Origin of the sequence: Micromonospora sp. NPDC049836 (genome assembly GCF_044465125.1) — a bacterium.
Taxonomy (GTDB): domain Bacteria; phylum Actinomycetota; class Actinomycetes; order Mycobacteriales; family Micromonosporaceae; genus Micromonospora.
Map to the genome: position 1 here is coordinate 56438 of NZ_JBITLH010000012.1, position 115343 is coordinate 171780.

Sequence of the window (115343 nt, forward strand, 5' to 3'; positions counted from 1 at the left end):
GCCAGCATCTGGAAGGCGGTCGGCAAGCAGGCCGTCGTCGACATCGACAACCTCAAGGACGGCGCCTGGAAGGCCGACGGCATCGTCGCCGCGCTCGAGCCGTGGGAGAAGCTGGTCAAGGACAAGCTGCTGCTCCCGGGCAAGCTCAACCACACCCAGTCGCAGCAGGCGTGGCTCGACGGCAAGGCCGCCTTCATCCAGGTCGGCACCTGGCTGAAGAACGAGATGGCCCAGACCATCCCGCCGGGCTTCGAGCTGACCCTCTCCGACTACTGGAGCAACGCCGGCGACAAGGCGGCCAAGGACGTGTACGCGGCCTCCGGTGAGGGCTTCGTGGTGCCGAGCAAGGCCCCCAACAAGGAGGCCGCCAAGGAGTTCCTGCGGGCGATCCTGTCCAAGGCCGGTTCGGCGAAGTTCGCCGAGCTGACCAAGTCGCTGGCCTCCACCAAGGGCTCCGGCGACAACGTGCAGGACTCCGCGCTGTCCAGCGCGAACACCCTGATGAAGAACGGTGGCTCCGAGCTCGTCTCGTTCAAGTTCCCGGACTTCTACGCCGACCTGGACAAGGAGAGCCAGAACCTGGCCGAGGAACTGATGGCCGGCCGGCTCACCGCCGCGCAGTTCGTCGACAAGATGCAGGCGGCCGCGGACAAGGTCGCCAAGGACTCGTCGATCAAGAAGCAGACCCGCACCGCCTGATCCGACGGAGAGAGTGAGTCCAATGCGGCACGGAGTCGCGCGTTTCGTCACGGGCTTCCTGGCCCTGCCCGTCGCGCTGTACCTGTTCTACGTGGTGTGGCCGTTCGCGCAGGCGGCGGGATACTCGCTGACCGACTGGGGAGGCTACTCGGATTCCCAGCGCTTCGTCGGGCTGGACAACTACGTCCGGCTGTTCTCCGACGAGCTGATCAGGAAGGCGTTCTGGCACAACGTCTTCTTCCTGGTCACCGTGCCGCTGTTCACCATCGCGCTGGCCCTGCTCCTCGCGTTCCTGCTCAACGTGGGCGGACGCGAGGACAGGGCCGGCATCCGCGGCGTGTTCGGCTCCGCCCTCTACAAGGTCATCTTCTTCTTCCCCCAGGTGCTGTCGCTGGTCGTGGTGGCCGTGATGTGGCAGCAGATCTACCGCAGCGACGAGCAGGGCCTGATCAACGGCCTGCTGATCAAGATCGGGTTGGTCGACGCGGACAACCCGATCGCCTTCACCGCCGACCCGGAGCCCTTCCTCGGCATCCCGGCGGTGCTCTGGTGGCTGCTGCTCATCGCGGTGTGGAGCGGCGCCGGCTTCTACATGGTGCTCTTCTCCGCGGCCATGCAGTCGATCCCGAAGGACATCTACGAGGCCGCGATCCTCGACGGAGCGGGCCGGTTCCACACCTTCTTCAAGGTGACCCTGCCGCTGCTCCGGGAGACCATCTCGGTGGCCTGGGTCTACCTGGGCTTCATCGCCCTGGACATGTACGCCCTGGTCTTCGTCATGACGCCGAGCCAGGGCGGCCCGAACCACGCCAGCGAGATCTTCGCGTCGGTGCTCAACTTCACCGCGTTCCAGAAGGGCCAGTTCGGCTACGCCTGCGCGATGGGTGTCGCGCTGGCCATCTTCACGATCCTGCTCGCCGCGCTGCAGCTCAGGATCACCCGTCGTGACCGTATCGAGTTCTGAAGGAGGGGCGACGATGAGCACCGCGACGCACGGCCCCATCCGGGCCGACCAGACCGTACCGTCCCGCTCCGCGCCGGGAGGCCGGGCGGAGGCCCACCGGTCCGGCTGGGGTTCCCGCATCTTCAACGGCTTCTCCCACGTGTTCCTGGTGGTCTGGGCCCTGATGGTGATCTACCCGCTGCTGTGGGTGGTGATGTCGTCGTTCAAGGACGACTCGGAGGTCATCCGCGAGCCGCTCTCGCTGATCCCCGACAAGCTGCACTGGGAGAACTTCGGCCGGGCGTGGACCGAGGGACACCTCGGCGCGTTCTTCCTCAACACCGTCCTGGTGATGGCCGGCAGCGTGACCCTCACCATGCTGCTCGGCTCGATGGCCGCGTACGCGCTGGCCCGCTACCAGTTCCGCGGCAACCGGCTGATCTACTACATGTTCCTCTCCGGCCTCACCCTGCCGATCTACCTGGCCGCGGTGCCGCTGTTCAAGGGGGTCTACAACACCGGGATCAGCTTCCCGCTGCTCGGCCCGAACAAGCACCTCATGCTGATCCTGGTCTACGTGGCCTGGTCGCTGTCCTTCACGATCTTCTTCATGCACTCGTTCTTCCGGACGCTGCCGGACACGATCGCCGAGGCGGCCCAGGTCGACGGGGCCTCACACAGCCGGACCTTCTTCAGCGTGATGCTGCCGATGGCCAAGCCCGGCCTGATCAGCATCGGCATCTTCAACGTGCTCGGCCAGTGGAACCAGTGGTACCTGCCGACCCTGCTCATGCAGTCGGTCTCCGGTGAGCCGAAGCACCAGGTGATCGCCCAGGGCCTGATCGAGCTGTCGGTCAACCAGGGCTACAAGTCCGACTGGTCCGGCCTCTTCGCCGGGGTCACCATGGCCATGCTGCCGGTCCTGATCGTGTACATCGTCTTCCAGCGCCAGGTGCAGTCCGGCCTCACGGCCGGCGTCAGCAAGTAGTCGCGCCACCCGCTGCCCGGTCCCGCCGTCGTCTGTCGGAGGGGCCGGGCAGAATCGCGTCCGTGCTGGTGGCGTTGGTGGCGGACGAGCGGGGCGGCGGCGTGCTGCAACCGCTCGACGGTGCCGGCCGCCCGGCCGGCCCGGCCGAGGAGGTCGCCGACCTGGCCGCCGCGGTCGGCGCGCGCGAGGCTGTCGACCGGCCCCGCTGGGTCTGGGCCACCGGCGCCACGCTCTACCCGGCGCTGCTGCGCGCCGGCGTCCGGCTGGAGCGCTGCCACGACGTCGAGCTGACCGAGGCGCTGCTGCTCGGGCACGCCGGCCGGTGGGGGGAGCCCCGCTCGCTCGCCGCGGCCTGGGCCCGGCTCACCGGGGCGCCGGTCCCGCCGGACCCGGCGCCCCGCCCGCCGGAGCCGCCCGGCCACGGGCAGGGCGCGCTCTTCGACGCGCCGTCCGGCCCGCCCGGTCCGGGCATCGCGGCGTTGACCCGGGTGTACGCCGACCAGCTCGCCCGGGTCGCGCGGACCGAGCATCCCGGCCGGTTCCGGCTGCTGGTGGCCGCCGAGTCGGCCGGTGCGCTGATCGCCGCCGAGATGGGCGCGGCCGGCCTGCCCTGGCGGGCCGACGTGCACGACGAGATCCTCGCCGAGCTGCTCGGCGAGGCGTCCCCGGTCGGCGGGCCGCCCCGCCGGCTGGCCGAGCTGGCCGGGCGGATCGCCGAGGCGTTCGGCGTCCGCCAGTTGCACGCCGACTCCCCGGCGGAGCTGCTGAAGGCGTTCGCGCGGGCCGGCGTCGAGCTGCCGAACACCCGGGCCTGGTCGCTGCGCGGGGTGGAACACCCGGCGGTGCCGCTGGTCCTGGAATACAAGGAGCTCTACCGGATCTGGACGGCGCACGGCTGGGCCTGGCGGGACGCCTGGATCTCCGGTGGCCGGTTCCACCCGGAGTACGTGCCCGGCGGGGTGGTCTCGGGCCGGTGGGCGACCCGGGGTGGCGGGGCGTTGCAGATCCCGAAGGTGATCCGGCGGGCGGTGGTGGCCGACCCGGGCTGGACGTTCGTGGTGGCCGACGCCGGTCAGCTCGAGCCGCGGGTGCTCGCCGCGGTCTCCGGCGACGAGCGGCTGGCCGCCGCCGGCGGCGCCGGGGACCTCTACGCGGCGCTGGCCCGGGACGCCTTCGCCGGTGATCGTGGTCGGGCCAAGGTGGCGCTGCTCGGCGCCATGTACGGGCAGACCGGCGGCGCCGCGCTGCCCGCCCTGGCCGTGCTCCGCAAGAGCTATCCGACCGCGTTCGGGTACGTGGAGGCCGCCGCCCGCACCGGCGAGGCGGGCGGGCTGGTCCGGTCGTGGCTGGGGCGTACCTGCCCGCCGGGGTCGGTCGGGTTCGGCGAGGGGGAGGAGGTCGAGCCGGACGCCGGGACGGATCCGCAGAGCCCGCGCGCCCGGGCGGCCCGCTCGCGGGGGCGGTTCACCCGCAACTTCGTCATCCAGGCCACCGCCGCGGAGTGGGCCTCCACCCTGCTGGCCACGCTGCGGACCGCGCTCGCCGGCACTCCGGCGGAGATCGTCTTCTTTCAGCACGACGAGGTGGTCGTGCACTGCCCGGCCGAGCGGGCCGAGGAGGTGGCGGCGGCCGTGGCCGCATCCGGGGAACGGGCCACCGGGCTGCTGTTCGGCGACACCCCGGTCCGGTTCCCGCTCGACCTCTCCGTGGTCGACTGCTACGCCGACGCGGCATAGCCGGGCAATTTTCCGTTTTGCCCCGCTACCCGGCCCCCCGGGCGCTCGTTGGGTCCGGTGTGCGTACGACGGGACGGACCGGGCGCGGCTGCGCTCCTTCCGTCCCCCTGGTCGAGGGGGCACCGCTGAACCGGATCGCAGGAATGATCATCGCCGCTGGTGGGGGCCGCCGGATCGGCGGGCCCGAGGCGTTGCTGCACCAGGGGGAGCGGGCCCTGGTCAGCCAGATGATCGACACGATGGGCGAGGCGGGCTGCGAGCAGATCGTGGTCGTCCTCGGCGCCGCCGCCGAACAGGTCCGGCAGACCACCGATCTGGGCGGCGCGACCGTGGTGGTCAACCGGGCCTGGGGTACCGGGGTCGGTTCGTCGATCCGGGCCGGGCTCGCCGCGCTGACCGATGAGGAGATCGAGGCGGTCGTGGTGGTGCCGGTGGACATGCCCGGGCTGACCGCCACCGCGGTCCGCCGGGTGGCCGCCCTGCCCTATCCGGACGTACTGGTCTGCGCCACCTACGACGGGCTGCGCGGCTATCCGATGCTCTTCGGCCGCCGGCACTGGTCCGGCATCGCCACCCTGGCCAGCGCCGACGTCGGCGCCCGGCCGTACCTGCTGGCGCACAAGGACCAGATCGTCGACATCGCCTGCGACTCGGTGGCCGACGGCAGCCGGATCGACAGCCCCGAACTGATGGCCCTCTACGGCCTGAGCATCCCGGAGCAGCGGGTCGGCGTCTGAGGTGGATTGAGTATCCGTACGGTTGTGGCCGGTGGGGCGGAGCGGCCAGGCTCGTGGCCATGCGCCGACTCGCCACCGTCCTGCTGTGCCTGGCCGCGCTCGTGAGCTGCGCGCGACCGGGCGCCGTGCCCGCGCCCGCCGACGGGCCCGCCTCAGCGGACGGGCCGGAGTCGGCTGACCCGCCCACGCCGGGCGACGTCACCGAGGGCGCCACCTGGTCCACCTATCAGGCCGACGTCACCGCCGTACGCCTCAGCGACGACCCGCGCTCGCTCCTGCTGACCGTGGCGCTGCTCGCCGGAGCCGACGGGTGCTCCCGGAACCCGCGGATCACCTACCTCACCGAGGAGAACAACCGCGTCTACGCCAACGTGGTGCAGGACTCGAGGCTCTCCGGTGTGGTCGGGGCCTGTCCCACCCAGACACCGGGCGAGGTGAGGCTGACCACGCCGGAGCCGATCGCCGGTCGCCTCGTCGTGCTCAACCAGGAGCCCTGGAAACGCGACGGTGCCGGGTACCACCGCTGCGACGCGACCTTCGGCTGCGACCCGATGCCGACCGACCACTGCGACCCCGCGTGGATCAGTGTCGCGGTGCGCGGCATGGACGTGTCCCGCCACTCGGTCGGCTCACCGGAGGGCTGCGACGGCCGCTGGCTGGTCATGACGGTGCCGTTCGACCCGGTGCCGTGCGGGGCCGAGGCGAGGGAGGGCTGCGACCCGTCGGTCACCGTACGCCGCTACTTCCTGCGCTGGGCCGGAGAGCGCGGCTGGGCGACGATCAGCAGCACGACGACGGCCGGCTGCGGACCGGTCCACGCCGTGGAGCCGGCCTTCCCGAAGAAGCTGTGCGCCGACCTGCGCAGGCCATGACGGGTCGGCGGAGCCCTCCGCCGCCGGGGAAAGGCCGGTTGGCGCGCCGGACGGCCGACTCGGGGCCGGGGTGGGGTGCGTCGCTGAACCGACACAGGCGCACCCTCGTCCCGACCTGTCCACCAGTGCCCAGCCGGGTGTCAGGATGCGGGCATGGCGTATGACGAGCACCTCGCGGACCGGGTCCGGGAACTGGTCGGGCGGGAGTCGGGGCTGACCGAGAAGCGCATGTTCGGCGGTCTGGCGATGCTGGTACACGGCAACATGGCGGTGGTGGTCCGCGGCGCCGGCGGTCTCATGGTCCGGGTGGAACCGGCGGAGTTCGACCGGCTGCGGGCGGAGCCCGGCGCGACGGCTACCGTGATGCGGGGGCGGCCGATGCGCGGCTGGATCACGGTCGACCCGTCGACCTGCGCGAGCGATACCGACCTGGCCCGCTGGGTGGCTCGAGGGGTCAGCTACGCCGGGACCCTGCCGGCGAAGTGATCCGTCCTCCTGCCGGCCGAGCTGCGGCGGACGGCTGGAACCGCCCCGGCCGTCCGAGGTCCGAGGTCCGAGGTCCGATGAGTTTGCGCCACGAGGGGAGTCCACACCGACATGACGAACACCCACACGCTGACAATCGCCGGGGCCGACCTTGTCTACGACGTGCGTGGCCCGCTGCCCACCGCCGACGCTCGCCCCCCGCTGTTCATGATCGGCCAGCCCATGGACGCCAGCGGCTTCACCACCCTGGCGTCGTACTTCCCCGACCGCACCGTCGTCACCTATGACCCGCGCGGCCTCGGCCGCAGCACCCGCCGGGACGGCCGGACCGACCACGACCCGGACGTCCAGGCCGCCGACATCCACGCCCTCATCGAGGCCCTGGGCGTGGGGCCGGTCGAGATGTTCGCCAGCAGCGGTGGGGCGGTGACCGCGCTGGCGCTGGTGGCGGCCTTCCCCGACGACGTGACCACGCTGGTGGCCCACGAGCCGCCCGTCATCCCGGTCCTGCCCGACGCCGCGGCCGCCGAACGCGCCCGCGGCGCCGTCCGGGACGTCTACGAGGCGAAGGGGTCGAACGCCGGCATGGCCGCCTTCATCGCCATGACGTCGTGGCGCGGCGAGTACACCGACGCCTACTTCGCCCAGCCCGCCCCGGACCCGGCCCAGTTCGGCATGCCGACCGAGGACGACGGCACCCGCGACAGCCCGCTGCTCTCCGACCAGTCCTGGGCGGTCAGCAGCTACCGCCCGGACGTGGCGGCGCTGACCGCGGCCCCGACCCGCATCGTGATCGCGGTGGGCGAGGAGTCCGCGGACATCTTCACCGGACGCACCTCGGAGGCCCTGGCCGAACTGCTCGGCCAGCGGCCCACCGTGTTCCCGAGCGGCCACGGCGGCTTCCTCGGCCCGGAGTCCGGCTTCCCGGGCCAGCCCGAGGCGTTCGCGCGCACGCTGCGGGACGTCCTCGCCGGCTGACCCCCGCCCGCTCCGCCCGCCGGGAGCCGCCTGCCCACTGCGGCGGGCGGCCCCCGGGGCGGGGCCACCCGCGCGGTTCTCGCCGGCCGCCGGCGTCGTGCTCGCCCTCCCGCCCGGTGTGGCTGCGGCGTCGTGCTCGTCGTCCCTGGCTCGGCCGGTCGTCGACGGCAATCCGGTCACTGTCCGTAGGCGATGCCGGCGCGGCGGTGAGGTGGCTGTTCGCGGGCGAGGACAGGGACGCCTGCTCGCGCCGTTCCGACGATGGTCCTGGTCAGGCGCCTGACGGCGACAGCCCGCCGCGCCCGTCGACGAACCAGGTGACGCGCAGTGAGTTTCTGGGCGTTCCGCCGGTGCGGCGGACACCCGTCACCCAGCGTCACACCCCGGGGCCTCGCGCCCCGCCGTCCAGGTGGGGCGGCAGGTCGAACAGCGCGGCGGCGTTGCCCCAGCAGACCGCCCGCAGCCAATCGTCGCCCAGGTCCAGCCCGGCCAGCCCGGTCAGTTGCGCCGCGTACGGGTAGGGGATGTTGGGGAAGTCGCTGCCCAGCAGCACCTTGCCGGCCAGCCCCAACGCGCGCAGCCGGGGCAGCTCGGCGGGCGGGAACGGTTCGAGCCGGTCGAAGAACGGGGTGAACGCCATCGTCGTGTCCAGCCGCACCCGCGGGTACCGCTCGGCCAGGTCGAGGAAGGCGCCGTAGTCCGGGGCGCCCAGGTGCGCCACGATCGCGGCGAGCCGGGGGTGCCGGGCCAGCAGCGCGGCGAAGGGCGCCGGCCCGGTGTGCGCGGTGCCCACCGGGGCGTGCCCGGCGTGCACCACCACCGGCACACCGGCCTCGGCCAGCAGCCCCCACACCGCGTCCAACCCCGGCTCGGTCGGCGGGAAGCCGCCCACCTGCACATGCACCTTGAACACCCGCGCGCCCCCGGCCAGCGCGTCCGCGACGTAACCGGCCGCCCCCGGCTCCGGGAAGAAGGTCGCCGAGGGCAGGCAGCCCGGCGTCCGCGCAGCGAAGTCCAGCGTCCACTGGTTCAGCGACGCGGCCATCCCGGGCCGGTGCGGGTACGCCAGCGCCGTGAACGCCCGTACGCCGAGGCGGCGCAGGTGCGCCACCCGGGCGTCGTCGTCCCACCGGTAGCGGATCGGCCACTCGGTGCCCACCAGCGGGCCGGCCGCGTCGAAGTACGCCCACACCTTGCGCAGCAGCCGGGGCGGCAGGAAATGGGTGTGCACGTCGGCGAGGCCGGGCAGCCCCAGCTGCCGCCAGAACCGCGGCACCGCCGCATCCTCGGCCGGCGGCCGGTTACCGTCCGCCGGCCCCGCGCCACCGTCCAGCAGGTCCGTCACATCTCAATGTTGAAGCGTTGCAGCACCGAGGGTGCGACCAGCCCCACCGCGGCGAGCACCGCGAGCACGGTCAGCGCCGCGCGCAGCACGATCGTCTCGCCCTTGCTGCCGGTACGCAACGCGATGGCGTTCGGCAGTCCCACCATCGTCCACATCCGGCGCCTGATCGGGATCGGCCAGAGAATAGGCACCCCGGCCCGGGTGATCATGTCGCCGAGGATGTGCACGAAACAGCCCACCCCGACCGCCAGACCGATCAGTGGATATCCCCGGTCGCCGGGCAGGTTGGCGAAGGTGAACCAGGCGGCGGCGGCCGACGCCAGCGTGACGATCACCCAGCCGGCCCGTTCGGCCCACTCGTCGAACAGACCGCGCAGCGCCAGCCCGATCATGAAGAACAGGATGCTGACCACCGCCCACTTGCCGAAGTGGCCGCAGAGCGCCGTGGTGCCCCAGCCGACGAGGAACGTGAACGGGAGGGTGTGGGTCAGCGTGCGGTGCCCGTTGTTGCGGCGCGGGTCCTTGCTCAGCTTCGTGGCGTAGTAGACGCCCAGCGAGATCTTCTCCACGACCTCGGCGATGAAGAGGCTGAACACCCCGAACGTCCGGGCCACCGTGGCGCCACCCTGGTTGCGGGTGACCTTGCCGGAGAGGTCGAGGTCGGGAAAGAGCGCCCCGCCGGCGCAGACCGCGGTGCCCACCGCCAGCGCCAGCGGCGTCTGGTGGTAGTCGGCGAACTGGTCCAGCGCCCAGGAGCCGGTCAGCCACACCGCCGCGCCGGACAGCGCGTGGGACGGTCCCATCATGTCGGCTCGCCCTCCCCAGAGATCTTGATCGACAAAACTACGCCACTGTAGTCAAGCCATCGGGTCGTGGGGCATCACCCGGACGGTCCACTGGGGAAGGCGTCCCGCTGCCCACCCCGGACCCACCCGTTCACCAGGCAGTATGTCCCGCTGGCCCGGCCGGCCCGGGGATTGTGTCGGTGATGGGACGCTGCGGCGTCAGCTCGCCGAGCGGGTCGCGCCACCGGGCCGGAAGCTGCGCCGGATCACGGCGAGCTGGGCGCCGGCGGCCGCCCAGTCGCGGTCCGAGGTGGTCCAGCCCAGCGTCCAGGTCCCGCCGTCGCGGGGCAGCGCCCGCAGCGCGTGCAGCCGCTCCCCGTACGGCGCGGACCACCGGCACTCCCACTCGGCGCCACCGTCGACCGCGGCGAGGCGCACCCGTTCGTAGCCGGGCAGCCGGCCCCCGCCGACCAGGTCCCGCTCGGCCGAGCGCAGCTCCTCGACCGGGTCGGTGCCGCCGACGTACGGCTCGACCCCCAGGATCCGGTTGGTCACCGGGTCCTGGAAGCACGTGGTGTTGCCCGAGCGCAGGTACCGCCAGCCGGCCGGCACGGCGACCCGGAACGTCGCGTTGGCGTACCAGACCCAGCCGGGGGGCAGCTCGCCGTCGGTGCCCGGGGAGGACTTCCCCGCGGTCACCGGCTCGCCGGCGGGGTCCGGCCGGACGCAGGGAAACGGTGGGGGCGGGGGTGCGCCGTGGCCGTCCGGCAGGCCGGGCCCGCGCTGCCACGGCTCACCGCTCGGCGTCCCGGTCGGTGCTTCGGCCCGCCGGTCCGGCTCGTCGGTGACCGCCAGCGCGGTGCCGACCCCGGCGGCCACCGCCAACACCAGCGCGCCCGCGGCGAGCGCCCAGCGGCGCACCAGCGCCTGTCGGCGCCCGCCCGGGCTGTCGCCGCCGGCCGGCCCGCCCGCCGCCGCACCAGCCGGCCCGCTTGCCGCCGGGCCAAGGTTGGCCGGGCCGCTCGTTGTCGGGCCGAGGTTGGTCGGCCCGCTTGCCGCCGGGCCGAGGTTGGCCGGGCCGCTCGTTGTCGGGCCGAGGTTGGTCGGCCCGCTTGCCGCCGGGCCGAGGTTGGTCGGCCCGCTTGCCGCCGGACCGTGGTCGGCCGGGCCGCTCGTTGTCGGGCCGAGGTTGGTCGGCCCGCTCGACGCCGGACCGTGGTCGGCCGGGCCGCTCGCCGCCGGGCGGAGATCGGCCGGCCCGCTCGTTGTCGGGCCGGCGGCGGGCGGCGGGCTGGTCGTGGTGAGGCCGGCGTCCGGGCCGGTGGCCGCGGCCGGGCCGGTCAGCCCGGCCGCTCGGCTCCAGGCCGGGGCGGCGGCCGCCGGCCGCGCCCCGGGCGGCCCGCCGGCCGGCGGGGTGGCGGCCGTGCCCGCGCCGTCCCAGGTCGGGGCGTCCGGACGCGCCGACGCCGGTACGCGCCGGATGACCACACCGGCGGCGGCGGCCGCCAGCAACCGGGCCGCCTCGTCGTGGCGCAGCCGCCGACGCGGGTCGCGGCGCAGCAGGCCGGCCAGCACCGGCTCCAGCGGGCCGGCGTGCGGGGCCGGATCGGGTGGCTGGCTGGCCAGCGCGGCAAGCGTGGCCATCGCGGTGCTCCGGGCGTACGGCGAGCGGCCCTCCACGGCGGTGTGCAGGGTGGCGCCGAGCGACCAGAGGTCCGCCGCGATGCTGGACACCCCCTCGGCGGCCCGCTCCGGGGCCACGTACTGCGGCGAGCCGAGGACCAGGCCGGGTCGGGTCATCAGGCCGTCGCCGCCGTCGAAGACCGCCAACCCGAAGTCGGTGAGCAGCACCCGGCCGTCCCGGGCCAGCAGCACGTTGGCCGGTTTCACGTCCCGGTGCAGCACCCCGGCCCCGTGCGCGGCGCCCAGCGCCGCCAGCACCGCCTGCCCGATGCCGGCCGCCCGGCGCGGGTCGACCGGCCCCTCGGCGTCCACGAGCTCCTGCAGCGAGCGGGACGGGACGTACTCCATGACCAGCCAGGGATCGTCGTCGACCTGGACCACGTCGTAGACGTGCACGACGTTGGGATGGCTGAGCCGGGCCGCCGTGCGGGCCTCGCGCAGCGTACGGCGGCGCAGCTCGTCCCGCTCGTTCGCGGCGAGCCACTGCGGCGGCAGCACCTGCTTCACCGCCACCTCGCGGTGCAGCGTCTCGTCGCGGGCCCGCCAGACCCGCCCCATCCCGCCGCGGCCGACCAGTTCGAGCAGGCGGTACCGGCCGGCGATCACTACCTGCTGCACCGCTCTCCTCACCGCTGGTGGAGGTCCACAATAGCCAACGGATCGGGCGGTACCTATCGCCCGTCAGGGCCGTCCCGGTCAGCTCGCGGCACCGGTCAGCAGATTGCCGTCCGGGATGGCGATGGCCGCACGGTTCCCGGCCAGCAGGGTGGCGGCCCGGCGCGCCTGGAAACCGTCGTGGTCGCGGCTGGCGGTGGCGTAGCTGCCGGCGGTGCGGGCCGCGATGGTCGCCCAGCCGTACCGCTCGGCCACCATGCTGCGGGCGCGGCGGGCCACCCGGCGGGCGAAGACCTCGTCGCCGAGCAGCTGGTCGACCGCGCCGGCCAGGGCGTCCGGGTCACCGTGCGGGAAGGTCACCCCGGTCACGCCCGGCTCGACGATCTCGGCCAGCCCGCCGGTCGCCGCCACCGCGAGCGGCGCGCCGGCCGCGGCCGCCTCGAGGGCGATCATGCCGAACGGTTCGTACAGGCTGGGGATCACCGTGGCGTCGGTGGCGGCGAGGACCGCCGGGAGCTGCCCGGCGTCCAGGAAACCGGCGAACCGGACCGTCTCGCCGACCTGCAGCCGCCGCGCCTGGTCGACCAGTTCCTGCCGGTACGGGCCGTCGCCGGCGATCACCACCCGCAGCCCCGGATGGCGTCGCCGCAACACCGGCACGGCGTGCACCAGGTGCTGCACGCCCTTCTCGTAGACCAGCCGGCCGGCGTACCCGACCAGCGGGCCGTCCCCGGCGAAGCGGGCCCGGGCGGAGGTGACCGCGCGGGGGCGGGCGTGCCAGGCCCGGCCGTCCACCCCGTTCGGCACCACGTCGACCCGCCCGGTCGGCACCTCGAACAGTCGGGCCACCTGGTCGCGCATGTAGCCGGAGCAGGCGATGACCCGGGCCGAGGCGTTGCTCAGCCAGTGCTCGACGCCGTGGATGGTGCGGTTCATCTCCCCGGGCAGCCAGCCCTGGTGCCGGCCCGCCTCGGTGGCGTGGATGGTGCTGACCAGCGGCAGGTCGAGGTGCTCGGCCAGGGTGACCGCGGTGTGCGCGACCAGCCAGTCGTGGGCGTGGATGACGTCGAAGCCGCCGGCGCCGGCGGCCCGCAGCGCGGCCCGGGTGAGCGTGTGGTTGAAGGCCATCGTCCAGGCCAGCAGCGAGCCGGTGGCCAGCGGGAAGCGGACCGGGTCCTCGGCCGCCCGGACGATCCGCACGCCGTCGGCGTACTCCTCCAGGGGTGCGCCGTCGGCGTGCCGGGTGACGACGGTGACCTCGTGGCCGGCGGCGGCCAGGGCCACGGAGAGGGCGTGCACGTGGCGGCCGAGGCCACCCACGAGCACGGGCGGGTACTCCCAGGACAGCATCAGCACCCGCTGGTGCCGGGTGGGCTGGAGGTCGAACACTGCGGCGTCAGCTGACATGCGGCCCCCTTTGAGTTGTGTCTCGCGCCCCCAGGCCGCACCGCGCCGGGTCCGTCGTGGGGTCGCCGCCCATCCTGCCGAGAGGTCGATAACCAGCGGAGACACGCTGGTTGCCGGTGTGTAACGGGTTACCGGCGGGGCCGCCAGACGCGCAGCGGCTCGGCCACCGACCAGGCCTGGAACGGGCAGCCGGTGGCGGCGTGCGGGGCGAGCCCGTCGGCGGTCTCGCTGACCGAGCCGAGGCCGTACTCGGTCAGGTGCCCGGTCAGCCCGACCAGCAGGTCGTCGACGGGCAGCCCGGCCCGGCGGTACGCGTCGACGAGCGGCCCGGTCAGCCACGGCCAGACGGTGCCCTGGTGGTAGCCGGAGTCCCGCTCGGCCGGGCCGCCCCGGTGCCGGCCGACGAAGCCGGGGGAGCCGGGCGCGAGGCTGCGCGGGCCGAGCGGGGTGAACAGCGCCTCGGTGACCCGCCGCAGCGTCGCCTCGTCCGGTTCCAGCGGGGCGTACGGCAGGGACCACGCGAGCAGCTGGTTGGGGCGGAGCAGGTCGTCGTCGTGGTGCGCCGCCCCGCCGAGCGGGTACGCCGGGGCGGGCGCGTCCACCACGTCGTGCAGCCAGCCGGCCGGCCCCGGGAACCGCTCCCGGAACGACCCGGCCGCCCGGGCGTGCAGCGTGCGCAGCCCGCCGGCGTCCCCGCCGGCCAGCTCGGTCAGCTCGGTCAGCTCGGCGAGCCCGGCCAGCCCGTTGACCCAGAGCGCGTTGACCTCCACCGGCTTGCCGGTACGCGGGGTCACCGGCACCCCGTACACCCGGGCGTCCATCCAGGTCAGTGCCACGTCGGGCGGGCCGCCCTGGGTGAGCAGCCCGTCGGCCGGGTCGACGCCGATGCCGTACCGGGTGCCGGCCACGTGCGCGGCCACCACGGCGTGCAGCGCGGGCAGCAGTTCCGCGCCGAGGTCGGTGTCGCCGGTCGACGTGACGTGCCGGCTCACCGCGTGCAGGAACCACAGCGTCGCGTCGACGGTGTTGTGCTCCACCCGCCCGGTGTCGGCGGTGTTCGCCAGCATCCCCTCCGACAGCGTCGCCGCGTACGCGCGCAGCAGCTCCCGCCCCTCGTCGGCCCGGTTGGTGGCCAGGAACAGCCCCTCGTAGGAGGTCATGGTGTCGCGGGACCAGGCGCCGAACCACGGGTAGCCGGCCACCACGTCCGGCCCGGTGGCGGTGCGGACCACGAACGCGTCGGCGGCCAGGGCGAGGGTCGCCTCGACCTCGTCGTCCGGCTTCGCGGCGGCCACCACCGCGCGGTGCCGCCGCCGGGCCGCCGCCACCAGCGCGGTCGCCGGCGGTGGCTCCTCGGCGAGGTCGTCCGCCCAGGCCAGCACGGACAGCTCGGCGCCCGGCTCGTCCAGCGAGGCGGAGAACCGGCCGGCGTACCAGAGGTCCTCGTCCGGGTGCAGCCCGCGCGCCGCCTCCTCCCGGTGGTGGACCCCGAGCCACCACTGCCCCTCGGGCGTCCAGTCCGGCCCGGCCAACCGGAACGCCCCCTCGATGACCGCCCCGCCGGCGACCGGGTCCAGCCGCGGGGCCGGACCGTCGGCGCGGCGTTCGCCGTGCGCGTCCCGCCAGGTGCAGGCGGCCGCCAGGTCGAGCCGGACCGGCCCGCCGGAGACCAGCCGGTGCACCACGGCCACGCAGGACCGGCCGTACGCCATGGCGATCTCCCGCTCAATCACCACGTCGCCGACGCGCCACCGCCAGCGGGGCACCCCGTCGGTCAGGTCGAAGCGTTCCAGCAGCTCGAACCCGCGCGGGTCGACCACCCCGGAGGCCCACTCGTGGGCGCCGAGCCGCACCCGGGTCCCGGACGGCAGGGTCACCGCCGGGTCGAGGCTGACCAGTCCCACCCGGCGGGACGCCGGCGGTTGACCGGCCACCACCAGCAGCCCGTGGTAGCGGCGGGTGCGCAGGCCGCTGACCGTGCCCATGGCGTAGCCGCCGCGCCCGTCGGTGACCAGCCACTCCCTGGACGCGCCGGCGGCGAGGTCGCCGCAGACCTGCGGTCCGAACCGAATGTCGATCAACTTTCCTCCACCGCCCGCGAGGTGTAACGCGCCACGACGACAATGGCCGCTGTGGTGATGTACCCCGGCGGCGTCGAAGATGTGCAGGTGATCACTGACCGTCCGACCTCCGCGAACCCCGACCCCGAGCGGCACCGGCTCGCCCAGGCCGACGCCGGCGAGCAGGACTGGCGCGCATGGGGTCCCTATCTGTCCGAGCGGGCGTGGGGGACGGTACGGGAGGACTACAGCGAGCACGGCACGGCGTGGGACTACTTTCCCCACGATCACGCGCGGTCCCGAGCCTACCGGTGGAACGAGGACGGGATGGCGGGCGTCTGCGACGACCGGCAGACGTTCTGCTTCGCCCTGGCGCTGTGGAACGGGCGCGACCCGATCCTCAAGGAGCGGATGTTCGGCCTCGGCGGGGACGGCGGCAACCACGGGGAGGACGTCAAGGAGTACTGGTGGTACGAGGACTCCACCCCCACCCACTCGTGGATGCGCTGGCGCTACCACTACCCGCAGGCCGCCTTCCCGTACGACGAGCTGGTCGCGGTCAACGCGCTGCGCGGCCGGGACGACACCGAGTACGAGCTGGTCGACACGGGGATCTTCGACGACGACCGGTACTGGGCGGTGACCGTCGACTACGCCAAGGCGTCCCCGACCGATCTCTGCGTGCTGATCACGGTGGCCAACCGGGGCGACACCGACGAGACCCTGCACGTGCTGCCGACGCTCTGGTTCCGCAACACCTGGGCCTGGGGACTGCCGGGCGGCGACCGGGTGCCCCGGATCGTCGGCACGCCGGCCGGCGCGTCCCCCGGCGCGGGCGCCCGGCTGCTCGGCGAGCACTGGGTGCTCGGCCAGTTGCTGCTGGAGGGGGAGGGCGAGCCCACCCCGCTGCTCTGCGACAACGACACCAACGCCGAGCGGCTCTGGGGGCTGCCCGGCCGGTCGCCGTACCCGAAGGACGGCATCAACGACCACGTGGTGACCGGCGCGGCCACCGTCAACCCGGACCGGGCAGGCACCAAGGGCGCGTTGCACTACGTGCTGGACGTGCCGGCCGGCGGGCAGCGGCAGATCCGGCTGCGGCTGACCCGTACCGCCCCGCCGCCGGCGAGCGCCCCGCCGCCCCCGGCGGAGCTCGGTGACGACTTCGACGCCGTGCTCTGGGCCCGCCGCGCCGAGGCCAACCGCTTCTTCGCGGGCGTCGTCCCGGCCGCGGCCACCGCCGACGAGGCCCTGGTCGCCCGGCAGGCGATCGCCGGGCTGCTGTGGGGCAAGCAGTTCTACCACTTCGACGTCAAGCGGTGGCTGGAAGGCGACCCCGGCTCGTCGCCGCCGCCCGCCGGCCGCCGGCACGGGCGCAACAGCGCCTGGTGGCACATGAACAGCTTCGACGTGATCTCCATGCCGGATCCGTGGGAGTACCCCTGGTACGCGGCCTGGGACCTGGCCTTCCACTGCGTCACCATGGCCCGGGTCGATCCCGGCTTCGCCAAGCAGCAGCTGCTGCTCCTGCTGCGTGAGTGGTACCTGCACCCCAACGGGCAGATCCCGGCGTACGAGTGGGCGTTCGGCGACGTCAACCCGCCGGTGCACGCCTGGGCGGCGCTGAAGGTCTTCGAGATCGACGGCGGCCGGGACCACGAGTTCCTCGCCCGGGTGATGCACAAGCTGCTGCTCAACTTCACCTGGTGGGTCAACCGCAAGGACACCGGCGGCAACAACGTCTTCGAGGGCGGCTTCCTCGGGCTGGACAACGTCGGACCGTTCGACCGCTCGGCCGCGCTGCCGGTCGCCGGCACGCTGGAGCAGTCCGACGGCACCGGCTGGATGGCCATGTACGCGCTCAACCTGCTCGACATGGCCATCGTGCTGGCCGAGCACGACCGCGCGTACGTGGACACCGCCACCAAGTTCTTCGAGCATTTCGCGTACATCGCGGCGGCCGCGTACGAGCAGGGGCTCTGGGACGACGAGGACGCCTTCTTCTACGACGTGCTGCGGCTGCCCGACGGCACGAAGGTGCCGCTGAAGGTCCGCTCGGTGGTGGGGCTGCTGCCGCTGGCCGCGGTCACCCGGCTCACCGCGCGGACCCTGCGCCGCCTGCCCGAGCTGGGCGCCCGGCTGCGCTGGTTCCTCACCAACCGCCCCGAGTACGCCGAGGTGATCGGCGCCCGCCGGCTCGGCCCGGACGGCCGCCAGCAGCGGCTGCTGTCCATGGTCGGCCCGGAGCAGGTGGTCCGGCTGCTCGCCCGGATGCTCGACACCGACGAGTTCCTCTCCGAGTACGGCCTGCGTACCCTCTCCCGGGCGCACCTGGACAAGCCGTTCACGGTCAGCCTGGGCGGGCAGGAGTTCAGCGTCGGCTACGAGCCGGCCGAGTCGACCAGCGGCCTGTTCGGCGGCAACTCCAACTGGCGCGGGCCGATCTGGATGCCGACCAACTTCCTGCTGATCAGCGCGCTGCGCGACTACGCCGCCTTCTTCGGCGACGACCTCCAGGTGGAGTACCCGACCCGCTCGGGGGTGAAGAGGACCCTGGACCAGATCGCCGACGATCTCTCCGCCCGGTTGATCTCGCTGTTCACCCGGGACGGCTGGGGCCGGCGGCCCATCTACGGCGCGGCCCAGCTGTTCCAGACCCACCCGGACTGGCGCGACCTGCTCTGCTTCCCGGAGTACTTCCACGGCGACAACGGCGCCGGGCTGGGGGCGTGGCACCAGACCGGCTGGACCGCCCTGGTGGCCGACCTGATCCTCACGTTGCGCCGCTGACCCGCGCGGCCACCCGCCGTCGAAAACCCGGCTGCCGCCGTCGTCGGGGCGCTGTAGCGTGTCCCGGTCCACCGACACCGGGGAGGGGTTCGTGATGGCACGCGGCCGGGACGCGGCGGTGCTGGTCTTCGACGCCGACGACACGCTCTGGGAGAACAACGTCGTCTTCGAGCGGGTGATCGACGACTTTCTCGCCTGGCTGGACCATCCGACGCTGGACCGCGCCGAGATCCGGGCCGTGCTGGACGACATCGAGCGGGCCAACGCGGTCGCGCACGGCTACGGCAGCAAGGTCTTCCTGCGCAGCCTCGGCGAATGCCTGGAGAAGCTGCGGTCGCGCCCGGCCACCGCGGCCGAGCGCGCCGAGATCGACGAGCTGGCGGCGGCGCTGACCGGCCACCAGGTGGAGCTGATGCCCGGGGTCGCGGAGACGCTGGACGACCTGGCCACCCGGCACGAGCTGCTGCTGCTCACCAAGGGCGACCGGGAGGAGCAGCAGCGCAAGCTCGACGCCTGCGGCCTGCTGCACCACTTCGGGGCCGCGCACATCGTGCCCGAGAAGGACGTCGAGACGTACCGCTGGCTGGCCCGGGAACACGGCTTCGACCCGGCCGCCGCCTGGATGATCGGCAACTCCCCCCGCTCGGACATCCGGCCGGCGCGGGCGGCCGGGATGAACGCGGTCTTCATCCCGAACCAGAACACCTGGGTGCTGGAGCACGACGAGCTGGACCCGACCGACCACCGGGTGATCCGCCTGGCCGCCTTCCCTGACCTGGTCCAACACTTCTGAGCTGGCGGTAACCTCCGAGCTGTGCCGCTCACCTTCCCGTCGCATCTGGCGCCGGTGCTGCCGCTGAAGCTGTGGCGCCCGCACTGGTTCGACGGGGTGGCGCTGGCCACCGGGGCGGTCGCCCCGGACGTGGGCTACCTGTTCACCGGCACCCGGCTCGACCCCGGGCTGCGCACCCACACCCTCGGCGGGCTGCTCTGGTGGTGCCTGCCGGTCGCGCTGGCGTACGCCTGGATCGTCCGCCGGGTGATCGCCGGCATCGCGGTGCACCTGCCCGGCGGGCGCCTCTTCGGCTGGCGCGATCACGCCGCGCTGGGCGCCGTCCGGCACCCGTGGCAGGTCACCACCTGCTCCGCGCTGATCGGCGCGGCCAGCCACGTCGCGTGGGACCGGCTCACCCACACCCAGCGGCTGCCCCGGCTGCTGGGCGTCGCGGACTTCCACGCGGCGACCGGCCTGTACTGGTGGCAGTTCGCGGACGTGATCGGCTCGCTGGGCGGCGCTCTCGTGGTGCTCACCCTGGCCGTCGGGGCCGCCCGCCGGGGTGAGATCGTGGACGGGGTACGACCGCCCGTGCCGCCGGCCCGTCCCGCGGTCTTCTGGGCGGTGGCGCTGCCGGTCACCGCGCTCGGTTGCCTGGTGCTGCCGGGCCTGCCGGCGGCCGGTGTCGCGGCGCCGGCCGGGGTGCGGCTGCTGCACCTGGCGGCGGTCGCGTTGATCGCCGGGGCGGCCGCCGCGGGTGCTCTGGTCGGGCCCCGACCGGAGGCCCGGCGCACCACTCGCCTCGAGGACAAACAGCGCCAGGTCGGCTGACCCCGTTACGCCGACATGCCGGTTTTCGACCTTGGCATCAATCACATTCCGGCGAGCCCGGTAAACCTTGTCCGGCCTGCGACGCGATGCCTAACCTGAGCCGGCGTTCACGGCTCTTCGGGGTGAGTCGGGAACGCGCCGAAGTCCGGTAGTTGGGCACCGTGGAGCTGAGTGCAGGCGGGCCGGCTCGCCGTGTTGAGCCCGGCGTGGCGGCGTGCCACGCCTGCCGGCGCTCGCGACGGCGGAGACCGCTACCACGCCGGACGGCTGGGGTCAGGACCGGGGAGTTGCGGACCCGGTCCTGACCCATCCGGCTTTTCGGGCGCCGTTGCGGGCACGGCCCGGTACGTCGCCGGTGCGTTGTGCCCGCCGACGGGCGGGCGTGCCTCGCCGGCCTGGCGTTACATCGACACGCCTTTCGGGCCGGGGCAGAAAAGTCACTCTTCACGGGGCACCGGGATCCCGGGCGAAGTGCCAGGATCGTCCGGGTGAAGCGGAGATCCCTCATCATCGGCGCCGCGGCCGGCGTCGTGGCGCCGGTCATCGCCGGCGGCGCCACGCCCGCCGCGGCGGCTGTCACCGATCCCGACGTCGGCGAGACCAGTCCCGCCCTGCCCCGCGGCGGCGTGGTCACCAAGAACCGTGCCTCGCTGCTGAGCACGCTGCCGAAGGAGACCACGCAGGTGGTCATCGTCGGCGCGACGAGTTGGACCACCACCTCCGCGACGCTCGAGACGTTCCGGAAGGTCGGCCATCGCTGGCGACCCGTGTCCGCGCCGCTGCCGGCCCGGATCGGCGCCAAGGGCTTCAGCGACAACCACGTCGAGGGCGTCGCGACCACGCCCACCGGCGTCTACTCCTTCGGCCCGACCATGTACGGCATCGCCGCGAACCCGGGCGTCCGCTACCCCTACCACCCGATCGTCACCAACGACTGGTGGAACGAGAACCCGGACTCGTCCGCCTACAACACCTTCCAGCACACCACCACCAACCCCGGCGGCTACAGCGAGGCGCTCTGGCAGGAGCGGCCCGCGTACACCCACTTCGCGGTGATCACCTACAACATGGCGCCGAACGTGCCCAAGCCGGTCCCCGGCGCCGGCAGCGGCATCTTCCTGCACGAGTTCAGCACGACCCCGTCGGGCCCGACCGCCGGCTGCGTGAGCCTCTCCCACGAGCACCTGGTCGGCGTGCTCACCTGGCTCGACCCGGCCGCCCACCCGCGCATCGTGCTCGGCCCCTACGCGGTGCTCGACCGCTACTGACCCGCCGGCTGCCCGGACCGGCCGATGCGCGCGCCCGGCCGGTCGGGGTAGCCTCCGGTCCCACCCGACGCCCGACCTGGGGACCCGCGTACGACATGGACACCATCAGCACCAACCCGCCTCCCGCCGAGGACGGGCGGACCACCTGCTACCGGCACCCCCGGCGGGAGACGCTGCTGCGCTGCGCCCGCTGCGACCGGCACATCTGCCCGGACTGCATGCGCGAGGCCCCGGTGGGGCACCGCTGCCCGGACTGCGTACGCGAGGACAACCGCACCGTTCGGCAGGCCCGGACCGTCTTCGGCGGTCGGCCGACCAGCCGCCCGGTGGTGACGTACGCGCTCATCGCGCTCACCGTGCTGGCCTACCTGCTGGAGTTGGCCCACCCGGCGATCCTCGACCAGTTCGACAGCATCGGCACCGCGCTGGTCGACGACGCCGGCCAGCGGTACGTCGACGACGGCGGCGACTACCCGGGTTACCGGCTCATCGGGATCGCGCACGGCGAGTGGTACCGCCTGATCACCTCCGCCTTCCTGCACCTGCTGCCCACCCAGGGCGTGCTCGGCATCCTGCACATCGTGTTCAACCTGTACTGGCTCTGGCTGCTCGGTCGGGTGGTCGAGGAACGGCTCGGCGGGCCGCGGTTCCTGGCGGTCTACCTGCTCGGCGCGCTCGGCGGCTCGGTGCTCGGCTTCCTCATCGACCCGCACCAGGGTGCCGTGGGCGCCTCCGGCGCGGTGTACGGGCTGGCCGGCTGCTACGTCGTGCTCGCCCGGCGGCTGCACCACCACCCGATCGAGCCGAGCCGGGTGATCATCCCGTTCCTGATCTGGATGGTGCTCTCCGCCGGCTGGACGTCCTGGCAGGGACACCTGGGCGGCCTGCTGGCCGGCGGCCTGGCGGCCGTCGGGATCGCCTACGCGCCGGCGAAGCGGCGGACGGCCGTGCAGGTGGCGGCGGTCGTCGCCCTGGCGCTGCTGCTCGTCACGCTGGTCGTGCTCAAGTCCCTGGCCCTCACCGGCTGAGCGGCGAACGCCGGCGCCGGGCGCGCCACGGCGCCGGGGCACCGGCCGGGCCCGGTTCGTGCAAGCATGCGCCATGATCGACGATCACCTGGCCGCCGTGCGGCACACCACCGTGAACGGCTGGCGTCGGCTGCTGGCGCTCCTGGTCGGCGTGCTGGCCGGCACGGTGGCGGCCGTCGGGCCGGCGCACGCCGGGAGCGGTTCGATAGGCGTGCTCACCTTCAACGTCTGCGGCGGATACATCGACACCTGCCGGTCCGATCTGGCGGCGGGCACCTGGGCCGACCGGCTGGCACAGGAGGTCACGGCCAAGAGCCCGGACGTCGCCCTGTTCCAGGAGATGTGCTTCGGGCAGAAGACCTCGCTGGAGGAGCGGCTGACCGGGTACGTGGCGACCTGGCTGACGTTCCGCGCCGACCACTACGGCTGTGGCAAGTGGGGCTCGGATACCAGGTTCGGCCTCGCCACCTTCGTGCGGGCGCCGTCGGTGCAGCAGGTCTACTCGACGCCGCTGCGCGAACTGCACCGCGAGACGGCGGACGTACGCGCCATGCTCTGTGTGAAGGCCCAGGTGACCAGCCGGCTTGCGCTGGTCTGCAACGTGCACCTCGGCCCCGACCTCGTCGACGGCGGCGCTGCCCAGGCCGCTGCCCAGATCGACGGGTGGGCCCAAGGGCTGCCGGTCATCCTGGGCGGCGACTTCAACGCCACCCCGCAGGACCGGAACATGAGCCACTTCTACCGGGGGCAGGGTGGCCTCGGGCGGTACACCGAGGCCGCCGAGCGGGACCGCACCCACTTCACGCCCAACTGCACCGGCCTGACCGCGTGCCGGTCCGGCCCGGCCACGACGCTCGGCGCCGGCACGCCCCCGGACCCCGCGACCACGGTGAAGTTCGACTACCTCTTCGGCACCGCCGACCGGCTCGTCTGGACCAATGACGGCGTCCGGGACACCGGGCTCAGCAAGCAGGACCACCTGCTGCTGTACGGCACCGCGACGTGGTCGGACGACACGGTCGCCCCCGCGGCGCCCGCCCTCGAGTCCGGGACGACGCCACTGGTCGCCCCGGACCGGGCAGGCTGGTCGGGAACCCGGGAGATGGTGGGTGGCGAGTTCACCGGCGACGGCCACGAGGATCTGGTGGTGCTCTGGTGGACGGGGGCGGTGGATCTGTTCCCCGGCGGGAGCGGCACCCGGTTCGGGACGCCGGTGCGGCTGCGACCGGCCGGCGCGGGCGGCTGGTCGGACGCGGTCGACGTCACGGCCGGGGAGTTCACCGGTGACGGCCGGGACGATCTCCTCGTGCGGTGGAGCGCCGGGAGCCTCTTCCTCTATCCGGGAACCGGGGCCGGTGGGCTGGGCGGTTCCACCGTCGTGAAGCCGGCCGGCACGTTCAGCGACGCGGTCGATGTCACGGCCGGCGACCTCACCGGTGACGGCCGGGCCGACCTTCTGGTCCGGTGGCAGGCCGGCAGCCTGTTCCTGTATCCGGGGACGGGCCCCGCTGCCCTGGGCGACAGCATCGTTCTGCAGCCCGCCGACAAGGACGGTCGGAACCGCATGGCGAACCAGACCGCGGTCGACGTCACCGGCGACGGGTCGGACGACCTGCTGGTCCGGTGGAACCTTCCCGAGCCCGGCACGCTGCCGGACCGGGCCGGCGCGTACGTCTACCCGGCGTCGGCAGGCGGGCTGGGCGGACCGAGTCTGGTCACCACGGCCGACCGGAGCCCGGGCTGGTGGGACGCCGTCGACGTGACCTCCGGCGACCTCACCGTCGACGGGACCGATGACCTGCTTGTCCGATGGAACGCGGGCAGCCTCTTCCTGTACCCGGGCACCCGCACCGGCGGGGTCGGCGGGAGTCTCCGCATCGACCGTCCGGACTCGGGCAGTTGGGCGGAGGCACTCGATCTGGCGGTCGGGGAGTTCACCGGCGACGGGCGGGGGGATCTCGCCGTGCGCTGGAAGGACGGGCGGGTCACCCTCTATCCCGGTGACGGCGCCGGCCGGCTGGGGCCTCCGCACGCGGTCCGACCGGCGGGAGCCTGGTCGGACGCGGTGGAAATGATCTCCGGGGAGTTCACCGGGGACGGCCGCGCGGATCTGGTGGTGCGGTGGACGGCCGGCAGCGTCTTTCTCTATCCCGGCGACGGGGCCGGCGGGGTGGGCGACAGCATCGTGCTGCGCGGCGCCGACAGCGGCGGCTGGTCGGACGCGCGGGGCATGACGGCGGGCGACCTCAACGCGGACGGCCGGGACGACCTGCTGGTCCGCTGGCAGTCGGGCAGCGCCTTCCTCTACCCCGGCACCGGGTTCGGCGGCATCGGCGGCTCTCAGCCGTTCCGGTCGGCGGGGGCCTGGTCGGACGCGGTGGACGTGGTCTGCGGATCGTTCGTCCCGGGCGGCCGCGACGACATCGTGGTGCGCTGGAACTCGGGCGGCGTGACCCGCTATCCCGCCCAGCCGAGCGCGGGGGAGCCGCTGCTCGTGCGGTTGTCGGACAACGCGGCCGGCGTCGATCGGTTCGACTACTCCTGGGACGCGCCCGTCGGCACCGGCTCGCCCTCGGTCGGCGCCGTGCAGCACACGGCGGAGATCCCGGTGAGCGGGCTGGAGCCGGGGCAGCACCAGCTGTACGTGGTCGCCGCGGATCGACTCGGCAACCGGTCGGTCGCGACGCAGTTCGCCGTCGGGCGCTGACGCGGGCGGGCGCTCAGGCCGCCGGTACCGGACGCGGTGCCGGCGGCCACACTGCTCACCGCCGGCGATCGACGCGGAGGGCGCGGCACGCCTGTCTCAGGAGATCTCGCCCCGGACGATCGCCACGGCCACCCGGCAGAACTCGTCCATGTCGGGGTTGAACCCCGCGGCGATGTCCGGGTGCAGGCCGGCGCGGGTCTCGTCGAGCAGCCGACGGCACACCTCCTCGACCGGCTCGTCCGCGTAGTCGGCGCGGATCCGATCGGCGGCCGCCTGCAAAGCCGAGGTCAGCTGATCCTCCAGCGGGCCGCGCAGCTTCTGCTGCACCGGATCCAGCCCTCTCGGATCGAGCGTGACATGTGGCTCCGACATCGGCGCTCCCTTCATCGGCGTCCGCGATACCCCACCGCGGCCGTCGGTCAAACCGCCGTCGGCACGGCGGCCACCCGGACCTGGTACGAGAAGTCCTCGGCCGGCTCCTCGGCGTACGCCAGCCGGCGGATCTGCCGGTCGTCGCCGTAGAGGGCGACGTCGACCAGCACCCCGAGATGGGCCAGGCCGATGTTCGCCACCCGCTTCTTGTCCTGGAGCACCGCGCAGACCCCGCCCAGCAGCGTGCTGGCGTCGGAGGTGCGGTGCCCGGGCGGACAGCGCAGGGTCACGTCCACCTCGACCGGACCGGCGAGCGGGGTCCAGCCGGTGCGCTGGGCCGCCGTACAGGCGGCCTGGAGCAGGGCACGGACCCTCGTCGCCTGCCGGTGCCCGGCGGCGAAGAGGGACAGGGCCTCGGTCTTGACCGGGGGCAGGCCGCTCACCTCGAACGTCAGGGCGAGAGCGCGGGTGTCCTGCACGACGGCACCTCCTCGTTGGGCTGATCCTGCCCAACCGGTGGGACCGCAGAGGGATGTTCGCGCGAGAACCAACCGATCGGGCGGGCTGGGGTCGGCCGGAGGCGTATCGACTTCGACGGCGACGCGCTGGCTGCGGAGCAGACCTGACGCTAACCCACCGGGGCGCACGCTGGGTAGCCTCACCGTCCACAGCCTGGGACGTGCGCCGGCCGCCCGGCCCGCCCGGCCCGCGCGGCACCGGGTGCCCGGCCGCCGGGCCCCCCGACGCCCGGCCGACCCTGCTCCGCTCGGCCCCGCCCCGGCCTCGGCCGGTCCGTCGCGCGTGTGCGCCGTCCCACCAGGTGACCTGTGGTGTCCGTCCCGTGACCGCCACGTTTCACGACGTCGCAGGTCGGGCACTGTCCAGCGCACGAAACGCCCGGGGCGCGGGCGAAACGGTGCGTGGCCGGTGTCCCGACCGTCTCGCCGTGCGCCGGGGCACGGGTGACCTCCCCGGCTCTTCGCCAACGGAAGGGGGAGGGCGATGACGACAGACCCCGACAGGGCCGCGCGACGGCGGCGACCGGCACGGCGTGCGGCGGCGGCAGCCGCCGCACTGGCGTTGACGGCGCCGCTGGCCGCCTGCGGCTCCGGCGGTGACGGCGGCCCGCCGACGATCAACCTGTACTACCCGCCGGAGCAGAACCTGCAGAAGGTGGTCGACGACTGCAACGCCCGCGCCGACGGGCGCTACCGGATCGTCTACCGGGTGCTGCCCCGGCAGGCCGACGAGCAGCGGGTGCAGATGGTGCGCCGGCTCGCCGCGCAGGACAGCGGCATGGACGTGCTCGGCCTCGACATCACCTGGACCCAGGAGTTCGCCAGCGCCGACTGGATCCGGGAGTGGACCGGCCAGGACAAGGCGGAGGTGGAGCAGGGCACCCTCGCCGGCCCGCTGGACACCGCCCGCTACGAGGGCAAGCTGTACGCGGCGCCGAAGAACACCAACGTCCAGCTCCTCTGGTACCGCACCGACCTGGTGCCGGAGCCGCCGAAGACGTGGGACGAGATGATCAGCGCGGCCCAGCAGCTCAAGCAGCAGGGCAAGCCGTACCAGGTGCTCACCATGGGCGCCCAGTACGAGGGTCTGGTCGTCCTCTACAACACCCTCGCGGAGAGCGCCGGCGGCAAGATCCTCAGCGACGACGGCAAGCGGGCCGTGATGGACGCCGGCACCGTGCGGGCGCTCGACCAGCTGAAGAAGTTCGCCACGTCGGGCGTGACGTCGCCGTCGTTCACCAACGCCACCGAGGACCCGGTCCGGCTGGAGTTCCAGTCCGGCACGGGCGCCTTCCAGGTCAACTGGCCGTTCGTGTATCCGGCCATGCAGGAGGCGAACCCGGAGCTGGCGCAGAAGGTGAAGTGGGCCCGGGTGCCGGGCGTCGACGCGGACACCCCGAGCAAGGTCACCATCGGCGGGGTCAACCTGGCGGTCAGCACCTACTCGAAGCACCCGGGGGAGTCCTTCGAGGCCGCGAAGTGCATCCGCGACGCCGAGCACCAGAAGTTCTCCGCCGTCAACGACGGCGTCCCGCCGACCATCGAGCGGGTCTACGACGACCCGGAGATGGACAAGGCGTACCCGATGAAGGACACCATCCTGGAGGAGCTCAAGGAGCCGGCGGTCCGGCCGCTGACCCCCGCGTACCAGAGCATCTCCACGGTGATGTCGGCGATCCTGTCGCCGCCGTCCGGCATCCGGCCCGAGCAGACCGCGGACGAGCTGCGCTCGGCGATCGCCGACGCCCTCGAGTCGAAGGGGGTCCTGCCGTGACCACCCGTCACCGCTTCGCCGACGACCGTCCGGAGGTGACCGCATGAGCATCAACGCCACACCCGCCGGCGCGGACGTCGCGGCCGAGGCCGAACGCCCCACCGGCCGGCACGCCGCGGTGCCCGGCCAGCGCGCCGGACGCCGGCCCAGGCCGCCGCTGAGCGAGAACAAGCGGGCCGAGCGACGCCTCGGCTGGCTGCTCTGCGCGCCCGCCGCCCTGGTCATGGTGCTGGTCACCGCGTACCCGATCCTCTACTCGGTCTGGCTGTCCCTGCAGCGCTTCGACCTGCGCTTCCCGGACGAGCGCGAGTTCGTCGGGCTGGACAACTACGTGACCGTGCTGACCAACCAGTTCTGGTGGACCGCGTTCGGGGTGACCGCCCTGATCACCGTGGTCACCGTCGTGGTCGAGCTGGTGCTCGGCATGGCGCTGGCCCTGATCATGCACCGGACCCTGATCGGCCGGGGCATCGTCCGCACCGCGGCGCTGATCCCGTACGGCATCGTCACGGTGGTGGCCGCGTTCTCCTGGCGGTACGCCTGGACGCCCGGCACCGGTTACCTGGCCAACCTCCTCGACGGCAGCGCCCCGCTCACCGAGCGGGCCAGCTCGCTGGCGATCATCATGCTGGCCGAGATCTGGAAGACCACCCCGTTCATGGCGCTGCTGCTGATGGCCGGGCTGGCGCTGGTGCCCGAGGACCTGCTCAAGGCGGCCTCCACCGACGGCGCGACCGGGTGGCAGCGGTTCACCAAGGTGATGCTGCCGGTGATGAAGCCGGCCATCCTGGTCGCCCTGCTCTTCCGCACCCTGGACGCGTTCCGGGTCTTCGACAACATCTTCGTGCTCACCTCAGGCGCCAACGAGACCTCGTCGGTGTCGATGCTCGCCTACAACAACCTGATCCGGGGCTTGAACCTCGGCATCGGCTCCACGATGTCGGTGCTGATCTTCCTCACCGTGGCGATCATCGCGTTCGTGTTCGTGAAGCTGTTCGGCACCGCTGCCCCGGGCAGCGACGACGGGGAGAGGCGCTGACATGGCAGTGGAAACCACCACCCGGGCGAAGGTGCGCTGGGGCCTGCTGGACGTCGTGGTCGTCGTCTTCGCGCTGGTCCCCGTGCTCTGGATCGCCTCGCTGTCGTTCAAGACCTCGGCCACGCTCACCGACGGCAAGTTCTGGCCGCGGGAGTGGACCCTGGACAACTACCGGACCATCTTCGACACCGACCAGTTCGTCCGGGCCCTGATCAACTCGATCGGCATCGCGCTGATCGCCACCGCCATCGCGGTGGTGCTCGGGACGATGGCCGCGTACGCGATCTCCCGGCTGGACTTCCCCGGCAAGAAGGTGCTGGTCGGCGTCTCGCTGCTGATCGCGATGTTCCCGCAGGTGTCGCTGGTGTCGCCGCTGTTCGAGATCGAACGGCAGCTCGGCATCTTCGACACCTGGCCGGGGCTGATCCTGCCGTACATCACGTTCGCGCTGCCGCTGGCGATCTACACGCTGTCGGCGTTCTTCAAGCAGATCCCGTGGGACCTGGAGAAGGCGGCGAAGATGGACGGCGCCACCCAGGGCCAGGCGTTCCGGCGGGTGATCGCGCCGCTGGCCGCGCCCGGCGTGTTCACCACGGCCATCCTGGTCTTCATCTTCTGCTGGAACGACTTCCTGTTCGCGATCACGCTCACCTCGACCGAGCGGTCCCGCACGGTGCCGGTGGCGCTGCAGTTCTTCACCGGTGAGTCGCAGTTCGAGGACCCGACCGGGGCGATCTGCGCCGCCGCCGTGGTGATCACCGTGCCGATCATCCTGTTCGTGCTCTTCTTCCAGCGCCGCATCGTCTCCGGCCTGACCTCCGGCGCAGTCAAGGGATAGGTGGTAGCAGTGGCTGACATCGTGCTGGACAAGGTGAGCAAGCGGTTCCCGGACGGGACCACCGCGGTGCGGGACGTCGACCTGGAGATCGCCGACGGCGAGTTCGTGATCCTGGTCGGCCCGTCGGGCTGCGGAAAGTCCACCACCCTGAACATGATCGCCGGGTTGGAGGACATCAGCTCCGGTGAGCTGCGCATCGGCGGCGAGCGGGTGAACGACAAGGCGCCCCGGGAGCGGGACATCGCCATGGTCTTCCAGTCGTACGCGCTCTACCCGAACATGACCGTGCGGGAGAACATGGCGTTCCCCCTGCGGCTGGCGAAGCTGGACAAGGAGACCATCAACCAGAAGGTCGACGAGGCGGCGAAGGTGCTGGAGCTGACCGCGCTGCTGGACCGCAAGCCGGCCAACCTCTCCGGTGGGCAGCGGCAGCGGGTGGCGATGGGCCGGGCGATCGTCCGCCAGCCCAAGGCGTTCCTGATGGACGAGCCGCTGTCCAACCTGGACGCCAAGCTGCGGGTGCAGATGCGTACCGTGGTGTCCCGGCTGCAGAAGCAGCTCGGCACCACCACCGTCTACGTCACCCACGACCAGACCGAGGCGATGACCCTCGGCGACCGGGTGGTGATCATGCGGGGCGGCGCGGTGCAGCAGGTCGGCCCGCCGCAGGAGCTCTACGACCACCCGCGCAACCTGTTCGTGGCCGGGTTCATCGGCTCGCCGTCGATGAACTTCCTGCACGCCGCGGTCGCGGACGGCCGGCTGCGGACCGCGCTCGGCGACGTGCCGATCGGGGACCGGATCCGCCGCCAGCTCGAAGGGGCCGACGCGCCCCGGGAGCTGATCCTCGGCATCCGACCCGAGCACTTCGAGGACGCCGAGCTGCTGGACGAGGAGACCCGCCGGCGGGGCATGGAGTTCGACGCTCCCGTCGAGATCGTCGAGTCGATGGGCTCCGACAAGTACGTCTACTTCACCGTCGAGGGCGAGCGGGCCACCGCCGCCGAGTTGGAGGAGTTGGCCGCCGACGCCGGCGCGGCCGACTTCAGCGGCGCGGGGTCGAACCTGGTCACCCGGCTCTCCGCCGAGTCGCCGGTACGCGAGGGCGAACAACGCCGGGTCTGGTTCAACCTGGAGAAGATCCACCTGTTCGACCCGGCCACCGGCCGGAACCTCACCCTGCACGAGGGCCGGGCGGCAGGCGCGCTGGCCGACTGACCGCAAACGCGAGGCCAAGGGCCGGGGGCGAAGTCAACCCCCGGCCCACGGCTTCTAATCCCGGCTCTCGGCTCCCGAGCCCCGGCTCTCGACTATTGCGCCGCTCCTCCGCTTCTGGCCCGGTCCTCGGTGGCTTGCCCTCGGACGTCAGGCCGGTCAGCGGTTGTCGCCGCTGCCACCCAGCACGCCCCGGCTCTGGCGGCTGGCGACCTTGGCCAGGTTGGCCGTCGCGATGTCGTCCAGCGACAGGTCGAGATAGTCCGCGAGCACCGCCAGGTACCAGAGCACGTCACCGAGTTCCTTCGCGATGTCGGCCCGGTCGATCCGCGACTCGTCGCTGTCGTGGTCGCGGACCCACTTCTTGAACTTCTCGGCGATCTCACCGGACTCGCCGACCAGCCCGAGCACCAGGTGGAGCAGCTCGTTCGCCCGGTCGCGTGGAGCGGCGGTACGCAGGGCACCACGCTGATAGTCATTCAGATCCACGGCGGACCAGTATGTCCGACCCCGCTCACTCGACCGCCGCGCCCCGCCACGACGGCAGGACGGCCGCACCCCTCACCCGGTTCGGTATGCGCTGACGGCTACCGAATGTAGTCGCGCCCATCGCTCGACGGGCGGGTGGTCCGGTGCCTTTGCTCGGCAGCCACCGGCGCAGCGTTCGACGGAGCGTGAGTGCTGCGTCCGTGGCTGCAGAGCAAAGGCGGCAACAGGTCGGGCGCCGGTCCGGTGGCGCGGGCAGGAAACACCAGGTCAATGGCGTGCGGGCGAAGATTGCGGCAAAAGCCTGCCCCAATCACTGGTGATGCTCAGTGATATACCGGCCCGGGGCGGGGCCGGACCGGCTGTGGTCACCAAGAGTGACGGAGTGGTAGGCCCAGGTAGTCGGCGTAGCCGGCCAGGGCGGACTCCACCCGGGACCGCAGGGCCGCGTCGAACGGGGTCAACTGCTGGACGGTGACCGTGACGGCGCGCTTCCCGATCGTCCGCTTCCAGATGCCCACCACCCGGCCGCCGCGTACCACGGTCGACTGGAAGATCCCGTTGTTGCCGGGGACCACGGCGTTGGCGTGCGCCGGGTCGAGCATCAGCGAGCGGTCCCGGAAGCCGAGCAGGTATTCGTCGAAGCCGGGCAGCGTGTGCACGTCGTCGACCGGCTCACGGGGGGCGTCCAGCAGCGCGGCGTCGACCACCGCCGCCACGCCGTCGACCTCGACCGGGGCCAGCGCGTCGCCGGCCACCGCGAGGCCACGGCGGGCGTCGGTGACGGTCAGCCCGGTCCACCGGGCGAGGTCGTGCGCGGTGACCGGGCCGTGGCTGCGCACGTAGCGCCGCGCCAGGATGCCGAGCGCCTCGTCGCGCTCCGGCCGGCGCGGCTCGGGCACCCACTCGTCCAGCAGGGCGAACGTCTGCTCCTTGCCCACCTGGGGAGCGATGCAGGTGACGCCGCGCTGGCTCGCGTACCAGAGCAGGTGATAACCCCGCTGGCCGGCGGTGTCCAGGCCGGCGGCGCGGAGCGTGTCCAGGCACTCAGCACGGGTCAGCCGGCCCCCGCCGGCCAGGGCGGCGCCGAGCACGTCGGCGGCCCGGTCGGCGTCCGCCGCGGTGAGGCCGAGCTGGGCCTGCCGGGTGGCGGCCGAGGCCAGCATCCGCACCCCGGTCACCGCGAGCATCCAATGGGCGTCGCGGGACGGCACCAGGTGGACGGTGCCGCGCATCGGCCAGGTCCGGAGCGCCTCGCGCCGCTCCAGCGCCGTGCGCACATCCGCCTGGGTGCGACCCGGCAGGCGTACGCCGAGCGACCACTCGCCGCTCGCCACGTCCTGGGCCTGCATGGCGCCGAACCACTCGACCACCTCGGCCACCCCACTCGGACGCGCCGCCGGGTGCGGGCGAAGCAGCAGGCTGGTCATCCGCAGCGCCAGCGCCTCGGCGCCGGTGAGGCGTACGGTCACGGGCGGCCCTTCGTCGGCGGTGGACGGTCAGCATAGATCGCCGGTACGACGGTGCCACCCGCCGCCGACCGGGCCCCGCCCACCCATCCGAGGACGGCCGGGCGGGCAGGCCTGGCCCACCCATCCCCCGCCGACCGCCCGGGCGGGCCCGGCCCAGCTATCCGACGACGGCCGGGCGGGCGGGCCTGGCCCGCCCGCCCGGGACGCACGTCGGTCAGCGGTTCCGGCGGGCCCGTTCCGGCACGTCGGCGTCCACCAGTTCCCGGCGGACCTGCGCGTTGACCGGCTGCTCCTCGACGACCTCGTCCTTGGTCAGCCGGACCCGCTCGACCGGGACCTGCTCCTTGCCGACCACCGGACGCTCGGCGCGCAGCTCCATCTCGCGCTGCTCCTCGCCGATCTCCGCGCGGGCGGCACTCCGGTCGGCCTCGCTGACCGGCTCGTGCACCACGGTCACCTCGTCGTGCTCGACCGGAACACTCGTCTGCACGTTCTCGGTCACCACCCGCTTGTTCAGGCGGGCCGTGCCGGCCGGCTCGCTCTCGGTGCCGACCCGCAGCCGCTCCTCGGACCGGGTCACCTCCGGCGCGCCGGGGATCCGCTGCGGCGGCCGCTCGGCCTGCTCCCCGAGCTGGTAGTGCTGGTACAGCTGGGTGAGCTGATCCACGCTGAGCGGCTGGTCGGTGCCGGTCTCGACGGCCGGGGCGCTGCGGACGGTCGCCTTGTCGTACGGCACCTGGAGCGGGCCGTCCGGCTGCATCCGGGCCGCCTGGAGCGGAGCCATCTGCTCACGGTGGCCCATCACCCCGGTCTTCACGCTGACCCAGGTCGCCTCCCCCGGCGGCGTCGGCCCAAACCTGGCCCACACTGCCGATCTTGGCGCCCGAGCGGTCCTGGACATCCTGCCCGTACAGCGAACGCACCTGCTGCTCGGTCAGTCGCATGGTTCGTCCTTCCTCTCGTGGGTCACGGCGTGAGTCCCCGGCGGTGCGCCTGGCATTCCGCGAAACCGGGACGAATAGGAGGAGCAGTGGCGGCAGTGCCGGAAATGCCCGTCGACGCGACGCATGAAGGCCGCCGGAGCGGGGATGCGCCGCCGGAGATCGGTGCGAGGAACGCGAGGAACGCGAGGTGTGTGATGACAGCGTCCAGTGAACCGGCGCCGGGTGCCGGCCGAGGCGCCGCCGCCCGGCCAGCGGCCGGACCCACCCAGGCGAAGACCAGCGCCGCGGCGACGTTCGCGCTCGTGTTCGGGGTGGCGGCCCTGCTCAGCGTGCTCACCGCGATCCTGGCCTCGGTCGGGCTGCTGCTCGGGATCATCGGCGTCATCCTGGGCATCGTCGGGCTGCGGATGAGCCGGCGCCCGGGCGTCACCGGGCGGGGCGTGGCGATCGGCGGCCTGGTGCTCAGCGTGCTGGCGGTGCTGCTCGGGCTCGCCCTCGCCGCCGGCATCAGCACGTTCATCAACAACCAGCAGGCGGTGGACCGGCTGGAGAAGCGGGTGAGCGACCTGCGGGACAAGCTCGACTGAGCGTCGCTGGGGGAGAGAGCCCCTGATCGCGCTACGCCAGCCGCATTGCCGGCGGAGCGCGATCCCCCGTTCAGGTGCCCCGGTGCAGGGGCGGCGGCTGTGCCGGCACCGGTGCGAACAGGATCCCCGGTGCCGGCGACCCAGGCGGCGCTTCCCTCCGGAACTTGCGCAAATCTTGAGCCCCGACAAGTGATTGACAGCGGTGCGCGGCCGGCCTCCGTACCGGCCCGTTTGGTCGGGTCCGCAACGGGTAGCCGTCGGCGCTGACCGACACCGAGGAGGACACGTCTGATGGATGGCCAGGTCAAGGCCGCGGTGATCTACTACAGCGCGACCGGAATCACGTATCAGATGGCGCAGGCGGCGGTCGAGGCCGCCGGTGAGGCCGGGGCCGAGGTGCGCCTGCGCAAGGTCCGCGAGCTGGCGCCCGACGAGGCGATCCGCTCCAACTCGGGATGGCAGGCGCACCGCCTGGAGACGCAGGACGTGATGGAGGCCCAGCCGGACGACCTGTCCTGGGCCGACGTGGTGATCATGGGGTCGCCCACCCGGTACGGGATGGTCGCGGCGCAGCTCAAGCAGTTCATCGACACCACCGGCCCGCTCTGGGCCCAGGGCGCGCTGGCCAACAAGGTCTACAGCGGCTTCACCTCGACGGCGACCTCGCACGGCGGCCAGGAGGCCACCCTGCTCTCGCTGTTCACGATCTTCTACCACTGGGGCGGCATCGTGGTGACCCCCGGCTACACCGACCCCAGCCAGTTCGTCGCCGGCAACCCGTACGGCGCCTCGCACACCAGCAACAACGGCGAGATCGCCCCGGACCACCTGGCCCTCGGCGCCACCGCGCTCACGGCCAAGCGGGCGGTGCAGATGGGCGCCGCGCTGAAGCGGGGCCTGGCCGGCTGAGCGTGACCTGGCGACCGGTGGCCGGACGGGGGCTCTCGAACCCGCCCGAACCACCGGTCACCGCATGCCCTACCCGCGATCGTCCGATCCATGCCCGGTGAGCGCCGGTCGGGCGAGAAGATGGCCGAGCAGCTCCGCCAGCACCGCCATCCCGTCCCGGCTGAGCACCGACTCCGGGTGGAACTGCACGCCCGCGAAGCCGGACCCGCGCAACGCGTGCACCGACCCGTCCACCGGGTCGCGGGACAGCTCCACCGGCCCGTACGGGCCGACCAGCCGGTCCACCCCGGCGCGGGCCGTGAAGCTGGAGTAGAAGCCGACCCGGCGAGGCGTGCCGAAGAGCGTCACCTCCCGCTGCAACCCCTGGTAGGGCGCGTCCCGGCGGTCCAGCGGCAAGCCGAGCAGGCCGGCGAGCAGCTGGTGGCCCAGGCAGACCGCGAGGGTCGGTCGGGCCGCCGCCAGCAAGTCGGTCAGCAGCCCGCGCAGCGTCGCCATCTTCGGGTCGGCCAGGTCGTTCGGGTCGCCCGGGCCGGGGCCGACCACTACGAGGTCGTACCCGTCGACCGGGCCGGGACGGTGCCAGTCGCGGCGCCGCACGGTCAGCCCGAGCGCGCCGAGCTGGTGGGCGAGCATCCCGGTGAAGGTGTCCTCACCGTCCACGATCAGCGCCCGGCGGCCGGCCAGCCCCGGCAGCGCGGTCGCGCCCGGGGTGCGCTGGTCCAGCCAGAACCGGGCCAGCGGCGCGTTGCGGGCGGCCAGCGCGGCGCGTACCCGCGGATCCTCGGCCAGCGGCGGGGCCGGCGCCCGGCGCGGCGCGGCCGGGTCGGTGCCCCGGTCGCCCGCCGGGGCCTGCGGGCCGAGCCCGAACGCGGCCAGCACACCCGCCGCCTTCGCGTGCGTCTCGGCCACCTCGCCGGCGGCGGTGGAGTGCCGGACCAGGGTGGCCCCGACCGGGACCCGCAGCTCACCGGCGGGGGAGAGCTCGGCGGTGCGGATCAGGATCGGCGCGTCCAGGGTCTGCCGGCCCTCGGCGTCCCGGCCGAGCAGGGCGAGCACCCCGGCGTAGTAGCGGCGGCCGGTCCGCTCGTGCCGGGCGATCACCCGGCAGGCGTTCTCCATCGGGCTGCCGGTCACGGTCGGGGCGAACATGGTTTCCCGCAGCACCTCCCGCACGTCGCGGGAGCCGCGGCCGGCGAGCAGGTACTCGGTGTGCGCCAGGTGGGCCATCTCCTTCAGGTACGGCCCGACCACCTGGCCGCCGTGCTCGGCGACGGTCGCCATCATCTTCAGCTCCTCGTCGAGCACCATGTACAGCTCCTCGACCTCCTTGTCGTCGTGGAGGAAGTCGAGCAGGGCCGCCCGGTCCGCTTCCGCGCCGGTGTGCCGGAAGGTGCCGCTGATCGGGTTCATCATCACCAGGCCGTCGTCCACGCTGACGTGCCGTTCCGGGCTCGCCCCGACCAGCGTCCGGGTGCCCGTGTGCACCACGAAGGTCCAGTACGCCCCGCGCTCGCCGAGCAGCAGCCGGCGCAGCGCGGCCAGGGCCGCCACCAGCGGCTCGCCGGCCACGGTGGCCCGCAGCGTGCGGTGGATGACGAAGTTGGCGCCCGCGCCCCCGCCGATCTCCTCGGCCAGCACCCGGCCGACGACCTCGGCGTACTCGGCGTCGGAGATGTCGAACGCGGCGTCGCGGGTCACCACCGGCAGGTCCGGCAGCGCGGCCACCACCTCGCCGAGCGGGATCCGCCGGTGCTGGGTGACCGACAGGTACTCCATCGGCGTGCCGTCGTCGACGCAGGCGAAACCCCGCTCGGCGACCTGTCGGAACGGGACCAGGGCCAGCGTGCGCGGCCCCGGTCCGCCCTCGGGCAGGGGCAGCTCGGCGAGCCGGTCGGCGGTGCGTACCGGGCCGGTGAACAGGTCGACGTGGTCGGCGCCTTCGCGGCGGACGAGGGCGAACGGGCCGGGGTCGCGGCCGGCGGCGACGGCGGCGAGCGGGTCGTGCGGGCGGGTCATCGGGTCTCCTCGGTGGGCCGGAGGCCGCCGGTGGGGGCGACCCGGTGCACCGGGATGGACCGGCGGCCGCCTCGTCGGGCGGCCGCGTGGGGAAGCTACGCGCGGGGGTGGGCCGCCGGGTCGGCGGGCCACCAGCAGGACAGGTGCGCGGGCATGACGATCACTGTACGCGAGCCGACCGTGCCGGGGAACCCGATCGACGTGCCCGGGGCGCGCGGATCTTGGCTTCGCCGCCCGTCCCGGCGGGTAGGTTGACCGGCGATGGACATTCTCGCGGTGGATCTGGGCACCTCATCGGTACGGGGACTCGTGCTCGACGCGGGCTGCGCCCCGCGCCCCGGCGCGCTCGCCCGCCGCAAGGTGCACCTGACCACCGGCGAGGACGGCACCGGCACCCTGGACGGGCCTGGCTACCTGGCCAGCCTCTTCGAGTGCCTGGACGAGCTGGCCGCCGGCGGGCACCTGCACGACGTCGGGCTGGTCGCGCTTTCCGCGCAGTGGCACTCGGTGCTGCCGCTGGGCGTCGACGGCGCCCCGCTGGGCCCGGTGCTGACCTGGTTGGACACCCGCCCCACGCCGGCCGACGGGCCCGGGCCGGCCGATGCCGAGGCGTTCCACCAGCGCACCGGCACCTGGTGGCACCGCTGCTACTGGACGGTCCGGCTGCCCTGGCTGCGACAGCAGTGCGGATCCCGGGTGGACCGGTTCGTGGGGCTGGTCGAGTACATCCTCGGCGCGCTGCTCGACGAGGCGCCGATGTCCATGTCGATGGCCTCCGGCACCGGGCTGCTGGACCTGCGCCAGCTCGTCTGGGACGACGAGGCGACCGAGCTGGCCGGCGTACGCCCGGCGGAGCTGCCGGCGGTGGCGCCGCAGGGCTGGCACGGCCGGCTCCGCCGCGAGCATGCCCGCCGCTGGCCGGCGCTGGCCCAGGCCAACTGGTCCGCCCCGGTCGGCGACGGGGCCGCCTCCAACGTCGGCTCCGGCTGCGTCGACCCGTCCCGGGCGGCGGTCACGGTGGGCACCTCCGCCGCGGTACGTCTGCTCCAGGCGGTACCGGCCGGGGCCGAGCTGCCGCCGCTCGCCGCCGAGCTGTGGCGCTACCGGGTCGACGACGAGTACGTGGTGACCGGGGCGGCGTACTCCAGCGGAGGCAACCTGTACGCCTGGGCGCGGCGGGAGCTGCAGCTGCCCGAGGGCGCCGAGCTGGAGGTGGCGCTGGCCGGGGCGGCCCGGCGCCCGCACGTCCGGGTCAATCCGCGGTTCGGCGGCGACCGGCCGCCCGGCGTCGCGCCCGCCGGCTCGGGGAAGCTGGCCGGGCTCACCTTCGGCAGCACCGCCGTGGACATCCTCGCCGGGATGATGACCGGGCTGTGCGGGATCATCGCCGACGACCTGGCCGTGCTGGAGACGGGCGTCGCGGGCCCGACCGAGGTGGTGCTGGGTGGCGGCGCCATGGCCGGCTCCGCCTGGTGGCGCGCCGCGTTCGTCCAGGCGCTGGCCCCGCGCAGCGTGTGCTACCAGCGCAACCCGGAGGTCGGTGCGATCGGCGCGGCGCTGGTGGCCACGGGCCGGATCGCCACCGCGGCGGGCATCGACGGGATCGGCCGGACGGACGAGCCCGATCCACCGAACACCGTAGGCGGGGCCCGGCCGGGCTGACTTTCCTGGTCGCGGCGGTCGGGCAGCCGTTGACACCGTCCGGTGGCCTGGTTGGATGGAGCCCGCTCCCCGTCGCGTGGGAGTCGTGGGGACCGAGGAGGCAGGTGTGGGGGGAGGCGCCGAGCCGGCTCGTGGACCGGCCGCGTCGCGCCGGAGTCCGGCCGAGGACCGGCCGGCGGCGACCCGGCGATCCGTCTTCCGGTTGCGGGACTGGCGGATGGGCACCAAGCTCGCCACCGTGCTGGTCATCCCGTCCGTCGCCTTCCTGGTGCTGGCCGGCGTGCAGACCAGCACGCTGGTCGGGCGGGCCACGGCGCTGAGCACGTTCGCCCAGCAGGTCGGCATCGGCCGGCAGATCACCACCGCGGTGGACCGGCTCCAGCAGGAGCGGGACCGGGCCGCCGGCGAGCTGGCGGCGCTGCGCGACGCGATCGCCGCCGGCGAGCGGTTCGCGGCGGTCGCCACGCTGAAGCCGTTGCAGGCGGCGTCCGACCGGGCGATGGCCGAGCTGCGCGAGGCCGCCGAGCCGCTGGCCGGTGCCAGCGCCTCCTGGCGGGTCGCGTACTCGGAGGTGTTGGAGGCGTACGACCAGGTCGCCTACATCCGGGCGGCGATCGCGCCGGCGGTGCTCAGCAGCGACACCATCCTCAGCAACTACCACCGCGCGGTGGCGGCGCTGCTCAACCTGCTGGCCGAGCCGTCGCCCGGTGACGACCAGCGGGCGCTCACCGACGCGGTGCTGCGCTACGTGCAGCTCTCCCGGGTCAAGGAGCTCTCCTCCCGGATCCGGGCCGAGCTCTACGCGGCCGCCCGCGGCGGCCGGTACGAGGCCGACGACCAGGTGACCCTGAGCGACCTGCGCGCCCAGCAGCTCACCGCGCTGGGCGCGTTCCGGGTCGCGGCCACCACCGAGCAGGTCCGCCGCTACGACCAGACGTCGGTGGATCCGGCGTTCGTGGCGGCCACCAAGCTGGAGGAGAAGAGCCTGCCCACCGGCACCGCCGCGCCGGCGGTGCTGCCCGCGCCGCAGTGGTGGGCGGCCAGCGAGCAGCGCCAGGAGCTGCTGCGCCAGCTCGAGGGGGAGGTCCTCGGCGACGCGGTCCGCCAGGCCGACGACGCCAGCGCCGGCCAGCTGCGCGACACCCTGCTGGTGGTGGGCGGCATCGTGGCGGTGCTGCTGGTCGCCGTGCTGATCTCCCTGCTGGTGGGCCGCTCCATCGCCCGCTCGATGCGGTTGCTGCGCAGCCAGGCGCTGCGCATCGCGCAGGTCGAGCTGCCGCACACCCTGCACCGGCTGCGGGTGGTGGACCGCCCGGTGGGCGCGATCGAGGTGGCGCCGGCGGTGGTGACCTCCCGCGACGAGCTCGGCGAGCTGGCCGAGGCGTTCGTGGCGGTGCACCGCAGCGCCGTCGACGTGGCGGTGGAGCAGGCGATGATGCGCCGCAACGTCAACGCCATGTTCGTCAACCTGGCCCGGCGTAGCCAGGTGCTGGTCGAGCGGCAGCTCGAACTCCTCGACGACCTGGAGCGCGAGGAGAGCGACCCGGAGCAGTTGGAGAACCTGTTCAAGCTCGACCACCTGGCCGCCCGGATGCGGCGCAACGACGAGAGCCTGCTGGTGCTCGCCGGCAGCGAGTCCAGCCGCCGGTGGAACCGTCCGGTCGGGCTGGGGGCGGTGCTGCTCGCCGCGAGCGCCGAGATCGAGCAGTACCAGCGGGTGCGCCACGAGGCGCCGGCCGACCTGCATGTGCGCGGGCACGCCGTCGGTGACCTGGTGCACCTCTTCGCCGAGCTGCTGGAGAACGCTACCGCCTTCTCCCGCCCGGACACGATGGTCCGGGTGGCCACCCGCGCGGAGGGCGCGGGCGCGCTGGTGGAGATCACCGACCAGGGGCTCGGGATGAGCCCGTCGGCGCTGGCGGAGGCGAACGCGGTGCTGGCCGAGCCGCCGGCGGCGGACGTGGCCGCCTCCGAACGGATGGGCCTGTTCGTGGTCAGCCACCTCGGCGCCCGGCACCGCCTCGAGGTGCGGCTGCGCTCCGCCGGGGAGGGTCTGGTGGCGGCGGTCCGGATCCCCGCCGAGCTGCTGGCCCCGGCGCCGCTCGACGGCGCGGACCAGCCGGCCGCGCAGCGCATGCTGACCAGCCAGGTGGCTGCGGCGTCCGCGGCCGGCCCGTTGCGGGCCGCGACCACCGAGCTGCCGGTGGCCGGTCGCAGTCCCGCGCGCCCGCCGGCCGGGCTGCCGGCCGCCGGCCCGGCGTGGCCCCCGACCGGCGCGCGGCCGGCGCACCCGCTGCCGCTGGGGGCGCCCGCCGGGGCGGCGCCGGCCGTGCCCCGCCAGGCGCGCCCGATGCCGGTACGGGCCGAGGACGTGCTCAGCCCGGTGGCCGGGGCGGCGCGCGGCGGTGGTTGGTTCTCCCGCCAGGGACCGTCGAGCTCGGTGCTCGGTGTGACGCCGCAGCCGGCCGCGACGCCCATCACCGGTGGGACCAACGAGCGGGGCCTGCCGGTCCGGGTGCCGATGGCCCAGCTCGCCGCGGTCACCGAGAGCGGGGCGGCGAAGCAGCCGGCGGCGCGCCACGACCCGGACCCGGACGCGGTCGGCGGCATGCTCTCCCGCTACTACAGCGGGGTTCGGCGGGCCGAGGCCGAGGAGACCACCGTGATGTACCTGCCGCGCGACGAAGGGGGACGACAACAGTGACGACGTTGAGCCAGGAGGCACGTGACCTGAGCTGGCTGGTGACCGCGTTCGCCGAGCGGGTCCCCGGGGTGGCCCACGCCGTGGTGGTCTCCTCCGACGGCCTGCTGGTGGCGATCTCCGCGCACCTGCCGCGCGACCACGCGGACAAGCTCGCGGCGGTGACCTCGGGGCTGATGAGCATCACCGCCGGCGCGGCCCAGATGTTCGACGGGGACGTCGTCAAGCAGACGGTGGTCGAGATGGGCCGCGGCTACTTCCTGGTCATGCAGATCCGGGACGGGTCGATCCTGGCCACCCTGGCCGCCGCGGACGCCGACATCGGCGTGGTCGGCTACGAGATGGCCCGGCTGGCGAAGCAGGCCGGTGAGATGCTCACCCCGGCGCTGCGGGCGGAACTCCAGCAGGCGCTGCCCCGCTGAGCGGGGCGCGCCCGGCCGGCGCGGTAGCGCCCCGGCCGGGCCGCCCGCCGGTGAGGCCCGGCCCTACAGGCCGTTCTTGCGGATCACGTCGCGGTACCAGTGGGCGCTGCGCTTGAGCACCCGCCGCTGGCTCGGGTAGTCGACGTAGACCAGGCCCCAGCGCTGCTCGTAGCCCTCGGCCCACTCGAAGTTGTCCAGCAGCGACCAGACGTGGTAGCTCTCCAGTGGCACGCCGTCGCGGATCGCCCGGTGGGCGGCGGCGAAGTGGTCGCGGAGGAAGTCGATCCGCCCCTGGTCGTTCACGGTGCCGTCGGCGGCCAGGGTGTCCGGGCAGGGCAGGCCGTTCTCGGTGATGGTGATCGGGATCCGGCCGTAGTCGCGGGTGACCCGGGTCAGGATGTCGTACATCCCGTCGGGGTAGATCTGCTGCCATTCGGCCTCGGAGGTCGGCCACTTGCTCACCGTGTCGCGCTGGGCGGTCACGTAGAGGGGCGTGTAGTACTGCACCGCGAGCAGGTCGACCGGGCTGGAGATGATCTTCAGGTCGCCGTCCCGGATGCCCTTGGCCATCCGGCTGTCCGCGCCCAGGTCGGCCAGCACGTCCTGCGGGTACGCGCCCTTGAGGATCGAGTCGAGGTAGAGGCGGTTCTCGTAGCCGTCGTGCAGTCGGGTGGCGGCGGCCGCCTCGGCGGTGTCGTCGGCCGGGTAGCAGGGGTGCAGGTTCAACGCCGGGCCGATGCGTACCTTCGTCCCGCCGGCGCGCAGCGCCTGGACGGCGAGACCGTGGGCGAGCTGGAGGTGGTGGGCGACCAGGTACGCCGCGTCCGGGTCCTGCCGGCCGGGCGCGTGGTGCCCCCAGATGTAGCCGTTCTGCACCACGGTCTTCGGTTCGTTGATGGTCAGCCAGACCGGCACCCGGTCGCCCAGGGCGTGGAACACGGCCTCGGCGTAGTCGCCGAACCGGTCGGCGGTGTCCCGGTTCTCCCAGCCGCCGTCGTCCTGCAACGCCTGGGGCAGGTCCCAGTGGAACAGGGTGGCCATCGGCGCGATGCCCCGTTCGTGCAGCCCGTCCACCAGGCGCCGGTAGAAGTCGAGGCCGCGCTGGTTGGGCTTGCCGGTGCCGTCGGCCTGGATGCGCGGCCAGGAGATGGAGAAGCGGTAGCTGCGCAGGCCCAGGTCGCGCATGAGGTCGAGGTCGGCGGCGTACCGGTGGTAGTGGTCGGCGGCCACGTCGCCGGTGTCGCCGTTGCGGGTGCGGCCCGGGGTGTGGCTGAAGGTGTCCCAGACCGATTCGCCCCGGCCGTCCTCCTTGGCCGCGCCCTCGATCTGGTAGGCGGAGGTGGCCGCGCCCCAGCCGAAGCCGGTCGGGAAGCGCACGGCCCCCCGGCCGGCGTCCGCGCTGTCCGTGCCGGTCTCCGGGGTGTCGTCGCAGCCGGCGGTGGCGGCGGTGGCGGCGATCCCGGCCGCGGCGGCGCCGGTGAGCCCGGCGCGGGCGGCACCGGCGGCGGTCGCGGAGAGCGCGGCGCGGCGGAGCAGGCGCCGTCGGGTGAGTAGCGACATGTAGTTCTCCTCGCGATGAACTGGCCGTCCGACGGGCCGGGAGCGCTCCCAGCATAGGCCAGGGGTGGCCGGCCGCGTCCCGTGGGCGGGCCGGCGCAGCAGCGAGGCCCGGCCGGTCGGGCGGCCGGGGATGGGGTGGGCGGGTTGTCGCTCGGGGGCGGGCGAGCGGCGAAGGTGGGGGCAGATAGCGAAGGAGGCCGGCCGGGTGGCGCGTCACGCCTGTCCCGTCGGCCTCTTTTCCCGTCGACAACGGGGGTTTAGTGTGGGGACGGGGGAGGGCAACCCCCGTCCCCACCTGAAATGCACACACGCACGGGTGGAATTGGCGTCCTTCGTGCGTGTCGCGCGGGAGCCGGGCCACGCGAGTGGCTCTGGTTCCACCTCCCTCCATGTCGGTGGGCGATGGCTGACGGCGGCGTCCGGGCTGGCCCGCCGTCAGCCCTTTGGGCTTGGCGCGCCGGGCACGTGTGTCCCCGGCGATCTGGTACCTGCATCTCCGTCGATGGAAGCGCTCCCATCGGCGATGCTTGCGACTGTAACGCCCGTCACGGCTTTGTGAAAGCCCCTAAACGAGATCGAAACATCGACCTGGGTGTCTGCGCTGGCCGTTGTGGTGGGAGCGCTTCCATGGCACACTCTCCAATCAACCGCGACGCGGAGCCAGCTCGCGCGAGCGAGGGCTGCCGAGGGCACCCGGTGCAACCGGTGCGGCGCCCCGATCCCCGGCACGGCCGGGTCGACCACCTTTCCGGGCGCCTCCGTCCCCCCGCGTACGCCCGTCGACGCGTGGAGGCGCTCCGCCGGGGCTCCGGTCCCGGCCTGGTCCGAGGAGACACCGCGCACATGAGACTCATGGCCAGACGTCGCCGAACGGCGATGGTCGCCGCCCTCACCCTCGCCATCGGCGGGGTGACCCTGCCGGCCGGCGCCGCGCAGGCCGCACCCGCCTGCGACGTGACCTACGCGACGAACGACTGGGGCACGGGCTTCACCGCCAACGTGACCATCAAGAACCTGGGCGACCCGGTCAGCGCCTGGACCCTCAAATTCGCCTTCCCGAACAGCAGCCAGCGGGTCACCCAGGGCTGGTCGGCGAAGTGGAGCCAGTCCGGCAGCGAGGTGACCGCCACCAACGAGTCGTGGAACGGCAGCCTCGGCACGGGCGCCTCCACCACCATCGGCTTCAACGGCGCCTACTCCGGTAGCAACCCGAAGCCGGCCTCGTTCACGCTCAACGGGGTGACCTGCAACGGCACCTCGGCCAACCAGCCGCCGACGGTCTCGCTCGGCCTGCCGGCCGGCCCCTTCGAGGCCCCCGCCGACGTGCCGCTGACGGCCACCGCCAGCGACCCGGACGGCACCATCAGCAAGGTCGAGTTCTACCGCAACGGCCTGCTCGTCAACACCGACACCAGCGCCCCCTACGCCTACACGCTGGAGGACCTGCCGGCCGGCAGCTACACCGTGCAGGCCAAGGCGTACGACAACGCCAACGGCATCGGGGTCGCCGAGAAGTCGTTCACCGTCAACCCGGCCTCCGGACCGGTGCTGGTGGCCAGCCCGTCGGCGGTCAGCGTCAGCGAGGGCGGCACCTCGTCGGTGAAGTTCACCCTCAGCGCCGCGCCGACCAGCAACGTCCCGGTGTCCCTCGCCGTCGCCGGGGACAGCGACATCACCGTGTCGCCGAGCACGCTGACCCTGACGTCGAGCAACTGGAGCAGCGGGGTCAGCGCCACCGTCGCCGCCGCGGAGGACGCCGACACCGTCGGCGGCAGCGCCACGCTCACCGCCTCGGCCACCGGCTACGCGCCGGTCGCGGTCACCGTCACCGAGGTCGACAACGACGTGCCGGGCGGGGACAACGCCTACATCAAGAAGTTCCTCGACCAGTACGGCAAGATCAAGAACTCGGGCTACTTCAGCCCCGAGGGCGTGCCGTACCACTCGATCGAGACGCTCATCGTGGAGGCGCCCGACTACGGCCACGAGACCACCTCGGAGGCGTTCAGCTTCTGGATCTGGCTGGAGGCGCAGTACGGCCGGGTCACCCAGAACTGGGCCCCGTTCAACAACGCCTGGACGGTGATGGAGAAGTACATCATCCCGTCGCACGCCGACCAGCCCACCGCCGGCGCCCCGGGCACCCCGCAGTACGCGGCCGAGCACAACCTGCCCAGCCAGTACCCGTCGGCCCTGGAGCCGAACGTGTCGGTCGGCCAGGACCCGCTCCGCTCCGAGCTGCAGTCCACCTACGGCACCGGTGACATCTACGGCATGCACTGGCTGCTCGACGTGGACAACACCTACGGCTACGGCCACTGCGGCGACGGCACCACCCGGCCGGCGTACATCAACACCTTCCAGCGGGGCACCCAGGAGTCGGTGTGGGAGACCGTGCCGCAGCCGTCCTGCGACACGTTCAAGCACGGCGGCCAGTACGGCTACCTCGACCTGTTCGTCAAGGAGTCCAGCGCCCCGGCCAAGCAGTGGAAGTACACCGACGCCCCGGACGCCGACGCCCGCGCCGTGCAGGCCGCGTACTGGGCGCTGACCTGGGCCAAGGCGCAGGGCAAGCAGGCCGACGTCGCGGCCACCGTGGCCAAGGCCGCCAAGATGGGCGACTACCTGCGGTACGCGATGTTCGACAAGTACTTCAAGAAGATCGGCAACTGCGTGGGCGCGTCCACCTGCCCGGCCGGCAGCGGTCGCGACTCGGCGCACTACCTGCTCTCCTGGTACTACGCCTGGGGTGGCGCGTACGACACCTCGCAGAACTGGTCGTGGCGGATCGGCTCCAGCCACAGCCACTTCGGCTACCAGAACCCGTTCGCGGCCTGGGCGCTGACCAACGTGGCCGAGCTCAAGCCGAAGTCGCCGACCGCCACGTCGGACTGGCAGAAGAGCCTCGACCGGCAGCTGGAGTTCTACACCTGGCTCCAGTCGGCCGAGGGTGGCATCGCCGGCGGCGCCACCAACAGCTGGGACGGCAGCTACGCCCAGCCGCCGTCGGGCACCGCCACCTTCTACGGCATGTTCTACGACGTCGACCCGGTCTACAACGACCCGCCGTCCAACCAGTGGTTCGGCATGCAGGCCTGGTCGATGCAGCGGATCGCCGAGCTGTACCTGGAGACCGGCAACGCCAAGGCCAAGGCGCTGCTGGACAAGTGGGTGCCGTGGGCCATCGCCAACACCACCACCGGCACCAACTGGTCGATCCCGTCGGACATGAAGTGGACCGGCCAGCCCAACAACTGGGACCCGGCCAACCCGCAGGCGAACACCAACCTGCACGTCGAGGTGACGGTGAAGGGCCAGGACGTCGGCGTCGCCGCCGCCTACGCCCGGACGCTCATCGCGTACGCCGCGAAGTCCGGCAACGCGGCGGCGAAGACCACCGCCAAGGGCCTGCTGGACGCGCTCTCCGCCGCCGCCGACGCCAAGGGCGTCTCGATGCCGGAGTCGCGTGGCGACTACCGCCGCTTCGACGACGTCTACAACGCCAGCGACGGGCAGGGCCTCTACATCCCCTCCGGCTGGTCCGGGAAGATGCCGAACGGCGACGCCATCGCCCCGGGCAAGAGCTTCCTGGACATCCGGTCGTTCTACAAGAACGACCCAGACTGGCCGAAGGTGCAGGCGTACCTCAACGGGGGCGCGGAGCCGGTCTTCAACTACCACCGGTTCTGGGCCCAGGCGGACGTCGCGATGGCGTACGCCGACTACGGCACCTACTTCCCGAACGGGTGAGGTGACGCTTCCGCCACGGGCGGGCGGCTTGCGCCCGTGGCGGAGGCCGGCCGGGCACAGGGGGAACGGAGTGCCCGGTCGGCCGACGGCCTGATTCCCACGGTCAGGCCGGGTGGGCCGGTACGTCCGGATGACGCAGCGGACGGACCGGCCCACCCTCGCGTCCGTAGACGAACTTGCCGCGAAAAAAGGTGGGGAAATTCCGCCCGGCACGGGATCACACAGCGGCCGGGAACGGAGTAACGTACGTCATCGGAGAGGCCGCTCCCCCCGTGGCGGCCTCTCTTTACTTTCCGGCCCAGTGTCCGCAGCGGACGGCGCCACCGGGTGCCGCAGCCCCGGGTGGCCGGCCGGCAGCGAACGGCGGATCACCACCCAGCTCACCGCCAGCGCGGCGGCCACCAGCGGCCAGGTCAACGCCACCCGGGCGACCACCAGCGCGAGCACCTGCCCGCCCAGCCACAGCGGCACGAAGACCACCACCCGCAGCAGGTAGGTCGCCGCCCACACCCAACTGCCCCGGGCGTACGCGCGCAGCAGGGCCGGGTCCCGCCGCCACCGGGTCCGCTGCCCCAGCGCCGCGCCCACCACCACGCCGAGCAGCGGCCAGCGCACCACGATGCTGACCGCCCAGGCGAGCGCGCTGGCCGCGTTGGAGACCAGTTGCACCAGGAAGAAGTCGGCGGCCCGGCCGGTGCGCAGCGCGACCAGCGCGGCCACGCAGACGGCGAGCAGACCGATCAGCACCGCCCGCGGCCGGTCCCCGCGGCGCAACCGCCAGCCGGCCAGCGCCGCCGCGGCCAGTACCGCCGCGACGACCCCGCCCCACAGCCCGGCGAGCAGCCACCCGACGGCGAACGCCACCGGGGGCAGGGTCGCGTCGACCGTGCCGCGCCGGCCGCCCAGCAGGTCCGCCAGGGACTCCGTACCCTCCCGCGAGGGGCGCTCGCGCTCCGGCGTACTGGTCACCGCCACCCCCTTCACCGGTCCCGCCCAACCTACTAAGAACTCCCAGGCAGATGATGGGCGTGTCCTCGGGACGTGCGGGCCCGCGCCGGCGCGACCCGGAGCCGCTACCCGTCAACCGCGACACCCGGTGACCGAGAAGATTGAAGGGGCTCGTTCAGCGGCCCCGCGTTCCCTACCCTGACCGCATGCCCGAGCTGATTCTGCCGACCGTCCGCCTGCACGCCGCGTTCCTGGACTGCCGCGACGACTGGGGCCCCGGCCTCCACGAGGACGGCTTCGGCCTGCGGGCCGACGACGACGTGGACTCGCCCGACGGCTTCGCCGCCTGGGTGCGCGAGCGGGTCCGACTGACCCATCCGGCCGGCGACCCGTGTCCGGACGAGCAGCACGCCTCGCCCCGGTGGATCGTCGAGGACGGCCGCGTCCTGGGGGCGATCGCCCTCCGGCACCGGTTCGACGACGAGCTCGGCCAGATCGGCTACGGCGTCCGGCCGTCCGCGCGCCGCCGGGGACTGGCCGGTTGGGCACTCGGCGAGATGCTCACGGAGGCTCGCGTCGTGCTGGGCCTGGATCGTGTCCTCATCCCGTGTCTGGCCGACAACATCGCGTCGGCCCGGACGATCGAACGCAACGGCGGCGTCCTCGAGGGCATCCGCGACACCGAGGACGGTCCGGTCCGGCGCTACTGGATCGCCCTGGACCGGTGACCGGCCCGCGCCGCGCAGGGCAATCCAGATCCGTTCCGACAGAACGATTCTCGCGACCCACGAGGCGGCCGACCAGCATGACGTCAGGACCGGTGAGCCGGCGACGGCGGCCCGACGAGCGGGGGACCCCAGCGGCCGTTACGGTGTGCGGGTGCGCGAGACGGCGAGGGGTTGGACGGCGGTCTGGCTGGTCGTGCTGGCACTGGTCCAGGCGGCCGCGTTGCTGCTGGTGTGGCGCTTCGCCGTGCACACCCGCACCGGCCAGTGGCTGGACACGGTGGCGCTGACCGGCAACCGGATCGGCCAGGACCGCATCGACGGTCCGGTGGCCAGCCTCCTCAACGCCATGTCGGTGGTGTCGCTGCTGGTGGCGACCGCGGTGATCGGCTTCATCGCGCTGATCCGGGGCCGCAAGACGCTCGCGGTCACCGCCACCCTGCTGATCGCCGGGGCGAACGTGAGCACCCAACTGCTCAAGCACTACCTGGTCCGCCCCGACTTCGGCATCGACCCGGAGCGCGCGGTGGCCGGCAACAGCCTGCCCAGCGGGCACACGGCGGTCGCCGCCTCGGTGGCGATCGCGCTCATCCTGGTGCTGCCGCCGAAGGTGCGGGTGCTGGGCGCGTTCCTCGGCGCCGGGTACGCGGCCGCCGCCGGCGTGGCCACCCTCTCCGCCGGCTGGCACCGGCCCAGCGACGCGGTCGCCGCCTTCCTCCTGGTCGGCGGCTGGGCGGCGGTGGGCGGCCTGGTGCTGCTGTTCTTCCAGCGGGACCGGGCCGAGATCCTCCCGGCGGACGCGCACCGGCTGGCCGCCGCGCTGCTCGGCCTGGTCGGCGTGCTCGCGCTGGCCGCCTGCGGGCTCGCCCTCGCCTGGCTCACCGCGTACTCCGGCACCCCCGCCGCCGAGCTGGGCCGCCGTCCGCTGTTCATCGGGTACGCGGGCAGCGCGGCCGGCATCGCCGGCACGATGGCGGTGGTGGCCGCGCTGGTCCTCGCGGTGGTGCACCGGCTGGTGCCCCGCTACAAGGGTTGACGCCCGTCACCGGTAGTAGGTGCCCACCGTGGTGCCGCTGGCGATCTCCCGGCCCTTCAGCGCCTGGTGCACGTCGGTCGCCCTGGGCGCGCCGGGCAGCTCCAGCGGCCGGTTCAGGGCGTAGAGGCGGAAGAAGTAGCGGTGCGGGTCCTCGCCCTGCGGCGGCAGCGGCCCGCTCCACCCGGTCTCGCCGAAGCTGTTCGGCCACTCCTGGCCGCCGGGCGGCACCCCGCCCTCGGGCACCTCGCCGGACGCCGGGGCGATCCCGGTGACCAGCCAGTGCAGGAACGGCTCCTTGCCGGCGTCCGGATCCTCGACGAGCAGGACCAGTTCCTCCGTGGCGTCCGGCACGTCCGCCCACTGCAACGGCGGCGAGACGTTCCCGCCGTCCTTGGCGAACCGCCCGGGCAGCAGGTCGTGGTCGGTGAACGCGGTGCTGCGCAGCATGATGCCGGCCATTCGGCGCCCCCTCTCCTCGTCGCCCGGCGCGTACCCGGCCGTCCGGCGACGAAACGGCGGTGGCAGGCTGGGTGCCCGGGTACGGACCGGACGGGGAGGACGGCATGGACACGTTGCGCGCGGCGTTCCGGGACGAGTGCGGACGGCTGGCACAGGTGCTGGGCGGCCTGGCCGAGGAGGACCTCGACCGGCCCACGCCCTGCCCGCCGTGGACGGTGCGGGACCTGCTCGCGCACGTGCGTACCGGCGCCGGCCGGCTGGTGGACATGCTCGCCGCGCCGGCCCCCGAGCGGGCGGAGGTGGACGCCGCCGGCTACTTCGGGGCGGCCAAGTTCACCCCGGAGGTGGACCGGGACCGGATCGACGCGGCCCGCCGCGAGGCGCACGCGCTGCCCGGCGTACCGCAGGTGGCGGCGGGTTTCGTGCGGGCCTGGCGGGCCACCGACGCGGCCGTCGCCGGGCAGCCGCCGGAGCGGCTGGTGCGGACCCGGCACGGCGACGCGATGACGCTCACCGAGTTCCTGCGTACCCGGGTGGTGGAGGTCGCGGTGCACGGCCTGGACCTGGCCGACGCGCTGGGCCGGCCGCCCTGGCTGACCCCCACCGCCGCGGCGGTCGTGGCGGACCTGCTCACCGGCGGCTCGCCGGCGCCGAGCGGCGGCGCAACGACCCGGCCCGGCCAGACGATCCCCGACGGGCTCGGCTGGGACGCGCTCACCCTGGTCCGCAAGGCCACCGGCCGGTCGGCGCTCACCGACCGGGAGCGGGCGCTGGTCGACCGGCCCGGCTTCCGCTGGCTGTCCTTCGGCGGCTGACCGCCGCCGACCCGGCATCACCGGAGGACGGGCTCGCCCCGCGCCCGGCTGGGTCAGGCGGGCGGCCCGGAGCACGGCTGGCCGCCGCTGCTCCGGCGAACCGGCCCTCGGCGCGGCTGACCGCCGGCGGTCAGCCGGCGCTGGCCTGCGCGGCGACGCGGCGCAGGTGGTCCAGGACGACCGGGTCGATCCGGCCGGGAAGGATCCGCTCCTCCAGGTTCTCCACGCCGGCCCAGGAGGCGAGCGCGTCGTCCAGTCCGGGCGCGCCGACCGGGTGCCCGGCGGCGCCCAGCAGCGCGGACACCTCCTCGGCGACCGCGCCGGTGAGCGGGAGCAGGGTGGCCGGGTCCTGCTCGCCGAAGAGCATCTGGTGGATGTCGAGCAGCCGGCCCAGCTCGGCGACCGGATCCCGGTGGTCGTCGACCCGCAGGTCGACCAGCTCATCGCCGGTGCCGCCGTAGCCGCCGCCGCGCCGCACCACGAGCAGCGCGGCGCTCTGCCGGCCGCGCCGGTCGCCGCCGGCCCGGTCACCGGCGGCCAGCGCGGCCAGCAGCCGCTGCGGGAAGGGCAGTTCGGTGCCGGCCAGCCAGGCATCGCGGAGCGCGTCGACGACCTCCGGCCCGGTCAGGATGTTGCCCTGCGCCGCCCAACCGTCGCCGGACTGGCCGCCGGCCCACGGGTGGCAGCGCGGACCCGTCCAGGTGGCCCCGTCGCCGGTCGTGCCGACCACGCCGAGCTGCCGGTCGTCGCGGCCGGGGTCGGCGGCGACCAGGCCGGCCACCACGTCGGCCGCCGCGACGCCGGTGCGCAGCAGGGCCAGCCCCTGCGCCCGGTACGCCAGGTTGGCGTGGGCCTGGGAGGCGACCGCGCCCACCTCCGCCGCGGCGGCCGGAACCAGCGCCCCGGCGGCGAGGAACTTGCTGGCCACGGCGACGCCGTGCACGAGTCCGTCGGCCGAGCGGGCGACGATCGAGAAGGTCACCCGCGGATGGTATCGCCGTCGGGTCAGAACGGTGGGGCGGCTGCCTCGGGCGGGCGGCCCCAGGCGCGCCGGGCGTCGGCCACGGCCACGCCGAGCAGCACCAGGGGAGCGGCGACCGCGGCCGCCAGCGGCACCAGGGGCCGCAGCACCGGGGTGAGCGCCACCAGGACGAGGATCGCGATCCACCGGGACCGGGACACCCGGCCGAACACCTCGTACTCGAAGCGGGCCCGGCCGGCCAGGAACAGCGCCGGACCGCCGAGGATCATGGCGAGCCAGCCGACCTGGTTGTGTCCGGTGGGGTGTTCGTTCACCAACTCATAACCGATCGCGGTGGACACCACCCCGACCACCATCACCAGGTGGGTGTCGGCGGCGGACCGGCCGATGGTGGCCGGGTGCGCCGCCCGGGTGACCGCCTCGCCGAGGATCTGCCCGGCCCGCTGCACGTAGATCCGCCACAGCAGCACGGAGGTGAGCAGCGCCGCGGCGAACGCCGCGGTCCGGGTCGCGCTGGCCGCGTCCCGGCTGTACGACACCCCGGCGATGAGGATCGTCTCGCCGAGCGCGACGAGGAAGAACTGCTGGTACCGCTCGGCCAGGTGCTCGCCGTGGATGTCCCAGCGCGAGACGGTCGACCGGCCCAGCCCGGGCACCGGCCAGCCGAACCGCCCCGCGAGGTACTCCAGCAGCAGCGCCGCCGTCCAGAGCGTCACCCGGGCCGGGGTGGGCAGCAGCGCGCCGGCCAGCCAGAGCACCCCGGTCGCGCAGTAGGTGATCAGCATGCGCAGCATGAGCCGGCGGTGCCGCAGCTGGCGCAGCGTCAGCAGCAGGATGCCCGGCCGGCTCACCTGCACCAGCACGTACGCGGCGGCGAAGGCGAACCCGGTGGAGCTGAAGGCGCGGGGGATGGCGACGCCCATCACCATGCTGCCCACCAGGGCCGCGATGACGATGACCTGCAGCCAGGTGTGGTACGGGTCGTACCGGCTGGTGGTCCACGCGGTGCCCTGCCAGACCGACCAGAGCGCGAGGAAGAGCAGCAGCGTCTTGCCGCCGCCGGTCAGCGCCGTCCAGCCGGTCTTGCCCCCTTCCAGCGCGAGGTCCTCGAACGCGCGGGCGGAGATCCGGGTCAGCGCGAAGACGAACACCAGGTCGAAGAAGAGTTCCAGGAAGGTGGCACGGTTCGGGCCCGGCTCGGGTCCGGCCAGGGCGGCCGGCTCCGGAATCCTCACCGCCGCCGCCCGACCCGGGTGCACTCCATCTGGCAGTCGTAGCACTCTTTCCGGGCTTATCGGCGCGGATCCTCCGGATCGACCCGATCCGGATCTTGCTCGGGTCGGCGGCGACCGGGCACGATCGACCGGTGACGAATCGATGGGGCATGACCGTACCGCTGAGCGGCATCCCGCTCGCCGACCACGCCGCCGTCTACGCGGCCCTGGACCGGGCCGGCTTCACCGACGTGTGGTCCTCGGAGGTCGCCGGCACCGACGCGTTCACCCCGCTGGCGCTCGCCGCGGCCTGGCAGCCCCGGCTGCGCCTCGGCACCGCCATCACCCCGGTCTTCACCCGGGGCCCGGGGCTGCTCGCGATGAGCGCGGCCGCCCTCGCCGAGGCCGCGCCGGGGCGCTTCGCGCTCGGCATCGGCGCCTCCTCGCCCGTGCTGGTCCGCGACTGGAACGCGGTCCGCTTCGACGAGCCGTTCAAGCGGACCCGCGACGTGCTGCGCTTCCTGCGCGCCGCGCTGCGCGGCGAGACCGTCGACGAGGTGTACGACACCTTCACCGTCCGCCGGTTCACCCTGGAACGCCCGCCGGCCGTGCCCCCGCCGGTGCTGGTGGCCGCGCTGCGCCCCGGCATGCTGCGGCTCGCCGCCGCCGAGGCCGACGGGGTGATCCTCAACTGGCTGGCCGCCGAGGACGTGCCGACCGCCCTCGCCGAGCTGGGCGAGCGGCGGCCCGGGTTCGAGGTCGCCGCGCGGATCTTCGTCTGCCCGACCGAGGACGCCGAGCACGCCCGGGCGCTGGGCCGCCGGCTGATCACCGGCTACCTGACCGTGCCGGCGTACGCGGCCTTCCACCGCTGGCTCGGCCGCACCCAGCTCGACCCGATGTGGGAGAAGTGGGCGGCCGGGGACCGGCGGGGCGCCGCCGCGGCCGTACCGGACGAGGTGGTCGACGCGCTGGTGCTGCACGGCACGCCCGAGGACTGCGCCGCGCAGGTCCGCCGGTACGCCGAGCACGGGGTGGACGTGCCGGTGCTGGCGGTGCTGCCCACCCCGGAGCTGGCGGCCGGCGGGGCGGCGGCGCTGTCGGCGCTGCTGCCCCGGCTCGGGCCGCCCACCGGCGCGCAGGGGAGCTGATGTGAACCTCACCGACCGGGTCGTGGTGATCACCGGTGGGGCCGGCGGCATCGGCTCGGCGCTGGGCCGCCGGTTCGCGGCCGAGGGCGCCGCCGCCGTGGTCCTCGCCGACCTGGACGCCGACGCGGCGCGCCGGGCGGCCGAGCGGATCGGCCCGGTCGCGCAGGGCGTGGCGCTGGACGTCACCGACGGGGCGCAGGTGCGCGCCCTGGTCGACGAGGTCGAGCGGCGGTACGGGCGGATCGACCTGTTCTGCGCCAACGCCGGCGTGGCCACCGGCGGGGGAGTGGACGCCCCCGACGCGGACTGGGAACGGGCCTGGCAGGTCAACGTGCTGGCCCACGTGCACACCGCCCGGGCGGTGCTGCCGGCGATGCTCCGGCGCGGCCAGGGCTACCTGCTCTTCACCTGCTCCGCGGCGGGCGTGCTGACCGCCGTGGGCGACGCCCCGTACACCGCGACCAAGCACGCGGCGGTCGGCTTCGCCGAATGGCTCGCCGTCACCTACCGGGACGCCGGCATCATGGTCAGCGCGCTGTGCCCGCAGGGCGTGGACACCCCGATGCTCGCCGACGGCCTCGCCGCCGGACAGCTGGGCGCCCGGGTGATCGCCGCCTCCGGCGCGGTGCTCACCCCCGACCAGGTGGCCGAGGCCACCGTCGCCGGGCTCGCCGAGGAGCGCTTCCTCATCCTGCCCCACCCGGAGGTCGCCGGGTACGCGCGCCGCCGGGCCGAGGACCCCGACGGCTGGCAGGCCGGCCTGCGCAAGCTGGTCCGCAAGCTGCGCGCCGCCGGTCAGTAGGAGTCGCCGCCCTCGCTGTGGAAGCCGCCCTCGCCGCCCGGGCGCGGACGTCCCCGGCAGGGCTGCCGGGCCGGGATCAGCGGCGCCAGCGCAGCGGTCCCGGGTGGACCGTCCACAGCAGCCGCCGCCACCACGGCCGGGCGGCGCGCAGGGCCGCCGCGTAGTCGGTGGCGAGCGCCGCCGCCCGGTCCGCCTGCTCGGCGGTGGCCAGGCCGGGGGCGAAGGCCACCTGGTTCAGCAGCCCGGCCAGCTCCCGCACCGCGGGGCCCGACGGTTCCGGGCCGACCTGGCCGTGCCCGCCGGTCCGGCCCGTCACCTGCTCCGCTGCCGGCGACCAGGCGAGCGCCCCCGGCCCGGACACCGGACCGTCCGCGGTCGGCACGGACGCCGGACCGTCCGGGGCGGGTGCGGCCGGCGGTGGCGTCCGGGCGGCCCGCGCCTCGGTCAGCGTCCGGCCGGCCCGGTCGGCCACCTCGGCGGCGGCCAGGTCCGCGCCGACCGGGTGGCCGGCCAGCCGCAGCGCGTCGGTCAGCTCCCGCCAGGCGCCGGCGATCCGGCCGGCGGGGTCACCCCGCTCGAGGCGGGCCCGGGTCAGGTTGCGCCGCAGACCGGCCAGCACCAGCAGCAGCGCCCCGACCAGCAGCAGGCCGCCGCCTGTGCCCGCGCCGACCAGCACCGGCGTGCCGGGGCCGCGACCGTCGCCGGCGTCGCCGCCCGCGTCGGCGACCGGTGCCGTGGCGGTCGGCTCGGCCGTCGGCGCCGGCACCTCCGACGGCGGCGGGTCGTCCGGCGTCTGACGGAAGTCCTCCTCCACCGGGCGGGGCTGCTCGTCCGGGCGGGGCAGCGGATCGAACGGCACCCAGCCGACGCCGTCGAAGAGCACCTCCGGCCAGGCGGACGCGTCGGCGGCACGTACCGGGCCGTCCCCGCGCGGCCGGAAACCCACCACCACCCGGGTCGGCAGGCCGGCCAGCCGGCCGAGCACCGCGAACGACGCGGCGAACTGCTCCGAGGTGCCGCGCTGCCCGCCGCCGTTGCGCGGGCCGAAGAGGAAGAACGCCAGGTTCGGGTACGCGTGCCCGCTCGGCGCGTCCGCGGTCAGCCGGTAGTGCCCGGCCAGGAACTCCTCGATCGCCTGCGCCCGGGCGTACGGGGCGCCGTTCTCCTCGGCGAGCTGGGTGGCCAGCCGGCGCAGCTGCTCGGGCGCCCCGTCGGGCACCCGCAGCACCCGGGCCACCGCGTCACCGGCCGGCACGTTCGCCGTGCCGAGCAGGTTCCCGTCCGGGCGCTCCCGCACCGAGGCGACCGTGTAGCGCAGCCCGGGCGCCAGCCCTTCCGGCCGGATCAGCGTCCCGGTCGCCGGGTCGTACGCCACCCGCGCGCCGGTCACCTCCCGCGGCGTGGGCACGGCGGGCAGCAGCCGCCCGGTCAACTCGGCCACCGTGATCTCCTGCCGGACCGGATCGGTGGTGGCGCCGGGCGCCGGCTCGGCGGCCGGCAGGATCCGCCCCGCGTTGCGGTAGGTCGCCCCGACCCGCCAGGTCACCCCGTCGTAGTCGCTGAGCACGGCCAGCCGGATGCGGGTCCCGCCCGGCTCGGTCCGGCCCGGCTCGGTCCGCACGTCGAGCAGGTGCTGGTCCGGGTTGAGCGCCCAGCCGGAGATCCGGATCAGCGGGTTCTCGTCCAGCGACTCCACCCGCGGCGGCTCGACGTAGCGGCGGGGGTCCACCGGGCGGTCGCCGACCCGGGCCGCGACCACCGGGGCGAGCAGGGCGGCGACGGCCACCACCACGGCCACCCCGGCGGCGCTCGCCGCGGCGAGCCGCAGCCGCACCGCCGCGCGTACCGCCGGGGGCAGCCCGGCCACCGGGTCGCCGCCGGCCGGGGTGTCGCGGTGCGACGGCACGGCCAGGCCCACCGCGGCGACCGCCGCGAACGCCACCGTCGGGCCGATCGCCGGGTCCGCGTTCGGGCCGACCACGTAGAGCGCGCCCGCGTAGAGCAGCGCGGGCGGCAGGTAGCCGAGCAGCACCCGGCCGGTGCGCAGCGCCACCTCGGCGGCGGTCAGGCCGGCCAGCCAGGCGGCGACCACCGGCAGCAGCACGGTGTCCGGCGTCGGCTCCACCGGGATCATCGCGGTGAGCAGCCGGGGGATGGCGTTGCCGGCGGCGTCCGCCGCCACCTCGGCCAGGCCGCCGGGCAGCGCCGCGTGCGCGGCCGCCAGTCGCAGCGACAGCAGCGTCCAACCGGCCAGGCCGGCCACCGAGAGCGGCGCCACCAGCCAGGACGGCAGCCGCCGGGTGGCCACGCTGACCAGCACCGAACCGGCCGCCGCGCCGGCCATCAGCCAGGTCAGCAGCGGGTCCGCGTAGACCCGGCCCAGCACCACGCCGGCCAGTGCGGTCATGGTGAGCAGCACCAGCGGCACCGCCGCCGCCCGCGCCAGCCGGCCCCCGCCGGTCGGGGTCTCGGGGGTGTCGGGCCGGTCGGTGCCGGGCGGCGCCGGGGCGAGCGTCACCACCGGCGGATCCCGTCCCACTCGGCGGCGAACCCGGCGCCGTCGGCCGCGTCCACCACGACCAGGCCCGCCGCGCCCGGCGGGGTCCGGTCCGGCGCGCCGAACACCCCGACCACCACCGACGGGTACGCCCCGCGCAGCGCGCCCACATGCCCCAGGTCGCCCCGCGCGCCCGGCCCGGTGAGCACCACCAGCGTGTCGCCGAGCCGGTCCCGCCGCAGCCGGCCCATCGCGGCCGGCAGCACGTCCGCCCCCGTCTCGACCAGCTCCACGGCGGCCAACCGGTCCAGCGGGCTCGACGACGCCGCCCCGCCGGGCCCGAGACCGCCCGCCGGACCGGAACCGCCGGCCGATCCGGAGCCGCCGGTCAGCCCGGAGCGGCCGGCCGGCCAGGCCCGGCCGAGGCGCAGCCGCGCCCGGAGACCACCGGCCGGGTTTGCCGGGGCGCCCGGGTCGGTCGCGCCGCCCGGCTCGGCCCCCGTGGGGGCGACCAGCAGCAGGGTCACCGGCAGGTCCTCCCGGATCGCGGCGGCCACCACCGACGCCGCCGCCTCGCAGGCCGACTCGAACGACTCGGCCACCCCGCCGACCCGGTCCGGGTGCGCGGCCGCCCGGTTGTCCAGCGCCACCACGATCCGGGGCAGGCTGGTGTCCACGTTCTCCCGCACCATCAGCTCGCCCACCCGGGCGCTGGTGCGCCAGTGCACCCGGCGCAGCTCGTCGCCGACCACGTACTCCCGCAGCGAGTCGAAGGTGATCGAGCCGTGCGGCACGCTGTCGGTGCGCCCGTCCAGGCTGCGCCCCGCGCCCGTCGGCACCGCGCTGAGCGGGTGGATCCGCGGGTGCACCCAGACCGGCGCGACCTCCCCGTACGGGCGGGCCAACGCGACCAGACCCAGCGGGTCGCGGCGGGTGACCCGCAGCGGGCCGACCGGCACCACGCCCCGGCGCTGCGTCGGCACCTCGTAGCGGACCTCGGTGTCCCGGCCCGGCCGCAGCCGCAACAACGGGACCGGCACCGACCGGCCGGCGCAGCGGTCCTCGGCGAGCAGGTTCGCCGCGCGCAGCCGCCCGGTGTTCCGCACGGTCAACGTCATGGTGGCCGGCTCGCCCCGGGCCACCCGGTCCGGGTCGGCGACCCGCTCGACCGCCAGCCGAGGCCGCCAGGCGGCCGTGACGAGCGCGTAGCCGACCGCCACGGCGGCCGCCGCGCCCAGCACGGTCAGCTCCGGGTACGCGAACCGGAAACCGGCCCCCAACAGCAGCACCGCGGCGACGAGCAGCCCCACCCCACGGGCGGTGATCCCCACGCCCGGCTCAGCCGTGCACCGGGGCCGGCTGCCCGGACGGCAGCGGCACCGGCACCGACGCGACGGCCTGGCGCAGCACCTCGGCGGCGGTCACCCCGCGCACCTGGGCGTCCGGGGTCAACAGCAGCCGGTGCGCGAACACCGGCTCGGTCAGCGTCTTCAGGTCCTCCGGCATGATCCAGCCCCGCCCGTCGATCAGCGCGTACGCGCACGCCGCCCGGGTCAGCGCGATCACGCCCCGCGGGCTCACCCCGACCCGCACCTGCGGGTGGTTGCGGGTGGCCGCGGCCAGCCGCACCGCGTACGCGTAGAGCGGCTCGGCGATGTGCACCCGCCGGGCCATCCGCACCATCTCCCCGACCGTGGCGGTGTCGGTGACCGCGCTCAGCGAGTCGGGGGAGCGCACCGTCGCCCCGCGCAGCACCTCCACCTCGACCGCCTCGTCCGGGTAGCCGACGGAGAGCTTCACCAGGAATCGGTCGAGCTGAGCCTCGGGCAGCCGGTACGTGCCGTCCATCTCCACCGGGTTCTGGGTGGCCACCACCAGGAACGGCTGCGGCACCGGGTGCCGGACGCCGTCCACGGTGACCGTGCGCTCCTCCATCACCTCCAGCAGCGCCGACTGGGTCTTCGGCGAGGCCCGGTTGATCTCGTCGGCGATGACGATGTTGGCGAACACCGGACCCGGGTGGAACTCGAAGCCGCGGGTGGCCTGGTTGAAGATGGTCACCCCGGACACGTCCGAGGGGAGCAGGTCCGGGGTGAACTGGATCCGCCGCCACTGGCCCTTCACCGTCGCGGCGATCGCCCGGGCCAGCGTGGTCTTGCCGACCCCGGGCACGTCCTCGAGCAGCACGTGCCCCTGGGCGAACAGCGCCGTCAACGCCAACCGGACCACCTGCGGTTTGCCCAGCACGACCGCGTTGACGTTCTCGGCCAGCCGGGCGGCCAGGGCGGCGAAGCCCTGCACCTCCGGCTGGGTGAGCGGTTCGTGGGTGTTCACGCGCGTGGTGCTCCTCGATCGCGGTGCTGCGGTCAGCGGGTCAGCAGGTCGGCAGGACGTTGAGGTTGTCGCCGCCCTCCAGGTTCAGCCAGGCCCACGGGATGTAGTTCTTCCCGTCGTAGGCGACCTGCACCCACCAGGTGCTCCGCTTCTGGTCGTTGTAGATCCACGAGTCGACGTCGTCGCCCTGCTTCTTGCAGTACGCCCGCAGCCGGGTGCCCGGCTTCGCCCAGCCGACCTGCTTGGAGTTGAGCTGCTGGGGGATCGAGAAGATCTCGTTGCCGTTGCGGCCGTCCACGTCCTTGTCGCAGTAGGTGCGCTGGTCGCCGCTCGGCCCGTTGTTGCAGGTGGCGATCCCGTACACCGGGTCGGTCGACTGGTCGCGGGTGGCGGTGCCCTTGCCGGCCGCGTTCGTCGCGGTGACCGTCACCGTGTACGCGGTGCCCGGCGTCAGGCCGGTCACCCGCAGGCTGGAGCAGCCGCCGCTGACCGTCTTGCCGCCGGTCGCCGCCGAGCAGGTGGCGTTGCCGCCGCCGGCGTCCACCGTGAACGACACCGTCACCGAGGTGATGTCCGCCGACGAGCCGGTCACCGTCACCCGCGGCGCGGCGACCGTGCGGGCCGTGGCGGTGGCCTCCGGGCCGGGACCGGCCTCGTTGACCGCCTTCACCTTCACCGTGACGTTCTGCCCGTTGCCCAGCCCGCCGACCGTGGTCCGGGTGTCGGTCACCTCGCTGGTCTTCCCGCCGACGTCCACCAGGTATTTGGTGACCGGGCGGCCGTTGTCCACCGCGGGCGCCCACTGCACCGCCACGGTGCCCGGCTGGTCGGCCACCGTGGACGCCTTCAGCTCGGTGGGCGCGGCCGGGGCGGTGAACGGCGCCACCGTGTTGCTCAGCGGCGACGCCTTCGACCCGGCGCCCTTGTCGTTGATCGAGACCACGGTGAAGGCGTACTGGTTGCCGTACTCCAGTTGACCGGCGGCGATGACCAGCTCGGTCTTCGACGACTCGCCGGCCGGCGCGGTCGCCCCCGCCGAGTTGGCCGTCACCGCGTACTTCGCGATGGTGTTGCCCTGGCCGTTCGCCTCCGGCCAGCTCACCAGCACCGTGCCGTCGGGCCGCGCCTGCGCGGTGACCGAGGCCGGCGGATCCGGCACCGCGGCCGTCGGCGTGACCGGGTTGCTCTTCCGGGCCGGCCCGTCGCCCTTGGCGTTGACCGCGTGCACCGAGAACGTGTACGTCTCGCCGTTGGTCAGCCCGGTGATCTCCACCGACCGCTGGTTGGCGCCCACCTCACGCCGCTGGTCGGCGCCCTCCACCACGTACCGGGTGATCGCCGCGCCGTTGGCGGCCGCCGGCCGCCAGCTCACCCGCGCCGACGCGTTACCGGCCGCCGCGGTCACCGCGCGCGGCGCGCCGGGCTTGCCCACCCGCGGCTTCTTCGGCGGGGGCGGCGGCGCGGGCACCGGCGGCGGGTCGCCGCCCAGCACGTCGTTGGCGTACTTGTTGACCTCACGGACCCGGTTGTGGTCGTCCACCACCCGGGCGGTCGACGCGTCCGGCGGGTTGATGAACAGGTGGTTCTCCCGCACCTCCAGCTCCACCGGGCCGGGCCGTCCCGTGCCCTTGATGGTCTCCACCAGCCGCCCGTCGGCGTCGAACGAGTAGACCGTGCCGGTGCTCTCGTCGGCGACGTAGAACCGCCCGGCCCAGGCCACCGCCGGGGTCAGCCCGTCGCCCGCGCCGGGCACGCTGAACTGCCGCACGTCGGCGCCGTCGCGCACCACGTGCACCTTCCGCTCGCCGGGCACAGTCACCGGCACGTCCTGGCCACTGGTCCGGATCGGCAGGCTGCCGGGGGCGGACATGGCGAGGTCGGCCCGCTGCGTCCGGCCGCCCCGCACGGTCACCAGCGAGGTGGAGGTGCGGTCCAGCACCGCGACACCGTCGTCCAGCGTGGACACCACCAGCTCGTGGCTCGGCTCCGCCACGTCGTACGTCTCGACCCGCTTCGGGCTCAGCCCGGCCGGCGGGGCCGCACCGGGGGTGGCGGGCAGCTCGGCGGCGGTGACCGCCGAGACGGTGCCCTCGCTCGGCACCGCGATCCAGAGCCGGCCCGCGCCGTCGAACGCCCCGCCGGTGATGCCCGGCGGATAGCGGACCGGCTCGCCCACCGGGGTCAGCGCGCGCGGGTCGAGCTGCCGCACGATGCCCTGCACCGCGTCCACCACGAACGCCGAGTCCTCGTGCAACGCCACGCTCACCCCGAAACCCGGCGCGGTCGGCGTGCTCGCGGTGATCTGCAGGGTGGCCAGGTCCAGCGAACTGACCTGCCCGGTGTTCAGGTCGCGCAGGATCAGCAGCCGATCGGTCTGGGCCACCTGCACCTGGTGCCGGCGCGCCCCCGGCACCTCGACCCGGGTGTCGACCCGGGCGGTGACCCCGTTGACCCGGGCCATCTCGCTGCGCGTGGTGCTCCACAACCAGGAACTGGCGTCGTAGTTGGCCACCGCGTTGTCGGCGGCCCCCAACCCGAGCACGGTCAACCCCATCGCGGCCAGCAACGCCACCACGGTGCCGACGGTGACCAGCCCGCCCCGTAGCCGTCGGGACCGGGGCGGGGCGGCCTGCGCCCCCGTGCTCGTGACGTCCTCGGTGGTTGCCACTGCCGGCTGCCTCCCCAGATCGGTGCGGGAGGCGTCACGCGTGGACGACCCTCCCCAGAGCCGGGAGCCATCATAGGGGCCGGCCGGGCATCGGGTAACCCGTACCGTCCCCCTGTGGACACCGAGCGTGTCCCCGGCGCGCGCGGTCAGTTCGTCGGACCGCCCTCCCGGGCCGTGCAGACCTGACCCGAGGTGGCGTACGTGTCGGTCGAGTAGACGGCCAGCACCGTGAAGCAGTAGTCCAGCTTGGCGCTCAGGCCGTTCACCGTGTACCGGGTCGTCCCCGGATCCACCGTGGCCATCACGCCCAGCTTCTGGCCCGCCCGCCCCCCGGCCACCACGAACGGCACCCCGCCGTCGCTCGGATCCGTCCAGGTCACCGTGATCGTCGTGGTGTCGTCCCGCAGCCGCAGATCACCCGGCGGCGGCCCGCTCACCTTCGGCCCCGGCGCGGACGAAGCCGGCGCGGGTCCCGGCGGCGGCGCCGAACCCCGGTTCAGCACCAGCGCGCCCACCCCCACGGCGACGACCACCACGAGCACCACGACACCGACCACCACGGCCACCGCCGTCCGGCTGCGGCCGTCCCGCTCCGGCTCCGGCTCCGCCACCATCGGGTACGCCGGCGGCTGGTGGAACGGCGCCGGCACCGCCGGCCACACCCCGTTCTCGGGGTACGCGGCCGGCGCCGGCTGCTGCGTCTCCGGGAACTCGAGCAGCTCGTCGTAGACCGGCAGCGCGCGTCGACCCGCCTCGTCCGTCTCGCCCGGCTCCTCCGGGCCGGGCCCGGCCAGCGCCACGCCGGGCTGCTCGTCCTGGTCGTCCTCGTCCACGATCTCCGGACGCGGATCGGCGGGCCGCTCCACCGGCTGCGAGGGGGCCACGCTGCTCCAGGGCGGTGCCGTCATCCCCCACGGCGGTACGGGCGACGCGCTGACCGGCGAGGCGGCCGGCGGCCCGCTGACCGGATACCCGGTCCCGGGCGGCCCGCTCACCGGGTAGCCGGTTCCAGGTGGCCCACTCACCGGATAGCCCGCTCCCGGTGGCGCACTGACGGGGTAGCCCGCTCCCGGTGGCGCACTCACGGGGTAGCCAGCGTTGGATGGCGCACCGGCGAGGTGGCCGCCGTTGGGTGGCGCGCTGGCCGGATAGCCGGCGCTGGGTGGCCCACTGACCGGGTGACCGAGTCCGGGCGGCGCGCTCACGGGGTAGCCGGCACCGGGAGATGCGCCGACCGGCGGTGCCGCCGGGGCGGACGGTGGGCCGCTCGCCGGTGGGGGACTTAGCGGCGGCACGGCGAAGGGCGCGCCGCTCGCTGGTCGGGACATTGCGGGTGACGCGGCGGCCGGCGGTGCGCTGATCGGCGGTTGGCCGGGTACGGGCATGCCGCTGGTGGGTGTGTTGGGGACCGGTTGCGCGCTCACGGGCGAGGCGCTGGCGAGTGGGCCGCTGGCGGGCGGCGCGCTGACGGGTAGACCGCTGACGGGGGGCGCGCTCACAGGCGGGGTGCTGACGGGCATGTCGCTGACGGGGGGCGCGCTCACGGGCGGGGCGCTGACGGGTGGGCCGCTGACCGGAGGGCTCGGGCGGGCCGCGTCGGGCGCCGGTTGCGGGCCGGTATCCGCCTTTGCCGCGGCGGCCCGCTCGATCTCCTCACGTAGCAGCGGCCCGATCTGCTGGACCTGCACCGTCGGCTTCGCCCAGCCCGGAGCCCGCGTCCCGTCGCCGGACGCGACGTCGCCGCCGTCACCCCGCGCGGACCGGCCGTCAGCAGGTCCGGCCAAGGGCCCCGGCGTCCGGTCGGCAGGTGGCGCCGAGGTCGGCGCGGCAGGCGGCGCCGAGGGAGGCAGCGTCGGGGCCGAGGCGTGCGTGGCCTGCGGCACCTTTGTGGGCGGAGCCGGCGGGCCTGAGGTGGGTGCGTCGGTGGGAGCCGGCGGGGCAGCGAGCCGCGGTGCCGGGGGCAGGTTGCCCGCCGAGGGCGCGGCCGGTCGGGACGCCGGCGCCGCTACGGGACCGGCGGATGATGGCGTCGGCCCGGGCGCGTCCGGCCGTTGCGGCGGCTGGGCGGGCGGAACCGGAACGGCGATGACCGGTGCGGGCGGCAGCGGCGCCGGCCCGACCTGGGTCATCGAGGCCGCCCTCCCGGGCGGTGCGACAGCCGGCGGGACCGGACGTGGACCGGACGCCTGCGGCGGAGCGGGCGGTTGCGGGCCAGCCGGATCAGCCGGGGCCGGGTGCGCGACAGCCGCCTGCGGTGTGGCGGGCGACGGCACGAGCGGCGGTGCCGGCGCGGCGGAGGGCGGCCTGACCACGGCCGGCGGCACGGGGGCGGGCGCGGGGAAACGCGGCTCGACGGCCGGCGGCGCGGACATCGGGGCTCGGGGCATCGGCGGCCCGGACATCGGTGACGGGGGAGTGGGCGGCGCGGACACCGGTGCTGCCGCCATCGGCGGCCCGGAGACCGGTGGCGGAGGAATGGGTGGTGCGGACGTCCGCGCCGGCGGCATCGGTGGACCCGGTACCGGCGGCGGGGGCGCAAACATCGGCGTCGACGGCATCGGCGGTCCGGACGCCGGTGGCGCGGAGGCCGGTGGCGCTACCGGGAGCGAGGCGCTGGGTGATGCGCCAGCGGCCGGCGGTGGGATGACCGGTGGCGGTGGCAGGGGCGTACCGGCGGAGAGGGGCGGTGGCGGCGTACCGGCGGATGCGGGAGGCGGCGCCCAGGGCGACGTCTGGGCCGGTCCGGCGAGCGGGCGCGGTGGCGGTGCCCACCGTGGATCCGTCGCAGGCGGTGGGGCAGGAATTGGCCCGGCGGCGCCGGCTGTGGCGGGACCCGGGTGAGCCGGCCGGGCCGGGTGAGCTGGCGGGAGCGGGTGAGTGGGCGAGCCCCCGGGCCGGGGGCCGGGAGCGGGTGGGGTGATCGGTGGCGGGGGCGGCACCGCCGGCATCGTCACGGTGGGTCCGGAGAGCGCCCCCTGAGCCGGCCCGGCAGCGGCGGCGGAGCCGCCGAGGTACTGGCGGGCCGTGCGTACCGCGGGGTGGTCCGGACCGAGCACGGCGGCGCCGGCGGTGGCCACCCGGGTGTAGTTGCGGCGGGCCTCGTGCCGGTTGCCGAGTTCCTCCGCCACGCCGGCGAGGTCGAAACTGAGCGCGAGCATCAGCGGGTCGGCCTCACTACGACGCCGCTCGCCGGCGGCGTACGTCTCCTCGAGCACCCGCCGGGCGGCGGCCGGGTCGTCGGCCTCCCGGTGCAGCCGGGCCAGCAGATGTCCGGTGGCCAGCACGTCGGGGTGGTCCTCCCCGTACGCCGGGCGGGCCGCCGCGATGGCGTCGGCGAGCAGGCGGCGGGCGGTGACCAGGTCTCCGGCGGAACGGAGCGCGAGCGCCTGGTGTTGAGCGTTGGTCAGGGGGGAGGGGTGGGACACGGGAGCAATGCTGCCCGGTATGGGTGCTCGGGCGCTACCCGGCTCCGCCTATCCGGGATTGACCGTTCCACGCCTGCCTGGCTGGCCCGGTTGAGCTGTGGAAACGTGGTGGTCCGGCGGTGATGTGCATGATCCATCTGCGCCGTGTACAGTAATGCCCCGTGCGGCCCGCCCGGCCGGCTGAACCGGTGAGATGATCACCTTGGCCGACAGGGTAGGCTGGACAGGCAAGTCCGGGTGGCGGAATGGCAGACGCGCTAGCTTGAGGTGCTAGTGCCCGTATAGGGCGTGGGGGTTCAAGTCCCCCCTCGGACACAAGATCAAGAACTCGCACAGAAGGCCGTTGACCTGGCATTACTCAGGTCAGCGGCCTTAGTCGTTTCTCGGGCTGCTGCCGCCGAGGGAGCACCGAGGGAGCACGAGCCCGGACGGGCGTCGTCGGGAACAGCCAGCGGCGCGATCTTGAACTGGCTCAGCCGAACGGTTACGGTCCCACTGTTGCGCATACAGGTGCGCTCGGCGGCAGAGTCCGCAGACGCGGGGTGCGAGGCCGCCAGGTTCACGTGGAGGAACTGTGGCAGGGCTGGAGAGAAGGACAACGAACGGCGGGAAGACAGTTCGCTGGCGGGTGAAGTGGCGGGACGGCGGCCGCCGCGACGGCCAGCAGGTCAGCCGGACGTTCGACTACCAGGCCGACGCGAAGCGCTTCAAGACGCTCGTCGAGGCTGCCGGCGAGCGGATGCCGTCGCCGGAGCAGCTGCTGGAGCACGGCTTCGCCGAGCTCCTTCCCGCCGGCGTGGCCGCCCCGGCGACGCCGGAGCCCGCCGAGGCGGTGCTGACGTTCCGGGCGTACGCCGAGGAGTGGCTGGGCCAGCTGGTGAAGCCGCACCCGGAGACGGTGCGCAAGTACCGGGAGCGGCTGGAGAAGCACGTCTTCCCGCTGCTGGGCGACCGGCCGATCGCCGAGATCACCCGGCGGGAGATGCGCGAGTGGCAGCAGGGCCTGCGCGACGCGGGGTTGTCGGCGAAGACGATCGCCAACATCCGGGGCGAGAGCGTGGTGCCGATCTTCAAGGCGGCGTGCCGGCCCGGCGAGGACGGCGAGCCCGCCGTGCGGACGGCCAACCCGATGGACGGCCTGCCGCTGCCGGAGGGCCCGCGCGCTGAGCGGGACATCCTGGAGAGCCCCGACGAGGCCCGGCTGTTCCTGGAGGCGGCGTACACCGTCGACCCGGAGGCGGCGGACCTGCTGCTGTGCAAGCTCTCGACCGGGCTGCGCTGGGGCGAGGTGAGCGCCCTGCCGCCCCGGGCCGTCAACCTCGCGCGGGGCACGGTGTCCATCGTGCAGGTCCTGCGGAAGGTGAACCGGCGGTGGGTGGTCGAGCCCAAGCCGAAGACGAAGCAAGGCTACCGGGAGGTGCCGTTGACCGCCGCGGTGGCGCGGATGGTCGCCGAGCGGTGCGCGGCCGCCAGCCGGGAGCCGGGCCGGCAGTTCGTGTTCGTCGCGCCGCGCGGCAACCACTGGCGGTACGAGGACTTCTACGAGGGACGGTGGGTGAAGATCCGCGACCTTGCCCGGGACAAGGGCCTGCCGCGCCGGATGACGATGCACGGGCTGCGGCACTCGCTCCTGACGCTGCTCGCCACCGAGGGCGTCGACCTGGCGGCGCTGCGGACGATGGCTGGGCACGCCAGCGTGACCACGACGATGAACGTGTACGTGCACGCCACCCGCCGGCACCACGAGCCGGTGCGGCAGATCGTCGGGGACTTCCTCGGCGTCGACCAGCTTGCGGCCGCCGGGTAACGGTGCCCCGCGCATGTGCGGAGCGGCGGACCGGTTGGCCCGCCGCTCCCCGCGGCCGTCCGTCAGAACTGACCGATGAGGTCAGTGAGGCGCTCCACCGGTTCGCTGGACGGCGCGAACAGGACCGCCGCCAGCAGGGCCAGTATCGCGACCACCAGGACGGCCACCCACACGTTGACGGTGGCGGTCAGGCTCCACTGAGATCCACCAGCGCTCTCCGGCGGTGGTGTGCCGTTTCCTGGCGGGGAGGCGGGATCAGGACGTACGCTCACGGCGTCGTTCTCCTCGCTAGCTGTGGGCAGAACGGTTGAACGGCTCCGGGTGCCACCGGGGCCGTTCGCGTTTGCGACGGCCGCGCCGTTCGGAACACATGCTCCTGTGGTGTACGTAGCTCTCGCCTTCAACTACGGTTGATGAATGTTCCGAGAGTTGGGGCTGCCGAGCGACGAAGACTGGGCCACTCTCCCGTACCACAAGAGGGATAAAGCCCTCCGCGAATGCCTCAAAGGGCTCGCGGCTGATGCGCTGCAGCAGATGGAGAACCTGATCTCGCTGGACGCGCCACTGTCACAGGCGCAGCGCGACCACGCGCTCTTCATTCAAGTCATCGAGGAGATGGCCGCAGCACGACTCCGACTCGACGAGGAACTGCTGCTGGTTGTGGGACAGGCAGAAGAGATGGGACTCACCTGGACAGTCCTGGCTGCCGCGCTCGGCACCTCGACGCAGAACGCGCACAAGGTCTTTGCGAAGCGGCTGATGGGTGTGCGGAACAGAGTGGCATCGGGCTGGAAGGTCGAGGAGGTGCTGGAGGAGTTCTACCGCCGGAGGAGTTAGCGACCCGGGTCGCGGAGCATGGTGCTTAACAGGCTGCGTGCGGATGTTCGTCGCCCGCGCTGTGTCCCGGTAGGGGCCTACCCTGGCACGATGAGCGCTCAGTCGAGCCCGATGGGCAACTTCGTGTACTCGTTCGCCACCGCCCGACTGCTGCTCAAGCGAGCGCACGACAACGGTTTCCTGATCGAGGGAATGGTGCTGTATGTGTCGTTGATCGACGGGCTGCTGCGTTTGGCGATCATCCTGGACAAGCAGCTCGCGGGCGATCCGGTCACCGTCAACGAGTACATGCAGCAGGTGCCAGGCGGGGCGAAGATCAGCGAGCGGGCGATCTACGAAGAGGCCCGGCGGCGCGGCATCATCGACGAGGCGCTCAGGGCCGAGGTCGTCGACCTGTACGAGCACCGGAATGCGATCGTGCACCGGTTCTTCCTGACCGAGCTTCAGTACGCCGACCTGGAGCCGCATCTCATCCGCTACGAGCAGGTGTACGACCACTGTTCCGCGATCGTGGCAAACCTGGAGGACCGCCAGGTTCGCGAGGGCAAGGGCATGACCGTCACCGGGCCGGAGGCCGACCAGCAGGCTGTCCCCGTCGAAGTGCTCGCGAAGCTGGGGTTCAAACCTGACCTCTCTCCGCGGCGCCCGCCGAACGATCCTCCTAGGACGGTCTAGACACTGTGAGGTGAAGCAGGGACCGCCGGGTGCCGGCATCTGACCGGCTGCGCAGCGATGAGTGCTGAGAGAGCGACCTCACCGGCGACCCCCCACGATCAGCGGCGCGTGGCCGGGGACGGCTTGTAGGCGCTGTCCAGGTCCTCGTCCGTGAAGCGGACGAGCCGGCCGACGCGGTGGCAGGAGATGCGGCCCTTCGACACCCAGCGCCGGAGGGTGGTCTCCGCGATGCGCAGCTTCGCCGCGGCCTCGGCGTAGGTGTAGTCCCTGGCCACCTCGTCCTCCTCCTGCCTTCCGGGTTTACTGCGGGGTCACTGTAGACCATTGCGGCCCGATAGGTCTACGGTGGGCTACGCCCGGCCACGGGAAGATCGGAAGCCGCCAGCACCTCTCGCCGGGCGCCGGGTGTACGGCTACGATCTAGCACTGCGCGTGCATGGCACGCGGTCGCGCTGGAAGTGCTGTTGGCTGGCACGCCGCCCTACCGGGGCGGAGGCCCAGGTTCGAGTCCTGGCCGGCGCTCGACGCCCGGCCACAGGGGAAGGTGGTGAGCGGCGCGTGTTCCACGGCAGCATCCCGGCAGACCTGCGGTCGATCATCTACGAGCACGCCGAGTCCTGGCCGGACACCGACCTGTACGTCGGCTGCTCGGGGAACTTCACGATCGAGCGGACGCTGCACAGCCGGCCCGGCGAGCGCCGGGCGATCCACGGCAACGACGTCCAGGCGTACTCGAGCGCCCTCGGCTGGTGGCTGGCCGGCCGGGAGCTGGACTATCGGCTGAAGGACGAGCACGCCGAGGAGCTGGCCTGGCTGGAGCCGTACCTCGGCACGTCGACGGACACCCTGGCGACGCTGATGCTCGGCACCCGGTTCCTCCAGTACGTCGGCCGACAGGGCGTCTACTACGAGCGGATGGTCCGGGCGACGGTCGGGCAGTTCCCGACGATGCACGCCAAGACGGTGGCGAAGCTGAACGCGCTGACCCTGCGCCTGGCGGACTACTACTGCGGGGACGTGCGGGACTACCTGCGCGACGTTGTGCCGGCCGACGCGCCGGTGGCGATGTTCCCGCCGTTCTACGCCGGCGACTACGAGGCGCAGTTCGCCGGGATCGACGAGTTCTTCGACTGGCCGGCGCCGAGCTACGACCTGCTCGACGAGGACGGCAAGGAGGAGATCATCGGGGCGGTGCTCGACCGGCCGCACTGGATCCTCGGCCTGCACATCGCCCGCGACGAGCTGCGGCCGTGGCTGCGCGGCGTCGTCCAGACCTCCAACCGCGGCATGCCGATCTACGTGTACGCCAGCTCGGGCGCGCGGCGGGTGGTCGCGCCCGCCCAGCAGGTCGCGCCGATCCTGCTGCCGAAGATCGGGCCGCGCGAGGACCTCGGCGACCGGATGGCGCTGCACGTGCTGACCGGCGGGCAGTTCTCGGCGGTGCGGTCGCAGTTCATGAGCAAGACGATCCTGCCCGGGTCGCCGCTGCTCGCCTGCGGCGTCAGCGTCGACGGGAAGCTGATCGGGGCGTTCGCGTACCTGCCGCCGAAGTTCGACCCGAGCACCGCGTACCTGATGAGCGACTTCCCGGTGTCCTGGACCCGGTACCGGCGGCTGGCGAAGCTGATCGTGATGGCGGCCGCCAGCCGCGAGGCGCAGCTGCTGTTGCAGCGGTCCCTGTCGAAGCGGCTGACCGGCTGGTCGACCACGGCGTTCACCGACCGGCCGAACAGCGCGAAGTACGGCCGGGGCATCCCCGGCGTGAAGCTGCAGAAGCGCAGCGAGCCGGCCGCCGACGGCATCCACCGCTACCAACTCCAGTACGGCGGCCCCCTGGGTGACTGGACCCTGCAAGAGGCGCTGGCGGAGTGGAAGCGCCGCCACGGGAAGGACGAGCGATGAGCGACGAGCAGCCCGGCGAGCCGCCGGCCGCCGAGCAGCTGGCCGGCTGCCCGAAGACGCTGTGGGACGGCATGACGCCCTACCAGTGCGACGAGGGCGCCGAGACGGGCGTGTGCCCGACCCACGGCCGGTTCCGGATGCCGCCGCCGTCGGCGGACCCGGACAAGCCGTGCGAGCACGTCGACATGCACCTGGACGCCGACGTGCAGCGGCTGACCGCCCCCGACGACGACACCACGGTGGTGGCGTACATCGTGGAGCTCTCGATCCGCTGCCTGACGTGCCAGGAGCGGTTCCGCTGGTCGGGCGTGCCCGCCGGGCTGATGCCGAACCGGCCGGCCTGCTCGGCGGACGAGTTCGTGCTGCACGCGCCGATCCGGCCCGCCAGCGCCGACCCGGACTTCGGCCTCGGCATCCCCGGCTTCGCGATCCGCTACAACGCGGGCGGAGGGCGGCGGTGAGCGACGTCGACGAGCTGCCCCTGGACCCGCGGCTGCTGACCGTCCGGCCGCAGGACCTGACGTTGCTGGACGTCAACGCGCGGTACATGCGCAAGGAGCAGTACGACCGGCTGGTGGCGAACATCAAGCGGGACGGCTGCCTGACGAGCGTGCCGCTGGTGTGGCACGACGTCGAGAACGACAGGAAGGTGGTGCTGTCCGGCAACCACCGGGTCACCGCCTCGATCGACGCCGGCCTCACCGAGATCACGGTGATGGTGGTGCAGCAGAAGCTGTCGCGTGCCCGGCAGGTCGCGTTGCAGCTGTCGCACAACGCGATCGCCGGCGAGGACGACCCGGCCACGTTGAAGCAGCTGTACGACGAGCTGGACGACGTGGACTGGCGGGCCTACTCGGGCCTGGACGACAAGCAGCTCGACCTGCTCGCGCAGGTCGACCTGGAGGGCCTGTCCGAGGCGAACCTGGACTTCGCCACGGTGCAGCTGGTGTTCCTGCCGCACGAACTCGAGGCGGCCCGCGCCAGCTTCGACGAGGCGCGGAAGCTCACCCAGGCGGACGTCCGCTGGCTCGCCGGGTACGGCGACTACGAGTCCACCCTGGACGCGCTCGCGACGGCCCACGGCGCCCACAACGTCGGCAACGTGGCCACCGCGCTCGGCCTCATCCTGGCGGTGTTCGAGCGGCACCTCGGCGAGCTGCGCGACGGCGCGTGGCTCGACGAGGAGAGCGGCGAGCCGATCGGCCACGCGCACCGCCTGGTGCCGATCGAGACGGTGCTGGAGACGCGCTCCATGCCGGCCGACGCGGCGGCCGTGCTGCACCGCGCCGTGGACAAGCTGGTCCGCTCGGGCGAGGTGCCCGCCGACCAGCGGTGGCGGGCGCTGGAGCTGCTGGCCGCCGACTACCTGGCCGGGTGACCGGCGTGCGCGTGCCGTACGGCCTGACGATCGCCGCCGTGGTGGTGGTCGTCGGCGGCCTGCTGGCCGGCTGCATCGCGCACTGGCCCGGCTGACCCGGCCCCCCTGAGCCCCCGGCCGGCAGCCCGCCGACCGGAAATGCGGCCGCAGTACCCGACCGCGGCCCGACCCCCTGGAGGAAGAGATGACCGGACCCGCCCAGAGCGGCGAGGACCTGTACGCCGGGCTCGACGAGCGCCAGCGGCACGAGCTGGACCGGCGCTGCGACCACCACCCGCCGGTGAACCTGGAGCAGGCCGAGCGGCACCAGCGGTGGCGCACCGCGGTCAAGGCGCTGATGGCCGAGGCGATGCGCAGCCTGCCCTCCGGCCGCGAGACGTCGATGGTGCTGACCGCTTTGGACGACGCCCTGATGTACGGCAACGCGGCGATCGCCCGGCCACCCATGAGCGGAGGGCGCAGGCCGGGGCACTGAGACGTGGGCGGCCCGGCGCTGCACCCGCCGGGCCGCCCGCCCAGCAGCACGAGGAGGTGACCATGAGCGATCCGGAGCTTCTGGCGTGGGACCGGCAGCGCAACGAGCCCGAGAAGGCGTACGGGTACTTCGCCCTGTACCGCGACCTCGGCCGCACCCGCACCGTCGCCAAGGTCGCCGAGCAGGTCAACAAAAGCCGGGACTACCTCCACAAGCTGGCCACCCGCTGGAAGTGGGTGCAGCGGGCGTCGGCGTGGGACCGGGAAGAGGACCGGCTGTACGCCGAGGGCCTGGCCGAGCAGCGGCGCGACATGGCCCGGCGGCACGCCCGGATCGCGTCGGCGCTGCAGGGGAAGCTCGTCACCCGGTTGCAGAACCTCGACGCGTCGAAGCTGACCCCCGGCGACATCGCCCGGTGGCTGGAGGTGTCGACCCGGGTCGAGCGGCTGGCGCTGGGCCTGCCCGACTCCACGACGGCGCACACCGGTCCGGACGGCGGGCCGATCCGCGCCGAGGTCGAGCAGATGACCGAGCAGCAGCGCGCCGACTTCTTCCGCGCGCTGATGGCCGAGGCCGCCGCCCGCGCCGGCCAGGCCAACCCGACCGCCGAGCCGGACGACCCGGGCGGCGACGACGAGGACGAGGAGGAGCCCGGTGGGGCAACGGAGCAGGGATGACGGCGACGCGTGGATCGCGGTGGAGCTGCGGATGCCCCGGTGGGCGGCGTGGTGCGCGGCCGGTGGGCTGCTGCTGATGGGCGCGGCGGCCCTCGGCGGCGTGACCGTCGTGGCGTGGGCGGTCGCGCGGTGAGGAGCGGCCCCCGCTCGGGCAGGCTGCTGCTCGACCACCGGGCGCCGGTCGCCGCCCGACCGGCGTACCAGCCGGGCGGGGTGGTGCGCGGCTGGGCGGAGCTTGACGCGAAGCGCCCGCTGCCTGTGCGCCCCGCCCCGCCGCCGCGGCGGCTGACCCGGGTGCAGCGGCGGGCACTGCGGTTCCGCGCCTGGACGTGGCGCCTGCTGCTCGGCGCGTGGTTCGCCCTGATGGTGCTGGCGGTGTGGGCCGGGCTGCGGTGGGTCGGCCCGGCCGCCCTCGGCTGCCCGGCGCTGATGCTGGCGGCGTTGCTGCTGCTGGCCTGGGTCGCGTGCGTCGACCTGCGGCAGCGCGAAGCCGAGATGCGGGCCGAGGACTGACCGATGCTGCTGGCGTACCCGGACCCGGCGCTGATGACCGACGCCGAGCTGGCCGCGTACCTGCGCGAGGTGTCGGAGGTCCAGGGCCTCGTCCGGTACGACTGGCGGCGGCACGCCCGGCCCGAGCAGATGGAGCCGGCGTACTACCGGATCTGGATGCTGCTGGCCGGTCGTGGCTTCGGCAAGACCCGCACCGGGGCGGAGACGGTGCGCGGCTGGGCGGGCACCCGGCCGGGCGGGCACTACGCGGTGATCGCGAAGACGCACCGCGAGGTGTACAACGTCTGCTTCACGGCGCGGCGTGCCGGCCTGCTGGCGGTGATCCCGCCGAAGGAGGTGCGGACGTTCAACAAGAGCGAGCCGTACCTGGAGCTGACCAACGGGGCGATCATCCGCGGGTTCGGCGCGCAGGACCCGGACACGCTGCGCGGCTACGACTTCGACGGCTGCTGGCTCGACGAGTACGCGGCGTGGCCGTTGCAGACGGCGCAGGGCGTGTTCGACATGCTGTGGTTCTGCATGCGTGAGGCGCCCGACCCGCGCATGGTCGTCAGCACGACCCCGAAGCCGCTGCCGCACGTGAAGAAGCTGCTGGCGCGGGCGAAGAAGCAGGCGGCCCGGTCCCGCCGGCCCCGGGTGGTCATCACCCGGGGGCGGACGCTGGACAACGCGGCGAACCTCAGCGCGGAGGCGCTGGAGGAGCTGCTGGAGCAGTACGGCGGCACCCGGCTGGGCCGGCAGGAGCTGGACGCCGAGCTGCTGTCCGACGTCGACGGCGCGCTGTGGAAGTCGGCGTGGATCGAGGCCGGCCGGGTCGAGAAGGAGGACGTGCCGCCGCTGGTGCGCACCGTGGTGTCGGTCGACCCGGCGGACACGGTGTCGGAGACGAGCGACGAGACGGGCATCGTCGCGGTCGGCCGGGGCGAGGACGGCGAGCACTACGTGCTGGCGGACCGGAGCATGAAGATCGCCGGCATGGCGGCGGCCCGCCGGATCTGGCAGTGCTACCTGGACGTCGACGCGGACGTGGTGGTGTACGAGGGCTCGTCGGCGTGGCTGCGGGACATCCTGGTCGACGCCTGGGTGGCCATGCAGAAGGAGGGCGTGCTGCCCGGCGGCGACCCGCCGCTGGACGTGGTGCAGGCCCGCCAGTCGAAGCGGGTGCGCGCCGAGCCGGTGGCCGCCCGCTACGAGGTCGACCCGCCCCGGGTGCATCACGTCGGGACGTTCCCGGCGCTGGAGGACCAGCTGACGACCTGGACGCCGGAGTCCGGCGACAGCCCGGACCGGCTGGACGCCCTGGTGCATGGCGTGACGTACCTGCGGTCGAAGGAGTCCCGGCGCGCGGCTTTCGCGTCGCCGCTGCGGAGCAAAGCAGCAGGTCAGGGCGGTTCCTGATTGGACGGTGGATGATCTTGACTGATACAATGTTTATGTACGCCACGCGGCGTACCTCCGTGTTCACGTGGAAGAGGAGAGACAGGAAGTGACAGCACCGACGAAGACGCGGCGCGCGAAGAAGACAGCGCCGTACCTCGCCCAGCTCGACCCTCGCGAGCTGGTCGCGCACCCGACCAACCTGCGCACCCAGCTCGGCGACCTGACCGAGCTGCGCGCCTCGATCGCCGCGAGCGGCGTGCTGCAGGCGCTGACCGTCGTCCCCGAGGACGGCGGCATGCGGATCGTCGCCGGGCACCGCCGGGCGGCGGCCGCCGCCGAGGCGATCGAGGCCGGCGAGTGGCCGGACGGCACGCCGACCACCGTGCCGTGCCTGGTGCGGCCCGACATGGAGGGGCTGGCCCCCGCGCAGGTCGTGGCCATGCTGATCGAGAACGACCAGCGCGCCGACCTGACCGAGAGCGAGCGGGCCAACGGGTACGCGCAGCTGGAGCTGTTCGGCCTGGACGTCGCCGAGATCGCGCGGCGCACCGGCCGCAGCCAGAAGCACGTCAAGTCGGCGTTGAAGCTCAAGACGCTCGGCGACGTCGCCGCCGAGGCGGCCGACTCGGGCAAGCTGACGCTGGAGGACGTCGCCGCGCTGGAGGAGTTCGAGGACGACCCGAAGGCGATGGAGCGGATCCTCAAGGGCGTCGAGAGCGGCTGGGGCGTCCGGCACCGCGTGCAGGAGGAGAAGCGCAAGCGCGACGACAAGAGCGCGACGGAGACGCTGACCGAGGAGCTGACGGCGGCCGGCGTCCGGGTGTTGAAGAAGCCGAAGGACTGGCCGTGGAACTGCCAGATGGCGAAGGTCGAGGACCTGGCCGACGCCGACGACCAGCCGCTCGACGTGGAGGCGTTGAAGACGGTCGAGGGCTTCGGCGCGATCATCGAGGGCTCGTGCGGGAACATGCGGGCCGTCATCGTGTGCGAGGACCCCGAGGCCCACGGGTACAAGCGCACGAAGTGGACGCAGTACAAGAGCCCGGCGCAGAAGGTGGCCGAGGAGCTGAAGAAGCGGGAGGCCGAGGAGCGGCGGCAGAAGCTGCTCGACGCCGGCGAAGTGCGGCGGCGGTTCCTCGTCGAGAAGTGGGGCAGCGCGAAGGCGGCGAAGACGCTGCTGGTCGACGCGATACGCGCCGCCGTGGTGATGCCCGGCTTCTTCGACCGGTGCGAGGAGGAGCTGGTCGCCGCCCTGGCCGGCGGTGACCCGCGCGACGGGGCGACGGCCGGCATCGACCGGCTGAACCGGCTGCTGGTCGCCCGGTTCGTCGCCGCGCACGAGGGCAACACGGCGACCGTGGCGGCCGGGCGGTACTCCAACCGGGAGCACCTGGTGCTGCCGTGGCTGGACCGCCTGGTGGCCGAGGGCTACGAGCTGTCGGAGGCCGAGAAGACCTGGCGCGCCGAGCTGGTCGAGGAGGAGGACGAGCGGCAGCGGGCGCTGGAGCAGGAAGAGGCCGAGGCCGCGGCCGAGCTGGAGTACGACGACGCTGAGGGCTACGTGGAGGACGCCGAGGGCGTCCGGCCGATCGAGGACGTGCACCTGCCCGAGGGCGACGTCGAGCCGGCGGCCGAGCCGGACGCCGAGGCCGAGGAGCCCGAGGCCGCCGAGGCCGACGCCGAGACGGACCCGTGCCCGGAGGCCGACCTGGACGCGGCCGAGCCTGACGCGAAGGACAGCGAGTGAGCGTGACCCCAGCGGGTCAGCCGGAGGCGCGTACCGACCTGGTGCGCGCCTCCGGCGCCGGCCCGACCGACAGCATGGAGGAGCTGCCGCGCGGCACCTGCCCGGCCTGCCTGGTGGCGATCGGCGAGGTGCACGCCGACGACTGCGACGTGGCCGAGTGCCTGGCCACCGGCCGGAAGCGCATGTGGTGCCGGGCCCAGCCGGACACCGCGGGCCACGACTGTGGCCGCGCGGACTGGACGGGCTGGTGGCCGGCGCACGCGGAGGCCCGCGAGTTCGGCTGGCACGTGCGGTGGGACGTGGAGGCGCGGCGGTTCGTGCGCTGCGCCCCCGACGTGGAGGGCTCTGGGCCGGACCTGACGCGGCTGTACGAGCACGCGCGGTGGGACGTGGCCGCGCGGCGCTGGGTGCGGCGCCGGGCGGTGCTGTTCTCCCGAACCGTGCGCGGCGGCCGCGCCACGCTGGAGGAGCTGACGAAGGCGGCGCAGTGCTGGTGCGCCGAGCAGGGCTACGAGGTGGTCGGCGAGCATGTCGGGGCCCGCGGCTGGCGGGAAGCCGTCACCGATGTCGCCGACGGGGTGGCCGACGTTGTGGTGGTGCCGTCGGTGGAGCGGCTGGGCTTCGGGAGACAGGTGTTCGAGCGGATCGCGGCGGTGCGCGCGGCGGGCGGCGACATAGCCGGCCCCGGCGGGCGGATCGACGCGGACGGCACGGTGGTCGCCACGGCGACCGTCGAGACGTGAGGGAGATCCAGATGGAGCGCGAGAAGCGGGTGATGCTGGCGTGCCCGCCGACGAACATGAACGAGCTGCTGGAGGGCATGGGCGTCCCGCCGTTCGTGCCGTCCGTCGACCACAGCCTGACCTCGTGCGCGGACTGCGGCGCGGACATGTGGATCGGCCCTAACCAGCGCCTCGTCGCGGCCCTCGCCCCGAAGGCGACGCTGCTGCTGTGCATGGCATGCGCGCTGATCGAGCAGGCGAAGCGCGGCGGCACCGTCGGGCACCTCGGCGGCGGCCACGGGAGGCCGCGGCTGCCGGGCTAGTCCGCTGAGCGGACCAGGCGCTGGTCCGCGTCGTGCCCCAGCTTCCTCCGTAGCGGTAAGGGTCGCGGTGGGGGCGTACCGGCCCGGTCGGCGGGTATCCGCGCCCGTCCAGCGGCGAGAAGATTGGTGGTACGGAGTGGGGACGACGGAGATCCGGGTGCACGGCGTGGCCGAACCGGGCCCGGAGAGTCTCCTTGGCCGCCCGGTCGTTGGACCGGGTGGCCGGTGACCGGGAGGCACCGTGCTGGAGCACGCCAGGGTCGAAGTGACTGCGCTGTCCGCCGGCTACGCGGAGGCGCTGGCTCCGCTGCGCCGCGGGCAGGCCGGCCACGATCCGGGCCGGGTCGCGACCGATGTGGCGGTGATGCTCCAGCGATAGCGCCCCGGCGCCGACCGCCGCGTCAAGCCCCGCGTATGCACAGGTCAAGCTCGGCGTGCTGTGCGCGCAGGTCGAAGCGACCGTGGTGGCCGACGACCTCGCCACCCTCACTTGCCGCCCCTTCGGAAAGGCCGAGGCTGGCGGTGGGCAGATTGTCCCGTATCCGGCTAACACTCCGATTCGGAAGCCGTGGTGTAACCACACCTAGAAGGGTAACCACCACCCCACCAGGGCACCGGGCTGGCCAGCGGCGGCGGCTCGTGTGGCCAGAGCGGAGGGGAAGCGTGCGGCTCGACGAGATCAATATCCTGCAGGGAGACGCCTTCGTTGTAAGCGACCGGCAGGGTGACATCAACCCGGCCGCCAACGTTCCCGACGGGCTCTTCTATCGCGACATGCGGCACTTATCGCGGTGGCAACTGCGCCTCAACGGCCACCAAATGGAGGCGCTGAGCGCGGACAACCTCGAATACGACGAAGTTGTTTTCTTTCTGATCGAGCCGACCGGAACGATCTACCGGAACCCGTCGCTGTCGGTCACCCGCCGCCGTGCCGTGGCGACTGGCATGCAGGAGCGCATCACGGTCCACAACTTCGGCAACACGCCGGTCGCGTTCGAACTCACGATGATATTCGACGCCGACTTCGCCGACATCTTCGACGTCAAGGACCAGATGTCAAAGACCGGCCATCTGTACCGCCATCGGCGCGACGGCGGGATCACCTTGGGCTACAGCCGCGCCGACTTCCGCCGCGAAACCCACATCGACGCCCCCGGTGCCTTCGTTACCGAGGAGTCGCTCACCTTCCGACACGAGCTACCACCTGGACAAGAGTGGGGCATCGACATCCAGATCCGGGTTGGGGTCGAAGTGGACGCGGCGCTACAGCGCCGCCACCACCACCCGGACATGCCTTACAGCATCCGAGAATGGCTGGACGCGTCACCCATCTTGGACACGGACTGGGACGACTTGCTGCACATCTACCACCGCAGCCTTCTCGACCTCGCCGCGTTGAGGTTCTACCCCTTCGCCGGAGATAGATCCTCTCTGCCCGCCGCCGGGCTGCCCTGGTTCATGGCGGTGTTCGGCCGCGATAGCCTCCTGGTCAGCTATCAGATGCTGCCGTTCCACCCCGAACTTGCCTATACGACTTTGCGGGCCCTCGCCGAGCGGCAGGCGATCCATGAGGACGACCACCGCGATGCCGAACCAGGGAAGATCATGCACGAACTGCGCAACGGGGAGCGTGCCCATTTCGGCGACCGTCCGCAGTCCCCGTACTTCGGCGCCGCTGACACCACGCCGCTGTTCCTGATCGTCCTGGACGAGTACGAACGGTGGACCGGTGACACGCAGACCGTCCAGGACCTCCAGCCTGCGGCCCGCGCCGCGTTGCGGTGGCTGGAGACGTACGGCGATCTCGACCACGACGGCTACATCGAATACCAGACTCGCAACCCGCGCAGCGGCCTCGTCAACCAATGCTGGAAGGACTCCTGGAACTCCATCGTCCACCCCGACGGCAGCCTCGCCAAGCTTCCCCGGGCCACCTGCGAAATCCAGGGCTATGCCTACGACGCGCGCCGCCGGACGGCGCGGCTCGCGCGGGAGATTTGGAACGACCCCGACCTCGCAGAGCGTCTGGAACGCGACGCCGAGGAACTCTATCGCCGGTTCAACACCGACTTCTGGCTACCCGACCTCGGCTACTACGCACTCGCGCTGGACGGGGACAAGAAGCCGGTGACCACATTGACCTCCAACATCGGACACCTGCTGTGGAGCGGGATCGTGCCGCCCGAACGCGTTGACGCGCTCGCCGCGCTGCTCTGCGGCCCCCGGATGTTCACCGGATGGGGCGTGCGCACGCTCGCCGACGAGCAGCCCGCCTACAACCCGCTTGAGTACCACAACGGCACCGTCTGGCCGCACGACACCGCGATCGCCGCAGCCGGGCTTGCCCGGTACGGACACCGCGACGAAGCCAACCAACTCGCGATGGGACTGTTGCAGGCCGGCCATCATCTGCGCCATCGACTGCCCGAGGCGCTCGCAGGCTACCCACGAGAAAGCACCCTGGTGCCCGTGCTTTACCCCACCGCCTGCTCCCCGCAGGTGTGGGCCGCCGGTGCGCCGATGATGCTGCTCCGCATGATGCTCGGCATCGATCCGGAGCCCGACACTCTGGCCGTACGCCCACAGCTACCTGAGGATCTCCCCCGCCTGGCACTGCATGGAGTGCGCTTCCGCGGCGCCCGGGTCGAGGCCCTCGCGGGCACCGCCGCACATGATCTAGATCGGTTGAAGCCGGTACCGGGCGCCCGGGAGCTTCAGTGAAGAACACACCATTCGGCCGAGATCACCATTGGACGGCAGCGGCCGGACACTGTGCTGGGAGATCCTGCGCGACGACGGCGGCGCCGCCGCGCAGATTGACCGATACCTCGTCCGCCATCGCCCACTTCCACAACACCGCGTCACCGGTTGCTACACGTCCCCGCCGGCCTCACCCGTTCCGCCCGACGACCCGTTCCCCGACGAACCCGCCACTCGCCGGGTAACCGCCATGCCCATTTGCCGGACGAACCATAAGGAAAGATCAACCAGCGGTCAGCCACCCGTGATCAACAGTTAGCGGCAGAACGAGGCTAGTGATCCGTCGCGGTCCCGGCGGCGCCCTGCCTGCGCCGGGTAGCGACCACGGTGGTGGCGACGAGGGTGGCGAGGAGCAGAGCGGTCATGCGGGACGGCGCCGGCGTGAGCGGTGTGAGCAGCACCAGCGCCGCCGTGGCCCAGTACGGCACGGTCATCTTCAGCTGCTCATACGGGCGGATGTGCAGCGTCCAGACTGCGAGCAGGTAGACGGTGACCGGCGCGGCTACCGCGTACCCTGCGGCGACGCGCCCGAGGTGGGCGGTGCCGGTTTGGTAGTCGACGTCGATGGCGAGGCCGGCGCCGAGCGCAGCCGCCGATGCGAAGATCAGGTACTGACCGTATCCCCACAGCAGCGCCACGCGCGGCGAGGCCGCCAGGTGCTGAACTGGGCGATCGAAGTACAGCCACCACATCGCGAAGACGATCACGATGCCGGCACCGGCGATCGACAGAAGAGTGCTTGCCTTGGTCCCCCGGTCAAAGGCGGTCTGGACGGCGAGGCTGGCCGCGAGCACCGACTCGCCGAGCACGATGATGGTGAACAGGCCGTACCGCTCGGTTATGTGGCGGGGGTGCCAGATGATCGGAGCGGGGCGCCTCGCCCAGAACGGCAGCAGCAGCTCGGCTAGGACGATCGCCAGGAAGCCGGGCAACAGCCAGACGTCGGGCAGTGCCAGCCGGGCGAGCCAGGCCGCCTGCAGCACCATGATCCCCACGGCATAGCGCAGTGCGGTGGCCCGCCGCTCCGGGTCGCTGCGGGCCACGCGCAACCATTGCCCGACCATCGCCACCCGCATGATCACGTACCCGTACGTGATGACGGAGAAGTCGCCGTGATCGAAGGCGCGCGGCACGCCACCGGCGATCACCAGCGCCCCGGCGATCTGGACCAGGGTGGTGAGGCGGTAGACGTCGTCCTCGGGGTCGTACGCGGAGGCGAACGTGGTGAAGTTCATCCACGCCCACCAGATCGCGAAGAACACCGCCGGGTAGAGGCCAATGCCGTGACCGATGTCGGCCTCGCCCAGGTTGTGGTGCAGCCGGTCGGCGGCCTGCCTCACCGCGGCCACGAAGCACAGGTCGAAGAGCAGTTCCAGCGGAGTCACGGTCCGGTACGGCTCGTCGGTGGGGCGGGCGACCATGGGCCGGTACCAGGCCCGGACGGGAGGCCGTGGAGGAGTCACTGTGTCGGACATGGCAGCACCTCGGACGGCTCGCGAAGACGATTCCTGCCGCTGATCATTCCGACCGCGGCCCGTCCCGTACCGACGCTCACCAAAGTTCACGTGAACGGGCCTGGAAGTCGACTCCACCGGCCGCATGCGAGGCGCCCCAGACCGAACCAAGGGACGCCGGTGACTGCTACCCGTTCGCTGCTCCGACCTCCGAGGCCGCTATGCGGTTGCGAGAACTCGTTCGCCTATTTCGTGGCCTCATCGACAAGTACGTCCAGGCCCAAGCCACAGGGTTGGTCTACGACCGCATGCTGAACCCCGCGCGGCCGTCGTAGGTCCGGTGTCGCGCGGTCACCACGTGCGTCGCCAGTGGGGCCATTCAGAGCGGGCGCTGGTCCGCCAGGCGGACTAGCCGCGGACTAGCCGCTGCCGGCGCGATGGTCGCGGGCGTCGCAGTCCGCGCCGACCCGCGGCTCCACCTGCACGTCGGCGCACATGCGGCAGCGGATGACCAGGTGCCCGCCGCAGCGGCACGGCCACCGGTCGCGCACCCGGCCGGGTCGCCGACCCACCGACGGCGGGCCGCTGGCTGTCATCTGTGCGACACCCTGTGTGCAAGCACATGGGTACCGTGGCCCGGATGATCCGTACGCGCCGCGTGGTCCTCCCCGCCGCCCTGTTCGTGGCAGCCCTGGCCGGGTGCTCCAGCGAGAGTGAGCCCACCGCTGCATCCGCCAACGGCGCGGCCGCCACGCCGGCGATCACCGCAGCGCCGGTGACAACCGGACCGGCGCCCATCGCCGACGACGCGACCATCCACCATCTGTGCAACACCATCGCCGACCTCGGCAACAGCCTCAACTTCGACTCCGACGCGAACCTGGCTGCCGGACAGCGCGCCGAGCTGATCGTCGACCCGAAGTTCTCTCTGCCCGGGCGGGGCCTCGTGAAGGCGGCAGGAGCGGCCAGCGCCGCCCCAGGGCCCGACACGAACATCGATCTCGCCCAAGCCCAGCTCGACTTTCTGGACGCCTGCGGAGACAAGTACGGCGATGGACCCTGGTAGCTACTCGTGATCCACTCCCCGTGCCGCGTCGGTGCCTCCGCCGCTGCTACTGCGGGGTGAGTGGTGGCGGCGACAGGTGGGATGCCATGTGGCGGATCGTCGGCCCGCCGGATTCGTGATAGGCGAGGATGATGTCCGGCTCATGGTCGGCGTCTGTGTGGCCCTCGTCCGGCCTCTGGTGGCTAAGACCCCCTCGGTGGTCCCGTGGGGCGCCGACAGTCACATTGATGTCGACGCGCTCCACGTCATCGTCCGTCTTCCCGGACGGGCCGCTGCTGACCACGAGGACGGTCGAGCGGTTCTCATCCGGGCGTGACGGCAAGCTGACGGTGCTTGACGGGTTCGGCGTTGAGACAAGGCTGCGGCATGGCCGGCCGCGGACGTGCAGCGCCTGAGCGAGGTGATCGACGAGGGCTAGGTGTGAATCCGGGCAGGCGACCGCTACACGCAGGCCTCTGCCGACTGACGCTGTCACCATCGCATCGGCGATGGTCGCGAGCACCGCCCGCTCCCGCGCGACCGCGGAAAGATCCATCACCATGAGGCCCCCACCCAGCTCGCCGTCGCCGGCGGCTCGAATATCCAAGGATGAGTCGTCCGGATATCGCCGGTTTCGCCACCGGCTGCCAGGCGCCGGTCCGATTGCCATCCCTGCCGCCAACATCAGCGCAACCAACCGCTTGCTCGTTACATCGTCCCCTCAGGAACGTCGTCCTGCCGTCGGCGGCGCAGGGGCCGCCCCACAGCACCGACCTTGCTTCCTGATCTTGTCGGCGTCCGGGCCTGACGTGCTCTATCGACGCCGTGCCGATGGTTTTCCTGCTCTGCGATCGGGGTACGGACTGGGCAACTCGCTGCCCCTCTGCGGGTTGCTCAAGCATGGGGAGATCAGGGATGACGACGGTGCCTGCGCCAGTCGCGGATCACGCCGAGGACCAACTCAACCGGGAGCTGGCAGAACTGCACGTTCGCGCTAGGCACGCGGCAGCGCACAGCTGGCCGATATTCATGCGCGCCTTGCAGCGCTCGAGGAGCAGATCCGGCGCCATCAGCAGCGCAGATAGTCAGCTGTCCGCTCGCCCGAGCTGCCGCATGCCTGGTGCTGGCTGGCTGCTCATCGCGCGGAAGGCCCCGTTCTGGGGGGAACGGGGCCTTCCTGAGCGCCATGCGGGAACCCCGGGGGGCGATGGGCATCCCCGCTCCGGATGGGTGGCCGCGCACCCCGACCTCTCAAACCGGTCACCGGCGCATCGAGGGAACATACTAGGCAGGGCTCGCGGCACCTACAGAGCGGGTACCCGTTTGAGGCATGCCGTGGCCAAGCCATGAAGCGCCCCACCCCGACGTCCCATCGCATGCGGTGGTCCTCCACCAGTTGTGCGGTGCCCAGGTGAGCAGGGGTGGCCACGTCGGGGCCGGTGGGGGCGATCCGGACGATGTCCGGGCCGGCGCGACTCTACTGTCGGACTCGATCACCGAGGTCGCGGTGACGCGGCTGCGGCACGCCGTCGCCGCGGCCGCCGGCGCGGCCGGTCTCGCTGGTGACGCGTTGGAGGACTTCGTCTTGGCCGTGCACGAGCTGGTCACCAATGTCGTGCGCCACGGTGGCGGCAGCGGGCGCCTCCGCCTGCTGCGCGACGCCGTATCCCTGTCGTGCCAGGTCACCGACGACGGTCCCGGAACAGAGCATGTTCCGATGGCGCTGCCGCAACCCCGAACCCCCGGCCACCGCGGCCTGTGGCTGGCCCAGCAACTCACCGACAGTCTCGCCTTCGACAGCGGGCCGCACGGCACGACAGCCACCGTCACCGCCCGCCTCCCCGGCGTACAGTCGAGCGGGTGAGGTGCGGCGTGGACCAGACGTGGCTGTCGGAGACGACCGTGAGCGACGGGACCGCGGTCGTGACACTTTTCGGCGAACTCGACATGGCCGCAGCCAGCCAGCTGGGGGAGGTGCTGCAGGCCGCGATCGCCCGCGCGCCCCGCGTCCAGGTCGACCTGGCACGGGTCAGCTTCATCGACTCCACCGTGCTGAGCGCATTCGTCAACGCCCACGGCCGTGCCACCGATTCGGGTGTCAGCCTTGCCCTGGTCAATCCCACCGGCCATGTCCGCCGGGTGCTGGCGATGACCGGGATCCTGCCAGCGCTCAGCTCGCCCGACGCCGGCGACTAGGGGCGAGCAACGATGGACAGTCGCAGGCCGTTCTCTGTCTCCTCGATGAGCACACGATCACCGTGGCTGCGGTCGGGCAGCATCGCGTCGTAGAGTTCTTCGTTGCTGATCTCCACGTGGCCACCGGACCTGCTGATGAGGACGTTGAGTACGGCGCGCAGGTTGACATCGCTGAGGTAGCGCATGGGGGTTGTCTCCATAGGTCTTGCTGCTCGAATCGACATGAGTGCAGTTCAGTCCCTGCGACCGGGATGACGTCTGCTCGTCGGAAACCGACCGATGCGGCGGACGCCGCTCCAGACGTGCGCTGGATCTCGCCGACGAGGATGGCAATGGCGACGATCGGTGCGGGTCGGTGTGCCAGGCGTGGAACCGGGTCAACGTTGCGGCGAACAAGGACGTCAGTGTTGCCTTCCTGTGTGTCCGAGGTCGTGACAGGCCGGGTCGTGCCGGCAGGAGCCGGTCAGGCTGGGCCACGGGCGTCGCCCGCGCGACGGGTCCCTCGGGCCCGGAGGCTGGTCCCCGGTTCCCGCGGGCCGTAGTGGCGCGGCGGCATCCGCCGCGCCACCGATCCCAGCAGGGCCACGCTTACCGAGCTGTCGGCTCGCCGAGCTCGCCGGTGTCGAGACGCAGGGTCGCGAGCAGCCCGGCGTGCTGGGCGGGGTCGACCTGCTCCGGGAGCTCCCGCTCGACCCAGTCGGCCCTCGTGTGCTGGCCGCGCCGACGCAGCGCGGAAACGATCGTGTGCCGGGCGATTGTCATGATCTGCTCCTCAGTGGCGATGTTGGGAGGATTGCCGGTCCTTCGCTGCCTCGGCGGAGGTGCTGTCGGCGCGGGCGCCGGTTCCGTTGGCGCAGGCTGTCCGGCGGGTCCAGCGTCGGCGGTGCGGGAAGCGACCGCGGCAGGGTCGCCGGGGGCGGTGCGGAGACGGCCGCCACCCCCTCCCAGGTGTGCCTGCCCGGGCTGTCGGCCATCGCCTCGGACCTCTCGCGCGGCGAGGGCGAGCAGCTGCGGAGCATGGACCACGTTGCCGGCGGTAGCGGCGCGCGCCATCGCCGCCTCGGCCAGGTCGACCGGGGTATCCGGCGGGACGACCAGCAGGTCGACCCGATCATCGTTGAGGCAGATGGCGGTCAGCAGGCTGGCGGGCTGACTGGTGAAGTAGCCCAACCGCAGGACCCTGCCGCCGATGGTCAGGCGGCATGGATTGCCGTCCCAGATCTGGGTGTTGAGAAGCAGCCGGACGATCGGCCCGTGCAGCAGGTCGATGGCGAGGACGAGGCCGGGCAGCTCCGCGACCGGATCTGTCGAGCGGGGCCACCAGCCGCCGTCGAGCAGCGTGCGCGCGGACCGGGTCGGTTCGATACGCAGGCGCGGCGTCGACGGCGGCAGTGGGGGAGCGAGGGGGCTGCTCGATGGCGTCATGTTGGATCCTTATCGCCGTGACCGCGGCGTAGCGGTGGGCCGTGCGCGGAGGCGCGCCATCCGCCGGGCGGGGACCGGTTCGTCCACCCGTCCGGCCGAGTCGTCGGTTGCCCGACTGAGTCGCGCGCTGCAGCTGGGTGTGCGGATCACCATGGCGACGATCGCGAGCGGCGCGCCGGGGCGCGGACGTCGATGCGGGTCGCGCCGGCGCGGGTCAACGGCACCCGCACGGTGGGAGGGGGGTGCTGGTTCCCCATCCTCCGACGGCGGGAGGTCGGTCAGGTCGCTGCGGATCGGGTGCTTCGGGTACGAACATGGCATCCCCTCGGGCGGAGCCGGCGTGGCGGGCACCTCAAGAACGGGATGTCGTCGATTCCGGGACAGCCCCAGCCTACACCTGTCCGGGCAGTCAGGTCGGTGGCGCCGCATTAGGGGCCCGGGCTCGTCCCGAACGGGCCGTGGTCGGCGCCTGCCCGACGACGCTCAGCCACGCGGGATGGCCGGAGCCGCCAGGACCCGAACACTGAGGTGACCGAGTCGGCCGCCGAACCACAACGCCGATCCGACGTCTGTACGGCCCCGGGGGGACGACGGCTTGGTTGTCGGTCGCGGCCAGCTGCATGATCGGGCTTCTTAGCTCGACGTCCGCGTACTCGTCGACAGCCCCGGGGAACTCACGGAACGAGCCGAGACTCTGCAGCCTGCGCCGTCTTGAAAGGTCGTTCCAGTCAGCGACGCGGCCGGCGGAATGCAGCGCTGGTAATAACGCCGGGTCAGCCAGGATAAGGACGGGTCCAGAAGGTTGCTGGCCAGTGCAGGTCAGGGTCGATACGAAGCCATTCTGCCGGGTGCGGCTGGCTTCGGTACCCGGGGGAACAGTCGCCACGAGATCACGTTGGAGATGGCGACTCCGGTGAGTACGGCGGTGGCCGCGACGGCGACCAGGACCGGGGGAAGCGCGAGCGTCACCGGCGCCAGCACGACAAGCGCCAACAGTCCGATCGGTCGGGACCAGGAGACGTGGCTGAAGGTCACGTAGTCGAGCAGGGCCCGCCCGAGCAGGAACACCGCAGGACCGCCGAGGATCACCAGGACCCAAGGTCGCTCGTTTTGACCGAGCGGGTGCGAGATGATCAGCTCGTCGCCCACGGCGGTGAGGCCGACGCCGGCGATCATTATGAGATGTGCGAATGAGGCAAGTCTGCCGATGTATGCCGGGGACTGTGCCGATGCGATGGCGACGGCCAGCAGCTCACCCGCCCGGTAGAAGTAGACCTGCCACAGCAGAACCGTGATAGCAAACGACACCAGCAGCGCCACCGCTCGGTCCCGCTCGAGGCCGTACGGGCTGATCTGGATGCCGGAGATCAGGATCGCCTCGCCCAACGCAACGATTAGAAGCTGCCGGTAGCGCTCGGTGAGATGGTCTTCTTGGATCGGATGGGCCCGGAACCCGGCCCGGCCGAGTCGCGGCGTTGGGTAGTCGAGGACCCCCGCGACGTAGTCCAGAGCGACGGCCACGCTCCACCAGGCCAGCCGCGCACCGCTTTCTGCATAGGCGCCGGCGATCCACGGCACCGCTGAGATGAGGGCCCAGAACAGGTTTCGAACACAGACCAGCCGTATCTCACTGTTTGTGCCAATCACGATGATCCACAGCGGGCGGATTAGCTGGATCGCGACGTAGACCCCTGCGAAGAGCGAACCCCTTTCGTCGTATGCCCCCGGTACCGCGGTGGCCATCAGCAGGCTGCCGAGCGTGGTGCCGATGACCAGCAACTGGATCCCTGGCCGAGTGGAGTCGTACCTGTTGGTCGCCCATACCAGCCGGTACCACACCCACCACAGCGCCAACGTGAGCACCAACGTCGCGTAGCCCGTTCGCCAACTGAGGTCCGAAACCATCCTGTCGGAGAGCCGGGTGAACGCGAACACGAACACCACGTCGAACAGCAGTTCCACGAAGCCGGCCCGCTCGGACTGCTTGTACGTCCCCGGCTGCTCACCCGCCCTACTCTCCATAGCCATGGGGCGACGCTACTTGTGATCTCCTGAGACGGGCTGCCGAATGCGGGTCCGCTGCTAGCGTGCAGCCGCACCCCTGCTTGCCGCCACGCTCCTGCCGCACGCGTTGTAGACGGATGGCCAGGTTGCCGGTGCAGAGCCGGTGGCTACTACGGTGAGGTCGACGCTTCGCCGACGCGGCTACCACCTCCTATTCGCCGCCGTCACCACCGCATGCCTTCTCGCCGCCGTTGCCATGCCGGCCATGGAGGAGAGCCGAACCGACAGGGCGACGCGTACCGCAACCAGCCCGGCTGACCGTGCCCGGGTTGTTTGGTCGATCGGCAAGTCAGCTGAAGGAACTCCGGCACCAGCGGGCCCCGGCGGCCAGCTCGGGATCCGCTGATCCAACCGAAGTGGTTACTCACCGAGTTTGATGGCGCCCAGTAGACGCAGGCCGCGTTGGTTATCGGTCCGTGTCGATCCCGACACACACCCAAACCCAACACTCCAGGTCAACCCCGGCTTCGAGGTGCTGGCCTCCGAGACGACTCAGATGCCCGTCGGTGCGCGCGCCTGCGGCGTGCTGGTGGGCGCGGCTGGTCATCGAGTCCACGCTCACCGCCCAGGCGATCCGGCCCTGCGCGTCGCCGGCAGCTTGCAACGCGGACAGGATCTTGTCCCAGGTCCCGTCACGCTGCCAGCGGCGAAACAGGCCATAGACGGTGGGCCAGGGCGCGTACTCGGCTGGGACGTCACGCCATGCGGCACCGATCCGGATCCGCCACCGGATCCCGTCGATGAGCTGTCGTTTCTCCCACTTCGGCGGACGACCTGTCGTCGGCGCGGCAGGCAACAGCGGGGCGAGAACAGCCCACTGCCTGTCGGTCAGGTCATGCCGCCTCGTCACCGCGACGCTGGGCACGAGGTCTCCGGTATGAGGTTCTTGCTTGGTCGCAGAACCAGATACCGGAGACCTCTTCAGTTATCGATCACCGCCACGCGCAACGTCGCGGATCGCTCGACTTACGGAACACGCCTTAGTCCGTCAGGCGGACTAGCTGTCGGTGCGGCGCGGGGTGCAGTCGGCGCTGACGACCGGGTCCACCCGGACGTCGGGGCACATGCGGCAGCGCAGCAAAAGGTGGCCGCCGCACGAGCAGGGCAGCCAGTCGCGCACCGCCCGGGTCGCCGACCCGCCGACGTAGCTGTGCCCGCGCCGGCAGCGGTCCGGCTCGGCGCCGACCAACTCGCGCACCTGCCGATACGGGAAGGCGACGACGTGCCGGTCGGCGCGGGCCCGCGCGACCAGATGCCGCAGCTCGGCGGGGGAGTCCACGACGTGCTGGACCATGGTCACGCCGGCGGGTGAGTTGCCGGCCCGGTCCCACCGGATCGTGATGTGCCATCGGGTACGCCACTCCACGGAGAGAAGGCTACTAGAACACTTGTTCGATTGCGTCAGACCCGCCAGGAAGACTTGCTGGATGTCCGGACGAGATCCGGTATGCCGAGCGGGCCGGGTAGCAGAAGCACCGATGTGAGGCGCTCCCCCCATGCATTCGTTGTGCCTGATCTGCACCCGGGGCCTGCTCCCGCTCCCCGACGATGGCGGGGGAGGGGCAAATATGAGTGGCGCTCACTATCCGGACGGATGGGGTTGGAGGGGGTGAGCCCGGCCTGGCGGTGGGAAACGTCGCCAGGTGGGCTGGTGCTACGCCGGCCTGTCGCCCCGATGCTGGCCGCGTCGGTCGACTCGGTGCCCGAGGGGCCGAACCTGGTCTATGAACCGAAGTGGGATGGGTGGCGGGCGCTGGCCTCCGGGGAGCCTCCGACGTCTACCTGCAGTCCCGCGCCGGCAGGAATCTGACGCCGTACTTCCCGGACATCACGCGGGCGGTGCGGGCGTTCGTCCCGCCCGGTGTGGTCCTCGACGGGGAACTAGTGGTCTGGGAGCGCGGGCGGACGAACTTCGCCCTGTTGCAGCGGCGGGTCACCGCCGGCCGACAGTTGCTGCGGGAAGCCCGTGAGCACCCGGCCTACTACGTGACCTTCGACGTTCTCATCGACGCCGGCGGAGAGCCGGTGCTCGACGGGCCACTGGTCGAGCGTCGTGCCCGGCTGCTGCGGCTGCTCGCCGGCGCCCCGCCGCAGCTGGCGGTCACCCCGCAAAGCGCCGACCTGTCCGAGGTCAGCGAGTGGCTGACTACCTGGACCGCGGCTGGCGTCGAGGGTGTGGTGATCAAACGGCTCGACAGCCGGTATGAGCCTGGCCGGCGAGGATGGGCGAAGTTCCGGGTACGTGCCACCACGGAGGCGATCATCGGCGGCGTCACCGGCAGCGTCCGCAACCCCGACACCGCTCTCCTCGGCCGCTTCGACCGGCGGGGTCGGCTCCGGTACACCGGCCGAACGCACCCGCTGGCCACGCCGCAGCGTCTGGAGCTGGCTTCGCTGCTGTCCCCGCCACGTCCGACCGAGCGCCGTATTGCCATTCACCCCTGGCCCGATCCGCTGCCCGCCACATGGTCCGGCCAGTTCGAGCGGCCCGAGCCGCTGCGCTACGCCCAGGTCGAGCCGACCGTCGTGGCCGAGATTGAGGTGGACACCGCCTACGAGCACCACCGGTGGCGCCACCGCGTGCGGTACGCGCGGCCCAGGCCGGACCTGTCGGTGTACGACGTGCCGCTGATCCTCGGCGAAGGCGAAGACCCCTTCTCCGACTACGCCAGGAGCGCCTGATTGACCGCGGCTGAAGTCCTGCCACAGCAAGGGCGCCGCAACCAGCCGGGCCATGCAACCGACCAGCGGGCGCGACGCCCTTCCTGTGCCGTCAGAAGGCGCGGGCGACGGTGATGGTGACGTTCGGGCAGGAGTTCGCCCAGCTGGTCAGGGCGTTCTTCTCGGCGGTGTCGACGGTGAGCCGCCACCGGATCTTCGTGGCCACCCACTCGTTGATGTAGCGGCAGCGGGCGGAGCTGTACGGCGGCATCCAGGTGGCGGGGTCCTGGTCACCCTTGGCCTGGTTGACGTTGTCCGTGACGGCGACCAACGGCCGAGAGTCCCCCAGGTCGTTGGCGTAGGACTGGCGGCGGCTGGTGGTCCAGTTGCGGGCGCCGGAGTCCCAGGCTTCTGCGAGGGGCACCATGTGGTCGATGTCGAGATCACTGGTGAGGGTCCAGTAGGCGTTGTCGTAGTAGGAGTACCAGCGGCCGCCGGACAGGGAGCAGCCGGACCCAATCGTGGGCTTGGTGGTGGCTTCGGCGATGAGGACCTCGTAGCGGGTGTTGCAGCCATCGCCGTCGGCGTCGATCCAGAGCGGGAAAAGGCTGCGGTCGTACCCGGTGCGGACCTCGGTCGCGACAGGCAAGTTCGCCACGGCGGTGCGCAGGGCGGCTGAGTAGGTCTCGGCGTGGGCGGGGGCGGCGGTCAGGGCGGTGGTGGCGGTAACGGCAGCCAGCAGGGTGGCGGCCCAGCGCAGGGTACGGGTCACGGTCGGCTCTCCCGGTCATCGAAGATAGCGGTACTTCGATATGCACAGGTGTCGACCGGCGTGGCAACGGTCTACAAGCGAACAGCCGCAGAACAGCCGCTCCGCCGACGGTAGCTGTCAGTTCGCACTCCGCAGTCCTCGAACCCATCTACAGTTCCGAGACCACCACGCTGCCTCAACGTCGAAGACTCGCCGGACCGTCCACCCTGCCCCGTCCGGATGGAGGACGCCCGATCGACGCCACGCGGATGGCGGCGGTGTCAGTTGGCATCTATCGTCATAGCCAGGCGCTGCCCGTCCCCCCGTGCGGGCAGCGCCTCATTAGCGAGCACAGTCGTCAGCTGGTCTAGGCTGGTATGGCGTGCGGGTGCGCAGCATGGCGTACCAGACGGTGACTCTGCGCCGTGCCACCGCGAGCAGCGCGTCGTTGCGGCCCCGCCGCGCGAGCGGCCAGGGTCAGCGCAGGGCGGCCGCTGACCTGATCCACCACGACCTGCACGGTGCCGTGTTCGGCCAGCTCGGCGAACACTCACGCCCCCACCGTCGCGCTGGCGATGTCGTTCGGGACTGGGCTGCCCGTTTACGCGGGGCTTGAGGAGTAGGGCAGTGGAAGCCCAACGTCGACAGCGAGGTCGGACAAGCGGCCGGTGTCGTCGCGTCGGCGGCGAAATGCGCTACGAGGTCCAGCGGCAGCCTGCGGAAGGTCACAAAGCAGCAGTGGCAGGACGAGGCGTGACGGCATTGAGCCCTCGGGCGGCGGTAGCTGTCAGTCCGTCGCCTCCGAAGCGGGCTGCCGGTACTGGTAGACCTCGACGTCATCAAACCTGTCGGCGAGGACGTAGACGTGCTCCACCGGGGGGCCGGGACATCGCTCGCCCCGAGGTAGAAGCCAGTCTTAGGCAGCTTGACCACCGCTGGCGGTCTGCCGTGGGCGGCGACCTCCACCGGCATCAGCCGACCGTCGACCGGCCCACCCAGAAACCACGCCTCGACCGCCGTCACCCGGCCATCATGCCGCTCCGCGCCCCGCTGTGGTCGACATCCCTCGCTAAGGCAACCGCCACCGCCGAGACGGACGTTCGGCCACTGCGAGGGGGACCAGCGGCAGCTCCCGCCCCGATGCCGACGCGGGAGCCGCACTGGCTCTCAACGTCTAGGACTCGGTGGTGTCAACTTTGGCGTCAATGCGCGATTGCCGAAGTCCTTCGAGAACGGTGAGTTCCAGAACCTCGCGGGGAATACCGGCCGCAGGCCCGTCGGCCCTGATCTCGATATCCACTTCCAGCGATGCGCCTACTGCGGCAAGCGGATTGATGGCCGAGCGCAAGACGTCGCGAACCTGATCGGCGGCGATACCGTCCAAGGTGAGCCGTACAGCTGTGACCACCTTCTTCTTCGTCGATCCCGTACTGGTCCCGCCGCCGGTGGCGCTGGTGTCCCCGCCGCTGCCTCCGATCAAGTCCGTGCCCTGGCCGACAGTGCCGGTTCCGGTCGCGGTTCCGCTCGTCGAGCCGGTGCCGCTACTGTCGCCGCCCGACGCCGTCCCTGTACCTGCCGTCCCTGCCGGCGAACGGCTTTGCAGGTCGGCGGCGACGGTGCCTCGTACGAGCCACGTGCCTGGCTGAAACTGGATCTCGCTGTCATCCAGCCTGTCGCCGAATCTAACGACGGAGTCGGGCGCGTCGGGCGCTGACCCGGACACGAGACCGAACACCCTCCTTGCGCAGCCTTCCGCCAATGCGGCTTGCAGGACCTTGCGGGACGAGAGCTTCGGAAGGCGAACGAGTGTTGCGAAGTACCCGGCGAGCCGGTCCAGCTCAACCATGTCGGTGCCCTCGGGTAGGAGCCCAAAACGGTCCGACAACAGCGCGGCCGGGGACAGCTTGGCGATGAGTCGATCAGCTCCGGTGAGGTACGAGGTGACCTGGCCGGTGATGGTCGCGTCCGCGCCGGCGGGCCCGAGGTCGATGCGGTCGAGCGCGACCTGCCCGGCGCCCTCTCCGAGGAGGACGAGGTGCCGGTACGCCATGACCGCCTGGTGCGGAAGCCGGTCCTGGGTGCCGGCGAGCCGCTTGGTGAGCTGTTCACGTTGCTCGGCGTTGAACCGCTTCAGCCGTACCTGGTCGCTTTGGACGTCTTGCAGGGCCAGCAGGGTTCGCGCACTCGCTCGGGCCTTGGTCAGCGCGTAGCTGTCGGCGACGACCAGGACGGCGGAGTTCTTGTTCGACCGAAACACGCTCCCGCGGTTCTCAAGGATCTGGCGCGCGAGGGCGAGCGTGGTCGGGGTGGTCTCGCCGTTGATCCGGTGCTCGAAATCAAGAACGCCGAGCGTGAGCCGAGGTTCGTCGGGCAGGTCGTTCGAGTCGTGCACCCACGGCCGCACCCGGAACTCCTCGGTCTCCGGGACGACCTTCTTGATGGTGTCGCGGAGGACCTGTTCGATGCGGCGGTCCTCAATCGCGGCTTCACGCTCGAGGACAACCTTGTTCAGGTTCGGCTCGGTCGTGAATCGGTATCGGCCGCCCTCCAGCCGCATGTACCAGAGGAGCCCTTCCAGGGTGTCGCGGACATCCTCGATCAGCCCTCGGCTCATGCCCGGTCGGCCGACTCCGAGGAGCATGTGCACAGCCGAGGCACCGAGGACTTTGTCAGGTCCGAACGAGTCGAGGAACGCTGTCGTCGCGAGGCCGGTGGCGAGCATTGCGTCTTTCACCTGCCCGCCCCGGCGGGCGTCCTCCTCCTGGGCCTTGGAGTCGGGGCGGATGATGTCGGCGTTTAGCGCCGCCTTGTATGAATCCCCGGCGAATCGCAAGATCTCGGCGCGGACACCTGCGTCGGCGAGGGGCATGTCGCCGGGGTGGATGAGCGGACTCTTCGACCGGGCCTGCGACAGCGCCTTCACGCAGTGGGCGAGCGTTCGTAGCGCACCTCGAGTTCGCTGGAACCCGGAGAGCGACCCCCACCGATTCGTGAGGATGTCCACGAGTTCCGGATGGAACGGATAGGCGGCGGCGATGCGGTCTCGGTATGCCTGCTCGGAGTACCCGCCTGGCAGTGCGTCCGCCAGGGACTGGTACCAGTCGCAGTACGCGTCGGCTACTTCGCGGCGCTGCTCAGGCGTGCCGACGCCGGTGAAAAGGCGGCGGTGAAGAATCGGGAAGATGTCGTCACCCTCAACTGGCGTGACGATGTTCTCTGTCCGGCCCACGACGCGCGAAAGACGATCCTGCATCTCCAAGCCCGCGACGGTCGCATAGTCCTCAGCGCGCGAGGACGTCAGAGTCGCCAGCACAGCGACGCCGCGAGTGTTCGCGGCGGCAGTGACAAGCTCCTTGATGAACGTGAGCGTCATGCCGGCGAGGTTTCCGTCCCCGGCCGCCACGGCGAGAGCCTTGTTCAGGTACTCAAGGGTCTCGTCGACGAGGACCAGACACGGCGAGTGCTCCGTGAGGAGCGCTTGCAACTCGACGGTCGAGGAGCCGTGCATCTTCTTGTCTGCGTCAGCGACCTTTTCCCACGCGGGCTTCCCACCGAGCCGGTAGGCCAGGTGGCCGAGCAGCGAAGTCAGTTGGCACCCGTCCTCGGTGACGACCGGCGCGACCTTCAGCGCACTGCCGTCGAGGACGACGACCTTCGCCTTCGGGATGCTGTTTCCGGGTAGCAGAGAGGCGAGCTGACGGCCGAGGTCGGTGCCTGTGACCTTCTCGGGGGTCCCGAAGATGTGGAATGCGGAGAGGAGCGTGTGGGTCTTGCCGCCACCGAACTCCGTCTGTAGGCGGTACACCCCCGCGGCGGAGTCGTCACCTGCGAGTCGGCTTCCCAGCTCGGTCAGCACTGCACGGAGGTTCCCGGTGAGGTACGTCTTCTCGCAGAATGTGTACGGGTCGAGATAGTCCTTAGGACCGAGGCCCTCGGCGACCAGGCCGAGGTCCGCGGCGAACAGTGACTCGTCGAAGGATCCGTCCGCGATGTCGGTGCGCGGCTCGGCGATTGACAGCCAGGGGGTGAGGGCAATCGTCATCGTCATCTCCTACAGCAGGGTCCCCTGCGTCCCACGGCTCGACGTGATCACGTCGGCGGCCTGAGCGAGCGCGTCCTGACTACCGGTCAGGCCGAGCAACATCGTTCGTTCCCGCTCGCCCTCCGGCAGCACCTCCGCGAGGGCGCGGGCCATCGACCAGAACGCCCGATCGCTGGCCATCCCTGCCTCGGCGAGGAGGGCTTCGAGTTCCTTCCTGCGGCCGGCGTCCCACAGCAGGCACGCCTGATGGAGGACGTCGATGACGAGTGGGTTCGTGCCGAGCTTCATGCCTCTGCGGTCGTCTGGCTGGCGAAGCGAGATACTCCCTCCGCTTCTCTCGACGAGCCCGGAGGGGCCTTCGTAGTTGCCGAGATCTATGTCGAAGGCGCGCTCAAGCTTGTAAACCTCATCGGCCGGGACCGCCTCACCGTCGTACGCCCATCGCCACGTGAGGTACAGCAGCGACATGTTGTCGAGGGCGGAGATGGACACATCGCCGAGCAATCGGGCCATGGCGGTCCGGGCGACAGCCTCCCGCGCGAGGGCCATGAGGTCGGGAATGCTGACTTCCTGACCGGAGAGGCGCACAACCTTCTTGTACCGCGCGAAGACCTCGAAGGCAGGGCCAACCGCGGACGCGAAGTAGTCCGCTCCCACCAGCCCCATGCCGGCGAACTGGTCGAGCCGAGCCGTGAGCCTCTCTTCGAGTTCCCGGACTACGTCGTCGAAAAACGCCTCACCCTGGGACTCGGCCTTCCGGCAGACGAGGACGATCGACGAGCCGAGGACGGCCTTGACCCCGGACGTTGCCCGGCCTTCGCGCTCAGAGCGCATCGGCCACGAGGTCGTCACTGTGAGGCCGGCGCTGCGGAGCGCCATCAGAAGCTTCTCCCAGGCCACCACGTCGGTGTGTGCGAATACGAGCGAGACGACGCCCGACGGCTTCACGACTCGGGCGATCTCAGTGAGCGAGCGGCTGAGCCTGCGCTCGAACTCGCTGGCAGGGATGTGCCGCGGGTGCGACGGGGCGCACCTGTTCTGTACTACTTCCTCGTCCTTCGGGGTCCACCGCGTAACGAACAGCAGCGGATAGAGGTGTCCGACACTCCGCTTCAGCCACACATAGAAGAAGTCGGACAGGTCGGAGTACATCACCGAGAAGTAGTAGGGCGGATCAACGATGACCGCGTCGAACTCCTCGTCGTCGAACGGCATCGACTGTGCATTGCCGCGGACAACCCGGGCGGGCGTGCGCGAGGTCTGCGCGCAGTGAACGATCGCTAGCCGCATCCACTCGACGGCGCCATCCCATGAGCCCGGCCCATCCAGCAAGGGGTTGATCTCAACGAAGTCCCAGACCATCCGGATGGCCTGCTGTGGGAAGGTGCTACGTGCAAACTCGCCACCCGATGCCCAGGAGGTGAATGTGGAGTTGTAGTCGGCGATGCGATCGACCGTCAGCCCGAGGTACGTCGCGAGAGCCTTCGCCCGACCTGCTTCCACTCCCGCGTCGAGCATCGCCACGTGGGCCGCGCGCACCGCATCCGTGAATGCTGCAAGGACGGCGAGTTGGCGAGCGTGGAACATCGAACGCCATGTGGTGTACCCATACGGAAGCTGCTGGAGGTTCCTGTAGCCGATCTCGTCGATCGGCTCGTCTGGCAGCGCACTAGTGCCATCGTCAAGGTCGGGAAGCTTGTCCATACGCGCCCCGAGCGATGGGAGATCGACTTGCTCAGCCTCGCTGGGATCTCGGTATGAGCGGGCTTCGCTGGGATCCCGATGGCTGCGGGCGATGCCTCCGTCCATGACAGCGTAGAGGCGATAGCCGAAGTTGTTCCGCTTCGCCCACCGTCGCGTGTCGGGTCCGCTCTGCGCCCACCCGCAGAGGCAGGTCACGGAGCCGGCCTTGACCGTTCCGAGATCCGGCTTCTCACTCCCCGGTGCGTCCGTACGCACCATGAGTGCGTACGAGCGTGGAGCACCGGGTTGAAGCATCGGCTTCACCCATGCATGGCGGCGATCGCCCTTTGCCAGCCACCAAGACGTGACCAGCGGGATGTCCGCTCTGCAGTCGGGGTTACCGCATGTCATCGTTCGGCACCAGAAGTAGATCAGCGGTCGCCGTCCGCGCGGACCTACGGGGAACAATGCGGCTATCTCGCCGGATACCCGGTCCTTCACCCACTGCGCCCAACTGGCGAAGTCGGCGCTCAGCGAATCGCCCCCTGCAGGCAGCCCTGTCCCGTACCGCTGGGGGTAGTCGAGCGTCGCAAGCTCGACGAGATGCGCAACCGGGTTTAGGTCAAGTGCGGTCGTGTCGCAACCGAGGCGGACGGCCTCCAGTGGAATGGAGCCGCCGCCGGCGAAGCAGTCGAGCACCTTCGGCGGCGTCTCGCCGAAGGCGTCGGTGATTGCGTCTCGGAGGGGTCGCAGTACCTCCGCCTTGTTCGAGTTCTCGAAGCGTGCGGCGGTACTGATTGCGTCAAGCACCGTCTTCCGTTCGCTGTCGTCGTCTGGGGCTGGCACAAGCGAACCGACGACGACCGCACGACTCATCGCCAAGGGGCGCCTGGCCCACCAAAGGTGCGACGTGGAGATGTTGCCGTGCCTGAGCGACTTCTCGCGGCCTGCCTCGACGTTCACCCGGTGGATCGGCAGTTCTTCTTCAATGAGGCGCCGCTTGATCATGCAGGTGTGTCCTTGGCTGCGTCGATGACGGGTTCCGCCGCGACGCCGAAGCGGACGTCGAGGTTGGTGGTGAACTTCCCTGCGAGGTTACGGACCGGGTCCTGCACCCGAAGGAGACGCGGATCGGAAGATGCGCAGTCGAGGACAACGTACAGCCAGTAGTCGGGGCCGAGTTCAACGGCCTTCTGGTACTCGCCCCACGTGAGCTCGACACTGCCGACGCCGGCCCGTCCCTTCACCTCGATGCACCGACGCTGCGTGCCGTTCAGGGTGGAGAGGAGGTCGAAGCCGACGTTGTCCCGTTCGACGGATACGACCACGACCGCCGGGTGGCGGCCCTCCTCATATTTGGTGGCGACCCGGACGGCGATCGCCTCAATCTCCGGGTCCGACAGCCCCCGCCGGTCGTTAGCCCCGACAGCGGCAGTGTTGCCAGGCGGGACGGTCACGCAGGTGCCGAGCACACGGACGGGACCGCGGGTGACGCTCCTGGCGCGGTCGGTCTCGGCGAGGCGGGTGTCACGTTTTGCCTGGAGTGTGGCCTTCGCGAGCTCGGCTTTGCGCAGTCGTCCTTCGGCGCCTTGGACGCCCTTGTCCACCTCTACCTCGGCATCGTCAATCGCTGTGTCTGCCTCAGCGAGGAGCGCCGTGAACGATCGGCGGAGGAAATCGGCCTGGATGCTGACCTCGGCTTCGCGCTTCGCAACGGAGTCTTGGTACCGATTCTCGAGGACGTGCTGGCGTGCCCACATGGCCGTTGCGTCCTGCTCAGGGACGGCCAAATCTGCTGGGGACAATGTGCGCCGATCCGGCAGGGCGAGGTCGTAGAGCGACTGGAAGTCTGCCTGTCGATTTACGCCGGCGATGTCGGTCACGATGGCGTGCATCGACCGGTAGGCCAACTCACCGTTGCCGTCGACCACATCGCCCTCGACGAACCGCACTACCCGGGCGGCGTCGGCGTCGGGGTCGACGAGGACGCAGCCTGCCTTGAGGGCGTCCCGCGCGCGCTCCGAGGCCCAGTCGACCAGTGCGTCGAACAACGGGTGCCCGGGCCCACACAGTTCGGGCGGCGGGAGCTTCGCCTCGTCGTCGCCGCGACGCGGACGTGCGAGGACGGCCTTGTCGAACGTCAGCCTCCCGTACTCGGGTGCGATGCGGCGGAGCGAGCTGTTGGCACGGGACTTCGCGACGAGGACGTCCGGGGTCCGGGTAATGCGCCAGGTGCCCGGGTCCAGGCGGCGGTCGACCTTTCCGCCAGCCGCAGTGATGGCGTCGGTGAAGAACCGCTCGAAGTAGCCCGGCGGCAAGCGCCGCTCGGACGCGCGGTCGGCGCGAGCCTTGGTGGCCTCCCAGTCGAGGAAGTGGGACGCCAGTGCGTTGTCGGCGAGAAGCTTTTCGGCCCGTTCGCGCAGCTTTGCCCCCAGCTCTGGGCCTGGTCCGCCGAGGAGCTCGACGGCCTCGTCCGGGTCCCGATCGCCGGCCACGACCTGGTCCATGAGGTCCTTCAGCCGGACCCCGGCGAACAGCTCGCCGATCACGTCGAACACTGCGTCGGGCAGCGTTTCGCTCATGCGTTCGAGCTTCTTCAGCAGTGTTGCGAGCACCTTCCCTTCGCGGGTGTTCTCGGCCACGAGGTTGAACACGTACACGTCCTCGGTCTGGCCGATGCGATGGATGCGGCCCATCCGCTGCTCGAGGCGGTTCGGGTTCCAAGGGATGTCGTAGTTGACCATGAGATGGCAGAACTGCAGGTTGATGCCCTCGCCAGCGGCCTCGGTGGCAACCATGATCTGCGCGCGCTCGCGGAAGAGCCGCTCTTGCTCGATTCGCTCGGCGAGCCTCAACCCGCCATGGATGGCGGCGACCTCGAAGTCCTTGGAAAGGACCTCGACGAGCATGTCGAGCGTGTCCTTGTGCTCGGTGAAGATGAGCAGCTGCTTTGTGCGGTCGTCCCGCAGCTTCAGCTCCTGCACAACGTCGAGGAGCTCGGTGAGCTTCTTCTCGGCACGAGCCTCATCGAGCGCAACGGCCATGTCGACCAGCGGCTGGAGGAGCTGACGTTCGGCTTCGAGCTCGAACACCGTGCCGGGAAGCGACGCCGCGAGGGCGTCCTCCTCCATCTTCCACAGGTCCTCCTCGGTCAGGTCCTCGACCTCGTCTGGGTCTAGAGGCTCGACGACCGACTTGCCCTTGGCCTTCGCCTTCTCCATCCGGGCGCGTAGGTACCCCTCCGGGTCCTCGAGCGCCTTCTCGATCCGTTCGAGGCGCCGCTCCAGGGTCCGGCGGATCGCGCGCGCCGAGGAGGCGAGGCGGCGCTGCATGGTCGTGAGCGCGAACCCGGCCGCGTTCTTGGAGCCGTCCCCCTTGATTTCTGCCAGGCGGGTCTGCACGAAGTCGGTGACCTCATCGTACAGCCGCTTTTCGTCGGTGCCATCCTCAAGGGTGTACGGGACAGTCTTCGGGTGGCGGGGCTTGAACAGCTTGTTGCCGGCCATGTCCCGCATCCCCTCCTTGGGGACCTTTCGGTAGGCGTGCTCGGGGACCTGGACGTTCTTCGGGCACCGGTCGCCAGCGGCATCCATGTCGAGCAGCCGAAGTAGCGACCACAGCGATGCGTCTTTCCCGGAGTGCGGTGTCGCTGTGAGCAGGAGTAGGCGGTGCGCCTTCCGGGAGATGCTCTCGGCGGCCTTGTACCGCTCGGACTTCTTCTCGATAAACCGGCGTGCGTCGACCTGGACGGTGTAGCCGTGGGCCTCGTCCACGATGGCGAGGTCCCACGCGAGTTCGGCGGCGTCGAAGGCTTCCTTGGCCCGGCCGGTCTTCAGGAAGTCACGGGAGACGATGCACCGGTGGAAGTGGTCCCACGGGTTCTTCGACGGGTTTGCCTCGAAGGTTGCCGAGTCGATGAGGTCGAAGTCGAGGTCGAACCGTTCCTTCAGCTCCCGTGCCCACTGCGGCCGCAGGTTCGCCGGGGTAACGATCAGGATTCGATCAGCACTTCGGCGAAGGTCAAGTTCCTTCACGTACAGGCCGGCCATGATCGTTTTCCCGGCGCCCGGGTCGTCCGCCAACAGGAAGCGGAGACGGGGCTGGGATAGGAATGCGCCGTAGACCGCGTCCAACTGGTGCGGGAGCGGCTGCACGTTCGACACGGCCAGCGCGGCGTAGTCGTGGTTGAACGCGGTTCGGATTCTGCGAGCCTCGACGCCAAGTCGGAACAGCGCGGGGTCGCCATCGAACCGGGACTTGTCCGGCTCGTCCACGACCTGCAGGTCTGGGACGTCACCCTCAGGCAGAGTTAGCTGGCCGAACCCCCCTGCGGGGGTCTCGTACAGGAACTCCCAGAACGGACCGGGGGTCACCGCCTTCAGCGTGACCGTCTCACTGGCCCCCGGGAGGCGGACCTTAGCGCCACGTGACAGCCGACTCGGGTCGAACATGCCGCCTACCTGTTCTTCCCGGACCGCGTAATCATGGCGACACTGTACTCAACGGGCAGGCAGCTCAGCCGCCCCCGACTCTCGTGGTCAGGCCCCGGATCCTGCCCTGAGCCGAGGGGTGGTGGCGCGTACCGTGAGGAGCCCTCCGCACCGCGTTCAGCAGGGAAGCTTGAGCAGTTCTGCGAGCAGGCGACCCGTCGCGCTGGCGACGCTGGTATGCGCTGTCGGAAATCTGATAGGGGGCAGTGTTGCGGCGCCGAGCCAACGAGCGGCGAGTGCGATGTCGCTCCGCCCCTTCGGTGTCGGTGGCCCCCATTAGGTTGTCCGCGCCGCGGTGGAGCGGCTAGCCCCCAGAGAGACGGTAAGCCCATGATCTCGATTGAACTCGGCAACGACGACCGGCTGTACGTGCAGGCCGTGCAGCACATGCTGCGGCTCTACCCCGGCGTCGGGGGCGCACACATCAGCCTGCGCTTCGAGGTCAGCCGACAGAGCGACGCACCGACCGCCTCTCCGTTCAAGGTGTCGGCGCTGCTGTACCTGTGCGGGACGTCGGGCCAGGACCAGAAGCTGCTGGGCGCTCTGGAGGTGGAACAGCCCGTGAGCCCGCAAGTGCGTTCCAGCCAGTTGGAACTGGTCGGTTTCGTCAGCGACGAACAACTGCGGGTCATCGAGGAGCTGCGACGTGGCGATGACGTGCACCTGTACGCCAACGTCACCGTGACCTCGGTTGTGGGTGATCCGCCCATCCTGCATGTGAAGAGCGGCGGGGGCCGCTTCCACATCGGCGTCGGTGAGTGGTTGAAGCAGCTGGAGCAGGTGGACGCCGGCACGTTCATCGAGGTGCTGGTGCCGATGGTCGGTGGGGCCGACTTCGCCATCGCGACAGAGGAGCTACGGAAGGCTCGGACGCTGCTGCGGCAGAACAACATCGAGGCGGCGCTGCTCGGTGCCCGCAAGGCGCTGGAGCCGATCCGCAAAGCCGAGCGGACGGCGGCCATCCAGCGGAAGACCCTCGAGCGGGAGAGGGCCAATCCGGAGCGGCTCGTGGAGGAGAAGCGGACGCTGCCGGAGCGGTTCGCGTTCATCGTGGAGGACCTAGCCAGAGCCCTGTCCGGCGCGATGCACAAAGACCCGGTGACCAAGACGTTCGAGTACACCCGGGGGGATGCGGTGATGCTGGTCGCGGCGACGGCGGGGGTGCTCGTCCGCGTGGCCGAGCAGCGGCGATGGAGCTCGACCGCCGAGGGATAGCGCAGTCGGCCTCGACCTCCGGCTCGACACCACGTTCCCCGCAGGTCGGCCCCTACTATCGCAGGCCAGAGAGACGGACATCCCATGACGAAGCCATCCGACAGCGGCACAGGCCGGGCGGAGCCGCGCCGCAAGCGGCATCACTACCTGCCCGAGTCCTACCTGAAGGCTTGGGCCGACGGGAACGGGCAGGTCGCGGTGCGCCGCAGGGACCAGAATGTGCCGTTCTTTACAGCCACCCACAACGTCGCCGTAGAGGCCGACCTGTACGCGCTTCCGACCGATGCCGGGTTGGACGACGCGCTCGAGGTAGCGCTGTCGAAGATCGAGGCACCGTTACGGGGCCACCTGGCCGATTTGCGCGAGGGCGCCAAGGCGCGCAGGGGCACGGCGGTCCGTACGGAGATCAGTCGCCTGCTCGCGCTGCAGCTCGTCCGAACCCCGGAGCACCTAGACCGTTTCCTGTTCCCGCTCGCCGCCGCCGAGTTCACCGGCGAGCGCCCGATCAGTCGCGATGGCATGCGCCGGTTTCTTACGGATGAGTACCTCGGTGAGCCGCCGGCCGAGCCGGAGCTCCAGGGCGCCCTGGATTTCGCGAACTATGTCCTGTCGCAGGGCGAGCCGACCAAACGGGAGATCTTCTCGATCCTCTTCCGGATCGCCGACGAGGAGTTGACGCCCCGGCTGGGAGCAATGGCATGGGCTGTCGAGATAAGCCCGCGGCATGCGTTCGTCACCACGGACCGGCCGGTCGCTGTTTGGCGACGGGACCCGCACAGCCTCAAGCGAATGGGTGCTGGGCTGGAGAGTGCTGACGAGGTGCGGTTTCCGCTCGGACCGCACCACCTCCTCGTGCTGCGGCCCCGGTTCCCGGAGCACCGCACAGTGGTGGAGCCCGACCGAGTCGCAGGGGTGAACCGGCACCTTGCCGCCGCATGCTACGAGATGGTCATCGGCCGCCCTGCGGAGAGAGCGGACTTGGAGCGCTTCAAGCTGCGGCGGGTGCGCCCGGCGATGCGGTTCAACACTGGGCCGTTGTTCGAGACGGACCCAAGCGGCGGATCCGTTCCCACCGGCCGCGAAATCCTTCACATGTACGTCCCCTACGACGACGAGGTCGACACGGGCTGACGAGCACCTTGGCGTGAACTGGCGCCGACCCGACGAGGGAAGCGCGGCTATCCGGTCGCAATGCCTCCGCCTATGCTCATATCCGTGATGAGCCTGATCGAGATTGTGGTGGTGCTCTTCGCCGTCGCCCGCGTGACCAGACTGGTCACCGCCGACGAGATCACCCGCCGACCCCGGGAAGCGATCGTGAAGCGGCTGGCCGAAGGTAGCCCATACGCCTACCTGCTGTTCTGCCGCTGGTGCCTGTCCGTGTGGATCGCCGCGCCGGCCGCCGCGGGCTGGTGGCACCTCTCCGAGTTGCCCCGCTGGTCGGGCTACTGGTGGCTCGACATGCCAACGGTTGCGCTGGCCATGTCGTACGCGACCGGCCTGCTGGTGCGCGCCGAGCCGGAGGAGTAGCGCATGGGGTGGTGGGGCACGAAGCCGAACGTCGACAGCGCGGTCGGCAAGGCGACAGCGGTCATCGCGTCGGCGGCGAAGATGCGCTACGACTCCAGCGGCAGCCTGCGCAAGGTCACCAAGCAGCAGTGGCAGGACGAGGCGTGGCGGCACTACGAGGAGTGCGGCGAGTTCGCGTTCCTGGTCGACCTGATCGCGAAGGCGATGGGGCGGGCCCGGCTGTACATCACGCAGGTCGACGACGAGGGCCGGCCGATGGAGACGCCCGACCAGGCGCCGGCCGGCGTCAACGAGACGTTCCTCGGCGGCCCCAGTACCCAGGCCGAGCTGCTGCGCGACGCCGGCATTCAGCTCGGTGTGCCCGGCGAGTGCTACCTGATCGGCGAGCCGGAACGCGACGCGGAAGGCAAGGCCACCGACCGGGAGCGGTGGTTCATCGCGTCGGTGGAGGAGCTGACCGAGCGGGCCGGGAAGTACGTGCTCGACCAGGGCGACGGGGCGCGCGAGCTGGAGTCCGACGAGACGGTCATCGTGCGGATCTGGGTGCCGAGCCCCCGCAAGCACGCGCTGCCGTCCAGCCAGGTGCAGTCCAACCGGCGGGTGCTGCGGCTGATTGAGCGGCTGACGCAGTACGTGCAGTCGCAGATCGACTCCCGGCTGGCCGGGGCGGGCATTCTGCTGCTACCCAACGAGCTGAGCTTCGTCGCGCCCGAGCAGGAGGAGGACGCCGAGGATGGGGTGTCGTCGTTCCTGTCGACGCTGACGGAGGCGATGACCACTGCGGTGAAGGACCGCGACAGCGTGGCCGCCCTCGTTCCGATCGTGGTGCAGGGCCCCGCCGAGCACTTGGAGAAGGCGCGGCTGCTCAGCTTCGCTACTGAGCTGAGCAGCGCCGTGCCGGCGATGCTGGACGGCGCGATCCGGCGGCTCGCGCTGGGCCTGGACGCCCCGCCGGAGATGCTGCTGGGCATGACCCAGGCGAACCATTGGGGCGCCTGGATGACCGACGAGGCGACGATCAAGTACCACGTCGAGTCGAAGCTGGAGCTGTTCTGCGCGGCGCTGACCGAGCAGATGTTGTGGCCGGCGCTGGAAGGCGCGCAGGGTGTGGCCGACGCGCGCCGGTGGATCGTCTGGTACGACACCAGCGAGCTGACGCAGACGCCGGACAAGGGCGCCGACGCGAAGGACCTGTACGGGCTGGGCGAGCTGTCGGGGGATGCGCTGCGCCGCGAGACCGGGTTCGGTGACGGCGACAAGCCGACGGACGAGGAGCGGGAGCTACGGCGGCTGCTGGAGATCATCCGCACGGTGCCGGCGGCCGGGCCGCTGCTGGTGACCCGGCTGCTGGAGGTGGCCGGGGTGAGCGTGCAGCTCGACCCGGAGGCGTTGAAGCGGCAGCCGGCCTCCGCCGAGCTGCCCGGCGGCGGCGAGCCGCCCGCCGACGAGGAGCCGACGACGGAGCCGCCGCCGCCCGGCGACACCGAGGACCGCGGCCCGCCCGAGCAGAACGCGATCGCCGCCGCGGCGGCCGGGCCGATGAGCGCGCCGTTCGTCGCCGCGTGCGAGGTCCTGGCGCTACGGGCGCTGGAGATCGCCGGCAAGCGGGCGCTGGGCCGGGAGAGGTACCGGCACCAGGGGTTGAAGGCGTGGGAGTACCACACGGTCCGGCCGGTCACGCCGGCGTCGGTGCCCCGGTTGCTCGAGGGAGCGTGGACGGCGGTGCCGGCCGTCGCGGCGAAGCTCGACGTCGACGACGAGAAGCTGACGGCGGCGTTGACCGCGTACGTCGGCGGGCTGCTCGTCACGGGCGCCCGGCACGACGTCAACGAGCTGCGCGAGCACCTGGCCGCCACCGTCGCCGGGGAGCTGGTGCCGGCATGAGCGCCACGATCCTCGCGCCGGACCTGGTGCAGGCCCACGGCTACGCCTGCCAGCGGTCCGGGCGCGGGAAGGGCTGCGAGCGGCTGCGGTGGACGATCTGCCGCACCTGCGGCTGGTGGGGCGACCTGTGGGAGGGCGACCAGCCGCCGCTGACCGACGCCGGCCACCTGTGCGACCCGGAGACGGTGGCGCGGCGCAACGAGGCGAGGAGGAGAACCGATGGCTGACCCGGCGAACGTGTCCCTGACCCAGCTGACCGACTGTTTCGCGGCGGCGGGCATCGACCTGGGGACCGACTTCGTGAAGCTGGAGCTGCACGACGACGTGCTGATCGTGGAGCGGCTGATCCGCACCCCGGCCGGGCTGCCGGTGTCCCGCCCCGACGGCGGCGTGCAGACCCAGGGCGTGCAGATCCCCGTGGTCGCCGACCCGCCGGCGGGAGGCTGAGCCGTGGCCGAGCCGGACCCGTGGCTGCCGCTGCGCCTCGACCACGAGGCGCGGGTGGTGGCCGCCGAGCGGCGGATGCTGCGGGCCGCCCGCGCGGCGCTGCGCGCCTGGCTGCGCGACGCGCGGGCCGTCACGCTGCCGGTCACCGCGGCGGCCCTGCCGCCGGACCCGAGCGCGCTCTCCGGCGCCGGGCAGGCGTGGTTCGAGGCGATGACGGTGCACCTGCTGCCGGCCGCCGAGCAGACGTTCCTGGCGGGCGTGGCCGACGGAGGCGGCGACGTCGAGCTGCTGCGGGTCGCGCAGATGAAGGACGAGTACCTGGCGGCGCTGCCGAACCGGCTGGCCGGGGTGCCCGACAGCGCGTGGCAGCTGGTCGTCGCGGCGGTCGCCGAGCTGACCGGCGAGGGCGCGAGCGTGCCGCGCATCCGTGACGCGATCGAGGTGATCCTGGGCGAGCGGTCCTGGGAGGACCGGGCGGTGACGATCGCCCGGACGGAGACGATCGGCGCGTACAACGCGGGGACGCTGACCGCGTGGCTGACCGCCGAGCAGGTGCTCGACGAGAAGCTGGACAAGGTGTGGGTGGCCACGCACGACGAGCGGACCCGGCACGACCACCGGGACGCGGACGGGCAGCGGGTCGCCCTGGACGGCGTGTTCATGGTCGGCGGGGCGCCGATGCGGTACCCGGGCGACCCGGCCGCGCCGCCCGGGCAGACGGTGAACTGCCGCTGCACGATGATCGAGGTGGAGGCCGACGAGCCCCTGCCTGTGGTCCCGAAGCACCCGTGGCCCCGGCGTGACCGGGCCACCGGGTTGGACATCACGGTGACGGCGGCGGCAGCCGCGAAGGGTGGCAAGCAGATGGCGACGTGGAAGGGGACGCTGGCGCCGCTGGGTGCCAAGTCGGGTGACCGGCGGATCTTCGCGGCGGACGGCGAGTGGTCGTTCCGCGAACTGCCGCTGGCGCTGAGGTGGGCGCGCGAGGACGCCCCCGGGCACGAGGGCGCGGTGACGATCGGCCGCATCACGACCGGTGAGGTGCAGAAGACGAAGCTGGTCGGCGCGGGCGACTTCATCGACGCGGTGCCGGAGCTGGGTGAGGCGCTGGAGCTGCTGCGCCAGGGCGTGCTGTTCCCGTCGGTGGACCTCGACGACTTCGAGTTCGTGTTCACCGACGCGGATGGCAAGCCGATCGAGGAGATGTCCGACGAGGAGTGGGAAGCCTTCATGGAGGCCGGCGAGGAGCCGTACATCACGGTGACGAAGGGCCGGGTGATGGCGGTGACGTTGGTCGGGACGCAGGCGTTCATGGAGGCGAAGCTGGAGCTGGTCGACGACGAGCCGGCCGACGGCGAGCCCTCCGATGAGGCCGAGCCCTCCGATCAGGAGGAGGAGCCGGTCGCCGCGGCCGGCGCGGCGGCGAAGAGCAAGCAGGTCGCGCCGCTGTACCCGCCGACGGCGTGGTTCGACGACCCGGGCCTGACCGAGCTGACCCCGATCACGGTGACGGCCGACGGACGGGTGTTCGGGCACCTCGCCGACAGGGACTGCCACCTGTCGTTCCTGACCGGCGGGCAGTGCGTACTGCCGCCGGACGAGGGCGGCTTCGACTGGTTCCACCGGCCGGAGATCCAGACCGCCGAGGGGGACCTCGTGGCGGTCGGACACATCACGGCGGCGACCGGGCACGCCGACCTGTCCGCGAGCGCGGCGGCCGCCGTGGAGCACTACGACGACACGGGCACGCAGGTGGCGGTGGTGCGGGCCGGCCGGGACGCCTACGGCACGTGGGTCGCCGGGTCGCTGGTGCCGGAGGCCACCGAGGAGCAGGTGCAGCTGCTGCGCCGGTCGCCGCTGTCGGGGGACTGGCGGTGGATCGGCGGGGCCAGGCAGCTCGTCGCGGCGCTGTGCGTGAACGTGGGTGGCTTCCCGGTGGTGCGGGGTCGGTCCGCGGGTGGCCGGGCGTACGCGATGGTCGCCTCCGGCTGGACCGGCTGGCACCCGTCCGACCCGGACGCCGGCCGGCGTCCGGAGACGCCGGCGCTGTCGCCGGCCGCCCTGGACGCGGCCGTGCGGCGGGCGGTGGCGGCCGGGTTCGCGGCCGAGCGGCAGCGCGTCGCCACCGCGACGCAGGCGGACCGGATCGCCGCGTCGATCGGGCGGGACCGCAAGACGCTCGTGGCGGCGCTGACCGCCACGGTGCACGGCAAGTAGGGGAGGAGGAGTCGATGGGCTGCAACTGCGGCGGGAAGCGGCGCAGCACGGTGTTCGTGCTGTCCTACGGGGATGGCCGGCAGGGCGGCGAGTTCACGTCGAAGACGGACGCGGAGATCGCCGACGTGCGCAAGGGTGGCGGCGGCACGATCCGCCAGGTGCAGAAGTAGAGGGACGGTGCGGTGCCGGATGGGGCACCGCACCGCCTCGCGTCTATGTCACGGGCCGCCACCCCCCTCGGGGGGTTGGGCGGCCCCGTCGGCGAGCTGCCTTGACTCAGCTGTCGCCTCGGGTTGCGCGGGTTGGCCCTGAGCCTCAACACGCCGGTGGAGGCCGTCAGGGGGTGCCGTGTACTTGAAGTGGAACGCAACGGTTTTCCAGTCGATCTCGACAGATCCGCCGTTCTTCTCGATCCGCCTCACCAGCAGGAACGCGAGAAGTATCAGCGACAGCGGGATCGCCAGGGGAGTGACCGCGGCGTACATGCTCGCGGTGACTCCCACAGTTGCGGGCCTAGCTCTTCGTCATGGGCATGGTCGTGAGCCCACCTTCCGCTCGTAGGAACCGGTCGATTGCTGGACCGGACTCACCACACGGACAGGCTCAGAGATTTGTGTTTACGCCTCCCCGTGTCGGCGCAAATCTTATGGAGGCGGGGTGAGGCCGCCACCGATGCGCCGAGGACCCCAGACCTCACCCAGGCCCGAGATCCCTTGGTTCCCCAACATGGTGCAGCCCTCGCTGCCTTGATCGGAACTCGGTCCGGCTGCGTTACGCTGTCGGCTGAACCACCGATGCTGGCTGCGGGCCGGTCGGGGATGAGATCCCTACCGTGCTGAGGAGCCGACGGTGGACTTTCAGATCCCTCCGAGCCTGGACGGGCTCGACCTCGACGCGCTGACCGAGCTGGAGAACCAGGCCGTCGCGGCGTTCGATGCTCTCCGCGACGACACGGCCCTGGACGCCGACGGCCTCGCCCGGCTGCGCGAGCTCGCCGCCTTCGTTCAGTCCGTGCGTACCGAGCAGGCGCGGATCGAGCAGGCGGCCGAGCAGGTCGCCTCCGAGCTGGACGACCTGACCGCGACGGTGCACGGCGCTCCGGAGGGCGGCGATGGCGACGGTGACGAGGGCGACGGCGGCGAAGCCGAGGAGGAGCCGGCCGAGGAAGAGCCGGCGGAGGAGCGACCGGCGGAGGAGCCGGAGCAGCCGGCGCAGCAGCAGCCCACGCCGGTCGTCGCGTCGCTGGCGCGCCGGGCGGCCCGCCGTCAGCCGAAGCCGAAGGTGACCAGCGCCGGTAAGTCGGCGGTCATCAAGGCGGCGGCCGACGTGCCGAACGTGCCGCACGGGCACGTGTTCTCCTCGGTGTCGGAGGTCGCGTCGGCGTTCGACGACAAGTTCGCCGGCTTCCCGCGCGGGGTGGGCGTCGCGACCCGCATCAAGCAGAACGTGGCCCGGGTGGAGCTGCCCGTCGACCAGGCGCTCGTCGCCGGGGGCCGGGGCCTGACCGATATGGAGCTGGTGGAGCTCGCCGCGTCGGAGTCGCGGCTGTCGGGTGGCAACCTCGTCGCGGCCGGCGGATGGGGCGCGCCGTCGGAGACGCTGTGGGAGCTGTGCGAGGGCCTGGAGACGACCGAGGGCCTGCTGGACCTTCCGGGCATCACGATCCCGCGGGGCGGCGGTATCAAAGTGCCGGCCAACCTCGACTTCCGCGACCTGTACTCGGGGATCGGCTTCGTGCAGACCGAGGCCGACAGCACGGCGGGAGTGGACAAGTCCTCGTACCGGGTGCCGACCGTGAACTGGGCCGAGACGCGCCTCGAGGTGGATGGGGTGCAGATCGAGCAGGACATCGTGCAGAACGCGGTGTGGCCCGAGCTGACCCGGGACGTGGTGCGGCGCACGCTGACCGCCCACGAGCACAAGATCAACGCACGGCTGATCCAGCGGATGGCCGCCGCCCCAGGCCAGTCGACGCAGTTCGCGCTGACCCTCGGCGGCGACGTCGACGGCGACGAGACGACCACCGCGCTGCTGGGCGCGATCTCCCTCGCCGCGACGGACTACCGGTACCGGTACCGGCTGAGCCGCCGGCAACTGCTGGAGTGCGTGGCGCCGCTGTGGCTGATCGACTGGATCCGGGCGGACATGAGCCGCCGGGCCGGCGTGAACTACCTCGACGTGACCGACGAGCAGATCACGGCGTGGTTCACCCGTCGGCACCTGCGGCCGCAGTTCGTCTACGACTGGCAGGACGGGTACGCCGACGCGGGCGGCAACGGCTTCGGCGGCAGCGCCGCCCCGGGCCAGTGGCCGGGCACCGCGGACCTGCTGATCTACGCGCCGGGCACGTGGGTCAAGGGCTCCAAGCCGATCATCGATCTGTCGGCGGTCTACGACAGCACGAAGCTGAAGGACAACGAGTACATCGCGCTGTTCACCGAGCAGGCGACGCTGCTGGTGAAGCGGTGCTTCGTGTCCTACAAGGTGAGTGTGCCGCTGTGCCCGACGGGCGTCACCGGCAGCACCGTGGCGTTCGACTGCTCGGCGGCCTGAGCTACCCGTTTGGTCGGGGCCGCGCCGGGCGCGGCCCCCAGCCGGTGAGGAGATGACGGGTGACGCAGCCCCTGGTGTATGTGGACGCCCCGGCGACGACGCCGTACCGCTTCGGGCTGTTCGCGGCAGCGGCCGTGGTCGACCCGGCCGACCAGCGCGAGTTCCAGGCCGGGGTGGAGTGGGAGCCGCTGTGCGTCGACGCGCCCGCGCCGACGAGCGCCGCCGCGGCCTCGGACCCGAACCGGGCGCCGATGGCGGTGCCGGACGGGGTGCCGTCGGTGAAGTCGGCGGTGATCCGGCTGTACGCCGGCCTGACCGGCCGGTCGGTGGCCCGGCCGGACCTGCTCGACCGGGCGCGGCGGGCGATGGGCCAGGTCGAGCAGCAGTCGCTGGAGCACTACGTCTGGACCGGCGAGGCGGGGAGCGAGGAGTTTCTGGCGGCGGCCGACACGGAGGTCCTGGCGGGCTCGGACGCGGCGCCGGTGCCGCTGGAGGAGGGTGTCGGCCGGCTGGAGGCGCACATCGCCGACCGGGCCGGCGTGCTCGGCGCGCTGTGGGCACCGCGGTGGACGTCCGGGTGGTTCCAGGGCAAGGGCCTGACGCGGATCGAGGGTCCGCGCATGGTCGCGCCGCTGGGCGACCCGATCGTCTTCGCGCAGACGACCGGCGTCGGCCCGGGCGGCGCGGCGCCGGGTGGCGACGAGGCGTGGCTGTACGCGACGGGGCCGGTCATGGTACGGCGGTCGGCGGTGTTCCTGCCGAAGCTGCCGGAGGCCCTGGACCGCAAGGACAACGAGGTGTTCGCCGTCGCGGAGCGGTTCTACACGGTGGGGTGGAGCTGCACGACGGCGGCGGTGAAGGTCAAGCTGCCGGGCGTCCCGGCGTAGGAGGGTGACATGGCGGTGATCTACCCGAAGGACCGTGCGGACGCGCAGGTCCTCGCGAAGCAGCTGCTGGCGGCGGCCGGCGAGGAGCGCCGCTTCGAGGTGCAGACGACGACGGACGGCCCGGTGGGGCTGGCGTTCGACGTGCCCGACGACCTGGCGGACAAGGTGCTGAGCTCGGGCGACGGCCGGCAGCGTGTGGAGGCTCCCGCGGAGGCTCAGGCCGCCGCGCCGAGCACGTCGGCTGACGCCGGGGCCGACGGGTCCGGGGCGGACGCCGAGCCGGCGGACGGTTCCTCCCAGCCGCCGGCGAAGGCGTCCCGGTCGTCGCGCTCCTCGCGGAGCAGCTGACCGGAGCCCCACGTCCCGGGCCGCGCCGCCTCACCTGGTCTCTTCCCCGTGCCAGGTGGGGCGGCGCTTTCTGTGTGACCCGCTCCACGGTCCGAGGCGTACATAAAATTTGTACGCGAGGCTGAAATTCGCATACAATGAATGTGTACGTCACGCGCTACCCCTACAGGAGGGCTGAGAGATGGAGAAGCGGGTCAACGAGCTGGCCACCGAGTTCGGCGTCGAGGCTGAGGCCGCCGACCAGTGGGGCCTGATCGCCCAGCTGGCGCGGGCGGTGGTGGAGGCCGAGCGGGAGCTGGAGCGCCACGCGCGTGAGCTGACCGGCGCGACCGAGGACGCGGTGGTGACCGCGAAGGCGGGCGACCTGCGGACGTCGGTGCGCGGCGACCTGCTGGCCGCCGTGAGCGACAAGGCGGGGGCGGTGGACGCGGTGCTGATGAAGGTGGCCGAGCGGCGGCAGGCCCTGGCGCTCGTCGCGGAGAGCGTGAAGGCGGCGCGGCCGAAGCCGGCGCCCGAGCTGGCCGAGCGCGACGAGGTGACCTGGACGCTGGGCCGCAGCGAGCACCGCGGCAAGGTCGACCAGGTGATCGACGGCCGGGTGTGGGTGATCGACCGCGAGAACGAGGTGACCTGGGTGCTGCTGGCGAACGAGCTGACGAAGGTCGAGCCGGCGAAGCTGGCGGAGCACGCCGACTGCCGGGGCTTCGACAGCCAGGACCAGCACTGGCACTGCCACACGCACGAGCTGTACGAGCAGCCCTGGTGAGCTGAGCGGCCTGACGCCCCTCGCGCCTGACGGCGCGGGGGGCGTCGTCGTTGTGTGGCCCGCTCCACAGCCGGGCGCGTACATAAAACTTGTACGCGGGCCTGGCGGTCGCATACAATGAAGTTGTACCGCAAAGCGCCCCGACTGCGTGAGGAGAGCCCGATGAACCCGATGGAGCTGAACGTGACCGACGAGCGCGGCCGGCGGGTGCTGAGCTGGGCGGACACCGTGACCATCAACCGGCTGAACGCGATCACGGAGGCGCTGCAGGAGGCGATGCGCCAGCCGGTCCGCCGCCCGACCGAGGAGGAGGACCGGGCGCTGCTGGCCCACAACCGGCGGGTGCGCGAGCACAACGCGCGGGTGCTGGCCGAGCGGGAGCGGGTGGAGCGGGAGCGGCAGGCGCGGGAGAACGCGCGGGAGACGGCGGCGGTG

General features: G+C 72.3%; 98 protein-coding genes, 2 tRNA genes and 2 pseudogenes (2 of these 102 running past the window's edge). 64 read left to right on the forward strand and 38 right to left on the reverse strand.

Annotation, left to right across the window (positions count from 1 at the left end; genetic code table 11):
- The 8 genes from ngcE to ACIBPB_RS26925 all read left to right on the forward strand — a co-directional run.
- A protein-coding gene (ngcE, locus tag ACIBPB_RS26890; protein ID WP_396842223.1) for an N-acetylglucosamine/diacetylchitobiose ABC transporter substrate-binding protein crosses the window boundary here: on the forward strand, window positions 1–699 show its end. 714 nt of this gene lie to the left of the window's left edge; only the last 699 of its 1413 coding nucleotides appear in the window; the start codon falls outside the window, past its left edge; it ends in the stop codon at window positions 697–699.
- 22 nt (window positions 700–721) lie between these two features.
- On the forward strand, window positions 722–1663 hold the full coding sequence (locus ACIBPB_RS26895) for a carbohydrate ABC transporter permease (protein WP_396842224.1): 942 nt from the start codon (window positions 722–724) through the stop codon (window positions 1661–1663).
- A 13-nt stretch (window positions 1664–1676) separates the two neighbouring features.
- Window positions 1677–2630 carry a carbohydrate ABC transporter permease gene (locus tag ACIBPB_RS26900; RefSeq protein ID WP_357319398.1) on the forward strand — a complete coding sequence of 318 codons (954 nt, stop codon included), beginning with the start codon at window positions 1677–1679 and terminating at the stop codon, window positions 2628–2630.
- A 32-nt stretch (window positions 2631–2662) separates the two neighbouring features.
- The gene (locus ACIBPB_RS26905; RefSeq protein ID WP_396842342.1) at window positions 2663–4366 is read left to right on the forward strand and encodes a bifunctional 3'-5' exonuclease/DNA polymerase; all 1704 of its coding nucleotides are present in this window, start codon (window positions 2663–2665) and stop codon (window positions 4364–4366) included.
- A gap of 143 nt (window positions 4367–4509) precedes the next feature.
- On the forward strand, window positions 4510–5103 hold the full coding sequence (locus tag ACIBPB_RS26910) for a nucleotidyltransferase family protein (protein ID WP_357319401.1): 594 nt from the start codon (window positions 4510–4512) through the stop codon (window positions 5101–5103).
- A 59-nt stretch (window positions 5104–5162) separates the two neighbouring features.
- On the forward strand, window positions 5163–5975 hold the full coding sequence (locus ACIBPB_RS26915; RefSeq protein ID WP_396842225.1) for a hypothetical protein: 813 nt from the start codon (window positions 5163–5165) through the stop codon (window positions 5973–5975).
- Window positions 5976–6128: 153 nt separating this feature from the next.
- Window positions 6129–6461 (forward strand): TfoX/Sxy family protein, encoded by a 333-nt coding sequence (locus tag ACIBPB_RS26920; RefSeq protein ID WP_396842226.1) that lies wholly within the window; start codon window positions 6129–6131, stop codon window positions 6459–6461.
- A 111-nt stretch (window positions 6462–6572) separates the two neighbouring features.
- A complete protein-coding gene (locus ACIBPB_RS26925) occupies window positions 6573–7439 on the forward strand; it encodes an alpha/beta fold hydrolase (RefSeq protein WP_396842227.1) in 867 nt (288 codons plus the stop codon).
- A 376-nt stretch (window positions 7440–7815) separates the two neighbouring features.
- Here the strand turns inward: ACIBPB_RS26925 and ACIBPB_RS26930 are convergent, their stop codons facing one another.
- The 5 genes from ACIBPB_RS26930 to ACIBPB_RS26950 form a co-directional block, all read right to left on the reverse strand.
- Window positions 7816–8775: an amidohydrolase family protein gene (locus ACIBPB_RS26930; RefSeq protein WP_396842343.1), complete on the reverse strand. Its 960-nt coding sequence runs from the start codon at window positions 8773–8775 to the stop codon at window positions 7816–7818.
- A gap of 5 nt (window positions 8776–8780) precedes the next feature.
- Window positions 8781–9590: a metal-dependent hydrolase gene (locus ACIBPB_RS26935; protein WP_357319413.1), complete on the reverse strand. Its 810-nt coding sequence runs from the start codon at window positions 9588–9590 to the stop codon at window positions 8781–8783.
- 198 nt (window positions 9591–9788) lie between these two features.
- The gene (locus ACIBPB_RS26940; RefSeq protein WP_396842228.1) at window positions 9789–11870 is read right to left on the reverse strand and encodes a protein kinase; all 2082 of its coding nucleotides are present in this window, start codon (window positions 11868–11870) and stop codon (window positions 9789–9791) included.
- Window positions 11871–11948: 78 nt separating this feature from the next.
- Window positions 11949–13274, reverse strand: coding sequence for a glycosyltransferase family 4 protein (locus ACIBPB_RS26945; RefSeq protein WP_396842229.1), 1326 nt, complete (start codon window positions 13272–13274; stop codon window positions 11949–11951).
- 128 nt (window positions 13275–13402) lie between these two features.
- Complete coding sequence (locus ACIBPB_RS26950) at window positions 13403–15355, reverse strand: amylo-alpha-1,6-glucosidase (RefSeq protein ID WP_396842230.1); 1953 nt, start codon at window positions 15353–15355, stop codon at window positions 13403–13405.
- Between the two features lie 42 nt (window positions 15356–15397).
- Between ACIBPB_RS26950 and ACIBPB_RS26955 the strand changes: the two genes are divergently transcribed.
- From ACIBPB_RS26955 to ACIBPB_RS26980, 6 genes are all read left to right on the forward strand, one after another.
- On the forward strand, window positions 15398–18124 hold the full coding sequence (locus ACIBPB_RS26955; protein WP_396842231.1) for an MGH1-like glycoside hydrolase domain-containing protein: 2727 nt from the start codon (window positions 15398–15400) through the stop codon (window positions 18122–18124).
- A gap of 94 nt (window positions 18125–18218) precedes the next feature.
- Window positions 18219–18917, forward strand: a complete 699-nt coding sequence (locus tag ACIBPB_RS26960) for an HAD family hydrolase (protein ID WP_396842345.1) — start codon at window positions 18219–18221, stop codon at window positions 18915–18917.
- Window positions 18918–18938: 21 nt separating this feature from the next.
- Window positions 18939–19730, forward strand: a complete 792-nt coding sequence (locus tag ACIBPB_RS26965) for a DUF4184 family protein (protein ID WP_396842232.1) — start codon at window positions 18939–18941, stop codon at window positions 19728–19730.
- Between the two features lie 488 nt (window positions 19731–20218).
- Window positions 20219–20998 carry a L,D-transpeptidase gene (locus ACIBPB_RS26970; RefSeq protein ID WP_396842233.1) on the forward strand — a complete coding sequence of 260 codons (780 nt, stop codon included), beginning with the start codon at window positions 20219–20221 and terminating at the stop codon, window positions 20996–20998.
- A 95-nt stretch (window positions 20999–21093) separates the two neighbouring features.
- The gene (locus ACIBPB_RS26975) at window positions 21094–22026 is read left to right on the forward strand and encodes a rhomboid family intramembrane serine protease (RefSeq protein ID WP_396842234.1); all 933 of its coding nucleotides are present in this window, start codon (window positions 21094–21096) and stop codon (window positions 22024–22026) included.
- 73 nt (window positions 22027–22099) lie between these two features.
- Window positions 22100–24733: an FG-GAP-like repeat-containing protein gene (locus tag ACIBPB_RS26980; protein WP_396842235.1), complete on the forward strand. Its 2634-nt coding sequence runs from the start codon at window positions 22100–22102 to the stop codon at window positions 24731–24733.
- 96 nt (window positions 24734–24829) lie between these two features.
- On the opposite strand, the gene ACIBPB_RS26985 is transcribed toward ACIBPB_RS26980, so the two are convergent.
- Both ACIBPB_RS26985 and ACIBPB_RS26990 read right to left on the reverse strand, forming a co-directional pair.
- The gene (locus ACIBPB_RS26985; protein ID WP_396842236.1) at window positions 24830–25105 is read right to left on the reverse strand and encodes a hypothetical protein; all 276 of its coding nucleotides are present in this window, start codon (window positions 25103–25105) and stop codon (window positions 24830–24832) included.
- Between the two features lie 47 nt (window positions 25106–25152).
- Window positions 25153–25584: a hypothetical protein gene (locus ACIBPB_RS26990; RefSeq protein ID WP_396842237.1), complete on the reverse strand. Its 432-nt coding sequence runs from the start codon at window positions 25582–25584 to the stop codon at window positions 25153–25155.
- A gap of 523 nt (window positions 25585–26107) precedes the next feature.
- Between ACIBPB_RS26990 and ACIBPB_RS26995 the strand changes: the two genes are divergently transcribed.
- The 4 genes from ACIBPB_RS26995 to ACIBPB_RS27010 are packed head-to-tail and all read left to right on the forward strand — an operon-like array spanning window position 26108 to window position 30492.
- Window positions 26108–27397 (forward strand): ABC transporter substrate-binding protein, encoded by a 1290-nt coding sequence (locus ACIBPB_RS26995; protein ID WP_396842238.1) that lies wholly within the window; start codon window positions 26108–26110, stop codon window positions 27395–27397.
- Window positions 27398–27440: 43 nt separating this feature from the next.
- The gene (locus ACIBPB_RS27000) at window positions 27441–28436 is read left to right on the forward strand and encodes a carbohydrate ABC transporter permease (protein ID WP_396842239.1); all 996 of its coding nucleotides are present in this window, start codon (window positions 27441–27443) and stop codon (window positions 28434–28436) included.
- Window position 28437: 1 nt separating this feature from the next.
- The gene (locus ACIBPB_RS27005; RefSeq protein ID WP_357319464.1) at window positions 28438–29274 is read left to right on the forward strand and encodes a carbohydrate ABC transporter permease; all 837 of its coding nucleotides are present in this window, start codon (window positions 28438–28440) and stop codon (window positions 29272–29274) included.
- Window positions 29275–29283: 9 nt separating this feature from the next.
- Window positions 29284–30492 (forward strand): sn-glycerol-3-phosphate ABC transporter ATP-binding protein UgpC, encoded by a 1209-nt coding sequence (locus ACIBPB_RS27010; RefSeq protein WP_357319467.1) that lies wholly within the window; start codon window positions 29284–29286, stop codon window positions 30490–30492.
- Between the two features lie 156 nt (window positions 30493–30648).
- Here the strand turns inward: ACIBPB_RS27010 and ACIBPB_RS27015 are convergent, their stop codons facing one another.
- From ACIBPB_RS27015 to ACIBPB_RS27030, 4 genes are all read right to left on the reverse strand, one after another.
- On the reverse strand, window positions 30649–30978 hold the full coding sequence (locus ACIBPB_RS27015; RefSeq protein WP_046565873.1) for a nucleoside triphosphate pyrophosphohydrolase family protein: 330 nt from the start codon (window positions 30976–30978) through the stop codon (window positions 30649–30651).
- A gap of 365 nt (window positions 30979–31343) precedes the next feature.
- On the reverse strand, window positions 31344–32447 hold the full coding sequence (locus ACIBPB_RS27020) for a winged helix DNA-binding domain-containing protein (protein ID WP_396842240.1): 1104 nt from the start codon (window positions 32445–32447) through the stop codon (window positions 31344–31346).
- Between the two features lie 214 nt (window positions 32448–32661).
- The gene (locus ACIBPB_RS27025) at window positions 32662–33231 is read right to left on the reverse strand and encodes a YsnF/AvaK domain-containing protein (protein WP_396842241.1); all 570 of its coding nucleotides are present in this window, start codon (window positions 33229–33231) and stop codon (window positions 32662–32664) included.
- A gap of 4 nt (window positions 33232–33235) precedes the next feature.
- Window positions 33236–33391, reverse strand: a complete 156-nt coding sequence (locus tag ACIBPB_RS27030; protein ID WP_396842242.1) for a hypothetical protein — start codon at window positions 33389–33391, stop codon at window positions 33236–33238.
- Window positions 33392–33585: 194 nt separating this feature from the next.
- Here ACIBPB_RS27030 and ACIBPB_RS27035 point away from each other — a divergent pair, with 194 nt between their 5' ends.
- Together ACIBPB_RS27035 and wrbA are read left to right on the forward strand one after the other, a co-directional pair.
- On the forward strand, window positions 33586–33978 hold the full coding sequence (locus ACIBPB_RS27035; protein WP_396842243.1) for a hypothetical protein: 393 nt from the start codon (window positions 33586–33588) through the stop codon (window positions 33976–33978).
- 291 nt (window positions 33979–34269) lie between these two features.
- The gene (wrbA, locus tag ACIBPB_RS27040; RefSeq protein ID WP_357319485.1) at window positions 34270–34887 is read left to right on the forward strand and encodes an NAD(P)H:quinone oxidoreductase; all 618 of its coding nucleotides are present in this window, start codon (window positions 34270–34272) and stop codon (window positions 34885–34887) included.
- Window positions 34888–34956: 69 nt separating this feature from the next.
- On the opposite strand, the gene ACIBPB_RS27045 is transcribed toward wrbA, so the two are convergent.
- A complete protein-coding gene (locus ACIBPB_RS27045; RefSeq protein ID WP_396842244.1) occupies window positions 34957–36903 on the reverse strand; it encodes an anthranilate synthase family protein in 1947 nt (648 codons plus the stop codon).
- 261 nt (window positions 36904–37164) lie between these two features.
- Between ACIBPB_RS27045 and ACIBPB_RS27050 the strand changes: the two genes are divergently transcribed.
- From ACIBPB_RS27050 to ACIBPB_RS27060, 3 genes are all read left to right on the forward strand, one after another.
- Window positions 37165–38565 carry an FGGY family carbohydrate kinase gene (locus ACIBPB_RS27050; protein WP_396842245.1) on the forward strand — a complete coding sequence of 467 codons (1401 nt, stop codon included), beginning with the start codon at window positions 37165–37167 and terminating at the stop codon, window positions 38563–38565.
- A 217-nt stretch (window positions 38566–38782) separates the two neighbouring features.
- Window positions 38783–41269 carry a nitrate- and nitrite sensing domain-containing protein gene (locus ACIBPB_RS27055; RefSeq protein ID WP_396842246.1) on the forward strand — a complete coding sequence of 829 codons (2487 nt, stop codon included), beginning with the start codon at window positions 38783–38785 and terminating at the stop codon, window positions 41267–41269.
- A gap of 5 nt (window positions 41270–41274) precedes the next feature.
- Window positions 41275–41688, forward strand: a complete 414-nt coding sequence (locus tag ACIBPB_RS27060) for a roadblock/LC7 domain-containing protein (RefSeq protein WP_349881147.1) — start codon at window positions 41275–41277, stop codon at window positions 41686–41688.
- A 63-nt stretch (window positions 41689–41751) separates the two neighbouring features.
- On the opposite strand, the gene ACIBPB_RS27065 is transcribed toward ACIBPB_RS27060, so the two are convergent.
- Entirely contained in the window at window positions 41752–43248 is a 1497-nt protein-coding gene (locus ACIBPB_RS27065; protein WP_396842247.1) for a GH1 family beta-glucosidase, read from the reverse strand.
- Between the two features lie 852 nt (window positions 43249–44100).
- On the opposite strand from ACIBPB_RS27065, the gene ACIBPB_RS27070 reads away from it, so the two are divergent.
- The gene (locus ACIBPB_RS27070; RefSeq protein WP_396842346.1) at window positions 44101–46998 is read left to right on the forward strand and encodes a glycoside hydrolase family 48 protein; all 2898 of its coding nucleotides are present in this window, start codon (window positions 44101–44103) and stop codon (window positions 46996–46998) included.
- A 249-nt stretch (window positions 46999–47247) separates the two neighbouring features.
- On the opposite strand, the gene ACIBPB_RS27075 is transcribed toward ACIBPB_RS27070, so the two are convergent.
- Window positions 47248–47967, reverse strand: coding sequence for a DUF3159 domain-containing protein (locus ACIBPB_RS27075; RefSeq protein WP_396842248.1), 720 nt, complete (start codon window positions 47965–47967; stop codon window positions 47248–47250).
- Window positions 47968–48152: 185 nt separating this feature from the next.
- Here ACIBPB_RS27075 and ACIBPB_RS27080 point away from each other — a divergent pair, with 185 nt between their 5' ends.
- The gene (locus ACIBPB_RS27080; RefSeq protein WP_396842249.1) at window positions 48153–48674 is read left to right on the forward strand and encodes a GNAT family N-acetyltransferase; all 522 of its coding nucleotides are present in this window, start codon (window positions 48153–48155) and stop codon (window positions 48672–48674) included.
- Window positions 48675–48819: 145 nt separating this feature from the next.
- Window positions 48820–49707: a phosphatase PAP2 family protein gene (locus ACIBPB_RS27085; RefSeq protein WP_396842250.1), complete on the forward strand. Its 888-nt coding sequence runs from the start codon at window positions 48820–48822 to the stop codon at window positions 49705–49707.
- Between the two features lie 6 nt (window positions 49708–49713).
- Here ACIBPB_RS27085 and ACIBPB_RS27090 read toward each other — a convergent pair whose 3' ends face one another.
- On the reverse strand, window positions 49714–50166 hold the full coding sequence (locus ACIBPB_RS27090; protein WP_396842251.1) for a YbhB/YbcL family Raf kinase inhibitor-like protein: 453 nt from the start codon (window positions 50164–50166) through the stop codon (window positions 49714–49716).
- A 104-nt stretch (window positions 50167–50270) separates the two neighbouring features.
- On the opposite strand from ACIBPB_RS27090, the gene ACIBPB_RS27095 reads away from it, so the two are divergent.
- Entirely contained in the window at window positions 50271–50981 is a 711-nt protein-coding gene (locus ACIBPB_RS27095) for a maleylpyruvate isomerase N-terminal domain-containing protein (RefSeq protein WP_396842252.1), read from the forward strand.
- A 130-nt stretch (window positions 50982–51111) separates the two neighbouring features.
- On the opposite strand, the gene ACIBPB_RS27100 is transcribed toward ACIBPB_RS27095, so the two are convergent.
- Complete coding sequence (locus ACIBPB_RS27100; RefSeq protein ID WP_396842253.1) at window positions 51112–51963, reverse strand: DUF1028 domain-containing protein; 852 nt, start codon at window positions 51961–51963, stop codon at window positions 51112–51114.
- A 23-nt stretch (window positions 51964–51986) separates the two neighbouring features.
- The gene (locus ACIBPB_RS27105) at window positions 51987–53198 is read right to left on the reverse strand and encodes a low temperature requirement protein A (protein ID WP_396842254.1); all 1212 of its coding nucleotides are present in this window, start codon (window positions 53196–53198) and stop codon (window positions 51987–51989) included.
- A 149-nt stretch (window positions 53199–53347) separates the two neighbouring features.
- Between ACIBPB_RS27105 and ACIBPB_RS27110 the strand changes: the two genes are divergently transcribed.
- Both ACIBPB_RS27110 and ACIBPB_RS27115 read left to right on the forward strand, forming a co-directional pair.
- Window positions 53348–54328 (forward strand): LLM class F420-dependent oxidoreductase, encoded by a 981-nt coding sequence (locus ACIBPB_RS27110; RefSeq protein WP_396842347.1) that lies wholly within the window; start codon window positions 53348–53350, stop codon window positions 54326–54328.
- Between the two features lies 1 nt (window position 54329).
- Window positions 54330–55130, forward strand: a complete 801-nt coding sequence (locus ACIBPB_RS27115; protein WP_396842256.1) for an SDR family oxidoreductase — start codon at window positions 54330–54332, stop codon at window positions 55128–55130.
- A gap of 76 nt (window positions 55131–55206) precedes the next feature.
- On the opposite strand, the gene ACIBPB_RS27120 is transcribed toward ACIBPB_RS27115, so the two are convergent.
- The 6 genes and pseudogenes from ACIBPB_RS27120 to ACIBPB_RS27145 form a co-directional block, all read right to left on the reverse strand.
- Window positions 55207–57669, reverse strand: a complete 2463-nt coding sequence (locus ACIBPB_RS27120) for a transglutaminaseTgpA domain-containing protein (protein ID WP_396842257.1) — start codon at window positions 57667–57669, stop codon at window positions 55207–55209.
- A complete protein-coding gene (locus ACIBPB_RS27125; protein WP_396842258.1) occupies window positions 57645–58958 on the reverse strand; it encodes a DUF58 domain-containing protein in 1314 nt (437 codons plus the stop codon). Before ACIBPB_RS27125 ends, ACIBPB_RS27120 begins: the two co-directional genes overlap by 25 nt.
- Before the next feature lie 7 nt (window positions 58959–58965).
- Window positions 58966–59961, reverse strand: coding sequence for an AAA family ATPase (locus tag ACIBPB_RS27130; RefSeq protein ID WP_396842259.1), 996 nt, complete (start codon window positions 59959–59961; stop codon window positions 58966–58968).
- A 40-nt stretch (window positions 59962–60001) separates the two neighbouring features.
- Window positions 60002–62629, reverse strand: coding sequence for a fibronectin type III domain-containing protein (locus tag ACIBPB_RS27135; protein WP_396842260.1), 2628 nt, complete (start codon window positions 62627–62629; stop codon window positions 60002–60004).
- A gap of 146 nt (window positions 62630–62775) precedes the next feature.
- Window positions 62776–63537, reverse strand: a complete 762-nt coding sequence (locus ACIBPB_RS27140; protein WP_396842349.1) for a hypothetical protein — start codon at window positions 63535–63537, stop codon at window positions 62776–62778.
- A 2295-nt stretch (window positions 63538–65832) separates the two neighbouring features.
- A pseudogene (locus tag ACIBPB_RS27145) lies at window positions 65833–66054 on the reverse strand (tetratricopeptide repeat protein); the annotation flags it as partial.
- Window positions 66055–66285: 231 nt separating this feature from the next.
- On the opposite strand from ACIBPB_RS27145, the gene ACIBPB_RS27150 reads away from it, so the two are divergent.
- A tRNA-Leu gene (locus ACIBPB_RS27150) sits at window positions 66286–66369 on the forward strand.
- A gap of 259 nt (window positions 66370–66628) precedes the next feature.
- Window positions 66629–67861: a tyrosine-type recombinase/integrase gene (locus ACIBPB_RS27155; RefSeq protein ID WP_396842261.1), complete on the forward strand. Its 1233-nt coding sequence runs from the start codon at window positions 66629–66631 to the stop codon at window positions 67859–67861.
- A 62-nt stretch (window positions 67862–67923) separates the two neighbouring features.
- On the opposite strand, the gene ACIBPB_RS27160 is transcribed toward ACIBPB_RS27155, so the two are convergent.
- Entirely contained in the window at window positions 67924–68133 is a 210-nt protein-coding gene (locus tag ACIBPB_RS27160) for a hypothetical protein (RefSeq protein ID WP_396842262.1), read from the reverse strand.
- A 145-nt stretch (window positions 68134–68278) separates the two neighbouring features.
- Between ACIBPB_RS27160 and ACIBPB_RS27165 the strand changes: the two genes are divergently transcribed.
- On the forward strand, window positions 68279–68698 hold the full coding sequence (locus ACIBPB_RS27165) for a hypothetical protein (protein WP_396842263.1): 420 nt from the start codon (window positions 68279–68281) through the stop codon (window positions 68696–68698).
- 90 nt (window positions 68699–68788) lie between these two features.
- The gene (locus tag ACIBPB_RS27170) at window positions 68789–69373 is read left to right on the forward strand and encodes a hypothetical protein (RefSeq protein WP_396842264.1); all 585 of its coding nucleotides are present in this window, start codon (window positions 68789–68791) and stop codon (window positions 69371–69373) included.
- 98 nt (window positions 69374–69471) lie between these two features.
- On the opposite strand, the gene ACIBPB_RS27175 is transcribed toward ACIBPB_RS27170, so the two are convergent.
- Window positions 69472–69648, reverse strand: a complete 177-nt coding sequence (locus ACIBPB_RS27175) for a helix-turn-helix domain-containing protein (RefSeq protein ID WP_396842265.1) — start codon at window positions 69646–69648, stop codon at window positions 69472–69474.
- 174 nt (window positions 69649–69822) lie between these two features.
- On the opposite strand from ACIBPB_RS27175, the gene ACIBPB_RS27180 reads away from it, so the two are divergent.
- The 14 genes from ACIBPB_RS27180 (at window position 69823) to ACIBPB_RS27245 (ending at window position 81211) form a co-directional block, all read left to right on the forward strand.
- A tRNA-Gly gene (locus ACIBPB_RS27180) sits at window positions 69823–69895 on the forward strand.
- A 36-nt stretch (window positions 69896–69931) separates the two neighbouring features.
- Window positions 69932–71275 (forward strand): hypothetical protein, encoded by a 1344-nt coding sequence (locus ACIBPB_RS27185; protein ID WP_396842266.1) that lies wholly within the window; start codon window positions 69932–69934, stop codon window positions 71273–71275.
- A complete protein-coding gene (locus ACIBPB_RS27190; protein WP_396842267.1) occupies window positions 71272–71736 on the forward strand; it encodes a hypothetical protein in 465 nt (154 codons plus the stop codon). The genes ACIBPB_RS27185 and ACIBPB_RS27190 overlap by 4 nt, the downstream gene beginning before the upstream one ends.
- Window positions 71733–72653, forward strand: coding sequence for a ParB N-terminal domain-containing protein (locus tag ACIBPB_RS27195; RefSeq protein ID WP_396842268.1), 921 nt, complete (start codon window positions 71733–71735; stop codon window positions 72651–72653). Before ACIBPB_RS27190 ends, ACIBPB_RS27195 begins: the two co-directional genes overlap by 4 nt.
- 184 nt (window positions 72654–72837) lie before the next feature.
- Window positions 72838–73128, forward strand: a complete 291-nt coding sequence (locus ACIBPB_RS27200; protein WP_396842269.1) for a hypothetical protein — start codon at window positions 72838–72840, stop codon at window positions 73126–73128.
- 62 nt (window positions 73129–73190) lie between these two features.
- Entirely contained in the window at window positions 73191–73805 is a 615-nt protein-coding gene (locus ACIBPB_RS27205) for a hypothetical protein (protein ID WP_396842270.1), read from the forward strand.
- The gene (locus ACIBPB_RS27210) at window positions 73783–73938 is read left to right on the forward strand and encodes a hypothetical protein (protein WP_396842271.1); all 156 of its coding nucleotides are present in this window, start codon (window positions 73783–73785) and stop codon (window positions 73936–73938) included. The genes ACIBPB_RS27205 and ACIBPB_RS27210 overlap by 23 nt, the downstream gene beginning before the upstream one ends.
- On the forward strand, window positions 73935–74318 hold the full coding sequence (locus ACIBPB_RS27215) for a hypothetical protein (protein WP_396842272.1): 384 nt from the start codon (window positions 73935–73937) through the stop codon (window positions 74316–74318). The genes ACIBPB_RS27210 and ACIBPB_RS27215 overlap by 4 nt, the downstream gene beginning before the upstream one ends.
- Window positions 74319–74321: 3 nt before the next feature.
- Window positions 74322–75716, forward strand: a complete 1395-nt coding sequence (locus ACIBPB_RS27220; RefSeq protein WP_396842273.1) for a terminase large subunit domain-containing protein — start codon at window positions 74322–74324, stop codon at window positions 75714–75716.
- An 88-nt stretch (window positions 75717–75804) separates the two neighbouring features.
- Complete coding sequence (locus ACIBPB_RS27225) at window positions 75805–77445, forward strand: ParB/RepB/Spo0J family partition protein (protein WP_396842274.1); 1641 nt, start codon at window positions 75805–75807, stop codon at window positions 77443–77445.
- The gene (locus tag ACIBPB_RS27230; protein WP_396842275.1) at window positions 77442–78188 is read left to right on the forward strand and encodes a hypothetical protein; all 747 of its coding nucleotides are present in this window, start codon (window positions 77442–77444) and stop codon (window positions 78186–78188) included. Before ACIBPB_RS27225 ends, ACIBPB_RS27230 begins: the two co-directional genes overlap by 4 nt.
- An 11-nt stretch (window positions 78189–78199) precedes the next feature.
- Entirely contained in the window at window positions 78200–78490 is a 291-nt protein-coding gene (locus tag ACIBPB_RS27235) for a hypothetical protein (RefSeq protein ID WP_396842276.1), read from the forward strand.
- 241 nt (window positions 78491–78731) lie between these two features.
- A complete protein-coding gene (locus ACIBPB_RS27240) occupies window positions 78732–78869 on the forward strand; it encodes a hypothetical protein (protein WP_396842277.1) in 138 nt (45 codons plus the stop codon).
- 284 nt (window positions 78870–79153) lie between these two features.
- A complete protein-coding gene (locus tag ACIBPB_RS27245; protein WP_396842278.1) occupies window positions 79154–81211 on the forward strand; it encodes a glycogen debranching N-terminal domain-containing protein in 2058 nt (685 codons plus the stop codon).
- A 311-nt stretch (window positions 81212–81522) separates the two neighbouring features.
- Here the strand turns inward: ACIBPB_RS27245 and ACIBPB_RS27250 are convergent, their stop codons facing one another.
- Entirely contained in the window at window positions 81523–82725 is a 1203-nt protein-coding gene (locus tag ACIBPB_RS27250) for a low temperature requirement protein A (RefSeq protein WP_396842279.1), read from the reverse strand.
- A gap of 398 nt (window positions 82726–83123) precedes the next feature.
- Window positions 83124–83300, reverse strand: coding sequence for a hypothetical protein (locus ACIBPB_RS27255; protein WP_396842280.1), 177 nt, complete (start codon window positions 83298–83300; stop codon window positions 83124–83126).
- A gap of 44 nt (window positions 83301–83344) precedes the next feature.
- On the opposite strand from ACIBPB_RS27255, the gene ACIBPB_RS27260 reads away from it, so the two are divergent.
- Window positions 83345–83770 (forward strand): hypothetical protein, encoded by a 426-nt coding sequence (locus ACIBPB_RS27260; protein ID WP_396842281.1) that lies wholly within the window; start codon window positions 83345–83347, stop codon window positions 83768–83770.
- Window positions 83771–83816: 46 nt separating this feature from the next.
- On the opposite strand, the gene ACIBPB_RS27265 is transcribed toward ACIBPB_RS27260, so the two are convergent.
- A complete protein-coding gene (locus ACIBPB_RS27265; protein ID WP_396842282.1) occupies window positions 83817–84446 on the reverse strand; it encodes a hypothetical protein in 630 nt (209 codons plus the stop codon).
- Window positions 84447–85130: 684 nt separating this feature from the next.
- Between ACIBPB_RS27265 and ACIBPB_RS27270 the strand changes: the two genes are divergently transcribed.
- Both ACIBPB_RS27270 and ACIBPB_RS27275 read left to right on the forward strand, forming a co-directional pair.
- On the forward strand, window positions 85131–85613 hold the full coding sequence (locus ACIBPB_RS27270) for an ATP-binding protein (RefSeq protein WP_396842283.1): 483 nt from the start codon (window positions 85131–85133) through the stop codon (window positions 85611–85613).
- 8 nt (window positions 85614–85621) lie between these two features.
- Window positions 85622–85945: an STAS domain-containing protein gene (locus ACIBPB_RS27275; protein ID WP_396842284.1), complete on the forward strand. Its 324-nt coding sequence runs from the start codon at window positions 85622–85624 to the stop codon at window positions 85943–85945.
- Here ACIBPB_RS27275 and ACIBPB_RS27280 read toward each other — a convergent pair.
- The 5 genes and pseudogenes from ACIBPB_RS27280 to ACIBPB_RS27300 form a co-directional block, all read right to left on the reverse strand.
- Entirely contained in the window at window positions 85942–86130 is a 189-nt protein-coding gene (locus ACIBPB_RS27280; protein ID WP_349876162.1) for a hypothetical protein, read from the reverse strand. The two genes, ACIBPB_RS27275 and ACIBPB_RS27280, sit on opposite strands and share 4 nt — an antisense overlap.
- Window positions 86131–86533: 403 nt before the next feature.
- Entirely contained in the window at window positions 86534–87370 is an 837-nt protein-coding gene (locus ACIBPB_RS27285) for a DUF5994 family protein (RefSeq protein WP_396842285.1), read from the reverse strand.
- Between the two features lie 819 nt (window positions 87371–88189).
- A complete protein-coding gene (locus ACIBPB_RS27290) occupies window positions 88190–89398 on the reverse strand; it encodes a low temperature requirement protein A (protein ID WP_396842286.1) in 1209 nt (402 codons plus the stop codon).
- 502 nt (window positions 89399–89900) lie between these two features.
- Window positions 89901–90299, reverse strand: a pseudogene (locus ACIBPB_RS27295) (IS5 family transposase); the annotation flags it as partial.
- 132 nt (window positions 90300–90431) lie between these two features.
- Window positions 90432–90800: a hypothetical protein gene (locus ACIBPB_RS27300; RefSeq protein WP_349876165.1), complete on the reverse strand. Its 369-nt coding sequence runs from the start codon at window positions 90798–90800 to the stop codon at window positions 90432–90434.
- Window positions 90801–91177: 377 nt separating this feature from the next.
- Between ACIBPB_RS27300 and ACIBPB_RS27305 the strand changes: the two genes are divergently transcribed.
- On the forward strand, window positions 91178–92116 hold the full coding sequence (locus tag ACIBPB_RS27305; protein ID WP_396842288.1) for an ATP-dependent DNA ligase: 939 nt from the start codon (window positions 91178–91180) through the stop codon (window positions 92114–92116).
- A gap of 91 nt (window positions 92117–92207) precedes the next feature.
- Here ACIBPB_RS27305 and ACIBPB_RS27310 read toward each other — a convergent pair whose 3' ends face one another.
- From ACIBPB_RS27310 to ACIBPB_RS27325, 4 genes are all read right to left on the reverse strand, one after another.
- Window positions 92208–92867 (reverse strand): HNH endonuclease family protein, encoded by a 660-nt coding sequence (locus ACIBPB_RS27310; RefSeq protein WP_396842289.1) that lies wholly within the window; start codon window positions 92865–92867, stop codon window positions 92208–92210.
- A 1153-nt stretch (window positions 92868–94020) separates the two neighbouring features.
- Window positions 94021–96888 (reverse strand): ATP-binding protein, encoded by a 2868-nt coding sequence (locus ACIBPB_RS27315; protein ID WP_396842291.1) that lies wholly within the window; start codon window positions 96886–96888, stop codon window positions 94021–94023.
- A 9-nt stretch (window positions 96889–96897) separates the two neighbouring features.
- Complete coding sequence (locus ACIBPB_RS27320; protein ID WP_396842292.1) at window positions 96898–99579, reverse strand: DUF1156 domain-containing protein; 2682 nt, start codon at window positions 99577–99579, stop codon at window positions 96898–96900.
- Complete coding sequence (locus ACIBPB_RS27325) at window positions 99576–103022, reverse strand: helicase-related protein (protein WP_396842293.1); 3447 nt, start codon at window positions 103020–103022, stop codon at window positions 99576–99578. The genes ACIBPB_RS27320 and ACIBPB_RS27325 overlap by 4 nt, the downstream gene beginning before the upstream one ends.
- 369 nt (window positions 103023–103391) lie before the next feature.
- On the opposite strand from ACIBPB_RS27325, the gene ACIBPB_RS27330 reads away from it, so the two are divergent.
- The 8 genes from ACIBPB_RS27330 to ACIBPB_RS27365 all read left to right on the forward strand — a co-directional run bounded on the left by ACIBPB_RS27330 (window position 103392) and on the right by ACIBPB_RS27365 (window position 110524).
- Window positions 103392–104276, forward strand: a complete 885-nt coding sequence (locus ACIBPB_RS27330; protein WP_396842294.1) for a hypothetical protein — start codon at window positions 103392–103394, stop codon at window positions 104274–104276.
- A gap of 84 nt (window positions 104277–104360) precedes the next feature.
- Window positions 104361–105407 carry a DUF4238 domain-containing protein gene (locus ACIBPB_RS27335; protein ID WP_396842295.1) on the forward strand — a complete coding sequence of 349 codons (1047 nt, stop codon included), beginning with the start codon at window positions 104361–104363 and terminating at the stop codon, window positions 105405–105407.
- A gap of 87 nt (window positions 105408–105494) precedes the next feature.
- Entirely contained in the window at window positions 105495–105806 is a 312-nt protein-coding gene (locus ACIBPB_RS27340; protein ID WP_396842296.1) for a hypothetical protein, read from the forward strand.
- Between the two features lie 3 nt (window positions 105807–105809).
- On the forward strand, window positions 105810–107690 hold the full coding sequence (locus tag ACIBPB_RS27345; RefSeq protein WP_396842297.1) for a hypothetical protein: 1881 nt from the start codon (window positions 105810–105812) through the stop codon (window positions 107688–107690).
- Window positions 107687–107917, forward strand: coding sequence for a hypothetical protein (locus tag ACIBPB_RS27350; RefSeq protein WP_396842298.1), 231 nt, complete (start codon window positions 107687–107689; stop codon window positions 107915–107917). The genes ACIBPB_RS27345 and ACIBPB_RS27350 overlap by 4 nt, the downstream gene beginning before the upstream one ends.
- Entirely contained in the window at window positions 107910–108137 is a 228-nt protein-coding gene (locus tag ACIBPB_RS27355) for a hypothetical protein (protein ID WP_396842299.1), read from the forward strand. Before ACIBPB_RS27350 ends, ACIBPB_RS27355 begins: the two co-directional genes overlap by 8 nt.
- Before the next feature lie 3 nt (window positions 108138–108140).
- On the forward strand, window positions 108141–110354 hold the full coding sequence (locus ACIBPB_RS27360; RefSeq protein ID WP_396842300.1) for a phage minor head protein: 2214 nt from the start codon (window positions 108141–108143) through the stop codon (window positions 110352–110354).
- Between the two features lie 14 nt (window positions 110355–110368).
- Window positions 110369–110524: a hypothetical protein gene (locus tag ACIBPB_RS27365; RefSeq protein WP_396842301.1), complete on the forward strand. Its 156-nt coding sequence runs from the start codon at window positions 110369–110371 to the stop codon at window positions 110522–110524.
- Between the two features lie 48 nt (window positions 110525–110572).
- Here the strand turns inward: ACIBPB_RS27365 and ACIBPB_RS27370 are convergent, their stop codons facing one another.
- On the reverse strand, window positions 110573–110839 hold the full coding sequence (locus ACIBPB_RS27370; protein WP_396842302.1) for a hypothetical protein: 267 nt from the start codon (window positions 110837–110839) through the stop codon (window positions 110573–110575).
- Window positions 110840–111203: 364 nt separating this feature from the next.
- On the opposite strand from ACIBPB_RS27370, the gene ACIBPB_RS27375 reads away from it, so the two are divergent.
- The 5 genes from ACIBPB_RS27375 to ACIBPB_RS27395 all read left to right on the forward strand — a co-directional run.
- Window positions 111204–112907, forward strand: coding sequence for a major capsid protein (locus tag ACIBPB_RS27375; RefSeq protein WP_396842303.1), 1704 nt, complete (start codon window positions 111204–111206; stop codon window positions 112905–112907).
- 59 nt (window positions 112908–112966) lie between these two features.
- Window positions 112967–113794 (forward strand): hypothetical protein, encoded by an 828-nt coding sequence (locus tag ACIBPB_RS27380; protein WP_396842304.1) that lies wholly within the window; start codon window positions 112967–112969, stop codon window positions 113792–113794.
- Between the two features lie 9 nt (window positions 113795–113803).
- Window positions 113804–114142 (forward strand): hypothetical protein, encoded by a 339-nt coding sequence (locus ACIBPB_RS27385; RefSeq protein ID WP_396842305.1) that lies wholly within the window; start codon window positions 113804–113806, stop codon window positions 114140–114142.
- 181 nt (window positions 114143–114323) lie between these two features.
- Entirely contained in the window at window positions 114324–114908 is a 585-nt protein-coding gene (locus ACIBPB_RS27390; RefSeq protein ID WP_396842306.1) for a hypothetical protein, read from the forward strand.
- A 162-nt stretch (window positions 114909–115070) separates the two neighbouring features.
- Window positions 115071–115343, forward strand: partial view of a hypothetical protein gene (locus tag ACIBPB_RS27395; RefSeq protein WP_396842307.1) — the 5' portion only. The gene runs 66 nt beyond the window's last position; only the first 273 of its 339 coding nucleotides appear in the window; it begins with the start codon at window positions 115071–115073; its stop codon lies off the right edge, out of view.

What these genes read in the sequence shown, in the direction of transcription:
- ACIBPB_RS26975 (WP_396842234.1), top strand. Translation starts at nt 21,094, where the DNA reads ATGGACACCATCAGCACCAACCCGCCTCCCGCCGAGGACGGGCGGACC.
- ACIBPB_RS27205 (WP_396842270.1), top strand. Translation starts at nt 73,191, where the DNA reads ATGAGCGATCCGGAGCTTCTGGCGTGGGACCGGCAGCGCAACGAGCCC.
- ACIBPB_RS27365 (WP_396842301.1), top strand. Translation starts at nt 110,369, where the DNA reads ATGGGCTGCAACTGCGGCGGGAAGCGGCGCAGCACGGTGTTCGTGCTG.
- ACIBPB_RS26955 (WP_396842231.1), top strand. Translation starts at nt 15,398, where the DNA reads ATGGCCGCTGTGGTGATGTACCCCGGCGGCGTCGAAGATGTGCAGGTG.
- ACIBPB_RS27065 (WP_396842247.1), bottom strand. Translation starts at nt 43,248, where the DNA reads ATGTCGCTACTCACCCGACGGCGCCTGCTCCGCCGCGCCGCGCTCTCC.
- ACIBPB_RS27140 (WP_396842349.1), bottom strand. Translation starts at nt 63,537, where the DNA reads ATGACGGCACCGCCCTGGAGCAGCGTGGCCCCCTCGCAGCCGGTGGAG.
- ACIBPB_RS27030 (WP_396842242.1), bottom strand. Translation starts at nt 33,391, where the DNA reads ATGCGACTGACCGAGCAGCAGGTGCGTTCGCTGTACGGGCAGGATGTC.
- ACIBPB_RS27370 (WP_396842302.1), bottom strand. Translation starts at nt 110,839, where the DNA reads ATGTACGCCGCGGTCACTCCCCTGGCGATCCCGCTGTCGCTGATACTT.
- ACIBPB_RS26900 (WP_357319398.1), top strand. Translation starts at nt 1,677, where the DNA reads ATGAGCACCGCGACGCACGGCCCCATCCGGGCCGACCAGACCGTACCG.
- ACIBPB_RS27090 (WP_396842251.1), bottom strand. Translation starts at nt 50,166, where the DNA reads ATGGCCGGCATCATGCTGCGCAGCACCGCGTTCACCGACCACGACCTG.
- ACIBPB_RS27260 (WP_396842281.1), top strand. Translation starts at nt 83,345, where the DNA reads ATGATCCGTACGCGCCGCGTGGTCCTCCCCGCCGCCCTGTTCGTGGCA.
- ACIBPB_RS26915 (WP_396842225.1), top strand. Translation starts at nt 5,163, where the DNA reads ATGCGCCGACTCGCCACCGTCCTGCTGTGCCTGGCCGCGCTCGTGAGC.
- ACIBPB_RS27000 (WP_396842239.1), top strand. Translation starts at nt 27,441, where the DNA reads ATGAGCATCAACGCCACACCCGCCGGCGCGGACGTCGCGGCCGAGGCC.
- ACIBPB_RS26895 (WP_396842224.1), top strand. Translation starts at nt 722, where the DNA reads ATGCGGCACGGAGTCGCGCGTTTCGTCACGGGCTTCCTGGCCCTGCCC.
- ACIBPB_RS27255 (WP_396842280.1), bottom strand. Translation starts at nt 83,300, where the DNA reads ATGACAGCCAGCGGCCCGCCGTCGGTGGGTCGGCGACCCGGCCGGGTG.
- ACIBPB_RS27280 (WP_349876162.1), bottom strand. Translation starts at nt 86,130, where the DNA reads ATGCGCTACCTCAGCGATGTCAACCTGCGCGCCGTACTCAACGTCCTC.
- ACIBPB_RS27070 (WP_396842346.1), top strand. Translation starts at nt 44,101, where the DNA reads ATGGCCAGACGTCGCCGAACGGCGATGGTCGCCGCCCTCACCCTCGCC.
- ACIBPB_RS27045 (WP_396842244.1), bottom strand. Translation starts at nt 36,903, where the DNA reads ATGACCCGCCCGCACGACCCGCTCGCCGCCGTCGCCGCCGGCCGCGAC.
- ACIBPB_RS27385 (WP_396842305.1), top strand. Translation starts at nt 113,804, where the DNA reads ATGGCGGTGATCTACCCGAAGGACCGTGCGGACGCGCAGGTCCTCGCG.
- ACIBPB_RS26980 (WP_396842235.1), top strand. Translation starts at nt 22,100, where the DNA reads ATGATCGACGATCACCTGGCCGCCGTGCGGCACACCACCGTGAACGGC.
- ACIBPB_RS27355 (WP_396842299.1), top strand. Translation starts at nt 107,910, where the DNA reads ATGGCTGACCCGGCGAACGTGTCCCTGACCCAGCTGACCGACTGTTTC.
- ACIBPB_RS27315 (WP_396842291.1), bottom strand. Translation starts at nt 96,888, where the DNA reads ATGACGATTGCCCTCACCCCCTGGCTGTCAATCGCCGAGCCGCGCACC.
- ACIBPB_RS27320 (WP_396842292.1), bottom strand. Translation starts at nt 99,579, where the DNA reads ATGATCAAGCGGCGCCTCATTGAAGAAGAACTGCCGATCCACCGGGTG.
- ACIBPB_RS27220 (WP_396842273.1), top strand. Translation starts at nt 74,322, where the DNA reads ATGCTGCTGGCGTACCCGGACCCGGCGCTGATGACCGACGCCGAGCTG.
- ACIBPB_RS27325 (WP_396842293.1), bottom strand. Translation starts at nt 103,022, where the DNA reads ATGTTCGACCCGAGTCGGCTGTCACGTGGCGCTAAGGTCCGCCTCCCG.
- ACIBPB_RS27050 (WP_396842245.1), top strand. Translation starts at nt 37,165, where the DNA reads ATGGACATTCTCGCGGTGGATCTGGGCACCTCATCGGTACGGGGACTC.
- ACIBPB_RS27190 (WP_396842267.1), top strand. Translation starts at nt 71,272, where the DNA reads ATGAGCGACGAGCAGCCCGGCGAGCCGCCGGCCGCCGAGCAGCTGGCC.
- ACIBPB_RS27165 (WP_396842263.1), top strand. Translation starts at nt 68,279, where the DNA reads ATGTTCCGAGAGTTGGGGCTGCCGAGCGACGAAGACTGGGCCACTCTC.
- ACIBPB_RS27095 (WP_396842252.1), top strand. Translation starts at nt 50,271, where the DNA reads ATGGACACGTTGCGCGCGGCGTTCCGGGACGAGTGCGGACGGCTGGCA.
- ACIBPB_RS26985 (WP_396842236.1), bottom strand. Translation starts at nt 25,105, where the DNA reads ATGTCGGAGCCACATGTCACGCTCGATCCGAGAGGGCTGGATCCGGTG.
- ACIBPB_RS26910 (WP_357319401.1), top strand. Translation starts at nt 4,510, where the DNA reads ATGATCATCGCCGCTGGTGGGGGCCGCCGGATCGGCGGGCCCGAGGCG.
- ACIBPB_RS26920 (WP_396842226.1), top strand. Translation starts at nt 6,129, where the DNA reads ATGGCGTATGACGAGCACCTCGCGGACCGGGTCCGGGAACTGGTCGGG.
- ACIBPB_RS27340 (WP_396842296.1), top strand. Translation starts at nt 105,495, where the DNA reads ATGAGCCTGATCGAGATTGTGGTGGTGCTCTTCGCCGTCGCCCGCGTG.
- ACIBPB_RS27110 (WP_396842347.1), top strand. Translation starts at nt 53,348, where the DNA reads ATGACCGTACCGCTGAGCGGCATCCCGCTCGCCGACCACGCCGCCGTC.
- ACIBPB_RS27235 (WP_396842276.1), top strand. Translation starts at nt 78,200, where the DNA reads ATGGAGCGCGAGAAGCGGGTGATGCTGGCGTGCCCGCCGACGAACATG.
- ACIBPB_RS27390 (WP_396842306.1), top strand. Translation starts at nt 114,324, where the DNA reads ATGGAGAAGCGGGTCAACGAGCTGGCCACCGAGTTCGGCGTCGAGGCT.
- ACIBPB_RS26925 (WP_396842227.1), top strand. Translation starts at nt 6,573, where the DNA reads ATGACGAACACCCACACGCTGACAATCGCCGGGGCCGACCTTGTCTAC.
- ACIBPB_RS27200 (WP_396842269.1), top strand. Translation starts at nt 72,838, where the DNA reads ATGACCGGACCCGCCCAGAGCGGCGAGGACCTGTACGCCGGGCTCGAC.
- ACIBPB_RS27250 (WP_396842279.1), bottom strand. Translation starts at nt 82,725, where the DNA reads ATGTCCGACACAGTGACTCCTCCACGGCCTCCCGTCCGGGCCTGGTAC.
- ACIBPB_RS27035 (WP_396842243.1), top strand. Translation starts at nt 33,586, where the DNA reads ATGACAGCGTCCAGTGAACCGGCGCCGGGTGCCGGCCGAGGCGCCGCC.
- ACIBPB_RS27055 (WP_396842246.1), top strand. Translation starts at nt 38,783, where the DNA reads ATGGGCACCAAGCTCGCCACCGTGCTGGTCATCCCGTCCGTCGCCTTC.
- ACIBPB_RS27345 (WP_396842297.1), top strand. Translation starts at nt 105,810, where the DNA reads ATGGGGTGGTGGGGCACGAAGCCGAACGTCGACAGCGCGGTCGGCAAG.
- ACIBPB_RS27290 (WP_396842286.1), bottom strand. Translation starts at nt 89,398, where the DNA reads ATGGCTATGGAGAGTAGGGCGGGTGAGCAGCCGGGGACGTACAAGCAG.
- ACIBPB_RS27350 (WP_396842298.1), top strand. Translation starts at nt 107,687, where the DNA reads ATGAGCGCCACGATCCTCGCGCCGGACCTGGTGCAGGCCCACGGCTAC.
- ACIBPB_RS27005 (WP_357319464.1), top strand. Translation starts at nt 28,438, where the DNA reads ATGGCAGTGGAAACCACCACCCGGGCGAAGGTGCGCTGGGGCCTGCTG.
- ACIBPB_RS27335 (WP_396842295.1), top strand. Translation starts at nt 104,361, where the DNA reads ATGACGAAGCCATCCGACAGCGGCACAGGCCGGGCGGAGCCGCGCCGC.
- ACIBPB_RS27170 (WP_396842264.1), top strand. Translation starts at nt 68,789, where the DNA reads ATGAGCGCTCAGTCGAGCCCGATGGGCAACTTCGTGTACTCGTTCGCC.
- ACIBPB_RS27025 (WP_396842241.1), bottom strand. Translation starts at nt 33,231, where the DNA reads ATGGCTCCGCTCCAGGCGGCCCGGATGCAGCCGGACGGCCCGCTCCAG.
- ACIBPB_RS27285 (WP_396842285.1), bottom strand. Translation starts at nt 87,370, where the DNA reads ATGACGCCATCGAGCAGCCCCCTCGCTCCCCCACTGCCGCCGTCGACG.
- ACIBPB_RS26995 (WP_396842238.1), top strand. Translation starts at nt 26,108, where the DNA reads ATGACGACAGACCCCGACAGGGCCGCGCGACGGCGGCGACCGGCACGG.
- ACIBPB_RS26945 (WP_396842229.1), bottom strand. Translation starts at nt 13,274, where the DNA reads ATGTCAGCTGACGCCGCAGTGTTCGACCTCCAGCCCACCCGGCACCAG.
- ACIBPB_RS26935 (WP_357319413.1), bottom strand. Translation starts at nt 9,590, where the DNA reads ATGATGGGACCGTCCCACGCGCTGTCCGGCGCGGCGGTGTGGCTGACC.
- ACIBPB_RS27080 (WP_396842249.1), top strand. Translation starts at nt 48,153, where the DNA reads ATGCCCGAGCTGATTCTGCCGACCGTCCGCCTGCACGCCGCGTTCCTG.
- ACIBPB_RS26960 (WP_396842345.1), top strand. Translation starts at nt 18,219, where the DNA reads ATGGCACGCGGCCGGGACGCGGCGGTGCTGGTCTTCGACGCCGACGAC.
- ACIBPB_RS27330 (WP_396842294.1), top strand. Translation starts at nt 103,392, where the DNA reads ATGATCTCGATTGAACTCGGCAACGACGACCGGCTGTACGTGCAGGCC.
- wrbA (WP_357319485.1), top strand. Translation starts at nt 34,270, where the DNA reads ATGGATGGCCAGGTCAAGGCCGCGGTGATCTACTACAGCGCGACCGGA.